The organism is Tamaricihabitans halophyticus (assembly GCF_004340875.1).
GTDB classification, from domain to species: domain Bacteria; phylum Actinomycetota; class Actinomycetes; order Mycobacteriales; family Pseudonocardiaceae; genus Tamaricihabitans; species Tamaricihabitans halophyticus.
Window position 1 is genome coordinate 57672 of the sequence record NZ_SLXQ01000001.1, and the last position, 115343, is coordinate 173014.

Consider the following 115343-nt stretch of genomic DNA (forward strand, 5'->3'; position numbering starts at 1 on the left):
CGCCGACCAACCACAGTCCAGTTGCTTTCGCCATCTTTCGACACCTCCCGAAAGGCCCAAGCTTGGGGTGCACGGCCGGTGCACCCCAAGCTGTAGGACTTACTCTGTGATCCGAACGTTGCGGAAGTGCACTTCGTCGGCATCACCGTGGTTCTGCAGGCCGACGAATCCGCTCGTCAGGTCCCGCTCCGGGTCGGTACTGGCGAATTCGTTGATCAGCACCTCATTCAGGAACACCTTGATCGTCTGGTCCTCGACCACGATCTCGTAGGAGTTCCATTCGCCCGGCGGCTTCAGGGCTTCATCGCGTTTGGCGATATCGGCTGACTGGAAGTCGTAGATCGAACCGGTGGTCTTGTCCGGATCATCGGTGGCGTCGATCTGCACTTCGTAGCCGGTGTTCACCGCATGCCACGGATCATCACCGGGTTCCTCGAAGCCCACGAATACCCCGGAGTTGTCGTCCCCGGTCATCTTCCAGTCCAGTTTGAGCGAGTACGCGTCGAACTCCTCGCCGTACCAGAGCAGCCCCATCCCGCCGGTCGACCTGATGGTGCAGTCTTCCTGCTGGAACTCGAACTCGCCCGGTCCAGCCTGCCGCCAGTTGGCGAGACTTTCTTGGGTTCCATCGAACAGGGCGCGGTAGCCGTCCTCCGGCTCGGTTGGCTCGCAGGCCACCGGTTCCGGCTGCTCTGGATCTTTCGGCTGCTCTGGTGCTTCCGGTGGCTCGGGCTGCGCCGGTGGCGGTTCCTCACCTGGTGCGCCGCTGGCGCTTGGCGGAGCAGCCACCCCGTCGCCCTCGGCGGCGAGCATGTCCAGATCGAACAGGTTCGAACCAGAACCGTTGAACACCAGGTAAAGCGGGCCTGTTTCGCCAGGATCCTCGATCGGCGTTGCCGGCAGATCCTCGTACTGATCGACCCCACCGGTATCGGTCACCTCGACACTGTGCACCAGCGGGCCGTCTGGCGCCCCCGCGTGCACATCGATCGTGCCACCTGGACCACCGGAGGAAACCCGGTAGCCGATCCCGGTCAACCCGGTCAGATTCGTCGGTTCGAACTTGATCCAGTCGCCAGGGTCGATCCCGCCGACACGCTTACCGCCCTTTGCGCCCTCGTGCTCGACAACCTCAACGCCTTCGGCCTCGTCGAAGAACTCGGCCTGCTTGTGCTTCGGCTGCAGCACGTTCTGCCCGGAACCGGTAAGCGGCGGCACATCGCCAGCGCCGTTATCGGTGTAGCTGGCATTGATCACGCCAAACACATTGGCGTCCATGCCATGCCCTTCATCGGCCGGCGTTTCGATCGTCCCTTCGCAACCGGTCTCGCGGCTCAACGGATGACCGTGATTGTCGTGCCCGAGGATGTATTCCACGGTCACCTTCGAACAGTCGATCTCGCCGTCTTCCGGATCGGTGACCGTGACCTTGAACGGAACCTGGTCCCCGAAGCCGAAGAAGCCACCATCCACCGGCTGCTCGACCTCCACCGTCGGAGCGGTGTTGCCCACCGTGATGACCACACTCGCGTAGCCGGTGAGGCCGGACTCGTCAGTCACCGCGAGTTTCGCCGAGTAGCTGCCCGGCTCGGTGTAGGTGAACTCGGTCGGGCCCTGTTCGGTCGAGTCGACTTCCCCGTCGTTGTTGAAGTCCCAGGCGTACTCAACAGCCTCGCCGTCCGGATCGTTGGTCCCTTCCGGATCGAACTTGGCGGTAAGTGGTGCGGGACCGTTGGTGGTGTCCGCGCTGAGCTGGACCTGTGGTGTGCGCTTGCCCTGGGTGTAGTCGATGCGATACAGCGCCGAGTCTTCCGCCCCACCAAAGTAACCGCTGCCGTAGTCCAGTACGTACAGCGAGCCGTCCGGCCCGAACTCGATGTTCATCGGCCGGACCAGATCCATCGAATCGAAGAACGGCTTGATCTCGCCGGGCGAACCATCCTCGCCGACCGAGATCTCCTTGATCCAACCCCGATCCCATTCATAAGCGAAGTTCTTGCCGTCGAAGTACTCGGGGAACTTGGTTTCCTCCTCGATCGACTCATCGAAGCGGTAGACCGGCCCACCCATCGGCGATTCCGGGCCACTGCCGAACTCGGGGACGGACCCGTCGTCGTAAGGAATCCATGCGGGCTGAGCCGGCGGCAACTCGGTGAGCCCGGTGTTGTTCGGGCTCTCGTTTCGTGGCGCCGCACAGTCAAACGGCTCACCGGAGTTACCGGACTCGAAGTCGTAGTCCCGGTACGGTTCGTTGTCGCCGACGCAGTACGGCCAGCCGTAGTTACCCGGCTCCTTGATCAGATTGAACTCGACCATACCCGCCGGGCCACGATCCGGGTTCGCCGATCCGGCGTCCGGACCGTAATCACCGAGATAGATCCAACCCGTTTCGTGGTCCACGGCGAACCGGAACGGGTTGCGGAAACCCATCGCGTAGATTTCCGGCTTTGTTCCTTCGGCGCCCGGTTTGAACAGGTTTCCTTCCGGAACGGTATAGCTGCCGTCCTCGGCTACCGTGATCCGCAGCAGTTTGCCACGCAGATCATTGGTGTTCGCCGCCGATCGTTGCCCATCAAAGGCGGGGTTGCGGTTCTCCCGTTCGTCGATCGGCGTGTAACCGTCCGATGAGAACGGGTTCGTGTCGTCTCCCGTGGACAGCAGCAGATTGCCGTCGGCATCGAAATCGATTTCCCCACCTGCGTGGCAGCAGGTGCCACGGTCCGCGGCAACCCGGAGGATCTGCTGCTCGCTGGCGAGGTCGAGGGTCCCCTCCTCGGTAAGCTTGTACCGGGCGAGCTGGTTGTAACCCTGGAACGGCTCAAAGTCCGCGCTGCTGCCCTCTTCTGGGGCCTCCCCTTCCGGGGTTTCCAACGGTGGCGCGTAGTACAGGTACACCCAGCGGTTTTCCGCGAAGTTCGGGTCGATCGCGACGCCTTGCATACCGTCTTCGTCATGCGTGTAGACGTCGATATCGGCGGCCAGCGTGGTGCTCGCTTCCGGCGTGGTCAGCATGACGCGACCGTCCCGCGCGGTGTGCAGCACGCTACGGTCCGGGAGCACCGCCATCGCGATCGGTTCGCCGGTGCTCGGTTCACCCTTGGCGAGGGTGATCTGGTCGAAGTCCGACTCGGCCGGCGGCTCGTCGGCAGTGTGTCGGGCGCCTTGTTGCCCGATCTGTTGCTCGGCTGGTTGCGGTACCGCCACCGCGGCTGGAGCCGCTACCGCCGCGGTGGCCAGCGCGGTGCCCAGCGCGAGCGCCGCGGCGCCCAACCGGCTGAGCCGCGTCCTTGGCTTCCTTGATCCGCTGGTTATGCCTCGTTGCACAGGTGCTTCTCCTCGCTAGCGCCAGCCCGACGAACGGTCCCCGGGCCGTGAACTCAGACCTTGGTGCTGTGCCGGCTGCCCTCCTTTCCTACTCGATGCGCCGTTCAGCGCGCGCCGAGCAAATGCTCCATACCCAACTGATCGAGATACTCGTAATGCATGCCACGTGCACCGGCGGCTTCCGGGTCGAACGGCTCCGCGCGAAGGTCCGCGAGCGTCTCACCCGGCTCCAGGGTGGGCAGTGCCAGCTCCGGCACCCTGGATCGCCGCAACGCGGCGGCTACCTCCGGATCAGCGCGCAACTCGCGTGCTCTACTCGCCATGATCAGGTAATTACGCATACAACCCGCCGCGGCGGCCCAGACGCCCTCGTCGTCCTCGGTGCGTGCCGGTTTGAAATCGAAGTGCCGTGGTCCCTGATAGCCGGCGCTTTCCAACAGATCCACCAGGTAAAAGGCCGATTTCAGATCACCGTTGCCAAACCGCAGATCCTGGTCATAGCGCGGCCCCTGCTGACCGTTCAGGTCAATGTGGAACAGCTTGCCCTGCCACAGGGCTTGCGCATAGCCGTGTACTACCGACATACCCGCCATCTGCTCGTGGCCGACCTCGGGATTGACGCCGACGAGCTCGCCGTCGGCGAGTCTGGTGATGAACGCCAGGGCATGGCCAATCGTGGGCAACAAGATATCGCCACGCGGCTCGTTCGGTTTTGGCTCGATAGCCAGCCGCATATCGTAGCCCTGCTCGCGGATGTAACCGCAGAGCAGGTCCAGCCCCTCGGCATAGCGATCCAGTGCCGCACGGACATCCTTTGCCAGTGGCGACTCCGCTCCCTCCCTGCCACCCCACAGCACATAGGTCGGGGCACCCAGTTCGGCGGCAAGGTCGATATTGCGCAGCACCTTACGCAGCGCGAACCGCCGGATATCCCGGTCGTTCGCGGTCAACGCGCCATCCTTGAATACCGGATGGCTGAACAGGTTCGTGGTGACCATGGAAACGGAGATCCCGGTTTCGTCCACCGCCGAACGGAGATCGGCAACCCTGCGCAGTCGATCCGCATCCGTGCTGCCGAACGGAATCAAGTCGTCATCATGGAAACTGACACCCCAGGCGCCGAGCTCGGTCAACCGCTCGAGCGCGTAGCGCATATCGAGCGGACCCCTCGTCGCGACCCCGAACGGATCGACGCCCTGCCAGCCTACCGTCCACAGACCGAAACTGAACCGGTGTTCCGGACCTGGTTGAAACCCGTTGTGCATACTCACCTCAGCGACTCCCGACGGTCGTCGGTGCCGCGTCTACGGCCGTCCACTGTGAGCTGTTCGCGGCGCTGCGCTGCACCGCGTCCAGTACGCGTTGCACGCGTAGCCCGTCAGCGAAATCCGGTCGGGGCTGGCTACCGTCCGCGAGCGCGGTCAGGAAATCCGCGATCTCATGGGTGAAGGTGTGCTCGTAACCAAGCGGATGGCCGGGTGGCCACCAAGCTTCCAGGTAAGGGTGTTCCGGTTCGGTGACCAGAATCCGGCGGAAGCCGGCCTCCGGGTCCGGGTTGGTGCCATCGTGGAAGTGCAGCTCGTTCATCGACTCGAAATCGAAAGCGAGACTGCCGCGCGAGCCGTTCAGCTCCAACCGCATCGAGTTCTTCCGGCCAAGCGCGTATCTCGTTGCCTCGAAGCTGGCCACCGCACCGGATCTGAGCCGGCCGTGGAACAGCGCGCAGTCGTCTACCGTGACGTCCTCCAGCCGGCCGTTGCCGGTCGCGGTGCCCGGCCGGCGGCGGACGAAGGTATCGGTCAGTGCCGAGACACCCTCGATTGGTTCACCGGTGACGAACTGGGTGGCGTCCACGATATGCGCGCCGATATCCCCGAGCGCGCCCGATCCGGCATGTTCCTTGCGCAGTCGCCAGCTCATCGGCGCATCCGGGTTGGCGAGCCAGTCCTGTAGATAGGTCGCCCGGACATGCCGTAGTTCGCCGAGCCTGCCATCGGCGACCAGCCGGCGGGCAAAGGCGAGTGCGGGAACCCTGCGGTAGTTGAACGCCACCATCGCGCGCACCCCGCGTTCGGCCGCTTCCGCCGCGGCACTCGCCATCCGTTCCGCCTCGGCGAGGGTATTCGCCAGCGGCTTCTCGCAGATCACGTGTTTGCCGGCGGCGAGAGCGGCGATCGCCATATCGGCGTGGCTGTCCCCGGGTGTGCAGATATCGATCACGTCCACATCGGAACGTTCGAGTAGGCTCGTCCAGTCGGTGGTCACCTCCGGCCAGCCCATCTTGTCCGCGGCCGCCTGGGTTCTTGCCCGGTCCCTGCCAGCGAGTACGACTTGGCGCGGCTGCCAGGCCAAGCCAAAAAACCGGTGTACGTTTCGCCAGGCATGCGAGTGCACCGCACCCATGAACGCGTGCCCGATCACCGCGACGCCAATCGTCGTGCCCTGCATAGTTAGCCACCCCTGTTCGGTCGGTCGTCCTGCCCGTGGCGATAGCCCTTGTTCACGAGTCAAAGGCGATATCCAGGTACTCGTCCACGTTGTCCGCGGTAACCACCGCCGAATACGTGGTGACATTGGCCGGAATCTCGTGCTCAGCAAGGTCACCGAGGCCCTTCGCCTGGCCGAGTAGCCTGGCCAGCGCGATCGCCGAGGAACACATCGATGGGCTGTACAGCACGGTCGCCTCGACGACACTGTTGCCTGCCTTGATCCGGTCCATCATGTCCCGCGAACCGGCGCCGCCAACCATGAAGAACTCGTCCCGGTTGGCGTTCTCGATCGCCGAGACGACACCGATGCCCTGATCGTCATCGTGGTTCCACAACGCATCCAGCTTGCTCGCCGCCTGCAACAGGTTCGCGGTCTGCTGCTCGCCCGTCTCCGGGGTGAACTGCGCGGCTACCCGATGTCGCACCTCGAGCCCGTGGCGTTGCAGCGCATCGCGGAACCCGTTGCTGCGTTCCCTGGTGAGTGGCAGCGAATCGATCCCGGCGACCTCACCGATCACCGGGTTGCCGACGTTGCGCCGCTGCAGTTCTGCCGCGATGTAATCGCCCGCGTTCACTCCCATCCGGTAGTTGTCGCCACCGATCCAGGTTCGGTAAGCGAGCGGGGTGTCAAACACCCTGTCCACATTGACCACTGGAATGCCCGCGTCCATCGCTCGGCGGCCAACCTGGGTGAGCGCCTTGCCGTCGAAGGGCAGGATCACCAGCACGTCCACCTTCTGGTTGATCAGTGTCTCGACCTGAGCGATCTGCTGGTTGACGTCATTGGAGCCCTCGGTCGCCTCGAAGGTCACATCGCTGAACTGCTCGGCCTGCGCCTGAGCGTTCTTCGTCATCGCGGCCATCCAGCCGTGGTCGGCGGCTGGCGCGGAGAACCCGACGGTTACTTCCTTGCCAGGTTCGGCATTGTCCCCCTGGCCGGCCGCGACCGCGTCGTTGTCCGCTTCGGGCTCGGTATTCGAAGTGCAGCCAGCGAGCACTACTCCCGCCGCTACGGCACCGCCCGCCATCAGGAAGGATCGGCGCCCATGCGCTGGAACTCTGGTCATGGCCTTCTCTTTTCGTTGTCCTTGGCTCAACCGCTTGACTGCGACTGGTGCCCGCGCGAACTCCGGTACTGCAACAGCACGGCCAGCACGATGATCGCGCCCTTGGCGATGTTCTGGATGTCGGTGTCCAAATTGTTCAGTGTGAAGACGTTGCCGAGTACGGTGAAGATCAGTACGCCGATCAACGTGCCGACCAGCGTGCCGCGGCCACCGCTGAGCAGCGTGCCGCCGATAACGACGGCGGCGATAGCGTCCAGTTCGTACAGCAAGCCATTGGATGCCGCGCCGGAACTCGCCCTCGCGACAACCATGACCGCGGCGATACCGCAGCACAGCCCGGCGATGCCGTAGACGAGCGCGATATGTCGCTTGACGTTGATGCCGGCAAGGCGGGCAGCTTCGGCGTTCCCACCGACCGCGAAGGTACGGCGACCGAAGGTGGTGCGGTTCAGCAGTACCCAGCCGACCGCGAACACCGCGGCGAACATCCACACCAGCACCGGAATGCCGAACATGGTCGCCTGGAAGAAATCCAGGAATCCAGTGTCCCGGACAACCTGGGTCTGCCTGCCGCTGATCCGTTCGGCGAGCCCACGAGCGGAGGCCATCATCGCCAGCGTGGCGATGAACGGTACGACCTTGCCGTAGGCGATCAGCATCCCGTTGACCAAGCCGCAGCCCAGCCCGACGAGCAGCGCGCAGAGCACCATGACCGCGGGCCCGTAGGACTGGGTGGCCACCGTCGTCATCCATACGCTGGACAGCGCGACGATCGAACCGACCGAGAGATCGATGCCCGCGGTGATGATCACGAAGGTCATCCCGATGCTGACCACGCCGATCGCCGCGGCCAGGCGCAGCACCGTGGACAGGTTTCCCTCGGTGAAGAACGCGTCCGGGCGGGTGAAGTGACCGACGAGGCAGAGCCCGACGAGCACGCCGAGCAGAATGATCAGCCGCAGGTCCGGTCGAAACGACCAGCCACCACCGCCGGTCGGGGGTTCCGGCTCCCGCCCGGTATCCGATCCCGGTGCTCCACCGGATACCTCCCTGGCTACCTCACTCATCCGGCACTGCCCTCCATCACCATGTCCAGCACCTCGGCCTCGGTCAGTTCGCTCGCCGTACGCTCGGCGAGCTGTTGACCCTCGCGTAGCACAAGTACTCGGTCGGCGAGGCCGAGCACTTCCGGCAGCTCGCTGGAGACGATCACCAGCGCCACCCCGCTATCGGCGAGGTCGCGGATCAACCGGTAGAGCTCGGCCCGCGCGGCCACGTCGACCCCTCGGGTGGGCTCATCAAGCAACAGCACCTTGCAGCCGTGCACCAACCAGCGAGCCAGTACCGCCTTCTGCTGGTTGCCACCGGACAGTGTGCTGATCCCGCGCCGTGGATCGGCCGGGCGTAGATCGAGTTCGGTCAGCTTGCTCCGCGCATCCAACAGTTCCGCGCGGCGCCGGGTGAAGCCGAACCGGCTGTAGCGGGCAAGGCTGGCCAGCGTGACGTTCTGCGCGACCGTCATATCCAGCTGCAGTGCCTGGCCTTTACGCTCTTCCGGCGCGAGCCCGATACCGGCCTGCACCGCGACCGGCACGCTGCCCGCCCGGATCCGCCTGCCAGCCACGAACACCTGGCCGGTATCGGGTTTTCGCGCACCGAACACCGTTTCCAGAATCTCGCTGCGCCCCGCGCCGACCAACCCGGCGAGGCCAAGGATCTCCCCGGCACGAACGGTGAAATCGATATCGGCGAACTCGCCACGGCGACCAAGTCCGGACACTCGCAGTACTTCGTCGCTTTGCTCGCCGGCAGTGTGTGCCGCCGCGGACCTGGTACCACTCGGGAAGGCGGTTTCCACCCTGCGCCCGGACATCAGCGCGACCAGCTCGGAACTGGGTGTCCGCGCGTCCAGGTTCGCGGCTACCGTGGCGCCGTCCTTGAGGACGGTCACCCGATCCCCGATCTCCCTGATCTCCGCCATACGATGGGATATGTAGATGACCGCGACGCCGCTTGCGGTGAGCTCACCGATACCGCGGAACAGGTTCGACACCTCGTCCACGGCCAACGCGGCGGTCGGCTCGTCCATCACGATCAGTCGTGCGCGGTACGCCAGCGCCCGTGCCATCGACACCAGTTGCTGTCCTGCCGCGGACAGCGTGCCAACCTCGCGGTCCGGGTCGATCTCCGGATGGCCGAGCCTGGCAAGCAGCTCGGCCGTACCGCTGCGTGCCCGCCGCCGCGAGGCGAACCCGAACCGGGCTGGCTCGTGTCCAAGATAGACGTTCTCCGCCACGGAACGGCTGCGCACCAGATCGAGCTCCTGGTACATAGTGGCCACGCCCAGCCGGAGCGCGGCGATCGGCGTGCCAAGGGTGACCGGAGCACCGCGCCAGCTGATCGTGCCGGAGTCCGGCTGGTGCGCGCCGGCAAGTACCTTGATCAGGGTTGACTTGCCGGCGCCGTTCTGCCCGAGCAGGCAGTGCACCTCACCTTCGGCCACCGTGAGCCGAACCCCGTCCAGCGCGCGCACCCCGGGAAATGTCTTGACGATATCGGACATCTCCAGGAGTGCGGCGCTGGTCGCTGGTTCACTCATCGCCACTCACCGAGCGGCCGCACCCAGATATCGCGGAACTGGGTTCTGGTTTCCGGATCGTGATTCTGCAGTCCCAGGTATCCCGTACTGCCCCTGTCCGGATGCGTACTGACGAAGTTGTTCACCAGCTTCCCGTTCAGGAACACCAGGTACCGCTGGCCAACTACCAGTATCCGGTAGGTGTTCCATTCGCCGACCGGTCGGGACGCCTGCCGGAAGGCTTCCTGGAAGTTGTAGATCGCCGCCGTCTTCTGTGGGTCGCCGGCCGGGTTGTCGTTGATCTGCACCTCGTAGCCGTGGTCCACGGCTACCCACGGATCATCCCCTGGATCGGGAAATCGCAGGAATATCCCGGAGTTATCCGTTTCCGAAGTGACCCGCCACTGCACGCTGAGCAGGTAGTCGGCGAACTCCCTTTGCTCGTACCAGAGCAGGCCCATCCCGTCCCTGGTCTGCAGGGTTCCGTCAACCACGTCGAACCCGCCAGGCCCGGCCTGTGCCCATCCTTCGGTCGTCTTGCCGTCGAACAACTGGATCTTCCCGAAGTTCGGCGCCTTGCTCGCGGCCGCCGGCTGCGCGCCCGCGACTAGCGTGAGCGCCAGCAGTGCCGCACCGAGCAAGCCAACGCGCCGCCTCGATATCCGGATCATTCGGCTCACCCGTTCTCGTTCAGCGGTTTGATCTTGATGTTGCGGAAGCGCAGTTCCTCGCTCGCGTTCTCCAACCCGACGAACGGTCCGGTACCCCGGTCCCCTTCACTGGTGTACTCGGTGACCACCTCGTCGTTCAGGGTCACCGTGTACTTGTTTCCTTCCACCCTGATGGAGAACTTGTTCCAGCCGCCGTACGGGGGCTTCGCGGCAAGGAACTCCGCAGCCTGTACTCCAGCGATCGATCCGGTGCGGTCAACCGGATCGTCCACCCGGTCCAGGATCGCCACCTCGTAGCCCTGCTTTCCTGGCAACTCGGCGTCGTCACCTGGATCGTCGAACCGTTGGTACAGTCCGGAATCGGCGCTGACGCTGAAGCTCTCGTACTCGGCTTCCAGTACGTAGTCGGAGAACTCCTGATCCGCGTACCAGAGCACGCCACGCTCATCGCCTTCGGCGCGTGGTTGCAGCAGCCCGCCAGCCACATCGAAGCCGCCGGTGCCGACGTGCTGCCAGCCAGCGAGCGTCCGACCGTCGAACAGGTTCAGGAAGCCGTTCTCATCCGGCTGTGCAGTCCAGGTCACCTCCGCGGTGTCCACGGCTACGTCGGACCGCAGGTTCGCCGGACCGTCATCGGCCTGTACCAGCGTGTCGGTACCGCGGATACACGAGTCGCCATAGGCCGCGCAGGCAACCACGATGTCGTTGGCGCCGACCGGACTGCTGTAGGGCATCCGGACCACACCCGATTCATCCGCGGCCGCGATGTGCTGTTCCGCGCGCAGGTAAGGCGTGCCGGAGTCATGCCCAGCCGGCAAGCTACTCGCCGGGGACTCCCGGTACACCTCGACCGTGACCTCCGCACCAGCCGCACGAGCTGCCTGGTTGAACGTCGCGGTTACCTCGTGTTCGGTGCCACTCGGCAGTTCGGCGGATTCCGGGGTTACCGTCAGCTCGCCGTCGACCGCGTCCACCACACGCACCTCGGTGCTTGCCGTGCCACGTTGCCGGCCCTGCCCGTCGGTCAGCGTCACCGTCGCGGTGTAATCGCCCTTCTCCGCGTAGGTGTGCGCGGCCTCGGCGCCGGTTCCTTCGGCGCCGTCGCCGAAGTCCCAGGTGTAGGTAGCACCTTCCGGAGCCCGCTCGGCCTCGGCGGTGAAGTTCACCTCGAGCGGCGCCGCGCCGGTTCGCACATCGGACTGCGCGGTCACGTTCAGCGGCCCGGTCGCGCCGAGCCCGTGGAAGTTCAGCGAGTCCAGTTCGAACAGGTTCTCGCCTTCGCCGGTGAACACCGCGTAGATCGCTGAGCCGTCATCGTCCTGCTCGGTCACCTCGACCGGCCCGACATCCACATAGGATCCTTCGGTGCCTGCTGGCACCTCCGCGGTGCCGAGCACCGCACCGTCGGGCGCACCCTGGCGTAGTTCGATGTTTCCGCCTACTCCGGTGCCGCGGACCCGGAAGCTCACCTCGTCCACCGATTGCGCGCTGAGTGGGTCGAACGCGATCCAGTCACCTGGCGCTATCGCCGAGACCAGCCCGGCACCCTCGGCTTCCTCGTGTTCGACGACCTCAACACCTTCCGAACTCGAGAAGTATTCGGCCTGCTTGTGCTTGGGCTGCAACAGGATCTCGTGTGAGCCCTCGGCAGGCTCGACGTTCTCGCCGCCCTGGTCGGTGTAGTTGGCTCGAAGTACCGTGAACAGGTTGGCGTCGCCACCGTGCCCTGCTTCTTCCTGGATCTCCACCACACCGGTACAGCCCTGGTTGGTGGACTGCGGATGCGCGTGCTCGTCGTGCCCGAGGGCCACCTGCACGCTCACCTCGGCGCAGTCGATTCCGTTGCCGACCGTGCCGTCCTCCGGATCGGTCACGTTGACCCGGTAGGAGACCTCGTCACCGAATTCGAAGGTCGCCCCGTCGTCCGGGAACTCCAGTTCGACTTCCGGCGCGTGATTGCCGACGGAGATATCCACCCGGACCACGCTGAACCTGCCGGTGCTGTCGGTAACGGTCAGCTTCGCGCTGTACGAACCGTTCTCGGTGTAGGTATGGCTGGCGGTTGGTCCCTCCGCATCGGTACTGCCGTCTCCGGTGAAGTCCCATTCGAAGCTGATCTCATCGCCGTCGGCGTCGGTTGACTCGGATGCGTCGAAGTTCACCTCCAGTGGCGCGTCGCCGGAGGTCGGCGTCGCGGTCACCTGGGCACTCGGCGAATGTTGGCCCTGGGTGTAGTCCACTCGGTACAGTCCGGCGTCCGGGCCGGGGGTGAAGAAGCCACCACCGTACTCGAGGACGTAGAGCGAGCCTTCCGGGCCGAACTCCAGATCCATCGGCTGGTTGAACTCCTGCTCGGGCAGGAACGGGTCGATGGACTGCAATTCGGCGTTCTCGTCCATCCGAACGTCCTTGATGAAGCCCCTCGAGTACTCGTAGAAGAACTCAGCACCGTCATACTCGGCAGGGAACTTGGTGTTCGACTCGAGATTCTCGTCGTAGCGGTAGACCGGGCCGCCCATCGCCGTGCCGCCACCGGGGCAGTCGATCTGCGGGAACGTGTCGAAGCAGTCGTACGGGTACCAGATCGCCGGATCATCCGCCGGTGGCAGCTCGCTCATCCCGGTGTTGTTCGGCGAATCATTCACCAGATTCGCACAGTCGAACGGCTCGCCTGGAGTATCGGTGGCGAAATCGTAGTCGTGGTACGGGATTCCGTCGCCGATGCAGTAGGGCCAGCCGCTGTTGCCCGCTTCGGTGACCACGTCCAGTTCCTCGTACTGGCGCGGCCCCCGTTCCGGGTCGTCCTCGCTGGCGTCCGGTCCGACGATACCGATGTAGACCCAGCCGGTCTGCGGGTCAACGGAAAACCGGAACGGGTTGCGTAGTCCCATGTAGTAGATCTCCGGGCGGGCGTTCTCGGTGCCTTCCGGGAACAGGTTTCCCTCCGGGATGGTGTAGCTGCCGTCCTCTGCCACGTTGATCCGCAGCAGCTTGCCGCGCAGATCATTGGTGTTCGCCGAGGAGCGTTGCGCGTCGAACGGTTCCCTGCCTTCCTGTTCATCGATCGGGGTGTAGCCATCGGAAGCCCAGGAGTTCGTGTTGTCCCCTGTGGACAGATACAGGTTGCCATCCGCGTCGAAGTCGATATCGCCACCGACGTGGCAGCAGAGGTCCCGCTGGGTGGGCACTTCGATGATGTTCTGCTCGCTGTCCAGCCGCAGCTCGTTACCGTCCAGTTTGAACCGGGAGAGCCGGTTGAGCGGTTCCGAGCCAGCCGGCGAGTAGTAGGCGTACACCCACTGGTTCTCCGCGAAGTTCGGGTCAACCGCGATACCTTGCAGGCCGTCCTCTTCGCCGGTGTACACGTTGAGCTGGCCGGCCTCGGTCACGTTGTAGGTGGCTGGATCGAAGATCCGCACGATGCCGCGCCGGTCGGTCATCAGTACGCGGGCGTCCGGGAGTACCGCCAGCGCCATCGGCTCGCCGACGTCATCGGTGAGCTTCTTCTTCTCGAACTCGCTTGCTGGCGCCTGCGCCTCAGCGGTTCGCTGCCGCGCTCCGCCTGGCAGCACGCTGCCGCCGGTAACAGTGACCGAGTCCTGTTCGGGACCGGCCGGTGGGGGTTGGGCCGGCTGGACCGCTAACGCATGACCGCCGACGGAAAGGGTGACTGCAACAACGGACAGTAGTACAACAAGTGCTCGACGTAGCGAAGACATCATCGTCTCTCCGAGAGCTCGGGGCGGGCTCGGGGGTTCTAGTTGTCATCAATCAACGCGGGAAATGCCGTAATCCGCGTCACACGCTACAGGCTTTCGAGTATTCGCGGCAGAAGTTTGTCTTGTCTTGTCAGAAGTTAGTCCATCTGGAGCAGCGTGACCGCTCGGAAGCCACCAAAGCCGGCTCCACCAACCGCGTTGCTTAGGGATCTTGCGGTGACTGGGTGTGACCGCGCTCTTGAGGGTTAGCGCGGGGCCGGGTCGGTGGGCCAGGAAACCCCGCGGACGTCGCTTGCCCTCGGGATGCGCAGGAAGACGCTGAATGTGGCTGGGCGTTTACTGGACAGCTCGAGCCTGCCGCCATCCGCGTCAACCAGCGCGCGGGCCAACGCGAGACCAACCCCGGTTGAGCCGACCCCGGACACACCGCGCTCGAACACGTGCGCGGCGAGCTCGTCCGGCACCCCGTCGCCCGCGTCGGTCACCTCGATCACCGCGGTCGCCTCGTTCTCACCCTTGCGGGCGGACACCGTCACCACTCCTGCGCCATGCCGCAGCGCGTTATCCAGCAACACGCCCACGGCTTCGCTGAGCCGCCCAGGCGTCGCCGAGGCCATCAGCCCCTCGGCGACCCGCACCCGCAACGAACGGCCTCGCGCCCGGAACAGTTCGCGCCATTCGCCGCTGATCCGCTCGAGTTCCTCGTGCAGATCCACCGGCTTGGCGCCAATCGCCCGCGCCGCGCGGGCCGCGGCGAGTAGATCGTCGAGCACCGCGGCAAGCTGGTCCGCCTGGGACTGCGCCGCGCGCGCCTCCTCCGCCGTTTCCTGATCGGGATGCTCGGTCAGCGCCTCCAACCGCAGCTGCAGGGCCGTCAGCCTGCTCCGCAACTGGTGCGATACGTCGCCGACCAGCTGCCGCTCCCGCTGCACCAGCTGCGCGAGCGCGATCCCCGAGTCGTCCAGCGCCTCGGCGACCATATCCAGCTCCGGCACCCGGTAGCGCCGGTCGTCCGGCCGGAAATCACCCGCGCCGAGCTTGGCCGCCCGCGAAGCCACATGGGTCAACGGCGCCACCAGCCGCCGCGCGGTGACCGTGGCAACCACCGCGCCGATACCGATGGACAGCACGACAAGCAGACCGACGATGGCCAGCACCTGGGTCTGCTGCGCCCGCATCGAACCGTCCGGAATCTCCAGCCGTACGGTGCCGTCGCCCGCGGTCGGCACTTCCTCGACCACCCTGCCCTCGGTGATCGGCCTGCCGTAGTGCAGCGGCGGTTTGCCCGGCCGCAGCACGGTGAGCAGACCGTCGTCCGGCACCACGATGCGCGCCCGATCCAGATCGACCGGGCGGTTACTCGCGACGTCCTCATCGATGAACGTGGCGATCTGCTGTGCGCGGGTGGCGACGCTGTCCCGTTGGGTGCTCTCCACGATTCGCGCGGTGGTGTAGGCCAGCGGCACACCGAGCGCCGCGGCCGTCACGGCTACGGCGAGCAGGATCGCCAGCACGATTCGGCGTCGCACCCGTGTCCCTCCCGGTTCAGTTGGCCAGCCGCACGTCGGCCCGCGAAGCAGCCGTCAGTCCGCGTTGAAGCGGAACCCTACGCCGCGCACCGTGGCGATCCTGCGCTCCACCGCGCGATTGCCCGAACCGCCCAGCTTGCGGCGCAACCAGGACATATGCATATCGAGGGTCTTGGAGGTGCGGATCGTTTTGCTGTCCAGGTCGTTCCACACCTCGGCAAGGATCTCCTCCCTGCTCACCACCTGACCCGCGCGCTGGATCAGCACCCTGAGCAGCTCGAACTCCTTGTTGGCCAGTTGGATCTCCGCGCCGTCCACGGTCACCAGCCGCGCGCCCAGATCCATCCGCACCCCGGCCACCTCGAGGATCTCCGGAACGCGCCTGCGCAGCAGCGCGCGAATCCTGGCGAGGAGTTCCGCCAGCCGAAACGGCTTGGCCACGTAGTCGTCCGCACCGGCGTCCAGCCCGACCACGAAGTCGACCTCATCGGTACGCGCGGTCAGCATCAACACGGGGATCTCGCTACCCTCGGCGCGCAGCCGACGACACACCTCGAGCCCGTCCATCCCGGCCAAGCCGAGATCGAGCACGAGCAGATGCGCTCTGCCTTCGGTCGCGATCTCCAGTGCGTGATGCCCGTCCGCGACCACCCGGACCTCGTACCCTTCCCGGTACAACGCCCTGGACAGTGGCTCGGCGATCGCCGCGTCGTCCTCAGCCAGCAAGACCATACTCACACCACAACTCTACGATTACCGTCGTGTCGACCTATGCAGCCGATCTGGCTTGCGCGTCGCGGCTGGCCGATGCCGCCGACGCCATCACCCTCGCCCGGTTCCGTGCCCGCGACCTGAACGTCGCCGGTAAACCCGACCGCACCCCGGTCACCGACGCCGATATGGCGGTCGAGGACAAGGTGCGCGCGCTGCTCGCCGAGCATCGACCTGGAGACGCCATCGCGGGAGAGGAACGCGGCGGCGCGATCGGCAGCGGCCGGACCTGGGTGCTCGACCCGATCGACGGCACGAAGAACTTCCTGCGCGGCGTCCCGGTGTGGGCCACGCTGATCGCGCTGGTCGAGGACGGCGCAGCGGTCGCTGGGGTGATCAGCGCGCCGGCGCTTGGCCGGCGCTGGTCGGCCGCTACCGGCGAGGGCGCCTGGGTGCGGGACTTCGACGGCACCCGGCGGATCGAGGTATCCGGTATCGGCTCGCTCGCCGATGCCTCGCTGTCCACCACGAACCTGGCCACCTGGACGGAGTACCAATCGCGGGAGGGTTACCTACGTCTGGTGGACGCCTGCTGGGAAAACCGCGCGTACGGCGATTTCTGGCAGCACTGCCTGGTCGCCGAGGGCGCGGTGGATCTCGCGGCCGAGCCGGTGGTGAATTCCTGGGACGTCGCGCCGGTGCAGGTGCTGGTCACCGAAGCCGGTGGCCGGTTCTCCGATCTGGCGGGGGTGGCCACGATCGAAGGCGGGTCGGCGCTGTCCTCGAACGGTCGGCTGCACGACACCGCGCTGGAAACCCTGCGCGGTTAGCTATTCGGTTGGCAGCGTGCCCACGGCGCCGCGCGCGACCTGGGACCAGGCGAGCCGGCCGAACAGGTAGTGGCAGGCGACTTGTTCATTGGTGAACCGGGCCCAGTCATAGCGGTTGCCCTGTTCACGCCAGAACACTTCCCAGCCGAAGTTGCCTTCCTCATCCGGTTCCTCGTCGCGCAGCAGACACCAGGTGGCATCGGCCTCCGTACCAATCGAGACCACCTCGGGCGGTACGCCGATCGCGCCCAGCCAGTCGGTAATCACCGCCACGTTCACGGGTTCGCCTCCATCGTGTCGCCGTCCGGCATGTCGCGCCGCAGGGTCAGTTCCACCAGATAGCCCAGCGCGACCAGGTCAGCCGCCGAATAGCCAGCCCGGTACCGGGTGCCCCCGCCGGGCTGAGCGAACCAGCCGGCGGATTGCGCCTGCCACACGGGCAACGGTCGGCGCACCCGATAGCGGTGATAACCGGCGTCCAGCTGTTCGGGTGGCAGCGACCGCCCGGCGAAGGCCGTGCCGTCCGGGGCGAAAACGCGGCCCTCCGGGGTACCGAACCGGTCGAGCAATGCGTCTGGTTCGAGCACGATCGCCTCGCCCTCGGCGCAGCAGCCTTCCGGGTAGAGCTCGGCAGGCGGCCAGGCGTACTCCAGCGCGCTGCCCCGCTCGCGCGCGGTGGGCAGCAGGAAGCGTTTGTCCCAGGTGCGCTCGTCCAGCGCACCGAGTGGATCGTGGGTTTCGGCAAGCGCGGCGACGGTCGGGTGGTCCATCAGCAGGCCATGTTCCGGCGGTACCGGTGGGCCGCCGGCCTCGGCTCGGGCAAGCGCCTCGGCGGTGTCGATCAGGTCGGAGTCCGGATGGTCGTGCGGCGGGAACCGGAGACCGGCCGCGTAGTCCAGTTCGGCCGCCGGCGGGGCCAGCTGGCGCGCGGGTTTCGCGCTGGCGACTGGCAGGTGCCCGATGGGGAACATGTGCACGCGGAACAACGCGACCACGGCCTCGCGCTCCTGCCGGGGCGCGCCGAGCGCTGGTTGGGCCTGCTGACCACCGGCCTGCCGCGCTGGCGGCTGGCCCGGCTGTTGCTGGCCCGGGTGTTGCTGGCCCGGGTGTTGCTGGCCCGGTGGCTGGCCAGGCTGCTGAACGGGTCCCGGCGCTTCCGGGCCGAATCGGTGTACGAACCGGTCCGCCCCGCGTGCTCCGCCACCGGGAACCGGTGGCGGAGCGCCCACCGCGCCACCCGCGCCTGGCCCCGGTGGCGCACCGGGCGCGCCTCCGACTGCTCCATGCCCACCCGGTCCAGCTGGCCCGCCGAACTGGGCACCACCACCGAGCGGGCCTTGGCCCCCTGGCGCCTGCCCGATCGGACCGGCGCCTGCCTGGCCCAGTCCTGCTTGGCCAGCGCCGACCTGGGGCGCGCCCAGTCCCGATGCCGCTGCTGGTGGCGCGTCCATCAACCCGGCCGCGGCCGGGCGCACCGTGCCGGTCGGTGGTGTTGGTGCGTTCGGGCCGCCGAAACCGCCGGTCCCGCTCGGCGGTGTCGGATCAGCCGGCCCCGACTGCCAACCATCCGCGCCGTCCGGTGCCCAACCTCCAGTACCCCCTCCGGGCACGGCAGCTGGCGGCCCGCCGCCCGGTGAACCCACGATCGGTAGCCGCCCGGTGTCCCCGTCGTGGATCCCTCCGCCAGTTGGGCGGCCGGGCTGCCAATCCGGGCGGACATCCTCGCCCGGACCACCGCCAGCCTGGTCCGGCCACGGTCTACCTGGTTTTGGGCTACCTGGTTCTGGCATGCCTTCTTCTGGCGCCACGCCGAGGCCCGGCTGCTGACCAACCTCGGCGGGCTCATCCGACACGCCAGCGAGACCACCGACCACGCCATGCGCGGTATCCGTTACCCGCTCGGCGAGGCCAGCACCGGATCCGCCGGTGCCCGGATTGGTGCCATGTGAATCCACCCCGGCCGCCTCGGCGAGGCTGCTGCCGGTATCGCCCGCCTGCTGCACGACGGCCTGCGGAATCCCGGTTGCCGCGGAAAGCAATCCGGGTTCACCCCTGCCACCGGGGTTGGGGTCGACCAGCTCACCCGCGCCGCGCACCGTGCCCCCGGCAGGACCGACCGCATCGACGAGCGAACTGTGCAGATTGCCAAGATTCGCGGAGGTTCCGCTCACTGCCATCGGCAGCCCGGCAAGAGCGGTCGGATGACCAGCGGCGGCTGCCTGCTGCGCGGCATCGTCGTTCTTGGCCAATGAGACAAGCTGCCGGACGATCTCTGTTTTCGCCGAACCAACCTGCTCGGCGGCGGCGTCCAACCGGTCGGCCGCGTCCCGGCAACCGCGCACCGAACTCGCGAACTGTCCGGACTCCGGCTCGGCCATCCTGGACCAGTCCGTGCCGGCTGCCTCGCCGGCGCGCCCGTGCATCGCGCCGGTCGCGCCACTTGCCGCGGTATCCGCCTCGCCGGCGAGGGTGTTCAACTGCTCGGCGGCATCTCGCCATGCCGCCGCCGATTCGCGCATCGCCTCTTCGTCGGCCTGTGGCCAGGAGACGCCGGCCTTACCGGCCACATCGGCGAGTTCCGCCGGTAACTCGATGCCCATGGCCCGCCCTACGTCTCGCCGCCAGCTTCGAACCCGGCCGCTTCATCAGTGTCCACCGCGCGGTAGTCGCGGGCGCTGCTGGCGAACTTCGCGCCAAACTCACCGAGCTGGCCGGCGAGGCCACCGAGCTGGGCGCTGGTCGTCCCGGCGGGTTCACTGTGCGCCGAGGCGAAACTGCGCCCGACGTCGTCGGTACCCCAACAGTCACCGCTTGCCGCAAGGCGTTCGGCCAGCTCACCGGAAATCCGCTTGGCCCGTTCGGCGAAACCGTCGAACTCGCCGGCCCTGCTTTCCAGGCGCGCGACGTCGGCTTCGAATCCGTCCGGCATCCGGTCACCTCCTGTTCGCCGCGGCGTCCGCGTCATCCAGCCAGCTCCGCTCCGCGAAGCTGTCCTCGCCGTCTTCGGTCGAGTCCGCCGGTTTGCCCGAACCCTTCGATCGGTCGGGCGCGATCTCGGTGGCGTCGAGATCCGCGGTGCCGAGTAGCAGTGCCTCCGGGTCGGTGCCCGCCGGTAGTACCGGTGCCAGCGCGTCACTAGCCTCCCGCAGCGCCCGCGCACCAGCCTGCCCGGTGAGTTCCACGATCACCTTCGCCAGTTCGGTCGGCCGGTACCGCTGGTAGGCCTGCTCACTGATGGTCAGTTCGGTCAAGGTGCCACGAGCACCGACCGTCGCGCTGACCGAGCCGTCCGGGGTACGTGCCGTCTGCCGAATCGCGGCCATCTGCTGATGCACCGAGGCGAGCTGGGCACGGCTGCGTCGATAATCCGCAAGCAGCTCGTCGACCTGCGCGCGGTGCGTGTTTTCCTCGGCCACGCTGGATACCTCCGGTCGCTGCGCGCTGGCTTGGTGCCACACCGGGGACAGTCCTCGGCACCAGGTTCGACGCGGGCGGTGCGCGTCGAGTTCCATCATCCTCGCGGAAAGTTCCCTGAACGCGCCCGGTGACCGCGTTCTTTAGGAATCTTGCGGTTGAGGGCCGGGCAAAACGCCTAATCCGGTCAGGATTGAGTCGTGTACCGCCCTGGCGAGTGACGCGCCGACGAGTGAACGCGGCCCACCGTAGGGCTCGGCTGGGCCATCGACCGGACACAGCAGCACGGTGGCGTCGGTGCAGGTCCCCGTGCCGGATATCCCGGCGGCGGCAAGGGCCTGCGCCTTCGCCTCCGCCACCGTGGCAACGGCGTTGACCAGCGCGCCCTCGGTCAGCCGAACCGGTGACCAGCACACCGCGTTGATCGTGCCGGCCGCCGGTGGCCTCGACTCGGCGAGCGAGGCCGGATCTGTCTCCGCGGCCCACACCGGGTAGCCGACGCCGGTGGTCACCGAGGCAAGCACGCCGTCCCGGACGGTACTGACCACCTCGCGCACATCGACCGCGGTAAGCAGGCCGGTGCCGTGACCACGCAGCCCAAGTTGCTCAGCCAGTTCGCCGATATGCCGTTGCGGATCACCCCGGTCATAACCACGGCGCACGGTGGCGTTCAGCACCCAATCGCGTTGCCCGATACCGCCGCCGTAGACGGCCGACGAGATCGCGAGCCATGGCCGCGCGGCGCGCCACAACGCCAGCGGGTAACCCTCGATCCAGTGCAGCTCCTGCCGCGTCCGCGCCACGGACTAATCCCGAAGCGCGCGCACGACACGGGACGGGCTTGGCCTACCGAGTCGTTCGGCCAACCACACGCTGGCATCCGCGAGTAGGTCGAGGTCCACGCCGTGCCGCACCCCGAGCCCGTCCAGCAACCACACCAGGTCCTCGGTGGCCAGGTTGCCGGTCGCCGATTCGGCGTAGGGGCAACCGCCGAGCCCGCCCGCCGAGGAATCCACCGTGCGGACCCCGCAGCGCAGCGCCGCGAAGGTGTTGGCGAGCGCCTGACCGTAGGTGTCGTGGAAATGCACGGCGAGGGCGTCCATGCCGGTGCCGGCCGCGCGGAAGCCGTCGAGCAGCTGCTCGACGTGGCCGGCCGTGGCCACGCCGATCGTGTCGCCAATAGACAGCTGGGTACAGCCGAGTTCGAGCAACCGGTTGCCGACCGAGACGACCTGCGCGGGGTCCACCGGACCTTCCCATGGATCGCCGAAGGCCATCGAAATATAGGCTCGTACGGTCATTCCCGCCTCGCGGGCGCCAGCGACCACGGGCGCGAACATCTCGAACTGCGCGTCGAGGTCGCTGTTCAGATTGCGCTCCGCGAAGCTCCGCGTCGCCGAGCCGAAGATCGCGATATCCGCGACGCCAGCTCGAATCGCGCGCTCGAGGCCGCGCTCGTTCGGTACCAGCACCGGGTAGCGCACGCCAGCAGCGGGGCTCAAGCCGGCAAGCAGTTCCTCGGCGTCCGCCAGCTGCGGCACCCATTTCGGATGCACGAAACTGGTAGATTCCACAATAGACAGGCCAGCGCGGGCAAGCCGGTCGATGAATTCCAGCTTCACCGCGACATCCACAATGGATGACTCGTTCTGCAGTCCGTCGCGCGGACCGACCTCCCAGATAGTCACCGAGTCGGGCAGCTCGCTGCTGCCGGGGACGCGCATGGGCAGGCCGATCTCGCGTGCGCCCATCAGCGCTGCCTGCCGTCGTCCGGGCCGTACGGCTGCTCGGGTGCCTGCTCGTCGTAGGGATACTGCGCGGTCTGCTGGTAGCCCGTGGCGTGGTAGTCGTCGTACGGGTTGTCGTTGATCTCCCGGTACAGGATCGAGTGGACCTTCTCGACCCCGGGGATATCGTCGAATTCGAGTGGTTCCTCGGAGGCCGACTCGATGATCAGCGTCCCGCAGCCGACGATCCGATCGATCAGGCCGTGTTCGAACCGCACACTGTTGATCCTGGCCAGCGGGATGTCGATACCGGTCCGGCTGATCAGTCCTTCACGTGCCATCACCCGATCGGTGGTCACGATGAAATGCGTCGTGCGCCAGCGCACGAACGGGGCGAACACCGCCCAGATCAGCAGGATCAGCGCGACGACACCGATCGCGATCAGACTGATCATGTCCCACGGCTCGGCGAAGTCGCGGGCCAGCAGCGCCAGCCAACCGCCACCGCCGAGCGTGATCAGCAGGACGAGCACGGGCAGGAGCAGTGCCTTCCAGTGCGGATGCTTGTGGATCACGACGCGCTCGTTCGTACTGAGCAGGTCGTCTGGGTAAGCCACGGTTTTTCCCTCCCACGCCCAGCATCGCCGGCTGGCTTCACCGTACCGGCAGCTTCCAGTGGCCCGGTATGGCCTTACACCGGGCTTTACTCCATGATCGCGCGCAGGTGGACCACATCGCCAGCGGAGACGACCATCCGCTGGTCATCATCGGTGTTCAGGATCAGCGCGCCGGTCGGGTCGATGTCCACCGCGCGGCCACGGTGCCGCGTGTTCACTCCCTCGACGCGTACCTCGCGGCCGAGCGTGTCGCAGTTGTCCCGGAACTCGGCGCGCAGACCGGCGGTCTCCAGATCCCCCTGCGCAGCGCGCCAGCTGCCAGCCAGCTCCGCGAAGGCGGCGAGCAGCTGGGCGGCCAGTTCGGTCCGGGTTGTCCGGATGCCACATTCGGCGAGCGAGGTCGCGGCCAGCCCGCCCGGCCCTGTGGTGGTTTCCGCCAGCGGGCTGGTGTTCACCCCGATCCCGACCACGACGGCTGGGGGCGCGGCGGATACCGATTCGCACAGGATGCCGGCACACTTCGCTCGATCCGGCCCGGCGAGCAGGTCGTTCGGCCATTTCAGCGCCGCGTCCGCGCCGAGCGCGCGCACGGTGCGGAGCAGGGCGAGCCCGGCCACGATGGTGACGGTGCCAAGCCGGTCCGGGGGCACCCCGTCCGGTCGCAGCAATACGCTCAAGTAGAGCCCGCCTGGCGGCGATGACCAGCTGCGGGACCGGCGCCCCAGCCCGGCCGTCTGCTCCTCAGCGATCAGTACGGCGTAGTCCGGCGCCCCCGCTGCCGCCGCGGTAACCAGATCGGTATTCGTGGATCCAGTGCTCGCCACCACGTCAAGCTGGGTGAACTGGGGCCGCAGTCGGGCACGTAATGCCTGCTCGTCGAGCGGTTCGTGGAAATCCGGCACGCGTCCAGGATAGTTGCGACGGGCGGCGTGGCGAGTTCGCGTTCTGGTCGTATCGGCGCGCCTGATCTCCTAAGCTGGGCAAGGTGCGCATTCGTCTAACCTCCTCATCCGCCGGCGGCTGGCGGCACGGTGCCAGCGGTCGCGCGCTCGTCGCGCTCGCCCTTGTCGGTGTGCTCGGCGTCGGCGGCTGGTTGGTTTCTCGCGGTGAGCCCGAGGCAGCGCCCGCCGCGCAAGAGGCCGAGCAGGGGCGGGAGCAGGCTGGCGGAGTGCCCTCCATGCTGGCGGCCAGCGCGCCGCTTGACCCCGAACAGCCCTCACCGCTCAACTCGGAACTGGATTCCTGGGTGCGGGAGATGTCCGGCAAACTGCAGGTCCCGGAGCGCGCGCTGATCGGCTATGCGAATGCCGAGCTCACCTTGCGTGCGGAGCAACCCGAATGCCAACTGTCCTGGGTGACCCTGGCTGGCATCGGTAAGGCCGCGTCGGATCATGGCCAGGTCGCTGGTGGCGAGTTGCGCGCCGATGGCTTCGCGGACCGGCCGATCGACACCGTGCCAGTGGACGTGGCCGGCGGGGAAAGCGATTCGGTCGCCCCCGCGGTTGGCCCGATGCAGCTCTCCGACGAACTCTGGCAACGGTGGCAGGAGTCGGCGCAGCCCGGCAGGCAGGCGAACGCGCAGAACATCGACGACGCGGCGCTGACCGCTGGCCGGGCGTTGTGTGGTGATGGCACGGATACCTCGAACGGCGACCAGTGGTGGCAGGCCGTGGAGGACTACCGCGGCTCGGAGCTGTTTCTACAGCGCGTGCTGGCCAACGCGAACCTCTACGCGACACTCGCATCGGATGAGCACTCGCCGGATCCACGTGCGGTACGCGCGATCCAGTTCGCGATTGGACAGCTGGGCCTGCCGTATGTCTGGGGCGGCAACGGACCCGAGGGTGGACACAGTGGATTCGACTGCTCCGGGCTGACCACCGAGGCGTACAAACGCGCGGGCATCCAACTGCCGCGAACCGCACATTGGCAGTACGGCGACGTCACGCTCATCGCCGAGGGTGAGCAGCCGCAGCTCGGCGATCTCGTCTTCTACGGGAACCCGGCGACGAAGATCCACCATGTCGGGATGTATCTCGGCAACAACCTGATGATCAACGCGCCGACCTTCGGTCAGGCGGTACAGATCCACAATTACCGCTCACCCGGCGACGAATACGCGGGCGCGGGACGCCCGGCGAACTGACCATCATCGGTCGGCGACGCCCACTACGCACAGTCGCGTAACTGTCAGACCCCGCTGGCATGATGCGGCTCATGGCCATCGAGCGTCCGACGCCCCCATTGCATGCCGACGAGCGCACGACCCTGGAAGGCTGGCTCGACTTCTACCGGGCCACTCTGGCGCTCAAATGCGCGGGGCTGTCCGAACAACAGCTGCGCATCGCATCGGTGGCGCCGTCGCCACTGACGTTGCTCGGACTGGTTCAGCACATGGCCGAAGTCGAACGGAACTGGTTCCGCCGTGTCCTGGCTGGCGAGCACGCCCCACCGATCTACGATCCGAACGCCGATCCCAACGGCCAGGACGGCGGGTTCGACCTCTCCGGCGAGATCACCTTCGCCACCGCCCGCGAAACCTGGGAAGCCGAAATCGCCAACGCCCGCGCCACCTGCGCGCACCGCGCGCTAGATGAGACCAGTCCGTTCCTCGACGGGCAAGTCACTCTGCGCTGGATCTACACGCACATGATCGCCGAATACGCGCGCCACAACGGGCATGCCGACCTCATCCGCGAACGCATCGACGGCACCACCGGCGTCTAACCCGACCACCAGGCTCCGCTACCGACCACAATCAAAGGGAATCGCCGTGACTGACCGACTGGCCGAGGAACCCGACAACACGGCCGTGCGCGTCGCGCTCTGGCGCGCGCTGCACGTCGACGTCGATGCGCCCCCGCATGTGTTCGAGGACCAAGTCGGCCTGCGGCTCGTGGCACCGGACGAGGGCTGGCGGCAACGCCCGGATATGGACCCGGACGCCACCAGCAGGTTCCGCGCGGCCATCGTGGCCCGGGCACGCTTCATCGAGGACCTGGTCACCGAGCAGGCCACACGCGGTGTCGACCAGTACGTCATCCTCGGGGCAGGTCTGGACACCTTCACGCAGCGCAGGCCGGAGATCGGCGCTCGGCTTCGGGTGTTCGAGATCGAGCAGCCCGAAACCCAGGCGTGGAAGCGCCGCCGGTTGGTCGAGCTCGGCTACCCGATTCCCGACTGGCTGCGGCTGGTGCCGGTCGATTTCGAGGCGGGGCAGTCGTGGTGGGAACAGCTGGTCGCCGCGGGTTTCGAGCCGAACCGGCCCGCGGTTATCGCATCGACCGGCGTGACCATGTACCTCACGAAGGAGGCCACGGCGGCCATGCTGCGCCAGATCGCCGGACTCGCCACTGGCTCGACGCTCGCCATGACGTTTCTCCTGCCCGCGGAACTTCTGGACGACACGGACCGCGCCGGACTCGAGACGAGCGCGAAAGGCGCGCAGGCTTCGGGAACACCCTTCGTCAGTTTCTACACCCCGCAGGAGATGCTGGCGATGGCGCGCGAAACGGGCTTCCGTGAGGTCGGGCATGTGGCTGGAGCCGCACTGGGCGAACGCTACTTCGCTGGACGATCCGACGGTCTGCGCCCATCGAGCGGCGAAGACGTCCTGCTGGCCACCAGCTAGTAGGTTTGGCCAGTGATCAGTTCCGACGTCTTCGGTAACCAACCGATCCTGACTGGACCCAAGGTCAGGCTGGAACCCTTGGGCAGCCAGCATTTCGAGGGCATCTGGCGGATGCTCGCCGATCCGGAAGGCGCCCGCCTGACCGGTACGCACCAACAATTCACCGAGGACGGGGTCCGCCGATGGCTCGCGACCCGGCAGGACCACGACGACCGCGCTGACTGGGCAATCCTGCGCCGCGATGACAACACGGTTCTCGGCGAGGTGGTCCTCAATGAACTCGACGAGTACAACGCCTCGGTGAGTTTCCGGATCTCGCTCGTCGGCCCGGAGGTGTTCGGCCGCGGCTACGGCACCGAAGCGACCCAGCTGGTCCTGGACTACGCCTTCGACGTCGCTGGTCTGCACCGCGTCCACCTGGAGGTCTACGACTTCAACCCCCGCGCGCAACGCGTCTACGAGAACTGTGGATTCACCCGCGAGGGCGTGCAGCGAGAAGCCTTGCACTGGAATGGCCAGTGGCAGGACGCGATCACCATGGCCATCCTGTCCACCGATCCTCGGCCAGCTACCGCGAGCTGAGACGTCATTTCCCGGCGAGGTTCCGCCGGCAGCGGGCCAGGTCGCGCAGACCGTACAGCGCGAAGAACGGTTTGACCGGCCACGCCTCGCCGAGCCGGTAATCGGCGGCGCGTACCAGGCGCTCGGCAAGGTCCGGGCGCTGGTGACGCAGGTAGAGGCGGCCTTTCTGGGCATGCAGCGGATTCGACACGATCTTGATCTGATCCACCTGCTCGATCAACGGGATGACGTTCTCGATGTTCTGCCAGGTACTTCGCGACTGGTCCTCGTGCAGCACCGTTCCGGTGAAGCCGCATTCTGTTACCGCGTAACGCGCAAGCAGTGCCGCCTCGGGTACCGAAGCCGCACCGCTTCCACCGGAGCAAACCAGAACCGAGCTGGCCAGGTTGGCATCGATCGAACGCAGCGCTGCCCGTACCCGCCACCGGTTCAGCACATTGGCCCGCACAGTGCCGGTATCCCGATATCCGAGTACGACCACCGCCTCGGAACTGGCGGGCAGCCGGTCGCGCACCTGAGCACGACTGGCCCGCCAGTGCACGAACTCGCCCCATGCGGCCAACCCAAATGGCAGGAGAAACACCAGCGTCTTCCGCAACACAGCTCGCGATCATACCCCCGCGCAACCGCAATCTTTAGGGATCTTGCGGTCAACTGCCTATCCGACTGCGTAGCGCCCCCGGAGGAAATGCGTGACAACAGTCTCAGCTACCACCGCCAGGGTTGACCTCAACCTTGGTGGAGATTGCAGGCTGCCGGGGCAGCCAGACCTGGCTGAATACCCGGAAGCGAAGGGCGCCCCGCAACGTGACCGACCGTGATTTCGATATTGATCCGTTCCTGGCGCGACCACTGACCGCGCGGATCGCCACCAACGGACCAACCATCCGGCCGGCCTGGTTCCTGTGGGAAGACAACGCGTTCTGGACCATTACCGGCCCCTGGTCCGTGCTACCGAAGCGAGTGCGAACCGACCCCGTTATCGCCATGGTGGTGGACGAATGCGACCTCGCTACCGGAACCGTGCGGCAGGTCATCGCCCGTGGCCAAGCTGAGATCCTGCCGTTCGACGTGCCGCGCGGCTACCGCAAACTCGCACGTTACCTCGGCGAAAACGTTAGTCAGTGGGACCAGCGCTTCCGGCGGCTGACCGAGGACCCCACGGATATCGCCTGGCTACGGCTATCCCCGACGTCCATCACCGCCAAGGACCTCAGCTACGAGGTCCAACCACCCCGATAACCCTAAAGAACGCGGTTCGAAGCCAGCTCGGCGACGTAGGCGGCAAGACCGTTCAGGGTCTGCTTACCGCCCTCGATCGCGTGGTACTTCTCCACCGCGTTGTCGCGCATCTCCTTGCTGGGGAACACCGTGCGCATTTCGATCCGGGTAGCCGCGCCGTCGGCCTCGAAGGTCAGGATCGACTCGAAGGCGTTCGGGTCGTCGCGATACTCACCGTGTAGCAGCGCGATCCGGCTCGGTGGGGTGATCTCGGTCCAGGTGATCCACTCTGGATAGTCCGTCCCGTCCGGCCCGTGCATCTTGAAGTCCCACACGGCGCCTACGCGGAACTCGAAGGAACGCGTGGTTGTGCTGAACCCCTCCGGCCCCCACCATTGCGACAGATGCCGGACCTCGGTGAACGCCTCGAACACCAGCTCCGGCGGGGCGTCGATATCCCGGGAAATGACGATCTCGCGCTCGGTTGTCGTACTCATCAGCTACTCCTCCTGCCTCGCCTGTTTCAAGTCCTGCACGTACGCGTCCAGCCGGTCGAAGCTCTCGTTCCAGAACCGCGCGAACCCACCTGTCCACTCGTGGACCGGCCGCAGCCCGCTGGCCTCCAAGCCGTACAGGCGCTGCTTACCTGCCGTGCGATCCCGCACCAGCCCAACCTCCTTGAGCACCCGCAGGTGCTTGGACGCGCGCGGCTGAGTCATCCCCAACTCGTTGGCCAGCTCGGTCACCGGCCGCTCGCCCGCCCGCAGCAACACCAGGATGTCCCTGCGCTGCGGCTCGGCGATCGCGTTGAAGACGTCCGACGTTGTCGCTGCCCGTGCCATGCCCGCAATCATATTCCCATATGGGCATACGTCAAGTCAGTTGCGTCGAATCCGCTTGACTGGCTTGCCACAGCGCTATTTCGTGGACTCTGCCGCGCTCGATCTACTACTCGCCCATCTGGCGAGCCTTGATGTCATGCAACAAACCACGGCTGGCTACCGAACCACCGAGTTCGGCGCGAACCTCCGCGCCGATGCGGGCAATGGCTTCACCAACATGCTGCTCCGGTTGGATTCCGCCGCCGGCCGGGCCGAACTGGCCTTCGTCGAACTCGCGCACAGCATCACCACCGGCCAAGCGGCGTATCCACGCCGCTACGGCAAGGACTTCTGGGCCGACCTTGCCGAACAGCCGCGGCTGCGCGAGTCGTTCGACCAGCAGATGACCCTACGGTTCCAACACCAGGTCCCGCGGATCGTCGCCGCCTTCGACTGGTCCCGGTTCGCCAACATTGTCGACGTCAGCGGCGGCCAGGGCACCCTGCTCGCCGCCATCCTGACCGCCCACCCGGAGATGCACGGTCACCTCGTGGATCTCGCGCCCACCGCGGCCGATGCCAGCCGCACCTTCAGCGCGCATGGTTTGGACGACCGAACCGACGTCACGGCGGGCAGCTTCTTCGATCCGCTTCCGGCAGGGGCCGACGCCTATCTGTTGTTCGACATCCTGCACGACTGGGATGACGAACACGCGCACCGGATCCTGGCCCGTTGTGTCGCCGCAGCGCACCCGACCGGTCGGATCCTCGTCGTCGAAGCGGTCGGCAGGCAACGCTCGACCAGCGAGATGGACCTGGCCATGCTGGTGATCTGCGGCGGCCGGGAACGCGAGCTCGACGAGTTTCGCACGCTCGGCCTCGCACACGGACTGATCCTCGACACGGTGACCACGCTGACCGAGGAACGCCAACTGCTCGAGTTCCGGCTCGAAGCCAGCGGACTTTAACGACCGAAGCGGTCCACCCGCTGCCATGGCCACTCCGCCGCGAGCCAGCGCGCGACGGCGTCGGCGAGTGGCCCATCCAAACTGGACCTGTCGACCCGCACCCAGGACTGCACCTCGACATCCCATTGCTCGGAAGCCGACGGATACAGATACACACAACCGATCACGTCGCTCCCGGTTGGATCGAGGACCGTGAAGGTGAACCCGACGCGCCGCGCGAAATCGTCGGCGTGCCGATGCAGATCGGCGAGATTCGCCTCGAGTGTCATGCCATCCAGCGGCGGCCAGTTGCCATCGGGATACCCGGGAGTGGCGCGAATGTGCTCGATGCTCGACATCCAGGCGGCATGATCGGCCGAATTGTGTTGTGGTCCAAGCGGTTCGAGTCGGAACTGGTCGGTGACGAGCGAGGTCGGCGGATCGAAGTCAACGGGTACGAACTCAGCCGCGGTCATGACGGAACCGTACTGGCTGACCCTTCCCCACGCACTCGGTTTTCGCGCCTTGCGGCGAGCTCGGCCACAGCGTCATTGACCTCAAGAAAGGTCGAGGTTGGATATTGGTGTCCGACACCGAGGCCACTTGACAAGGGAGCCAACATGAGCACGGACACCGGTTTCTACTCGATCATCGAGCACGCTACCGACGGCCAGGAAACCCAGCAGGCGCTGGTAGCCGCCTTCGCCAAGATCCAGGAACAATGGGTCCGCGACTACCCGGGCTATGTATCGGCACGGTTCCACGTGAGCACCGACGGAACACGCGTCTACAACATCGTGCACTGGGCAAGCGAGGCGGACTACCGCAACTTCGTGGCGACGTCCGATACCGAGGGCAGGATGGCGGCTATCCAGGCGGCGATGGACGGTCTTGCCGGTAAGGCGCAAGCCCGGGTCAGCGCGACCCCGACCTACACCGTCGCCCGCGAGATCGGCCCTGGACCACGGGCCGCTGATTCCTGACCCGCGCTACTGGCCGTCGGTAACATTCTTCCAAGCCACGGCGCGGGCGAGCGAGGAACATAGGGCCATGCATGCTTCCTACGAGGAATCGGCCGCTACGGAGCTAACCCTGCGCCTGGCTGACGGCGAGATCCAGGTCTATCTGGACGGTCCCAGGTACGCGCCGGCGCTGCTGCTCATCCACGGCACGGCGGCGTCGGCCCGCACCTGGACACCGATGGTTCCGCTGCTGGCCGAATCACATCGGGTCATCCGGATCGACCTGCTTGGCTGCGGCCGGTCAGCAGAACCAGCTGACGCAAGCTATACCGTTCCGGATCAGGCCAACCGGGCGAGCGCGGCGCTTTCTCAGCTGGGGGTCGAGCGAGCCGTCGTGGTCGGCCATTCCAGCGGTGGAGTGGTGGCAGCGGCCGTCGCCGAGCATCGACCTGATCTGGTGAGCGCCCTGGCGCTGGTCAACACCGGCCCCAGGATGGCGGCCTATCTCGGCGAGAACGCGGCCATCGATCCGGCGCAATGGCCGAATCTCTCCGACGAACAACTTCGCCACATCGCCAGTTCCGCGTTCGCACCTGGGTATCGGATTCCGCAGCCGTTCCTCGATCAGGTTCGTGCGATGAACCTCCGGGTGTTCGCCGCTACCTCGCAGGCGGTCCGCGACTACCTGGACGAACAGGCACTGCCCGAACGGCTGCGGAACCTCGGCAAGCCACTGCTGGCCATCTTCGGCGCGGAAGATCGCCGCTGGAACGTCGCCTCCGCAGCCGAATATCGCGAGGTTGCCGGCGGCACCGTCGAACTGCTCCCTGACCTCGGACACTCGCCGAACCTCGAAGATCCGGCCAGAACCGCCCAAGTCCTCCTGGAATTCACCCGCAACCAGGCGACCACTAGACGATAATCGCGCTGTGCGTGCCCTCATCTGCGGCGGTAACCCCGCCACGTGGCGCCTCACCGAGGTGCCCGAGCCGGCCTTTGGCCCCGCCGATGTACTAGTCGACGTCGTTGCCGCCGGGTTGAACCGCGCGGATCTACTCATGCGAACCGGTGGTTACCTGCCCACCAGCGACGATTGGGACGTTCCCGTTAATCGCGTCGGCTTCGAGATGGCCGGTCGCGTTCGCGCGGCAGGGCCCGAGGTCGTGGCACTTCGGCCTGGCGACCGGGTGATGGCCCAGACCGGCGGGGCATGTGCCGACGTGGTCGCGGTCGATCACCGGCTCACGCTCCCCGTTCCCGAGCACCTGAGCTGGCCGCAAGCGGCCGGCCTGCCCAGCGCGTTGCTCACCGAGTTCGACGCGCTGCGCAACGTCGCCACACTGGCACCGAACGAGAACGTATTGATCACTGGCGCTTCGAGTGGAGTCGGGCTTGTCGGAATCCAGCTCGCGCGCGTCTTCGGCGCGTCGTCGATCGTCGGGACGACGCGGTCCACGGCGAAAGCCAGCCTACTGCGGTCATTGGGCGCGACCGCAGTCCTCGACACGCGGACCCGCACATGCGCACCCGCCGAGGCGATGGACGTAGTGCTCGATCACGTCGGCGGGCCGGGGCTTGCCGAACTGCTCAGGTATACCGCCTACCGGGCCCGAATCGTCCAGATTGGCCGGCTGGCCGGCGAGCAGGCCACTATCGATCTCGAACTGCTCGCGGCGAAGCGCCTCCAGTTGCTGGGTACCACGTTTCGTGGCCGGCAAGCTCAAGAACTACACGAACTCGTCGCCCGTATCCGCCAGGACCTCCCGATGCTGACGGCCGAACACGGCGTGCGTGCCGTCGTGGAATCCACATTCGACATCACCGAAGCAGAGCAGGCCGCTGCCCGACTTGCCGCCCCGGATCTCGCCGGCAAAGTCGTCCTGCGGCTCACGGGTCAATGAGCCAGCGCGTCACAGTCCCTGCTCGGCCTTGATCTTGCGCCAACCACCCGCCCGGTTGTTCGCGATGATCTCTTTGAGATACCGGGACAGCGCGGGCACGTTGATCGGATCGCCCTCGTAGTAAGAGATCATCCGGCCGGTCTTGTTCTGCTGCCCGCCCGTGATGATGCCCGCTGGGTCAGCGACGATGCCGCCGTCGTAGAGGAACACGTTCACGTGGTCCTTGGCGGCGAGTAGCGCACAGATGTTGCCGTTCAGCACGAAGTACGGCTGGACCGTCCGTTTGATCGTTTCGGCGACCTCGGAGTCGGCCGCGTGCACGATATCGCGCACCTGATCGCAGATCACTTGTTGCCAGCCTGGCAACCTGTCGATGTAGTCGTCGACGCGTGGATCCTTCTCGTAGCTCACCCAGCAAGTCTCCGCCTTGCCAGGCCGTTTGGCTATGGCCAGCCCGCAAGATCTCCAGAACACGGTCTGGTTGGCTCAACGAGCCAGCGCGAGTAGTTCCTCGATGGCGGCCTCCGGGCCGCCGTACGTCAGGTGGGCGATAACCAGCATCGGTGCGATCACCCGACTCCAGGCATACAGCCGGTCGCCGTCGAGTCCACATGCGGTTGCCACCAGCTGGCAGCGCGTCGCGACACCTTCCTCGCCAGCGCCGGCCACGACGTAGTCGACCGCGTCAAAACACGGATCGCCAAGACACGCCTTGGGATCGATCGCGATCAGTCCCCTGCCTGGACCGCCATCCAATGCGTTACCCAGGTGCAGATCGCCGTGCAACAGTACGGGTTCGGTCTGAGTGTCCAGCAGCGTCCTACAACGCCGGATCGCGCGCTGCCAGCTGTCCCGACCGATCCGCGCGGCGATGGCCGGTTCGGCCAGCCTTCGGCCGATCCGGTCGAAGGATTCGGTACACCGACCGCGCAGATCCCATGGCCAGTTCTCTGGCGCGGGCACGGCGTGCAGCGCGGCAAGCAGCTCCGCCCACAACCCCGGCAACGCTGCCATGGGCAGATCCTCGGCCGCGGTACCGGGCAGGATCTCGTCCAGCACCACCGCTCCCACGGCCGGATCGGCGGCACGTACGGCCGGCACGCGGCCGGACGGCGCGAATACCCGCAACATCTCAACCTGCCTGGCCAGCAGCGCTCGATCGGGGCTGAACTTGAGCACCGCCGGTGTCCCGTCCGGCCAGTGGCAGCGCTGTACGACGGCCGAAGCGCCACTGTCGAATAGCTCACCGAGCGCCAGGTCCCACCGGTCGGCCAGCCGCGCGGCGACCGAGGGGACCTCCGCGAGCCAATCCTCGACGCCAGGCCCGAACCGGCTCGACAACCGCGCGCCAACCTCGGCCATGCCCACGCCGGTAGCCTGCCGGACGGGCAGCCGCCGCGCAGCCGAATTTCCGCTCAGCCAGCGACGTAAGCGGCCAGATGCTGACCGGTCAGCGTGCCGCGGTCGGCCACCAACGTCGCGGGCGTTCCCTCGAAGATGACCTGCCCACCCTCATGACCCGCGCCCGGCCCGATGTCGATGATCCAGTCGGCATGTGCCATCACCGCCTGGTGGTGTTCGATGACGATCACCGATTTACCCGCGTCCACCAACCGATCGAGCAGCCCGAGCAACTGCTCGACATCCGCGAGGTGCAGCCCCGTTGTTGGCTCGTCCAGGATGTAAACGCCGCCCTTGTCGCCCATATGCGTGGCCAACTTGAGCCGCTGCCGCTCTCCGCCGGACAACGTGGTGAGCGGCTGGCCGAGCCGGAGATAACCGAGCCCAACCTGGTCCATCCGCTCCAGGATCTTGTGCGCCGCGGGTATCCGTGCCTCGCCTTCGCCGAAGAACTCCGCCGCTTCGGCCACGGACATCGCAAGTACCTCGCTGATGTTCTTGCCACCAAACGTGTATTCCAGCACCGAAGGCTGGAACCGTTTACCGTCGCACTCCTCGCAAGTAACCGAGGCGCCGGCCATCATCGCCAGATCGGTGTAGAGCACGCCGACACCGTTACAGCCAGGACACGCCCCATCCGAGTTCGCGCTGAACAGTCCTGGTTTCACCCCGCCGGCCTTCGCGAACGCCTTGCGGATCGGGTCGAGCAGTCCGGTGTAGGTTGCCGGGTTGCTGCGTCGCGAACCGCGAATCGGTGTCTGGTCCACCGCGATGACCTCATCGAGCCCGGCAACCGAACCGTGCATCAGTGAGCTCTTGCCCGAACCGGCAACGCCGGTTACCACGCACAGCACGCCAAGCGGAACGTCGACGTCGACATCCCGCAGGTTGTGCGTACTGGCACCGCGAATCTCCAGCGCGCCAGTACGCTCGCGCACCTCGTCCTTCACCGCCGTCCGGTCGTCGAGGTGGCGTCCGGTCATGGTTTCGCTGGCGCGCAATCCCTCGACGGTGCCCTCGAAGCACACAGTGCCGCCGTCGGTACCCGCACCGGGGCCGAGGTCGACGATATGGTCGGCGATCTCGATCACGTCCGGTTCGTGCTCGACCACCAGCACCGTGTTTCCCTTGTCCCGCAACCGCAACAGCAGATCGTTCATCCGCTGAACGTCATGCGGATGCAGACCGGTGGTCGGTTCATCGAAAACATAGGTGGTGTCGGTCAGCGAGGAGCCCAGATGCCGGATCATCTTGGTGCGCTGTGCCTCGCCACCGGAAAGCGTGCTCGACGGCCGGTCGAGCGAGAGGTAACCGAGTCCGATCTCGACGAAGAAGTCGAGTGTCTGGGCCAGCTTCTCGAGCAGTGGGGCGACCGTTCCGGTGGACTCCGGGCGTGCCCGCACCCATTCGGCGAGATCGCTGAGCTGCATCGCGTTCGCTTCGGCGATATTGATCCCGTCGATCTTGGACGATCTTGCCGTCTCACTGAGCCGGGTACCCGCACAGTCCGGGCAGGTGTCAAAGGTGATCGCGCGGTCCACAAAGGCGCGAATATGCGGTTGCAGCGCGTCGCGATCCTTGGAGAGCATCGACTTCTGGATGCGCGGGATCAGCCCCTCGTACCAGACGTTGACGCCTTGCACCTTGATCCTGGTCTGCTCCTTGTACAGCAGATCGTTCAGTTCGCGCTTGGTGTACTTGCGGATCGGCTTGTCCGGGTCGTGGAAACCGGACTGCCGGAAGATGGTGCCGTACCAGCTGTCCCCCGTGTAGTTGGGAATCAGCAGTGCACCGTCGTTGAGCGATTTGCTCTCGTCGTAAAGCGCGGACAGGTCGAAATCGGACACTCGTCCCATGCCTTCGCAGCGCGGGCACATACCACCGACGAGGCTGAACTCGCGACGTTCCCTGATGTTGCGGCCACCGCGTTCGAAGGTGACCGCGCCAGCGCCGCTGATCGAGGCCACATTGAACGAGAAAGCCTGCGGTGAACCAACATGTGGTTTGCCCAGCCGGCTGAACAGCACACGCAGCAGCACCCCCGTGTCGGTGATGGTGCCGACCGTGGACCGTGGGTCTCCGCCGATTCGCTCCTGGTCCACGATGATCGCGGTAGTCAGCCCGTCAAGCACGTCTACCTCGGGCCGGGGCAGCGTCGGCAGGAAACCCTGCACGAAGGCGCTGTAGGTTTCATTGATCATCCGCTGCGACTCGGCCGCGATGGTGGAGAACACCAGCGAGCTCTTTCCCGAACCGGATATCCCAGTGAAGACGGTCAGCCGCCGCTTGGGCAACTCGACGCTGACGTCCTTGAGGTTGTTCTCCCGCGCGCCGTGCACTCGAATCAGATCGTGGCTGTCGGCTGCATGCTGCTCTGCCGGCTGTGCCTTCTTGGATTCCGGCGCTTTCTTGGGCTCCGGTGCCTTCCTGGCGGTCTTGCTGGCGGCCTTACCCATCCCGTCTCCGTCCATTCACCGGTTCACTCGTAGGCGATCTGCCAGACGAACCCGTCCGGGTCCGCGAAAGACCCAGCGTAGCCGCCCTGCTCGGTCTCGACGGCAGGATTCACGACACGGCCACCCGCGCTCGCCGCGGCTGCCAGGATGGCCTCCACACTCTCCGGCGATTCGGCTCGCGCACCGAGAACCACCGAGGAGAACCCGGAGCCATCGGCGGCCACGCCCACGTCCTTGGCCAGCACCGGGCGGGTCATCAGCGCCAACCTGGCGGTTCCCGGAGTCGGCCGGAAGTCGATGTACTTGTTGCCGTAGTCCCTGTCCGCCGTCATGCCCAGAGCGGTGTAGAACTCCTTGGTCGCTTTTGGCTCAGCGACCCCGAGTAGCGCTGCCGTCTCGGTCGGCGCAGGCGGCTCGGCGGCCGGACCGGTGTCCTTTTTGGTGGGAGCGGACAGCTTCCAGATCGCGCCGTCCGGTGCCTGGTACACCGCCGAGAACGCACCGAAAAGGGACTTCTTCGCCGGCTTGAGTACCGTCGCGCCGGCGCGGACCGCGGCGTCGAGCACGAATCTCACTTCGCTTGGCTGACTGACAACATAGGACATGACATAACCGCGAAAGCCCGATGTCGCGGGCTTCGTGGCGGCGTCGGCGGCAAGTTCCTCGGCTCCGTGCACGGCGACCACGTCGGCGGGCACGAACGTGTCGGCATAGAACCGTTGCGCGTCCGCCACCTCGGGTACGCCAAGCCTGATGGTGTCGAGTGAGAGCATCATGGTCCTCGCTCATGCGATCGTCGGCCCGCTCAGCCCAGCTCCTGGATCCGGATCATGTTGCCCGCGGGATCGCGTACCGCGCAGTCCCGAACACCCCATGGCTGGTCGGTGGGTTCCTGGATGATCTCGGCGTCGGTTGCGGCCTGCAGACGCGCGAAGACACCGTCCAGGTCGCCGGTGGCCAGGTTGACCCCGGAGTAGGTGCCCTTGGCCATCATCTCGGTGATGGTCCGCTGCTCCTCGTCGGTGATCCCGCTACCAGGCACGGCTGGTGGCTCGAGCACGATCGACGTCTCCGGCTGCCCCACCGGTCCAACCGTGATCCAGCGCATCTCGCCCTGCCCGACGTCGCCGCGCACCTCGAAACCGAGGGTGTCGCGATAGAAGGCCAGTGAGGCGTCCGGGTCGGCATGTGGCAGGAAGCTCGCGTAGATTTTGATGTCCATATCGGCCACGTTAGGTGAGCTCGAGGGCCGGCGCTTCTCGATTCCTGATCGGTCTGGTCACCTTCTTCAGTACGCACGGTGGCAGTTGCGCGGCCTCCGCCGCCTGCCGCTGGTACACGCTGGGTGACACGCCAACCAGCTCGGTGAACCGGGTGCTGAAGGTGCCGAGCGAGGAGCAGCCAACCGTGAAGCACACCTCCGTGACACTGAGCCCGCCACGTCGCAGCAGGGCCATGGCACGCTCGATCCGCCGCGTCATCAGGTAGCTGTACGGCGACTCCCCGTAGGCCAGCTTGAACTGCCGGCTGAGGTGGCCAGCGGACATATGCACCCCGCGGGCCAGCGCGGTCACGTTGAGCGGCTTCGCGTACTCCCGATCAATCCGGTCCCGAACGCGGCGCAACAATGCGAGGTCACGCAGCTGCTGCGGCACCTCCGGCTTGCTTGTCACCTGTCCGATCGTGCCATATCAGCGGCCGGCTGGCGTACTGATTGACGCTGACCACGTGTGACCGCGTTCTTTAAGGTTAGCGCGGCGACTGGCGGAGTTTCCCGGGCTCGTGCCGCGTCCGGGATCACCACTGCTCGTTGCGCAGGGCGTCGTCGAACTCCCGGTCGGCGCGGCGACGCGCACGCCACCAGAGGAACCAGCCGGCGCCCCCGCCGAGGAGGAGAACACCGGCTCCACCCGCGGCCCACCACACCCATGGTGGCGTGATGCTCCCGGACACCGTGATCGTGTCGAACTCGGCTTCGGGGTCCTCGAGCTGTTGGGACAGCGTTAGCGTGTCGTCCGAGCCGTACAGACCGTTGTACGCCCGGAAGTCATCGATATCGACGTCGTAGCGCTCACCCGCCTGATCGATGAGAACCTCGCTGCCATCTGGCTTGCGCACGACATACAGCGCGGTTCTCTCCAGCTCACCGCCAGCACGCTGCAGCAGTATCGGCCACTCCCGCACTCTGTCGAGATCGCCGCCGGCCTCGCTCCGTAGCTCGGCCTGCAGCTGCTCATCGGTCAGTAGCGTGGCTGGCGCGCCACATGCGGTCAGCACCAAGCCGACGGCTGCGGCGAGGAGCACCACGCGGGCTATCGACGATCGAATACCGCGCGCGATAGCCGGGATCGTGCCGGACAAGGCGGTCCTCCTAATTGTCTGTCCCGGGTGACTTCGCAACAGATCGGAGCCAGTACACCGCTAATGTCCCCGTCCGGCAAGCCAAACCCGCGAACTGACGTCAGGCTGGCCGGGCAAGCATCGCCCTGCCCACAGCGAAGAAGAACGGCGCGGGAAACGGTGGGCTGTCGGGCTGGTATGTGCCGGTGAAGAACACGTACATCGTGTCCCGGTCCGCCTCCGTGTCGCCGTACTGAATGCTTGGTCCGAATACCCCGTTGGCATACCATTCGACGTCGCCGGACACCTCGAGGATCTTGACTGGCTCGGCACTCCAGTACGACCGGTCACCGGCCGCTTCTTTTGCCTCGTACCACCACAATCCCTGTTCCGGAAACGGCTCGGTGCCGAAATGGTTACCACCCGCGGATGCGACAAGTTCGTAGCCGTATGCACCCTGGACTATCGAAGTGTCGAAATAGGATTCGCGACCAGCGAAGAAGTCAACCGGCGCACTCCAGCCGGTCTCGCCATCGCGGCTCTCGGTGTACTTGATGCGAAACCGTGGCTGCTCCCCAGGGCCCGGGGTGGGTGCCGCGTTGTACCACATCCGCCATTTTCCCTCCGCGTAATGCACGGTCGGCTCGACGGCGAATGGATGCTGCTCCGTCCCGCCGAACACTGGCTCCGCCCTGCGATGCCACGCGCCGTCGGAGCGCTCCAGCATGCCGATCGCATACCGCGTCCCTGTGTTCCCGATGACCTCGGCACTACCCCTGCCCGAGTAGTAGATCCGCTCCACGGCATTACCGGAGGCGTCGAAACCGGTGACGTAGCGTGGGGTGTGCAGCCCGGCCCCATCCCAGCAGTCCTCGCCGGGTTGCGGGATCAGGCTCATGGCACGCCGGGGATCGGACGCATCCGTATGGAACGCCCAGGCCGTGCTGCTCAACGGTGCACCAGGCGGCAGGCAGGCACTGAACACGTTGTTCTTGAAGGTGTCCTGGAAGCCGCCGAGGAACATCCACCACTGGTCCCCGATCTTGTGCACGTTCGGATCACCCACCCCAAGTAGGTTGCTGACCTGCCCAAACCCTTCGGCCATGGACCAGATACGGGTAACCGTCATATATATCCGCCCTTACGCTCTACTCGTCAGCTAAAATTATCTTCCACCTAGAAGCATCTTCCTATTGGAAGGAAAAATTCAAGCGATGTCAAGCGAGCCAGTCGACGTGAACCGGTGGCAGCTCAGCACCGCCGAGCACCACACGTTCCGTGAGTTCTTCACGGCCGTGACACTGAATGCGCAGGTCACCGCGGATACGGCGGGGCTGCGACCGACCGATCTCTATGTGCTCAACGTGCTCGAACTCAGTGGCCAGGTCACCGCGGGCGAGATCGCCACCCGCACCGGACTGACTACCGGCGCGGTCACCAAACTGGTCGATCGCCTGGTGCGCGCCGGACTGGTGGAGCGGATCCCGGATTCGACCGATCGCCGAAAGGTTCTGCTGCACATCGTCGACCAGGCCGCCGAAGACACCCTTGGCGGCGCTTCGGCCAGCCTGTTCACCCCGGTCGGGAAACGGATGGACGATCTGCTCAGCAGTCTTCCCACCGAACACCGTGCCGCCGTTTTCGACTTCTTCCGCCAGGCGACGGGCGCGTTGCAGGCAGCTACGCGGGAGCTGCAACAGCAGCAGGAATCCTGACGATCAGTCGAACGGGTTCGAATCGCCGACACAGCCCTGTCTGGCATTCCGGTTAGCGTTCTTGGCGGAACCCGTGAACACGAGCGAACCTACGGAGCGCACCAGGATGAACTGGCGAGACGAACTGCTGAGCCAACTCGACTTCTACTGGGAACACAGCTTGTGGCCAAGGCTGGCCGGGCTCACCGATGCGGAGTACTTCTGGGAGCCGGTAGCCGACTGCTGGAGTATCCGTGCGCAGCCGGACGGCACGTATCTGATCGACTGGAAGTTCCCGGTCCCCGAGCCGCCACCGGTTACCACGATCGCCTGGCGGCTGGCGCATATCGCCGTGCAGGTGTTCGGGATCAGGGCCAGCGCGCATTTCGGGGACGGCTCGCTGACCCTTCAGACGGCGAACTGGCCGGCAAGCGCGGCGGAAGCCGTCGACATGCTGGAAACCAACTACAGCTGGTGGCGGGACGGAGTGCGCACCCTGGACGACGCCGGTTTGGGGAAGCCGGTCGGCCAAGCCGAGGGACCGTGGTCAGAGTATCCATATGCGACACTCGTGCTGCATCTCAATCGGGAAGTCATGCATCATGGCGCCGAGATCGCCCTGCTGCGCGATCTTTACCGAGCGGAATACGGCACGACTTAGGCGAACTCACCGGACGCCGAGTTCCGGGTAACCGGCGTTGTCCAGTACGCGCTGATAACCGAGCCGCGCGAGGTCGATGGTCCGGTACTCGCCGTGCACGATGAGCTCGGCCAGCGCCCGGCCCACTCCAGGTGCATGCATCAGACCATGCCCGGAAAAGCCCGTTGCCAGGTAGAAGTTGTCCACTCGACCGGGCTGGTTGCCGATGATCATATTCCCGTCCAGCCGGTTCTGGTCGTAGTGACCGGCCCAGGTGGACTTCAGCCGCAGTCTGTCCAATGTAGGTATTCGGTGCGCGAGTGCCGGCCAGACGACGTTCTCGAAGTACTCCGGTTCATGTGGCAGAGCGGAACTGGCGGCTCGCTCGAAGTTCACCAGGCCAGCGGAGAGCCCTGCTCCCTCCGGGCGCACCGCGAGCCCCGCAGGGTCCTTGATGAACGGCATCGTGCGAAAGTCACCCGGTACCTCGACGTAGTGCTCGAACCGGGGCATCGGCTCCACCGGAACCGGCATCCCGGCCTGGGCGGCAAACTTCGGGGCGGCGACTCCCGCCGCGTTCACCACCGCATCGGCTGGCAACCACGCGCCGGAACCGAGCTCGACCCCGGTCGCGACCGCGCCCTTCATGGTGACCTCGACCGCTCGCTCGGTGCGGTAGTCGGCGCCCAGCCCGCGCGCGGCGTTGCGCATACCGTGTAGAAAGGCGTTCGGGTCCAGCCAGCCGTCCCGCTCGGACAGGATCGCCGGGCCAAGGTCGTCGGTGTACAGGTATGGGTAACGCGCGGCCAGCTCGTCCGGCGCCAACCAGGCCGCCGCTACGCCGAGTTCCCGCTGGGTAGCAAAGTTCCGCTCGAGCGCTGGTGTTGTCGCGGGCTCGCCGATGAACAGGTAGCCGTTCGGCCGCCAGCCAAGGTCCGGCGGTGCGGGCGCGCGCTCGCTGGCGCGCGCGAACCGCGCCCACTGCTCGATCACGGTCAGCGTGTACCGCGAGAGCAGGATGTTCTCCGGTCGGGTGAACAGTTGTCGCACGCCACCGGTCGCCCTGGTGCTCGCCGCGTTGGTGTAACTGGGATCCGGTTCAAGGACCACCACGTCAATGCCGGGCTGCGCGCGCAGCAGCTGCAATGCCGTTGCGCTACCGATGCTTCCGCCGCCGATAATCACCACATCCGCCATACCTTGGAGATATCACGCCGGCGCATTGATGCCCAGTCTGGAGTTTGCACGCAACCGAACCGGTGACCGCAATCTTTAGGGATCTTGCGGTCACCGGTCCCGAAACGGTTAGTCGCGGTCGAGGTAGCCGCGCAGGTGCCGGGCGGTCAGCGAGGTTCCCGACTCGACGAGTTCCGCCGGTGTACCGGTGAACACCACCTGCCCGCCGTCGTGGCCGGCGCCAGGCCCCATATCGATGATCCAGTCGGCATGCGCCATCACCGCCTGGTGATGTTCGATCACGATCACCGTGTTGCCGTCGTCGACGAGTTGGTCCAACAGGCCGAGCAACTGGTCCACATCGGCCAGATGCAACCCGCTCGTCGGCTCGTCCAGTACGTAGGTCGACCCGGTTTTGGCCATATGAATCGCAAGTTTCAACCGCTGCCGTTCCCCACCGGACAGGGTGGTCAATGGCTGGCCAAGTGCCAGATAACCGAGCCCGACCGCGCGCAACCGGCCCAGAATCGCCTTCGCCTGCCCAGTGGTGAACACCTCGGCGGCCTCGGCCACCGACATTTCCAGTACTTCACTGATGTTCCTGCCACGCAGCCGGTAGGCAAGCACCTCCCTGGTGAACCGCTTGCCATCGCATTCCTCGCATACCGAGGCGACCTCGGCCATCATGGCCAGGTCCGTGTAGATCAGGCCGATTCCCTTACACCCCTGGCAGGCACCGGTCGAGTTCGCGCTGAACAGTCCCGGCTTCACCCCGTTGGCCTTGGCGAACTCGGATCTGATCGGACCAAGCAAACCGGTATAGGTAGCCGGATTGCTCCGTCGGGAGCCACGGATCGCGGACTGGTCGGCGACGATCACCCCGGCGCTTGCCGGCAACGAACCGTGGATCAGTGAACTCTTGCCCGAACCGGCCACACCGGTTACCACGGTCAGCACGCCTTTCGGAATATCGACGTGGACGTCCCGCAAGTTGTGCAGCGCAGCACCGCTGATGGACAACTGCCCGGTTGGCGCGCGGAACTGGTCACGCAGCCGCACGCGGTGATCGAGATACCGGCCAGTGAGTGTTCCGGAGGTACGCAGTCCTGGCACGCTGCCCTCGTAGCAGAGTTCACCACCGGCCGCGCCCGCACCCGGCCCGAGGTCGACGACGTGATCGGCGATCTCGATCGTCTCCGGCTTGTGCTCCACGACAAGCACCGTGTTGCCCTTGTCCCGCAACTGCCGCAGCAGATCGTTCATCCGCTGGATATCGTGTGGATGCAGGCCAACCGTCGGTTCGTCGAACACATAGGTCACATCCGAGAGGCTGGAACCCAGGTGTCGCACCATCCGCACCCGCTGCGCCTCACCACCGGACAGCGTGCCGGATTCCCGATCAAGGCTGAGGTAGCCGAGTCCGATCTGGACAAGTGAGTCCAGTGTTTCCCTCAGCGTGTCGAGTACCGGCCCTACCGAGGAGCGGTCGAACTTCGCCACCACCTCGGCGAGATCACTGATCTGCATGGCCGAACACTCCGTGATGGAGTACCCCTCCACCAGCGCGGACCTTGCGGCCTCGTTCAGCCGCGTTCCGTCGCAACCGGGGCAACGGCCGAGCGCGATCGCCCGTTCGGCAAAGGCTCGCGCGCCTGCCTGTAGCGAATCCCGGTCCTTGCCGAGATACTGCCTGCGGACCTTGGGAACCAACCCCTCATAGGTCAGGTTGTTCGACCCAACATTGACCTTGACCGCAGGCTTGTGCAGAAAGTCCGCCCACTCCTGTTCGGTGTAGTCGCGCAGCTTGCGGTCCGGGTCGACGAATCCGGAAGCGACGAAGATCTGCCAGTAGAAAGTGTCCACTCCGTATCCTGGAGCCCTGATCGCGCCCTCGTTCAGGGAGAGGTCGAGGTCAACAAGCTCGGCCACGTCGATATCGGAGACCTTGCCCAGCCCTTCGCATGCTGGGCACATCCCTTCCGCGGTGTTGAAGCTGAACGCGAACGGCGGGCCGACATACGGCGCGGCGGCCCTGCTGAACAGGATGCGCAACATGGTGTGCGCGTCGGTCGCCGTGCCCACTGTGGACCGTGGGTTCACGCCCATCCGTTCCTGGTCAACGATGATCGCCGCGCTGAGGTTGTAGAGCGCGTCCACATCGGGCCGGGACTGGCTTGGCAGGAAGCCCTGCACGAACGCGGTATATGTTTCATTGATCAGCCGGCGGGATTCCGCGGCGATCGTGTCGAATACGAGCGAGGATTTGCCGGAACCCGAAACACCGGTGAATACGGTGAGCCGACGTTTCGGGATGTCGAGCGAGACGCCGGTGAGGTTGTTCTCCCTGGCGCCCCGAACCTGAATATAGCCGTGGCTGTCCGCGGCAGTGTGCTGCACGAAACTTGCTCCTCGTTGACTGTCCATGGCCCTCGGTAACCGTTGTGGGTTCCGGGCCGGCCGGTCGTACCGTCGGGAACTCGGCAATCGGGCAGCAGGCACCGATCTCCAATCAAGTCCCATAGCTTCAAGTATCTCATTGAACTGCGTGTCTAGACTTTTTCCGAAATACCCGCTATCGACCAGGGGTGCGCCCAGAAAACCTTAAAGGCCCACGTAAACCCGTCGAGATGGGAGCCACGCATGACGAGTCGGCGACTGCGCCCGATCGACCTAGCCAGGGCAGCCGGCGTCTCCACGCAACAGGTCCGCAACTTCGCGGATGCGGGCATCCTTCCGCCAACCCCGCGAACTGACTCCGGTTATCGCCAGTTCGACATCCAGCACCAACAGGCGCTGGTCACCTACCAGGCGCTCGTCGACGGTTTTGGCCTTGCGGCGGGGCAAGCGATCATGCACGCGGTCAACGCCGGCAAGCTGGCCGAAGCGCTGCGCTTGATCGACGCGGGCCATGCCGAGCTACACCAGCAACGTCAAGCGCTGCAGGCAACTGACGAAGCGCTCGAAGCCGTGGCCGAACGCCCGGTGGACACCACCAACGTGCCCGGAACCGGCATGCGAATCGGTGCGGTGGCTCGCTTACTTGGCGTTCGCACGTCGGCACTCCGGGTATGGGAATCGGCCGGGCTACTCGACCCGACCAGGCAGCCCGGCACCAGCTACCGCGCCTTCGGCCCGTCCGATATCCGGGACGCGCAGATGATCCAGTTGCTGCGACAGGGGCATTACCCACTCACGATGATCAAACCGGTACTCGACGGGCTGCGCGAGACGGGTAGCAGCGAAGCACTTCGCGCGGCGATCAGGCAACGTCGCGCGGGGTTGACCGAGCGGGCCAGAGCCATGCTCGCCGGGGCCAGCCGGCTACACCACTATGTCCTTGAATGGTCCACATCGGAGTGAACCGCTTGTTCCGCGGCATCCATCGCCCGGTCGGTCACCACGAGTAGGCCAACCACGACGATCAACGAGAGCGCCGCGGAGAACAGAAACACTCCGCGCAGGCCAAGCAGTTCGGCAACGACACCGCCGGTCGCGGCGCCGAGCGGCATGGTTCCCCAGGCCAGCAACCGGAAACAGCTGTTCAGCCTACCGAGCATGCCGTCGGGAGTGATCCGCTGCCGCAACGACACGACGACGACGTTCCAGACAATGACGCAGACCCCGCCGAGGAAGAATCCGGCGCCGATCAGATAGGGATTCACCGTCATCGCCGGCAATGCCGCCATCGGCACGCCAAGCAGCACGCTGAACAACAGCGTCCGCGCCCTGCCCAGCCGGCGTTCCAGCCACTCCGCGCAGCCGGAACCGGCCAGACCGCCAGCGGCCGTCGCCGTCAGCAACGCGCCAAAGGCGCTTTCGGACAGTCCCATCGCGGAGGACGCGCCCACCGCGTAGAGCACGAAGACGGCCATCATCGCCTGCCGCGCGAAATTCATCACCCCGACCATGACCGCTAGGGTGCGCAGCACGCGGTTGCCCATCAGAAACCGTAGGCCGGCCCGGATATCGGCCCGCAGCGTGGTTGGCGCCGTACGCGCCACCCGATAGTCACCACGAACCAGCACGAGTGGCAGCAGGGCAAGAAACCACAACCCTGCTGGGGCGCCGAACGCAAGCACCGCGCCACCCGCGACGAGCGCGCCGGCAAGCGGCGGCCCGATGAACTCGTTCGCCGTCAGTTCCGCACCGTAGAGCCGACCGTTGGCCCTGGTCAGCTGATCGCGCTGGACGATCTGCGGCACGATCGACTGCGCGGCGGTGTCATAGATCGTCTCGCAGCTCCCGACGCATACCGCGACCACAAACAGCGCCCAGATCGAACCGACCCCGAACACCATGGCGAGCATCAGCAGGCCGAGCATCGTGGCACGGATGACCTCGGCAACCAGCATTGCCTTGCGCCGGTCCAGTCGATCAACCAGTGCCCCAGCCGGTAGCGCGAACAGCAGCCAAGGCAGGGTCACCGCGAGCGTCACCCCAGCGATCAGCACCGGCGAGCGGGTGAACTGGATCGCCACCAGCGGCAGTGCGATCTTGAAGATCCCGTCGGCGAGGTTGGCCAGGCCGGACGAGGTCCACAGCCGCCAGTAGTTGGCACCCAACCGTTGCGCCCGGACTTCAGTCACCGGGCGAGCCTGACATAGTGATTTAGAAAACTCAATCGATATGAAGAAACTAGATTATCGGTATGATCGACAGCTATGAGCAGCCCTCGGCCGCCACAGCGAGCGGCTACGGTCCAGGAGACCAAGGCGTTGGCACATCCGCTGCGACTGCGCATCCTGCGGTTGTGCGGCGAGTACGAGCTCACCAACAAGCAGCTCGCCGAGCGGCTCGAACAGGACCCAGGCACGATGCACTACCACGTGCGCCAGCTCGTCCAGGCCGAACTACTCGAGCCGGCGCCGGTGCGTAGCGGGAACAGTGGGGCGCTTGAGAAGCCGTACCGCTCGACCGAGCGCACCTGGCAGCTGAACAACCCACTCGCCGGCGCGGACGAGCAGGGGCAGCTGGCGCCGGTCGAGGCTTTCCAGGACGAGCTACGCGCCGCCGGTCCCGGCGCGCTCCGCGAGTTCGAGCGGTTCGCGCTGCACCTTTCCGCGGAGCAGGCCGCCGAGTTGGATCTGCGGATTCACGCGATCATCAACGAGTACCTGGAAACCGACCACGAGCGCCTGGACCAGCCCCTGCACGGCGGCTTGTTCGCCTTGCACCTGCTCGCCCAGGAACCGCGCTAACCTTAACGAACGCGGTTACGGAGAGTCTGCATCCGTGGCGCCGAGCCAATGGGTGGGGCGAGCAAGCTGGGCCGGCAACCGGGTATTCGCATCGCCGCGCGCGGCGTCGAGTTGCGCCCTGGTCAGGAACAGACTGTCGCGCAGATCGGCGCCAGCCAGGCGCGCATCGCGCAGATCCGCGCCAAGCACATCGGCCGACCGTAGATCGGCACCGCGCAGATCGGCCGCGATCAGGCAAGCTCCGCGCAGGCTCACCCCACGCAGATCGGCCGCACGCAGGTTCGCGCCGAGCAGATCAGCCCCGCGCCGATCCTTCTTCCTGCCCCGTACTCCCGCCCTGGCGAGTTCACTTGCCCGCAGCAGCAACGGACTGACCTCCGCCCGCAGCGCCGGCACGTCGAGTTCGCGCAATTCGGCCGGATTCCCGCTGGCCAGTCGGTCGATCCGCGCCGCCAACTCGTCGAGCGCCCCGCGCAGCTCGTTGGCCGCCGGGATCGCTCGCACGTCCGCCAGGTACCAGAGCAGTTCGTGCAGCTGCCGGACCACCGGGAATACCTCGAACATGGCCCGACCGCCATCCGACTGGCTCCGCCAGTCCACACCGGCGAAGGTTTCCCGCGAAACCCGCTGCCCAGCGCCGAAACAGTCGAAAGCCACGCACCCGGGAAAGCCCTCGGGGCGCAGCCGGTCGTGGATACCGCACCGAAAATCCGCCAGGAGGTTCGGGCACGGCTGACCGGCAGCCTTGTCGATCGCGAAATCGGCGGACGCGGTGAACGGCAGCGCGACGCAGCACAGCGCGAAACACCGTGCACAGTCCGCGACCAGCTCGGCCCGCGCGCGCTCAACCACCCGGCCAGCCTAAGCCGAAGTTGCCATATAACCCCTTGACGGGTTATAAATGGGGTCATATCGAATCCAGGGGGCCGTCAATGCCAAAGATCAACGTCTACCTGCCCGATGAGCTCGCCGATACGGTCAAGGAAATCGGGCTGCCGGTTTCCGCGATCTGCCAGCGGGCACTGGCGACATCGGCACGCAGGGTTACCGCGATCCGCGCGGCCACGCTTGGCGATCTGGCCAGCGACAACCCAACCGCGCAGCTTTCCCAGTTCACCGAACGCGCGAAGAACGCCCTTGAACTGGCCATCGAACGCGCCCGCGCGGACCGCACCACCGAGGTACACAGCGCGCAGCTGCTACTGGCGATCCTCACCGAGGGCCAGAACCTCGCACTGCACGTGCTGCGGGCCGAGGAGATCAATCCCGATCAACTCGCGACCATCCTCAGTGAACGCGGCTCGACCGGCACAGCGGAACCGGCGGGCACGCGATTCAGCGCTACCACGGCCAATGCGCTCGAACTGGCCGTCACCGAGGCCCTTTCCCTCGGGCACAATTACGTCGGCTGCGAGCATCTGCTGCTCGGCCTACTCAGCGAGCCGGATGGGCTCGCGGGCAAGGCGCTTCGGGAGCTCGGCACGGAAGTCAGAGGTACCCGCAGGGCGATTGTCGCCGCGCTGAGTGGTCACGAACATCTGCGCGCCAATCTGGGCAAGGGGTCCCCCGGCGAACTACTCGCCGCAACACTGCGGGAACAGCTACGGCCGCTGCTCGCGCGACTGGACCGGCTTGAAGAACACGTCGGCATCGACGCTGCCGGAGCCGGATCATCCGGGGCTGGCTCGTGACCTCGCGTATCCTGCTGCTCGCCACCGGCGACACCATCGCCTACCGGCACCACACCGGACAGTCCACAGTGGCATCAGCGAGCGAGCTACTTGCCGGGGCCACGTGGCAACGGCGCAACATCCGTGTGGTGCCCGAGGATTACCCCGCCGAGCCGAGCTGGGACGCCGATCCGGCAAGCACGCTGCGGCTCGCCAGCCGAGTACACGGCGCGCTCACCAACGAAGGCTTCGCCGGCGTCCTCGTCACGCATGGCATCGATACGTTGGCAACGGCAGCCTTTCTTTCCGAACTCCTCGCCGGCCCGATGACCACGCAAGCCAGGATCGTATTCACCGGAGCGGCTCGCTGCCTCGATCATGCGGCCGGCGACGCGCGCGCCAATCTCGATGATGCGCTCACCGCCGTCAGCGACCAGGGCTTGACCGGCTATGGCGCGGTCATCTGCACCGCGGGCCAACTACAGGCCGCGCGCTGGGCGTATCTCGCGGAGGCAACGGGATCAGCCCGGTTCGGCTGCGCCACGGGGGCACCGGTCGGCCGGATCGCCGACGGGCGGCTGACGCTGACCTCTCCCGCCCCAGCCCCGTTTCCCGCGACCGGCGGCGATCCCACGGCCGATGTCGCTGTGCTCAAGGCCTATCCGGGAATGCCCCCTGCGCAGCTGAGCACGCTTGCCGATACGGGAACGCGCGGGATCGTGCTGGAAGGTACCGGCGCCGGCAACGTCCCCGTCGAGCTGTTCGGCACGATCGCCGACCTATCCGAAAAGGACATTCCAGTGGTGATCGCGACGCGGGCAAGGACTGGCGGCACACCGCCCGATCCGGACTGCGGTGCCGGCCTGGCGAGTAAGCTCGGCGCGATCATCGTGCCAGACCTGCCGCCGGAACAGGCACGCTGCGCACTACAGGTCGCGCTTGGCCTCGGCGGGGTGGCCGAGGTGCGCGACTGGTTCACCCGTTCCGGATTCTGCTAGCGCTAGTCCCAGGTCACCGGCACCGCAACCGGGCCGGCGTCGGTCCCGCCCTCGCGCCATTCGAGATCCGTCACCGAACCGACCAGCCGCAAGCCCGGCAGCTGCGCGCCGAGTGCTTGCAGCACGGCGGCTAGCTCGGCGCGCGCCAGGTTGGCGCCCAGGCAGAAATGCTGCCCATGCCCGAAGGTGAGTGGCGGCGTCCGGCGCTCGCCGCGAAACCGCTCGGCCCGGAACTCATCGGGTTCGGCGAACTGCCGCGGATCCCGGTTCGCGGCCTCAACCCGCACCAGAACCCGTTCGCCTTCGGCGATTGCCACTCCGGCGAGCTCGAGGTCCTGGTGCGCGAAGCGTGGGAACGGTTCGCCGGTGCGACCACCGAGCATCCGCAACGATTCCTCGACAACGGCCTCATCGGCGCCTGCCTCCAGACCTGGCCCGCTGAGCAGGCGCAACACCCCAACGGCGAGCGCGTTGCTTGCGGTCTGATAACCGCCGGCGACGATGGCCGTCGCCATCCCGACCAGCTCCGCCTCGGTCAACCTACCGTCCGCGTCGTCGCTCACTTCGATCAGCGAGCTGAGTAGATCACTACCCAGACTGGCCCGTTTCGCCGCGATCAGCTCTGCCATATAGGCGCAGAAATCCAACCATGGCGCGGCCGCCAGTTCCGGGTCCGCGCCGTCGGCAAGGGTGGGATCGTAGGCGCTCATCGCGTCGGTAAGTGCCTGAAAATGCGCTCGTTCCGCGATGTCCACGCCGAGCAGTTCGCTGATCACACCGATCGACAACGGTGCACCCAACCCCGCGACGAGGTCGCGCGGAGCCCGCTCGGCCGCGAGCTCGGTAACCTGCCGCGCGGCGAGCTGGTCGATCCGGATCCGCAGCTCCCTGATCGAGCGGGCGGTGAACGCCTTGGCCACCAACCGGCGCAATCTGGCGTGCGTGTGTCCATCTTGGAACAGCGTGTTGTTGTCCGGCGAGTGATATCCGAGCGGAGCCACGCCGAGTCGGCGGTCTGCCAGCGCGCTGGCCGCGGCCTCGTACGAGGTAACCAGCCAGGCCTCCGCGCCGTCCATGGCGAACACTTTGGCTACTGGCGCGGATTCGCGCAGTCGCGCGTACTCCGGCGGTGGATCAAGCGGCCGTGGACGGGAGAACGGCAAGGTATACGGGATCGTGCCGGTCATCGCAGCCTCCATCACGCCGGAACCAGTTTTACATTTCGTCTGCAATGTATCGAGTGGATCGGTAGGTGTCAATGCGACCGCAATGTGAAAGCATGGCGCCATGCCGAAGCAGGTCGATCATCAGGAACGGCGCAGGCTGATCGCCGATGCCCTGCTGCGCGTGGCCGCTGGCAACGGTTTGGAGGCGGTGAGTCTCCGGCATGTCGGCGCCGAAGCCGGGGTCACCTCGGGCATGGTGCAGCACTACTTCCGCACCAAGGAAGAGATGTTGCTGTTCGCGCTGGAAGTGGTCGGCGAACGGGTACAACATCGGCTGGCCGCCGAGGACCACACCACGCTTGCGCCAGCCGAACTGGCCCGTGCCCTACTCGTCCAGCTGCTACCACTGGACGCGGAGCGCTACGCCGAAGGCAGGGTAGCGCTGGCATTCCACGCGTATGCCGCGGTGAATCCCGCGATAGCCGCGGTACTCCGGGAAAACAGCGCCTGGTTGCGCTCGCATCTTGCCGAGCTCATCGGTACCGCCCAAGCGCGCGGGCACGCGGATGCGGGGATCGACCCGACGTCGACGGCCACCGCCTTACAGGCACTCGTGGAGGGGCTGAACCTGCACACGCTCGGCAAGCACTATCCACCCGAGACCGCGTTACAGGTTCTCGACGCGCAGCTCGACGCGGTCTTCCACCGCGGTGCGGCCGAAGTACAGTGACTCCATATGACCGACACCGAACCCGAGATCACCGCCGGCCTGGTCCGCGAGCTGCTGCGGGAGCAACATCCAGACCTTGCCGAGCTGACCATCCGCGAGGTGGCCGGTGGCTGGGGCAACCAGATGTGGCGCCTCGGCGAGGAGTTGGTCGTCCGCATGCAGCGCATGGACCGCACCCCGGAGCTCCAGCGCAAAGAGCGACAGTGGCTACCCGTGCTTGCCCCGCGGCTGCCGCTGCCGGTACCAACGCCGGTGCGATTCGGCGAGCCATCCGAGCGTTTCGCCAAGCACTGGACCGTGATGACCTGGGTTCCCGGCGAACCACTTGACCACGGCAGGATCAGCCGTGGCGCACATGCGGCCGACACCCTGGCGGACTTCCTCGCGGCGCTTCATTCAGCCGCGCCCGCAGACGCTCCGATCGCGACGGACCGTGGCGGTCATCCACGGGAGTACGGAGATGGCTTCGAGCAGTTCTGCCAGGCGGTGGTTCCGGACGAACTCGCCGCCGACGCCCGGTCGGTCTGGGACGACGCCGTCGCGGCCGAAGCGTGGGACGGTCCACCGGTGTGGGTGCACGGCGACCTGCACCCCGCGAACGTCGTCGTCGCGGACGGAACGCTCGCGGGCATCGTCGACTTCGGCGACCTGCTTGCCGGCGATCCGGCGTGGGACCTCGCCGCCGCCTGGCTACTGCTGCCCGAGGGCATGGCAGCGCGGTTCTTCGAAAGCTACGGGCACGCGAACGATGCGACGATCCGGCGCGCCCGCGGGCTGGCCGCGATGAAGAGCTTCTTCCTCATGCTGATGGGGCGCAACGGAGATCGTGGCCTGCCAGGCGGCAAGCCGCACTGGGGCCCCCTTGGCCAGGCGGCACTCGATCGCGTACTGCGGGGCGTTTGACGCAGACGCCAGGCACTACGGGGCACCCAGGATCGTCACCGTGCCCTTCCCGCCATCCACCCGGATCTGGTCCCCGGTGCTGATCCGGGTCGTGGCGTTCCCGCAACCGACCACGGCGGGCACGCCGAGTTCCCGCGCCACGATGGCCGCGTGCGAAAGCGGCGCACCGACATCGGTGACGACCGCGGCGACCCGTGGGAACAGTGGTGTCCAGCCGACATTGGTCAATGTGGTCACCAGAATCTCACCGGGTTGCAGTTGCTCGCCTTCGGTCACCGAGGCGACCACCCGCGCCACGCCTTCCACTACGCCGGCCGCGCCGGCGAACCCATTGATCGCGGCGTCCTCGGCTGGAGCGGCCGTGCCGGTCTGGTGCTCGGCGTCGTAGAAATCGGCCCTGCGTAGCGGATCGGCCGCCCAGGCGACCGGATCGAACCGCCCGCGAATCGCCGTCGGGTACGGCGGCAGCGCGCTATAGCGCGCATAGGCCGCCCGCTGCGCGGGCACGGCGGCCAGAGGTTCCCGCGACCCACCAAGCACCGCAAGGATCTCGTCCAGCGGCAGGAAAAACAGGTCATCGCCGAGTTCCGTGAGCTCGCCCGCACGCAGCACGAAGGCACGCAGCACCCAGAACACGCGCACCATTTCCGAACGCGCCCGCTCCCGTGCCCGCGCGTTATCCGCCACTCGCCGCAGTGTGCGCTCGATTCCCTTGACCTTGCTGGGATGTCGCTGGCGCAACCGCTGCCAGGCCTGCGCGCGTTCGACGGACTGCCGCCGCAGTAGTTCGGTCGGCTCCGCGCCGCCCGCCGCCTGCCGGGCAAGCCAGGAAGGATCCTCGGCCGGGCGCGGTTCGAACAGCTCGAATTCGTTGGCGCAGCGGTGCCCCCATTCCGCCGCGTAGTCCGCGGCGCTGAGCTCACCACTGCGCACCCTGGCCAGCCCCAGTACTGGCCCGAGGCTGGCCAGTTCATCCTGCTCGCTGTGCAGACCGGTCAACAGCGCGTTGGCGTCGGCTTCACCGACCAGATCGCACAACGTCGTCCAGGTTTTGCCGAGCGCGGCCTGCCGTGCGCCCTGATCAAGCGTGGTGCAGGTGTTGTAAAGCAGATCGGACACCTCGGCATGCCACAGCGAGACGAGTTCGGCCGGCTCGGTGGCTTCGCTGATCCGCCGGTGCGCGGCACGGCATCGACGGGGTGTTTCGGCGAGCAGGACGGGCAACCGCCGCCGATAGTTGATGCCCATCCGAAGGGCGGGCAACCCGAGATCAAGGACTCCGCGCAGCGCGGTTCTCGGGGAGATTCGCGGCGAGGGCATGCCCACACCGTCAGGCACGCGGCCGAAGATCTGCTTCGCGGCGCGGCGCGCGATCTTGCCCATCCCGAGCGCGCTGCCAATGGCGATCGTCGTACTGAGATTGAGGTAGTAGCGACCCCCGATATTGCCGGCAAGCGGGAGATCCGCGACCGGCTGCGGGGCGATCACCCGCACCGCCGACCAGGTCGCCGGGGTCATCACGGACGGCACCGCCTCGCTGACGTTCCCGCTCGTCCACAGGTAGTCCCCGGCAAGAGTGTCATTCCACACCGCGGGTTCGACCCGCTCGTCGGCCAGGTTCGTGATCGGCCGAGCCTGCACAATGGACAGCTGCCCCTCGTGCAGTGTCCATTCGATATCCATCGGCATGCCGTACTGCTCGTCGATCCGCTCGCCAAGCGCGGCGAGTTCGCGGGTGAGCGCGGTATCCAGGACCGCCGCGCGGCGCCGCTCCTCGGGCACGGGGCACTCGCGGGTGCCGCCGGCTTCCCGAACCGTCTGTACGGCCTTGTCGTTGATCTCGCGGCGAAGCTCGTCCCCCGGTTCCGCACCGGTACGGCGCGCCACGATGTAGGTGTCCGGGGTTACCTGCCCGCCGACGACGGATTCGCCGAGCCCCCACGCGGCATTGATCATCAGCTCGTTTCGGGCGCCGTTGAGCGGGTTGGCGGTGAACAACACGCCGGCGGCCTCGGCAGGGATCAGGCGCTGCACCACTACGGCGAGCGCGACGTCCTCCGGGGCAATGCCATACCGCGCGCGATAGCCAATGGCTCGCGCGGTCCACAGCGAAGCCCAGCACCGCTTGACCGCATCCAGCAGGGCGTCCGCGCCATTGATATTGAGAAAGGAATCCTGCTGCCCGGCGAAGGACATATCCGGCAGATCTTCCGCGGTCGCCGAGGAACGCACCGCAACGGCAACGGATTCGGCATCGCCGGACAGTCGCTGGTAGGCATCCCTGATCGCGGTCGTGATGGTTGCCGGAATCTCCCTACCGGCAACGGCCTCCGCGATCGACGCGGCCGCCTTGTCCAAACTGTCCTGGTCTGTCGCGTCAGTCTCGGCCACGGTGGCCAGAATGTGTTCCCGCAGGCCATCGCGTGCCACGAAATCGCGATAGGCGTGGGTCGTCACATGGAATCCGGTCGGTACTGGAATGCCGGCGCCGACAAGACGGGCGAGGGAAGCACCCTTGCCACCGACGGTATCCAGATCGGCCGCCACATCCGCAAGGGACAAAACCGGCGAATAGCCACTCATCTACCCATAATTGCACTACCTCCGGATTCGCCGCCGCACGGAATCAATGATCCGCCGCGTGAGCACCGACACAGTTCCGCGCAACCCGAGCGCGCGAAAGCCAGCCAACGGACTCCAGTAGTCCCGCCACATGGCGATCTCGCCATTGTGGACACGAATAACTTGCACATACGGCATCGTGTATGGCTTTCCGGTACTCACCACCACCCCGTGTCCCGAATACTCGGCGATCACGACTTCGGGGTCGCTGGTCCGATGCACGGACATCTCGCCGAACCCGGTCAGCCGCAACGGCGTTGCGGTGATCGAGGTCAGGTATCGCCGGATATTCGCCTTGCCACGCAGGAACGCCGGCACGCCGGGCGGCGCGAACGGCAACTCATGGGTGCCGTCCTCGGCGAACATCTCGGCGAACGCGGCAAGGTCCTTGGCCAGAAACAGCTGCTTTGCCCAGTCCAGCACCCGAACGGTCTCATCGGACAGCACGTCGGTCATCACGCCCTCATTTCAGTCTACAACCGTTGACTGAAATACACGCCGTTCGGTCAACGGCCGTAGACTGAAGGCATGGCTACCGAGCAGCGACCACCATCCAGGATCGAGCGGCGGGAGCGGACCCAACACCGAATCCTTGCCGCGGCACGTCGCCAGTTCGCCGAATCCGGTTATGACCGCACCACGATCCGTTCGATCGCCACCGAAGCCGAAACCGACCCCGGCCTGATCATGCGCTACTTCGGCAGCAAGGAAGCGCTGTTCAACGAGGTCGCCACGATCGCCTCGGACGAACCGCTCGGCGAGACGCCCGAGCAGGTCGCGGAATCCCTGCTGGACTCGTTGGCGGGCAAACTCGCCACGGACAGCGCCGGCACGCTGGCCATGCTGCGCTCGATGCTCACTCGCCCCGAAGCCGCCGAGGAGGTTCGCGCGGCGATCAGCGAACAGCAGCGACTGGCGGCCGATGCGCTTGACGGCACGGACGCCGGGTTGCGCATCGGCCTGATCGGCGCGATCAGCCTCGGCACGATCATCGGCCGCGAACTACTCGGGCTCGATGGCGTAGCCGAGGCCGAACCCGCCGAGCTGATCAACGTGCTACGTCCGGCCGTCCACGCGCTCACCTACGGCGAACCAATGCCGCCACCCACCGCACAACCGCAAGATCCCTAAAGATCGCGGTCTCGGGGCGTCACCAGGCCCGAGTGGGGCGTAGCTGGTCCGCGCCCGGACGGTGCAGCGTCAGCTCCGCGCCGAAGTCAGCCGAGCCATAGTCGCTAATGGACAGTCGAACGCGGCTGGGCGAGACCTCCTGAAGCAGACAGTTGTACCAGCGGTCATCCGCGGCCAGATACACCTGCCACGGCTCGGCAAGGTACTCCAACCCGGTCCGCAGCAGCCGGTCGACCGCCTCGGTGTAGCCAGCTGGCTCGCCAAGCGGATAGCCGAACACGGCCATGGATTGCCAGCACTGCGACGAGGCACCTAGGGACGAGCCACCTAGGGACGAGTCACCTGGAGGCGAGTCGACCGGGGCGACGTAGCCGACCAGCTCACCGTCATCCGGCCGGCGCACCTCCTCGTATTGCCCGGCCTGGTTCGCCCACATCACGCATACCTCCGTTCCCGATCCGTCGGTTCGTGGCAATCCTGCTGTCTCCCCTTACTGGAGAGTCAACGCGAATACCTCAACCGTGCCGGGTAATGAAGCGAGTGACTTCGTGCCTGCTCAACTGGGTCGCGTAGGACGACCAGTTCGAGTCGAAACCGTGGTCCGCGAATGGCAGATACGTGGTGCTGTGCACCACGTTCGCGCCGGCAAGCGCGGCAGCGAGGGACCGGGACTGCTCGACCGGAACCAGATGATCAGCCTCGCCGGCGAGGATCAGCGTGGGCGGCAAGCCCTGCCGGATATGGCTGATCGGCGAGGCCGCCCGATAGCGCTGCGGGAACCGATCGAGCTCACCGCCGAAGAGTTCGCGCAGGATCCCCGTCTGCTTCGCGGTGCGGCCAGGACCGGTCACCGCCTCCGGAAAATCGGTTGGCCCGTACAGGTCGATCACCGATTTGACCTTCGGTTCCGGCAACGGGCAGCTCGGCGAGAACTCCGGATCGCCTCGGGTATAGGCCACCATCATGGCCAGCTGCGCGCCCGCGGACTGGCCGAACACGGTGATCCGGTTCGGGTCGATGTCGAAATCGTCGGCATTGGCCGCGACCCACGCCGCGGCACATTTCGCGTCCGCGATCGAGGCCCGCCACGCGGTGCCCTCCGGCACATCGCCGGCCATCCGGTAATCCGCGGCGAACACGTCAAAACCCCGCTGGCCGAGCAACTGCTTCCAGCGCGGCGCATCCCCGCGTTCACCCGCACGCCAGGCACCGCCATGCAGGTAGAGCACGGCAGGGCGTTTGCCAGGTACCTCCGAGCGCCAGAAATCCATCCGCAGCTGGTGCCCGCCAGGCGCGGCGTAGCGCACGGTGCTGGTCGGCTCCGGCTCGGCGGCGGAGCCGAACGGTTCGCCGAGAAACTCGCCGACCGAGACCTCGGCATGCGCGTCAGCCGCGGCACCCGCCTGGCTCAGTACCGGAACCAGCACGGTCAACGCGGAGGTGAGGACGCACAACCCAGCCAGCACGAGGGCGAGTAGCCGGCGGCCAGCTACCGCGATACCGGCAACCATCAAGCCAAGCATGGTGAGCACCAGCGCAGGTAGCGGCCGGTGCCGAAGTTCGGCGGACAGCCAGGCAATCGGCTGGACGGATACGAACATCGCGAAACACGCGACCACGGCCAGCACCGCGAGCCCCGCGGCCACGCTGGTCAGCACGCGCCGGCCGGCACGCGTTCTCGGTCGGCTCACCACCCGTGCAGCCTCGCACGATTGCCGTGTCCTTGCGGGCGGCGATGAGATGATCTTCAGGTGAACACCACCAGCAGGAGGGAAAAGCCGTTGCCGGCCGCGCCGGGAGCACACAGACTGCGGCCATGATCGATCCTGCACTTGCCGGACGGGTTGTCCTGGTTACCGGCGCGGACCGGGGTATCGGCGCGGCGATCGCGCTTGCCTTCGCCCGCCAGGGCGCCCGCGTCGCGATGCACTACTTCCCGGACGGCGAAGCACCACCGGAGGGCGTCAGCTGGGCGCACTACACCGGCTCGACCGCGCGGGCGCACGAACGGCTCGAAGCCCTCACTGCCGAGGGCGCGGCCGGCGTGCACGCGGTACCGGCCGATCTACGCGATCCGTCCGCCCCACGGGAAATGCTGCACGAGGTACGCGAGAAGCTCGGGCCGGTCGATGTACTGGTGAACAACGCCGCGCATTGCGAGACCCCGGACGGCGCGGACGGCCTCGACTTCGCCGGGCTCGGCCGGCACTACACGGTCAACCTGTTCGCCCCCGCGACGCTGACCGCCCTGCTCGCCGAGCAGGGCCGGCCGGCGTCGGTGGTGCATATCTCCACCGACGCCGCACGGGCGTTCCCGAACCAGGTCGGCTACGGCACGTCCAAAGCCGCGCTCGAGGCGCACACCAGGGCGGCGGCCATCGACCTCGGCCCCGCCGGCATCCGGGTGAACGCCGTGGCCCCCGGTCCGGTGCAGACCGGCTGGATGTCCGATGAACTCGTCGCCGAGGCAACCCCGGCCATCCCGCTGCGCAGGGTTGGTACGCCCAGCGATATCGCCGATGCCGTGGTGTTTCTCAGTTCGGCACAGGCGTCCTGGATCACTGGGCAGGTCATGCAGGTAGCCGGCGGGCATGCGCTGTAGCGCATTGTGTCGGTGAGGTCGGCGATAATGCGGGGATGCGGGTAGATACGCCGATTGGCCCGGTGCATTTCGCGGCAAGCGATGTGGGACTGACGGATGTGCACTTCGGTGGGCCCGGGTTTGCCCAGGATGGGCCGACGGCCGTGCTCGACGAGGTGCGCGAGCAGTTGGTTGACTACTTCGCCGGGCGGCGTCACCGGTTCGACCTGGCCGTGGACTGGGCGGTGGTCAGCGGTTTCCAGCTTGATGTGCTGCGCGCGCTGGATCGTGAGGTCGGGTTCGGCGAGTCGATCACCTACGGCGAGCTCGCCGCGCTTGCCGGCCAGCCGGATGGTTCGCGGGCGGTCGGGGTAGCGATGGCGACCAACCCGATCCCAATCGTGCTGCCCTGCCATCGGGTGCTGGCCAGCGGCGGCGCGCTCGGCGGTTTCGGCGGTGGCTTGGAGATGAAGCGCTGGCTGCTCACCCATGAAGGCCAGCTGCCGCCCACGCTGTTCCCGATCGACGTGCCCGGCCGCGACACCCCGTGACCGCGTGTGACCGCGTTCTTTAGGGTTAGCGCGCTTATCGGGGTAGTCGTGACGGCAAGCGCACCCGCGGATTATCGCGGTCGAGCACCTGGTCAGCCTTCCGGAACAGGGTTCTGCAAGCACACGTTGGCGAGGGGCCAGGCGCTGTGACACCCCGTGACCGCGTTCTTTAGGGATCTTGCGGTTACCAGGTGAGACCGGCTGGGTCACGCCCCGTGACAGCGTTCTTTAGGGTTAGCGTGGCAGGGCGAAAACGTCGGCGAGTACCGTGCCGGGCTGCGGCAGCCGTGTCGATGCTGGACTGTCGTAGACCACGAGCAGGCGATCGTCTGGCAACAAGGCGATGCCCTCGGCGTGGTCCGTTCCCTCGCCGTACGGGATCTCCAGCACCTGGTGCAGATCCTCGCGCCGCACCACGTCCGGAGCCGACAGCGCCGCGGCGCCCGGCCAGCGGAACACCCGCACCGGTCCGTCCAGGTCCATCGTCGGCCCCGCCAGGATCAGCAGATCCTCGCCGTACTCGCACATATCCCGAATGCCGAGCCCACCGAGATCGAGGAAATGCTTGGCATACCGCCGTTTATCGGCAATCTTGGCCAGCTTGAGTTCATCGCCGTCGACCCGTGGCTCAAGCTGAAGCACCGCCGCCCAACCGCGTAGCACCGGTCCGCGCATACCGAGGAACACCCGCTCCGCCCCGGCATCCCCGTGCACCGCGATGCCCTCGATATCGAATCCGTTGTCCTTACCCGGAATGCCGAGAAAAGGCCCGAAATGCTCATCCTCGGCGAGCAGGCCGAACAACCCATGCTTGCCGAGCGCGGCACTACGCCGCCCGTCACTCGCCTCGGCGACCGGCTCGTCACCATCCATCGCCAGCCTGGCAAGCACCCGGCGCGCCGGCTCGGCACTGACCGCCGCGAGCCGTTTCGCGGACTTCTCGTCGTCGTGCTCGTCCTTCACCTTCTTGCGCTTGGCGCTGTGCGAACCAACCACCCACAGGTAGTCGCCGGTGTGTGCCATCCCCTCCACATCGACCTCTTCGTCGGCCGCACCGGGCAACCGAATCAACGTGTCCAGCGCAAAGGTCACATGCTGCCCGTACTCGGCGGGAGCCGAGGGGTCATCGCAGGTCAACCGCTCGATGGTGGCCGTCTCATCACCCGCGATCCAGAGCAGCGAACCATCCGTGTGGATCGCCGAGAGGTTCACGTGGGTGTCCGCCTCGACCGCGTGCGCGGCAAACCGGAGCCGTACCGTGCGCTCAATACCCATCAGCCGGTTCTACCGCAGGAACCGCCCCGACGCAGGTGCCACCAGCGGAATTCACCCGGTGCCAGCAACGAGACCGAACCAGTACCGTCACGGACAACAGACCGCACGACCGACAAGGAGTGTGACCGTGTCGACCACCGAGCTCGCCGCTACCGCCGCCGCGATGGTCGCCCCCGGTACGGGCATCCTGGCCGCCGACGAGAGCACCGGCACGATGGAAAAGCGCCTCGTCGCGCAGGGCCTGCCGGCGACCGAAGAGATGCGCAGGCAATATCGCTCGCTGATCGTGTCCACGCCCCGGCTCGGCGAGTGGATCAGCGGGGTGATCCTCTACGACGAGACGATCCGGCAGGTCAACGACGAAGGCACACCGCTGCGCACGATCGCCGCCGCGGCGGGCATGCTGCCGGGCATCAAGGTGGACAAGGGCGCCAAACCGCTTGCCGGCTCGCCCGAGGAGAAGATCACCGAGGGCCTGGACGGGCTGCGCGAGCGACTGGCCGAGTACGTGAGTCTCGGTGCCAAGTTCGCGAAGTGGCGCGCGGTGCTCACCATCGGCGAGCAGATCCCGTCCGCGACCGCCGTCCACACCAACGCGCATGCGCTCGCCCGCTATGCCGCGCTGGCCCAGGAGGCCGGGGTGGTGCCGATCGTCGAGCCGGAAGTGCTGATGGACGGCGCGCACTCCCTCGAACGCGCCGAAGAAGTGACCACCGAGGTGCTGGCCGCGGTCTTCGCCGAGTTGCGCGCCCAGCGGGTCGCGCTGGAGGGCATCGTGCTGAAGCCGAACATGGTGGTGGCCGGCACGGACTGCCCAGCACAGCCGAGTGTGGCCGAAGCAGCCGAGGCGACCGTGCGCACGCTGCGGCGTACCGTGCCCGCGGCGGTACCCGGGATCGCGTTTCTTTCCGGCGGGCAGAGCGATGCGACCGCGACGGCGCATCTGGACGCGATCAACCGGCTGGGGCCACTGCCCTGGCGGGCCACGTTCTCCTTCGGCCGCGCCCTGCTGGCGCCGGCGCTGCGCGCCTGGGCTGGTGCACAGGAGAACGTCCCCGCAGCCCAGCAAGCGCTTGCGCATCGTGCGGAGCTGAACGGCGCGGCCAGCAGCGGCGCGTATGACGCAACCCGCGAGTAACCCAACTCGTGAGGTAAACAACGTCGTACTACCACACGGCGAGTACGGGGATAGGCTCGCGGGTTATGAGCAGCGCCACGGAGCCCATTGGATCGCCGCCCGACGACGAGCCGGATATCCACACCACCGCCGGCAAGCTGGCCGATCTGTACCGCAGGAACGAGGAGGCGGTACATGCCGGCTCCGCGCGCGCGGTGGCGAAACAGCACGAAAAAGGCAAGAAGACCGCCAGGGAGCGGATCGACGCGCTCCTTGACCCCGGCTCGTTCGTCGAACTGGACGACCTGGCCAGGCACCGGTCCACGAACTTCGGGCAGGAGCGCAACCGCCCGTACGGCGACGGTGTGGTGACCGGTTACGGCACCGTGGACGGCCGGCCGGTCTGCGTGTTCAGCCAGGACGTGACGGTGTTCGGCGGCAGCCTCGGCGAGGTGTACGGCGAGAAGATCGTCAAGGTGATGGATCTGGCGATCAAGACCGGCCAGCCGATCATCGGCATCAACGAGGGCGGCGGCGCGCGGATCCAGGAAGGCGTGGTCTCGCTCGGCCTCTACGGCGAGATCTTCATGCGCAACACCAAGGCTTCCGGTGTGGTTCCGCAGATCTCGCTGATCATGGGCGCGAACGCGGGCGGGCATGTGTACTCGCCCGCGCTCACCGATTTCGTGGTGATGGTCGACAAGACCTCACATATGTTCATCACCGGCCCGGACGTGATCAAGACGGTAACCGGCGAGGACGTCGGTTTCGAAGAGCTGGGCGGCGGACGCACGCACAACACGCGGTCCGGCAACGCGCACTACCTCGGCGCGGACGAGGACGACGCGATCTCCTACGTCAAGGAACTGCTGAGCTTCCTGCCCTCGAACAATCTCGCCGAGCCGCCGGTTTTCGGCGCGGCCCAGCCGGACGGCGGCTCGCTCGCGGAGGCGATCACCGAGGACGACCAGGAGCTGGACACGATCATTCCGGACTCCACGAACCAGCCTTACGACATGCGCGAGGTGATTACCCGCGTACTGGACGATGGCGAGTTCCTCGAGGTGCACGAGTTGTTCGCACCGAACGTGGTCTGCGGTTTCGGCAGGGTCTCCGGGCGCAGCGTGGGCGTGGTGGCCAACCAGCCGACCCAGCTCGCCGGCTGCCTGGATATCGACGCCTCCGAGAAAGCGGCCCGGTTCGTGCGCACCTGCGACGCGTTCAACGTGCCGGTGCTGACCTTTGTGGACGTACCGGGTTTCCTTCCGGGAACCGACCAGGAGTGGAACGGGATCATCCGGCACGGCGCGAAGCTGATCTACGCCTACGCGGAGGCAACCGTGCCCAAGGTCACGGTGATCACCCGCAAGGCCTACGGCGGCGCGTACGACGTGATGGGCTCGAAGCATCTCGGCGCCGATCTCAACCTCGCCTGGCCTACCGCGCAGATCGCCGTGATGGGCGCGCAGGGCGCGGCGAACATCGTGTACCGCAAGACGTTGGCCGAGGAGGCAGCCAAGGACGGCGGCGACGTGGACGGCTTGCGGGCGCAGCTGATCCAGGAGTACGAGGACACGCTGTGCAATCCCTATGTGGCCGCCGAACGCGGCTATGTCGATTCGGTGATCCCGCCCTCGCATACCCGCGGACACGTCGTCCGGGCGCTGCGGATGCTGGCGGACAAGCGCGACACGCTGCCGCCGAAGAAGCACGGAAACATCCCGCTGTAGCGGAGGTTGTGATGACTCAGGAACCCGAGGCGCGGCCGATGCTTCGCGTCGTGCGTGGCAACCCGGACGACGCCGAGCTGGCCGCGCTGACCGCGGTGGTCGCCGGGTTGGGCTCGGACACCGAGGAGGCCCCGCCACCGCGATCCCGGTCGCGCTGGGCCGACCGGGCGGCGCTGGTTCGGGGACAACTGCGCCCCGGCCCCGGCGCCTGGCGCGCCGCGGTCGAACGCAGGTAGCTGGCGCGCCCATCGGGGCGCGCTCTCCTCTTTCCCGCGTCAGGCGCGGGCACCCGTGGTATTCCGCTGGCGATTCCGCGCGCCCAAAAACTCTGGGCAACGTTGCATCGCGATAGTTTCCGATATATCGTAAACATATCGCGTTCGATCGAGGCGATCGTGGCGTGATCACCATCGTGAAAACCCAGAGGAGCAGAAATGAACGCATATATCGGACAGTTCCCCGGAGATACGCCGTTTCATCGGCTGTCCCGGCTGGCCAGCTCCGGGTTCGGCCGAGTCCGGACCCCGCATGCGGACCACCCCCAGCACACGGAGCACCCCGAGCACACGGAGTTCGGGATCGACTTCGACCTACCGCCGCAAATCCCCGGCCGCCCACCGGGACCGCCCCGGCCGCCGTTCCCGCCCGGCGGGCCATGGCAGGGTCACCCCGGCGGACCCGGTTTCCCTCCCGGCCCGCCGGGACCGCACGGACCAGGCCAGCGCGGCCCGGGCGGCCGACGCGGCGGCAGGGGCCGGCGCGGCAAGCGCGGCGATGTGCGCGCGGCGATCCTGGCACTGCTCGCGGAGCGGCCGATGCACGGCTACGAGATGATCCAGGAGATCAGCGAGCGCAGTGGGCAACTGTGGCGGCCGAGCCCCGGCTCGATCTACCCGACCCTGCAACTGCTCACCGACGAGGGTCTGATCAGCGTCACCGAGGGCGGCGGGAAGCGGCGCTACGAGCTGACCGAGGACGGCCGCACCGCGGCGGAGGCACTCGAGGAAAAAGCGCCGTGGGAGCAGATCGCCAAGGAGGCCGACCCAGACTACCTGGATATCCGGGAAGCGGCTGGCCAACTGCGGGAGGCGATGCTGCATGTCGTGCGGGCAGGCAGCCAAGCACAGCTGACCAAGGCAACCGAGGTGCTCAACAGGGCACGAAGGGAGCTGTACGCCATCCTCGGCTCGGACCCGAGCGAACTGGACACCGAGGACGACACGGGCGGCGAGGAACACGACCCGCGTGGGTGATCAGTTAGTGGCAAGTAGGGTGACCGTGCCGTCCGCTGTTCGGGGAGGACCGCTGTGGCCTGGTGGGGTTGGGTTGCGATTGGCGTTGGCGTCGCCATCGTCGTATGGCTGCTGCTGCGCAGCGTGCTCCTTGACGAGGTGCGCCTGCATCGCAGACAGCTTGCCGGACTCGCCTCCCGCTCCGGCTGGCGGTACTACGCGGGCGCGCACGGCGCCCTTGCTTTCCTGCACGGCGCCCCCTTCGAACGGGGCGCGAGCAGGTCCGCCAATCATCTGCTGATCGGCAACGACCGGGGCCGCACCGTCGGAGTACTCGAGGTGGCCTGGCGCTACGCGGCAACCACGGGCAGCGGATTCGACGGGCACGCTTCGGCCGCGCTGATCGAGCTGCCCAGCCCGCAGCCGGAACTGGTGGTGCGCGCCCAGGGCAGCGGCGCCGACATGCTCGACCGGATCGGCGTACGCGATCTCCAGCTGGAAAGCGTGCAGTTCAACCAGGCATTCCAACTCAAGACCGAGGTCGACCGGTTCGCCTACGACGTGCTGCACCCCCGGATGATGGAGTGGCTGCTCGCGAACATGCCGCGTGAGCTGTCCTTGCGGATCGACGGCCCGCTGCTGGTCGTCTGGCGAAACGGTGGGCTCGCCGGGCCGACGGAAGCCGAGAAACTGCTGTGGTTCGCCCAGGAAATCCGCGATCGGCTACCGGATTTTCTGTGGAGCCGGACCTGGCAACCGCGGTTGGGCCAGACGCACACGCCACTGTCCGCGATCCCGCAGTGGGCGTTCGGACCGGTACCAACGGATATCCCGCTGAACGTACACACCGTGCAACATCGCGGATATACCGTGGAAGTCTTCGAGCAGTACAACACCAAACTGCTCGGCACCAAACCACACTGGGCGGTCTCCGCGCAGGTGTTCGTGCCCGTGCTGTGGCCAACCGCGGTGGTGCGCTCCCGGCAGTACGCCGGAATCAAGCCCGGCGCGCAGGGGGCCGATTTCACCGATCGCATCCCGCTGAACGATCCGCGGTTCGAGCGCATGTTCGCGGTCGGCAGCCCGAATCCGGCATTCACCGGCGATCTGCTGCATCCGGACTTTCGGCAGTGGCTGGCGGGCGATCAACGGATCGCCGGTACGCAGCTGGTCACCATCACCGGACTCGTCGAGCAGGATCGGCACAATCCGCAGGCGCATCACCGCGGCATGCTGATCATCTGCCGGCCGGGCCGGATCAGCGATCCGGGCCTGGTGACCAACCTGCTCGAGGTGGCCTGCGACGCGACCGAACGGGTGCCGAAGCCGGCGTTTCAGCACACCGAGCAGCGGTTGCCATCCTGATCGCGCCTGACCGCGCGGCACGGTGCCGCCAGTACGGTGTAGCCGTGCGATTCATTCTTGCCTCAGCATCTCCTGCCAGGCTGTCGCTGCTGCGGGCCGCCGGCATCGAACCCATCGTGCGGGTGTCCGGCGTGGACGAGGACGCGGTCTCGGCGGCACATCCGGACGCCGGCCCAGCCGAGCTGGTCACCGCGCTCGCCATGGCGAAAGCCGAAGCCGTGGTGTCCACAGTGGGCACGGAGTTCCCGGACGCCGTGGTGGTCGGCTGCGACTCGATGCTGGAATACGGCGGCCAGGTGGTTGGCAAAGCCGGCTCAGTGGAGATCGCCCGCAAGCGATGGGCGGCGATGGCTGGCGACGACGGGCTGCTGCACACCGGCCATGCCGTAGTCCGGCTTGGCGGCGGGGTGGTCACGCACCGGTCGAGCGGGGCACGGCTGACCCAGGTGCATTTTGGTGTTCCGGACGAGGACGAGCTCGCGGCGTATCTGGCTACCGAGGAACCCCTTTCGGTTGCCGGATCGTTCACCATGGATGGCTACGGCGGATGGTTCATGGAGGGCGTCACCGGTGATCCGTCCTGCGTGATCGGCATCAGCCTGCCGCTGACCCGCCAGCTACTCGGCGAGGTCGGGGTGCGGATTATCGACCTATGGCGAAGCGAGTAACCCGCCCGGTGGATATTTCACTCAATCGAGTCTCAAAATGTGAGAAGTAGTTACTCTCTGGTGCGAGTACGGAAGAGTCCTTGCGGGTGCGGGGTTGACGAGTAGAGATTGATCCGCACAGGTCACTACCGATTAGCCGACGAACCGGAGTTGTCGTGTCCATCATCCGCACACTTGGCAAACCCAAGTTTTTCGCGATCAGCGTGCTCGTCGCGCTGGTACTCGGCGCGCTGGTCGGGGTACTCGCCCGCCAGGCCGAACTGGCGTGGCTGGTGGAGACACTGGACACGCTCGGCACCCTGTTCGCCAGCCTGCTCCAGCTGACCGTACTGCCGCTGGTGTTCACCGCGATCATCGTCGGGGTCACCAGCCTGCGGCACCTCGGCGGTACCCGACTCGCGGCCCGGCTCGGCGGTAAGACCGTGCTCTGGTTCGCCACCACCTCGCTGATCTCGGTGCTGATCGGGATCGGGCTCGGCGCGCTGATCAACCCGGGCAGCGGCGTATCGCTGCGCCCATCCGATGAGGCGCTCAGCGAGCTCGCCGACAAGGATCAGGGCTCCTGGACGGATCTGGTGAACGGTTTGGTGCCGAGCAATGTGTTCAGCGCCTTCGCCGACGGCGAGATCCTGCAGGTCGTGTTCGTCGCGCTGCTCGTCGGCCTGGCTGCCTACGCGCTCGGCGACAAGGCCGAGCCGTTCATCCGGGTGAACCAGTCCGTTTTCGACCTGGTGCAGAAGGTGCTCAGCTGGATCATCCGGCTCGCCCCGATCGGTGTTTTCGGGCTGATCGGCAACGCCTTCGCCACCTACGGCGAGGAGTTCGCCCAGCCGCTGCTTTCCCTTGTCGTGGCAGTCTACCTGGGTTGCCTCGTGGTGCTGTTCGTGGTGTACCCGATCTTCCTGCGCACGGTCGGCAAGGTCAGCCCGATTCTCTTCTTCCGGAAGGCATGGACCGCGATCCAGTTCGCGTTCATCTCCCGCTCCTCGGGCGCCACCCTGCCGCTTGCCCGGCAGACCGCGGTCAACCTCGGAGTGGACTCCAGCTACGCGAGTTTCGCGGTGCCGCTTGGCACCACCACCAAGATGGATGGCTGCGCGGCGATCTATCCCGCGATCGCCGCCATGTTCATCGCGAACCTGTTCGGCATTCAGCTCGGTTTCGTGGACTACCTGCTGATCGTGGTGGTCGCGGTGTTCGGCGCGATCGCCACCGCGGGCGTGACCGGCTGGTTCACCATGCTCACCCTGACGCTGAGCACGCTTGGCCTGCCGCCGGAGCTGATCGCCACCGGGATCGCGGTGATCTACGGCATCGACCCGATCATGGACATGATGCGCACCGCGACCAACGTGACCGGCCAGATCGCGATCCCCACCTGGGTAGCGCGCACCGAGGGCCTGCTGGACGACGGGCAGCTGAACACGCCCACCGGCCCGCCGCTGCTCTCCGGTGAACCGGCCGACCCGGCAAAGGACCAGGCAACGGACCCAACAACGGACGAGGACTCCTCGAAACAACCCGCCTAGCCAGGCGCGCCTGAGCGTGGGGTTTGTCACCGCGGGTTCCGACAGGCAGCGCTGACCGTAAACTCCCCTGCAGGCCCCCGCCCCATCAGCTGAGGCCGACCGGGGGCGCGGTGCGTACTGGTACAAGGAGGTAGGCGTGCCCGAGCTGGCCGATAACGGCGCGACAGCCACGCTGCGCAAGGTCCTGATCGCCAACCGAGGGGAAATCGCGGTACGGGTCGTCCGCGCGTGCCAAGACGCCGGGCTGACCAGCGTCGCGGTCTACGCGGACCCGGACAGGGACGCACCCTTCGTCCGGCTGGCCGATGAGGCCTTCGCGCTTGGCGGTAGCACGGCAGCCGATTCCTACCTGGTCTTCGACAAGCTGCTGGACGCCGCCGCGCGCTCCGGCGCGGACGCCGTGCATCCCGGTTACGGCTTCCTGTCCGAGAACGCCGACTTCGCCCAGGCCGTGCAGGATGCCGGGCTGATCTGGATCGGCCCGGACCCGCAGGCCATCCGGGACCTTGGCGACAAGGTCACCGCCCGGCATATCGCCACCCGTGCGGGCGCGCCCCTGGTGCCCGGCACCAAGGACCCGGCGGCCGGCCCGGCGGAAGTCGTCAAGTTCGCCAAGGAGCACGGCCTGCCAGTGGCCATCAAGGCCGCGTTCGGTGGCGGCGGCCGTGGGTTGAAGGTCGCGCGGACCATCGAGGAGATCCCCGAGCTGTTCGAGTCGGCCACCCGCGAGGCGGTCGCCGCGTTCGGTAGGGGCGAATGCTTCGTGGAGCGCTACCTGGACAAGCCGCGCCACGTGGAGGCACAGGTACTGGCCGACAAGCACGGCAACGTCGTGGTGGTGGGCACCAGGGACTGCTCGCTGCAGCGCCGGCACCAGAAACTCGTCGAGGAGGCCCCCGCGCCGTTCCTTTCCGCCGAGCAGCGCGCCACCATCCACGAGTCGGCGAAGCGGATCTGCGCCGAGGCCGGCTACTCCGGCGCGGGCACGGTGGAATACCTGGTCGGCCTGGACGGCACGATCTCCTTCCTCGAGGTGAACACCCGACTACAGGTTGAGCACCCGGTCTCGGAGGAGACCACCGGTATCGACCTGGTGCGCGAGCAGTTCCGGATCGCCGCCGGCGAACGGCTGCGCTTCACCGAGGACCCCACGCCGCGCGGGCATTCCATCGAGTTCCGGATCAACGGTGAGGACGCGGGCCGCAACTTCCTGCCCGCGCCCGGCACCGTCACCCGGTTCGTGGCACCGGACGGACCGGGCGTACGCACCGATGCCGGCGTGGAATCCGGCAGTGTCATCGGCGGGCAGTTCGATTCACTGCTCGCCAAGCTCATCGTAACCGGCGCGGACCGCACGCAGGCGCTGGAGCGCTCGCGCAGGGCGCTCGCCGAAATGGTTGCCGACGGGTTGGCGACGGTGCTGCCGTTTCACCGCGCGATCGTGCGTGATCCGGCGTTCGTCGGCGATGAGAGCGGGTTCCAGGTCCACACCAGGTGGATCGAAACCGAGTTCGAGAACACCATCGAGCCTTACACCGACGGGGTGCCGGCCGAGGACGACGCCGAGCCCCGCCGCACGGTGGTGGTCGAGGTGGGCGGTCGCCGGCTCGAGGTCTCGCTGCCCGGTGATCTGGCGGTTGGCGGCGGTAACGGCGGAGGTGGCGCGGCAGCGAAAGCGAAACCGCGTAAACGCGGTGGCAGCGGCAAGGTCGCGACCAGTGGAGACGCACTCACCGCGCCAATGCAGGGCACCATCGTGAAGGTCGCCGTCGAGGATGGCCAGCAGGTCGAGGCCGGTGAGCTCATTGTGGTGCTCGAAGCGATGAAGATGGAGAACCCGGTGACCGCGCACAAGGCGGGCACGGTGACCGGCCTTTCGGTGGGCGTCGGCGACCCGGTCACGCAGGGCATCCCGTTGTGCGAGCTGAAAGATTAGCCCCGAAAGCCCGCTAACCTTAAAGAACGCGGTCACCGAGCGGGGTTGAGTTCGCGGAGAAGCTCTCAGCGTTTCCTCGGTACGATCGAGGGGTGAGCGCCGAAGAGGAATCGCGACTGCGGTTATCCGATGCCGAGCGCCAAGAAGCCATCGATGCGCTCGGCGAGCATTTCCAGACCGGCAGGCTGGATATGGCCGAGTACGGCGAACGTACCGCGCAGGTCACCGCCGCGCGGCTGCGGAGCGAACTGCGACCGCTGTTCGACGATTTACCCGAGCCGAAGCCGAGCGTGCTGCGCGAGCAACAGCCACAACGGGACTACCGGATGCCCCGGCAGGAGCCCGCTGCGCGCCAGGAACCGTACCCGCGACAACCGGCGCAGGTCTCCCGACGTACGGTCGGCGATGCGGTCGCGGCGGCGGCCATACCGATCGCCGTCATCGTCGCGGTGGTGTTGTTCTTTACCGTCGCCAAGGTCTGGATGGTCTTCATGCTGCCGGTGCTGGTTGGCATGTTCCTCGGCGCATGGCGGGACGGCGGCAACCGAAGGGGCTGCGGCCGGCGATTCCGCTGAACTGAACCGTGGAACCGACCCGCTACCGTGGTGTCGTGGAGCCAGTGGAGATCAACGCGGGCACGTACTACCTGCGCCAGTTGCGCACGGACGAGTTCATCGACGATCGGCCGGCACTGGTCGAGACGTTCGCCGACGAGGAAACGGTGCGCTACCGCAGTGCCCGTATCCCCGACCTGGCCGCGGCCAGCGAGTACATCGCGCTGCGCGCCGAGCAGTGGCGGAGCGATCAGCGCTACAGCTGGGCGGTGGCCAACCAGACCACGGGGGAACTACTCGCCGAACTCACCCTGACCAATCTCGCGCCGCGCGATCGCTTCGCGGAGATCACCTGCTGGACCCATCCGGCGCATCGCGGGAACGGCATCGTCGTGGCCACCATCCCCGCCGTACTGCGCTTCGGCTTCGGCGCGCTCGACCTGCACCACGTCAGTTACCAGCATGCGGTGAGCAACACGGCGTCCCGGCGGGTCGCGGAGAAATGCGGCTTCCTGCTCGATGGCCGGATGCGCGAGGCCTACGTTGTGGACGGTGTCGCCGAGGACCGGCTGGTGTGGTCCCGGCTGTCCACCGACGAGGACTAGCGACCCCGATAACCCTAGAGAACGCGATCACGCGGTACGACCGCAAGATCCTTAAAGAACGCGGTCACGGGGCGTCACCGAGCCGTGGTCAGCCCGTCGTGGTCAGGCCAGCGCGGGCTTCGGGCGCGGCCGAGCGCCGCGCGTCGGCGGCGTGGTCGTCCGGCTGCTGCTGGGAATCCCGCTCGGCGTCCACCCGCGCGGTGTACACCTCCACCTCGCGCTGGATCGTGGCCTCATCCCAGCCGAGCACGTCACTGATCAGCTCGGCCACCTGCCGCGCGCAGTCCACCCCGCGATGCGGGTACTCGATCGAGATACGGGTACGTCGGGCAAGCACGTCCTCGAGATGCAGCGCGCCTTCGTGGCTCGCCGCGTACACCACCTCGGCGCGCAGATAGTCCGGCGCCGCGTCCACCGGGCGCAGCAATTCCGGCCGGTCCTTGGCGAGGCCAAGCACCTCGTGCACGAGTGCGCCATAGCGGTCGAGCAGATGGCGCACCCGGTACGGATGCACCCCGTGCTCGCTTGCCAGCCGATCGGCCTGGTTCACCAGCGCGTGGTAGCCGTCCGCGCCGAGCAGCGGCACCTTGTCCGTGATGGACTCCTGAATACGGCCGGGCAGATCCACCGACACCGCGTCCACGGCATCCGCCGCCATCACCCGATAGGTGGTGTATTTCCCACCTGCGATCGCCACCAGACCGGGCGCCACCCTGGCCACCGCGTGCTCCCGGGACAGCTTCGAGGTTTCCTCGCTTTCCCCGGCGAGCAGCGGGCGCAACCCGGCGTAGACGCCTTCAATATCGTCATGCGTCAGCGGCGTCGCCAGCACATTGTTCACGTGCTCGAGCAGGTAGTCGATGTCGTGCCGGGTCGCCGAAGGGTGCGCGAGATCCAGGTTCCAGTCGGTATCCGTGGTACCGATGATCCAGTGGTTTCGCCACGGAATCACGAACAGCACGGACTTCTCGGTGCGCAGGATGATCCCGGTTTCGGAGACGATCCGGTCGCGGGGCACCACGATGTGTACGCCCTTGCTTGCGCGTACCCGGAACCGTCCCCTGCTGCCGGAAAGGTTCTGCAACTCGTCGGTCCACACCCCGGTGCAGTTGACCACGGCCGCCGCGGCGATCTCGGTTTCCGCGCCATCTTCCATATCGCGCACGCGTACGCCCGAGATGCGGTCGGCCTCGCGCAGGAAGCCAACGACCTTTGTGGACGTGCGCACCACGGCGCCGTAATGCGCGGCGGTCCGCGCAACCATCATGGTGTGCCGCGCGTCATCGGCCTGCGCGTCGTAGTACCGGATGCCGCCGACCAGCGCGCTGCGTTTGATACCCGGCGCCATCCGCAACGCGCCGGCCCTGCTGAGGTGTTTCTGGCCAGGCACCGACCGTGCCCCGCCCATCGTGTCGTAGAGGACCAGACCAGCCGCGGTGTACGGCCGTTCCCAGATCCGTTTGGTCAGCGGGTAAAGGAAACTCACCGGCTTCACCAGATGCGGTGCCAATCTGGTGAGCATCAGTTCCCGTTCGGCCAGTGCCTCGCGCACCAGGCCGAACTCCAGCTGCTCCAGATAGCGGAGTCCGCCGTGGAACAACTTGCTCGACCTGCTCGAGGTGCCCGAGGCAAGATCGCGCGATTCCACCAGCGCCACCCGCAGCCCCCTGGTCACCGCGTCCAGCACCACGCCAGCACCCACGATGCCGCCGCCGATCACGACGAGGTCGAAGTTCTCCGAACCGAGCCGCTGCCACGCCCGCGCGCGTTCCTCGGCGTCCAGCCGCCCCAGTCGCTGCGTTGCCCCAACTCGCTCAGTGGACACGGTGCTCCCCTTCTCCGGTCGGCCTCACTTTTCCCACACCCCACCCGCCACGCTACCGGCTTCGGGGGGAGTGCGCGCGACACCGCCCGGGTTGGGCCTTTTGGTACTTGTCCAACCGCCGGCCGGGGGATAGCGTCCCTGCGCACCAGGGGACTTCGCGATGTCGAGACGAGTCGCGCCAGAACCCATTCCCGGTAGCGGAACATGGAGGTTCAGGTGGGTGCGGGGAGCATTTTCGTATGGGAGCTACTTGGCACCGCGGCGCTGATTCTGCTCGGTGCCGGCGTCGTCGCCAACAATGTCCTGCGCAAGACGAACGGGAACGACACTGGCTTCCTGTTCGTGAACATCGGCTGGGCGTTCGCGGTGTTCGTCGGGGCAAGCATCGCGGCACCTGCCGGGGCGCACATCAACCCGGCGGTCACCCTTGGTACGGCGATCGCGGGTGACACCGCATGGGCGGATGTGCCGATCTATATCGCCGCACAGCTCGTCGGCGCGGTTATCGGTGCGATGCTCTGCTGGGCGACGTACAAGACCCAGTTCGACGACCACCCCGAGCCGGAGAACACGCTCGGTATCTTCTCCACCGTGCCGGCGATCAGGCACAACTTCTGGAACCTGGTCACCGAGATCATCGGTACCTTCGTGCTGATTTTCTGGATCCTGACCAACCCGATGGACAACGAGGCGCTCGGCTACGCCGGCGTCGCCTTCGTCGTGTTGGTGATCGGTACTTCGCTCGGTGGCCCAACCGGTTACGCGATCAACCCGGCACGTGACCTCGGACCGCGGATCGCTTACGCGTTGCTGCCCATTCGCGGCAAGGGCAGCGCACAATGGGACTACTCCTGGATACCCGTCGTCGGACCGCTGATCGGCGCATCGCTTGCCGCGCTGCTCTTCCTCGCCCTACCGGCTTGATCAGCGCCGTAGCCCCGGGACGCCGAGAAAGGAAGGCTAGATGACCTCGTACGTGGCCGCTATCGACCAGGGCACCACGTCCACCCGCTGCATGATCTTCGACCACTCCGGCAACGTCGTCGCGGTGGACCAGATGGAGCACGAGCAGATCTTCCCGAAGGCTGGCTGGGTGGAGCACAACCCGGAGGAGATCTGGAACAACACCAGGGAGGTCTGCGCTGGCGCGCTCGCCAAGGCGGACATGAGCCCGAAGGACGTTGCCGCGGTCGGGATCACCAATCAGCGGGAGACCACCGTCGTCTGGGACCGGGCGACCGGTAAGCCGGTGTACAACGCGATCGTCTGGCAGGACACCCGCACCGACCGGATCGTCAGCAAGCTCGGCGAACTCGGCGGCGGGCAGGAGCGCTACCGGGACCGCACCGGGCTGCCACTGGCCACGTACTTCTCCGGCCCCAAGATCAAGTGGATCTTGGACAATGTGGACGGTGCGCGGGAGCGCGCGGAATCCGGCGACCTGCTGTTCGGGAACATGGACACCTGGGTGCTGTGGAACGCGACCGGTGGCACCGATGGCGGCGTGCACGTCACCGATCCCACGAACGCCTCACGCACGCTGTTGATGGACCTGGACACGCTGTCCTGGAACCACGAGATCTGCGCCGAGATGGGCATTCCGACCTCGATGCTGCCGGAGATCCGGTCGTCTTCCGAGGAGTACGGGAAGATCCGCACGAAGGGCGCGCTCGGTGGCGTGCCGATCGCCGGCATCCTCGGCGACCAGCAGGCGGCGACGTTCGGCCAGGCCTGCCTTTCCCCCGGTGAAGCCAAAAACACCTACGGGACCGGCAACTTCGTGTTGCTGAACACCGGAACGGACAAGGTGATGAGCGACAACGGGTTGCTCACCACGGTCTGCTACAAGATCGGCGCGCAGCCGACCGTATACGCGCTGGAAGGCTCGATCGCGGTCACCGGTTCGCTGGTGCAATGGTTGCGGGACAACCTGCGCATGATCGACAGTGCCCCGGAGATCGAGCAGCTTGCCAAGGGCGTCGAGGACAACGGTGGTTGCTACTTCGTACCCGCGTTCTCCGGGTTGTTCGCGCCGCACTGGCGTTCCGACGCACGCGGCGCGATCGTCGGGTTGACCAGGTACGTCAATCGCGGGCATATGGCGCGGGCGGTGCTCGAGGCGACCGCGTTCCAGACGCGCGAGGTGATCGACGCGATGAACGCCGATTCGGGTGTTCCGCTGAAATCCCTCAAGGTCGATGGCGGGATGGTCAGCAACGAGCTGCTGATGCAGTTCCAGGCGGACATCCTGAACGTGTCGGTGGTCCGGCCGAAGGTCGCGGAGACCACCGCGCTGGGTGCTGCCTACGCGGCGGGGCTGGCCGTCGGGTTCTGGTCGAGCGAGGAGGACATTCGCTCGAACTGGGTCAAGGACAAGCAGTGGGATCCGGAGCTGGATGACGCGTCCAGGGAGCGGCAGTACCGCCAGTGGCAGAAGGCGGTTACCCGCACCTTCGACTGGGTGGACGAGGACACCTAAGCACGCACCGTAGCCTCGCTAACCTTAAAGAACGCGATCACAGCGAGTGCTGTCCAGCTCGTGCCACGGTCCGCGTACCGCGATCCGCACCAGCCCGGCGGTCGGGAAGCTCGCCGGGGTCTGGTCGCCGAGCAGGCTGTGGCAGAACAGGTGCACGGTCGGGTTATGGCCTACGAGCAGCAGCCCGTAGGCCTCATCCGGCGCGCTGCGCACCAGGTCGAGAAGGGTATCCGCGTCGCCGGAGTAGATCCGCGATTCGTAGTCCACATTGGGCTCGGCTGGCAGCCGTAGTTCGCGCAACGTCTGCCGCGCTCGTGTCGCGGTGGAACAGAGCACCTGCCCGACGGTGCCCACCGCGCTCGCGGCCTCGTGGGCTTCCCGGATGCCCTGCTCGGTGAGCTCGCGTTCGGCGTCCTCGATCCCGAAGCCCTGCGCGGCGTGCGCATGCCGCATTACCGTCAATATGCGGTCCGGTGCGATAGTCACGCGCGGGAGCCTAACCTGCTCAGCGGACGTGGAACGCGCCGCGGAGGAATGCTTCGCCCTGCTCGCCCGGTCCGCAGCGCAGCGTCACCTCGTGCACGCCGGGCGGAGCGTCTTGCCGGATGGTGGCGGAGGCATCGAGCTCGCCTTCGTAGGCGATATCGGTGAGTACCGGCGAGGAGACGCCATTGGTGGGCAGGTAACCCGGTTCGCAGTAGAAGTGCAGCGATACCCGCTCACCTGGGCGTGCCACGAGTTGCCGCAGGTCGATGTTGCCTGGCGGCTGCGGGCCGCTTTCCACCACGGTGTAGCTGGTTTGCATGGGTTGGCCATTGCAGTCGGCGCGCACTTGATAGGTGCCGGGTTCGATGCCCGGCCCGATCCGGGCCTGGTAGCCGTTGCCGCTGTCCCACGGCCACGGCTCAGACAGCCCTTCGTATTCGGTGAGCTTGGTTTCCACCGGGTTGCCGTCCGGGGTTTCGCACCAGGCGATGATGTTCACTGGGTCGTAGTCGAAGGCGTGATCGCGAGGTAGCCCGTCGTGCAGCGGCCTCGGGTAGACGGCCAACTGACCGCATACCCGGTCGCTGCCCGGTTCGCAGTACACCTCGTCGACCTGGCTGGGCGCGGCAGCGGCTTGCCAGTTGGCCAGTCCGCTGCCCGCCGCCAGCAGGACCGCGAACCCGATGCTCGCGAGTACCCGTCGTGTACGCATAGCGCGCGACTCCTCTCCCCCAGTGTTACACATGGACTTCCAGTGCTACACGTATGAGAAGTCGGAGAGGTTGCCACACGGGGCGCGCGCCGCGCTGATGCACGCCCCGTGATCGCGTTCTTGAGGGTTAGCGAGGCGCGTCGGGAAGATGCGCGAGCAGCGCCCGCCACTGCGCGCCCGCGAAACGCAAAACACCCGCACCCGGGCACTTCGAATCCCGCACCAACGCCACACCCACACCACCAGCGACCTCAACACAGTCGTCGTTGGGATTGCTGTAACTGCTCTTCCGCCAGCCCAACACGGACTGCTTCTGCGAGGTCATGCTGCTCCTTCTCGGGGACGCACTACCAACCGGACGCCCTGACACGCGGCCGCGTGCCCGCCACAGCCCCGCACGAGCACGCTCCGTGACCGCGTTCTTTAAGGTTAGCGAGGTGGATGGGCCAGGTGAGCCAGCAGCGCCTGCCACTCCGCACCCGCGAAACGCAACACACCCGAACCCGGATTCTTCGAATCCCGCACCAACGCCACACCCACACCACCAGCGACCTCAACACAGTTGTCATTGGCGTTGCTGTAGCTACTCTTCCGCCAGCCCAACACGGACTGCTCCTGCGAGGTCATACTGCTCCTTCTGGGGGACGGTCGTAGTCGTTTGCCAGCCGGACAAACCACTCCCGGGATTGTCCCTCATCAAGAGCATCCTCGGCGAGCCTCCCGATCACCGAATGCGCCACCGCAACATCCTCCGGGTTCTCCACGAACAGCCCGGAGACCATGTTCTCCATATGCAGCACCGGCGCATGCTCAGGAAAATCCATGAGCGTAAATTCCGCCGAGTTTGCGGCTAGTCCGCCAGCGGAGAACGGCACCACGCGTAGCGTGATCCCGCGTTGCGCCCCGAGCAGCGCCAGATGTAGCAGTTGCTCGTTCATCACCCGATCGGTGCCGATCTTGCAGCGCAACGCGGCCTCGTAGATGTAGAACGCGCAGCGCGGCCCACGCAGTCGGGTCAGCAGCTCCTGCCGGTCCATCCTGGTCGCCAGCCGCTCGTCCACATCGGCTTCGGTGCGGTTGCCAGGCAGCTCGATCACCGCCCGGGCGTACTCCCTGGTCTGCAACAGCCCGGGAATCAGCAGCGGCGCGGTGCCGGTAATCGAGTGCGCGAGGTTCTCGTGCAGCACCAGGGTTCGCAACACGTTCCGGCGGACAAGGTAACCGGCCTCATTGGACCGTGCAGTGCGCAGCACCTTGCGGACTTCCTTGGACGGCACCGAGCAATACGCGAGATAGGTCGCGACGGTGACCTCGTTGGCCGTCGCGTAACCGGATTCCAGGCGAGACACGTGACTCGCGGACCAGCCGACCCGATGCGCGAGCTCGACCGCGAGCAGACCGGCCGCCTCCCGGTACTTGCGAAGCTCCGCGCCCAGTTCACGACGACGGGCATCCGATGGATGTACAGGCATGCCGCGCACCCTATGGGCACGAGCAGCGCCGAACCGGCACAGACGCGGATGAATCACCCCAAGGCAGCAGAGCGAGGCAAAACCTGTCCGGGGGGACAAGTAGCCAGCCGCGAATCGGGCTTGACCCTCACGCGACGTGAGGCCGGACAGTTGGCCACATGAGCGAGTTCTGCAGAGAAACGTCGGTGAGTGCGCGGTAGCCGGGGCCGCTGGACCGCAATGTTTAGGAATCTTGCGGTCACCGAACGCTGCCACAGCCCGCCCGGCACAGGAGCTGGATCCAGACAGTCACGAAGCGCGCGACCTGGCCTCGGTCGGGCTCGTCGCGCCAGAAACAGCGGAGTAGGTACACAATGACATACATGGTTGACCGCGAGCAGGACATAGGTGGCGGTGTCACGGTTGGCACAGCCGCTGAACTGGTTGGGGTAACCGTTCGTACGCTGCATCACTGGGACGAGATCGGCCTTGCTTCGCCGTCCGCGCGAACTTCGGCCGGCTACCGCCAGTACACCGAGGCGGACCTGCAACGGCTGCATCGAATCGTCGCCTACCGCGAGGCTGGTCTCCGGCTGGACGCGATCCGCGCGGTTCTTGATGACACGGCAACGGAAATCGGCGAGACCCTGCGCGTCCAGCGCGCCCAGCTTGCGAACCGGATCCGGGACCTGCAACAGCTCGACGAGCGCCTGGAACGGATGGGCCAGGCGCATGAGCGTGGCATCCTGCTCGACGACGAAACGCAGTCGGAAGTCTTCGGGCCAGACTGGGACGCCGAACAAAGCCGGCAGGCCCGCATGGTGTGGGGTGACTCCACGCAATGGGCACAGTTTGCCGAGCGGTCCGCTTCGCGCACGCGCGCGCAGTGGCAGTCGCTCTCCGATGCGATGGCCACAGTGCAGTTCGAACTCGGCGACGCGGTCGACCGGGATGTGCGGCCAGGCAGCCAAGAGGCGAACACGCTCGTGGAACGCCACCGCGAGGTGTTTTCCAACTTCTTTCCGCTCACCCGGCAAATGCAGGTGTGCCTTGGCGGCATGTTCGAGTCCGACCCCGGCTTTTCCGCGTATTACAACGGAATCCGGGTCGGGCTAGCCTCCTGGTTCCGGCAATGCATCGACGAGAACGCGCGGGCGCACGGGATCGATCCCGAGACGGCCACCTGGCAGTAGCCCTAGCCGCGACCGATATAGGGCATCGTGGTCGCGGTGATGGTCAGGAACTGCACGTTCGCATCCAGCGGCAAGCCCGCCATATAGCGCACCGCCTCGGCGACATGTGCCGGATCGAAGGTTGGCTCGGCCCGGATACTGCCGTCGGCCTGCCGGGCGCCAACCGCGATGACTTCGGTCATCTCGCTAGCCGCGTTACCGATATCGATCTGTCCACATGCGATATCGAACTCCCGACCGTCCAAGGAGATCGATTTGGTGAGGCCGGTGATCGCGTGCTTGGTGGCGGTGTAGGCGACACTGCCTGGCCGGGGAGTGTGCGCGGAGATCGAACCGTTGTTGATGATGCGCCCACCCCGCGGGTCCTGCTCCTTCATCAGCCGCACCGCGTGCTGCGCGCAGACAAACGCGCCGGTAAGGTTGACGTCCACGACCTGCCGCCAGTCGGCCACCGAGACCTGGTCCACCGCGCCGGGCACGCCGAACGTGCCCGCGTTGTTCACCAGCAGATCCAGCCGGCCCCACTGCGTGCGCACCGTGTCGAACAACGCGGCGACCGCGTCCGGATCGGCCACATCGGTCGGCACGGCCAGCGCCATCCCGTCCGCGGCGTCCGCGCAGGCCTCGCGTAGCGGCTCGGGCCGCCGGCCGGCGAGCGCCACCCGGTAACCATCGGCGAGCAACGCGCGGGCAATGTGCCGGCCGAGGCCGACCCCGGCCCCGGTCACCACGGCGGTCTTCGGTGCATCCGGCTGGGTTGTCACGGGTCTAGTCCAGATCGTCGTGCCGCATCAGCTGGCGGCCAGCCTCGGTGATCGAACCGGAAAGCGAGGGATACACCGAGAAGGTCAGCGCCAAGTCGTCCGCGGTGAGCTGGTTCTGCACCGCGAGCGCGATCGGCAGGATCAACTCGCTCGCGTTCGGCGCCACGACCACCCCACCGATCACCGCGCCGGTCGCCGGCCGGCAGAACAGCTTCACGAAACCGCGCCGCAGACCCTCCATTTTGGACCGCGCGTTCGCCGCGAGTGGCAGGGTGATGGTGCGGGCCGGCACCTCGCCGGAATCGATCGCCGCCTGGCTGATCCCCACTGTGGCGATCTCCGGATGCGTGAACACGTTCGCCGCCACGGTCTTCAGTTTGATCGGCGCCACGCCCTCCCCGAGCGCGTGCCACATCGCGATCCTGCCCTGCATACTGGCCACCGACGCGAGCATCAGCACGCCGGTGCAGTCGCCGGCCGCGTACACCCCTGGCGCCGAGGTACGGGAAACCCGGTCAACCGCGATGAAACCGCGTTCATCCGGCTGGATGCCCGCGGTCTCCAGGCCAATATCCGCGGTGTTCGGGATCGACCCCACGGTCATCAACGCGTGGCTCGCGTCGATCGTGCGACCGTCGGTCAGGTGAACCAGTACACCCTTTTCGGTGCGCTCCACCCGGTCGGCGCGGGCGTGCTTGGCCACCTCGGTACCGCGCTCGGCGAAGACTTCCTCGAGCACCAGCGCGGCGTCCGCGTCCTCGTGCGGCAGCACCCGGTCGCGGCTGGAAACCAGCGTCACTTTGATGCCCATCTCGGTGTAGGCCGAGGCGAACTCCGCGCCGGTCACCCCGGACCCGATCACCACCAGGTGCTCGGGCAACACGTCCAGGTCGTAGAGCTGACGCCAGTCCAGGATTCGCTCGCCGTCCGGTATGGCGCCCGGCAGCTCGCGCGGGGTGGCGCCGGTGGCGACCAGCACCACGTCGGCGGCGAGCTCGGTCTCCTCGCCCTGCTCGCTGGTCACAAGCACCCGATGGGTGGCTAGGCAGGGTTCCTCGTCGGCGAGCCGCGCGTGCCCACTCAACAGCCGCACGCCTTCGCGCTGCAGGCGGGCGCGGACCTCCGCGGACTGGGCGAGCGCGAGGCCCTTCACCCGGCCGTGCACGCTGGGGACCTCGACCTCGGCCTGCTGGTTGTTGGTACGAATGCCCAGCTCATCCGCGTTGCGGAAGGCCGAACGAGCGCCGGCCGAGGCGATGAACGTCTTCGAGGGCACGCAGTCATAGAGCACGCAGGCGCCGCCGAGGCCGTCCCGCTCGACCACGGTGACCTCGGCGCCGTGCTGCGCCGCGACGAGCGCGGCATCCCATCCAGCCGGGCCGCCTCCCATGATCACAATGCGGGTCACCGTCGTCCTCCTCTGTCGCCGTGGTGGGCAGGCAGTGCGCAGCCTTTCGCACCGAACGGTACGCGGTCCAGCGATGTTTTCCGCGTCACCCCGCTGGCCGCTGGTTGGCCGATTCGCATCGCCCTCGGGTGCGCTGATCGAAAGGTCGCTACCCTGTCCGCGTGCCTCTCTACGCCGCATACGGATCCAACATGGAGCCCGCCCAGATGATGGAGCGCGCCCCGCACTCCCCGATGGCCGGCACCGGATGGCTGGTGGGCTGGCGGCTCACCTTCGGTGCCGAGGACTTCGGGTGGGAAGGCGCGCTGGCGACAGTGGTCGAGGAGGCTGGCTCGCAGGTGTTCGTCGTGCTCTACGACGTGCCGCCGGAAGACGAGGCCAAGCTCGACCGGTGGGAGGGTTCCGAGCTGGGCCTGCACACGAAGATCCGGCTGCGTATCCAGACCATGGAGGGCTCCGCGCTGGCGTGGTTGTACGTGCTGGACGCCTACGAGGGCGGGCTGCCGTCGGCGCGCTATCTCGGCGTGATGGCCGACGCCGCCGAGGCAGCTGGCGCCCCCGCCGATTACGTCGCCGACCTGCGTACCCGCCCCTGCCAGGGCATCGGCCCCTGAGCGCCCTCCGTGACCGCGTCCGGTAGGGATCTTGCGGTCAGAGCCAGCCGTGTGAGCGTAGTTCCGCGGTGAACCGCTGGTAGCGCTCATCGAGCGTGGCCACCTCGGCGGGCACCGGTTCGACCAGCTCCGGCTCCGGCACCATCGCGGCGGCCGCCGCGCCCAGGTTCGGGTACACCGACCCGGCCGCGGCCAGCAATGCCGCACCAAGCGCCGTCCCCGCCTGCTCCGCACGTGCCACCGGCTCGCCGAGCACCGACGCGCGGATCCGGCACCAGGTGTCGCTGCGCGCCCCACCGCCAGCCGTGCGGACCGCCCCGGTGCGCGGTGCGCCGAGCTCGGCCAGCCGCTGCAACGCCAGCCGCTCGGTGAACGCGACCCCCTCCAGCCGCGCCCGGTAGTCGTCCACCTCATCAGCGGGCGTACCCAGGGTGAAACCCAGAGCGTCCGCGGCAAGGAACGGGAACCGCTCGCCGGTGCCACGCAGTGGGTAGCTGACCACGCTGGCCGGGCCCCGCGCGGTGGCGGCCGCATCCAGCTCGGCCAACCGCTCGACCGGCACATCGGCCAGCGCCGAGCCACCGGTATTCGACGCGCCGCCGGGCAGCCAGGCCCCGTCCGGATGCCGATGGCTGTACACCGAACCGGTCGGATCGAACACCAGCTCCGCCGATACGCCCTTGAGCACCAGCGTGGTACCGATCACCGTGACGAACGACCCGACCTCGACCGCGCCACAGGCCAGCTGCCCCGCACAGCCGTCGGTTATCCCGGCGCGCACCGCACAGCCCACCGGCAGCCCGGTGCGCTCGGCCGCCGCCCGCCCCACCGCGCCGAGCACGGTGGTGGGCGCGACCACCGGTGGAAGCAGCGAATCCGGTACGGCCAGCGCGTCGAACGCCGCGTGCACCCATTCACCGCGCACCGCGTCGTAGCCACTCTTCAGCGCATGGCTGGCGTCGGTGGCCACCGGCTCGCCGACCAGCCGCCAGGCGAGCAGATCAGGCGTATGGCACACCCGCGCCGCGCGCTCGCCCAACTCCTTGGCCAACCAACCAATCCGGGCCAAGCCGGAGGACGCGGACGGGGTGATACCGATTCGCCGCCATGCCTCCGGCGCGGCCGCCGCCGCGGTTTCCGCCTGCGCTGCCGCGCGCCGATCGTCGTACATCAGCGCGGGCCCAATCGGTTCACCAGCCTGGTCAACCGCGACAACCGTGCCCGAGGTCGCGGCGATAGCCAGCGAGGTGATCTCGGCCGCCCTGGCACCAAGAGCGCCGGTGCACTCCGCGAGCGAGTCCGCGACGGCCGACCACCAGCTGTTCGCGTCCTGCTCGGAACGGCCATCGCCCGGGCGCTCGGGACCTGGCAACGGCCGTTTGGCCTCGGCAACGAGCGTGCCATCGGCTTCGTACACGGCGACCCGCACATTGGCGGTGGCGACATCGATACCCGCGACCAGACTCACTTGGCCCACCTATCCACGTGGCAGCAGTTTCGCCCCAAGCCTGCCACCCCGGCCGTGGCCGCCTTCGCGGCCGGCCCTTGCCGGAACCGGATCCGCCGAAGCAACATAGCGCGAGTCCCCTCGTCCCCCGGAGGAATCCGTGATCAGCATCGGCATCGACGCCGGCACCTCGATGGTGAAAAGCGTGGCCTACGACGAGGACGGCACCGAGCTTGCCGTCGCCAGCAGGCCGACCAGGGTGCGCCATCCCGAGCCGGGCTGGGCCGAGCAGGATATGGCCGAGGTCTGGCAGGCCGTGACCACGACGATCACCGAGCTGCGCGAACGGGCTCCCGGTCCGGTGCGGCTGATCGCGCTCACCGCCCAGGGTGACGGCTGCTGGCTGGTTGACGAACAGGGCCAGCCCACCGGCCCTGCCGCGCTGTGGAATGACGCGCGGGCGGTCCCGATCGCCAGCCGCTGGGCCGATGCCGGTCTGCTCGACCAGATCTTCCGGATCACCGGCTCGACCGGCTTCGCCGGGCTGCCGCACGCCCAGCTGGCCTGGTTCGCCGCGCATCAGCCGCAGCGGGTCGAGTCCGCCAGTGCCGTGCTCACCTGCGGCGGCTGGTTGTTCCACCAGCTAACCGGGCGGATCGCGATCGACGCGTCGGAAGCGGCGAACCCGTTCGGCGACGCGCGAGCTGGCGGCTACGCGGCGGAAGTACTCGAGCTGCTCGACCTCGGCTGGGCGCGGCGGCTACTGCCGGAGATCGTGGACGGGGCGAGCAGGGTCGCCGAGCTGGACCCCGCGGCGGCCGAACAGCTGGGCGTCGCCACGGCAACCCCGGTGGTGCTCGCGCCGTACGACATCCTGTCCACCGCGCTCGGTGCCGGCGTGGCCGAACCGGGCCAGGCCTGCACGATCCTGGGCACCACGATCTGCACCGAAGTGCTCTCCGCCGAGCCGAGGCTCGACCGCGCGCCGGTCGGCATGACCCTGCCCTCCGGCATCCCTGGCAACTGGATGCTCGCCTACGCGACGCTGGCCGGCACCGAGATCGTGGACTGGACCTGCCGGCTACTCGGCCTGCCGAACCCGGAGGATCTGACCGACCTCGCCGAGCATGCCGAGCCCGGCTGCGACGGTCTGCTGCTGTTGCCATACCTGTCGCCAGGCGGTGAGCGGGCGCCGTTCTACGATCCGGCCGCGCGCGGCACGCTACTCGGGATGAACCTGGCGCACGGCCCCGCGGAGATCGCCAGGGCCTGCCTTGAAGGACTGGCACTGGCCATTCAGGACTGTCTGATAGCAAGCGAGGTCCAGCCAACCGAGCTGCGGCTGACCGGTGGCGGTTCGGCGAATCCACTGTGGCGGCAGATCATCGCGGACCTGACCGGGTTGCCGGTAGTGCGCAGTACCGACCGGCAGGCTGGCGCGCGCGGCGCGCTGGTACTGGCCATCGCGGAGCTGACCGGGCAGCCAGTGTCCGAAGTGGCCGCCCGCATGGTGGGCACCGAGGAGGCGGTGCGGCCACGAGCCGAGCAACACCGGCTGGCCACCGAACAGTTCGAGCGGTTCCGGGCGGCCCGCGATGCCCTGCGCCCCGGCGGCTGGTTTCACCCGTAGGGCGCAGGGCGGGAATCGCTCAGCGGGTCAGTACGACCGTTGCCGCCACACCGATTTCCGGTACGGTCACCTGCCAGCGGTCATCCGTGCGCCGCACGTCCAGCACGGTTCCGGTGCGGGCTTCGAACGCCGTCTCGATTGGACCGTCGATGTCCAGATCGATACTGATATCCCGTAGCGGGATGGGATCCTCGAGATACTCGGCGCCGCCACGGCGGTGCCGGAGCGGTGAGTGGTTGACAATGTGGACGATCCATCGCTCGGGCTCTTCCTGCTGTGTCACGGTGATCTCCGTGCTGCCCGGCGCGGTGCTACGCACCAGCGGATCCGGCAGGAGATCCCTGAGCAGGCGCTGGAACAGCTCGCGATAGATCCAGTAGCCATGCCGGAAGTAGCCGAGCCCGAGCGGGAAGGACACGACACCAAGCGTGCCGGACCGTACGACGGTGGCGTACTCCGTCGGCTCGCCGGATGGCGGGATGGCATAGCCGGTGAGGTGCAACGGATCCGAGGTTGGTTCGGTCAGCTTGGCGTACACGTCGAGATCATCGCCTTCGGGGACCGCCCACAGGTCCGCGCCGACATACAACGCGAAGTCGAATTCCCGATAGCGCTCACCGATATCGGCGAGCGCGGCGCCGCGCAACCGGGTGTACGGCCGCTCGAATGTGGACTCTCCCCGAAACGCATCGCGCAACTGTCGCGGCCACAGCTGATCGGCTCCGGCGAGTCGCGCTCCACCGTGTACGGCCAGCACCGCCTTGCCGTCGTCCAGGTGTCGTTGCAGGCGCCCGGCGAGCTCGTCATCCACCTCGAGCGTGTCCGGTAGCACCAGCAACTGGTAGCGCTCGATATCGTCCGCGCGGTCCACGATGTCGAACTGGATATGGCTGGCCTGCAGCAGCTGCGTCAGCCCGGTCACGCTTGCGCCGCGGGCGATGTTCTCCAGGAACATCTCGGGCGCATCGTTGAGTTGCTGGTCAACCAGGCTGCTGACCTCCTCGTCATCGGTGCCCATCTCCGCGGCGAACTGGCTCAGCGGTGGCCCGCTGACCACGATCGCCGCCTCGCTGACCGGAGCGGCGCCCCGCAGATACGGTTCGATGCGCTCGATCTCCTGGTATGCCTCGGCGACCGTGCCGTACACGGCGGGATCAAGTCGTAGCGCGGGGCCGGGGTCATCGCCGATATCGCAGCGCAGTCCAAGCGCGACGGTGCTGGCCAGCTCGGAGCGGAGCTGGGTCGGGTGCTTCAGGCCGCCATAGTCACCCCAGTGCTTCGCGAACCGGCCGGTGAGACCGTAGACCGGCACGCCGAGACCGCGGGCATAACGGCCGTGCACCGGCAGGTAGTGGTATCCCCAGAGGCCGGTCGGGATGCACTCGATCTCGATCTCGTCCAGGTACGGCAGGCGTTCGGCCGTGCCGAGTACTGCCATCGTGTTGTACAGGACACGGATATCCGGCCGCAGCGCGCGAGCGTACTCGGTCAGCTCCTTGATGGTCGCGTTGCACAGCTCGTTCTGCCGCCGCTGCTGTACCACGGGGTCCACTGGGGACTCGCCAGCTTCCTCCAATGCGGACACACAGCGCACGCAGTAACAGGCCGCCACCGAGGTGGTGGCCGGATTGACCATGTCGAACCACACGCCATCCGGCTCGCAGTGCGCGAATATCTCGCTGGTGTGCTGTTTGACGACCTCGAGCAGCCCGGGATGAGACAGGCACATTTGCGATATCGCCGGCGGTTCACCGTAGGCGGGCAGGCTGGTGGAGCGGTCCTTGCCCATCATCAGCCATTCCGGGTGGTGTATCGCAAGATGCTCGTCCCACCAGACCGGATACACCACATACACGCCGATACCTACGTCCTGGCATGCCTTGACCTGCCGGCCAAGTAGATTCTTGGCGTCCGGTTCCGGGTGATGCGGCCCGATTTCGCTTGGGAAGTAGCAGAGTCCATTGACGTCTTTCGCGATCACCACCAGCTCCTCGATTCGGGCTTCGAGGAGTGTCGCGGCAAAGCTGTCCGGGTCGAATCCCGCGCCGATACCCCGCACCTCGGTGCTGTTGTTGATGTCGAACAGCATCCGTCGCCAGGAGCCGTGCGGTTGGGCACGTTGCCGTTCGTCTATCCAGAGTCGTCGAGTAGCCATGTTCAATTAAGTATACTTCTACATATAGATTGTCAAGTATACTTATAGCGAGAAGGGATCTCATGCCAGACAAGGCAGCACGGGATACGAATAGCTCCGGCAAACGCAAGGCCACTGGCCAGCGACTACCGCGCGCGGAGCGCCGGGAGCAGATCCTCGGCGCGGCCACGACCGCGTTCGCTCAGCATGGCGGCTTCGCCGACACCGGGCTCGACGATGTGTTGGACGCGGCGGGCGTGACCAGGATGATCCTGTACCGCCATTTCGATTCGAAGGAGGAGCTGTATCGCGCGGTACTCGATCACGCCACCACCCGGCTGCATGCCGCGACGACCAGCGAAGGTGAGCTCACCGAGCACACCTGGGAAGCACTGATCGACTGGGCGAGGTCGAACCCCGATACGTTTCGGCTGCTCTTCCACCACGCGGTACGCGAGCCGAACTTCCGGGACCACGTCGACGAGGTGTGGGATGGCATGCGGTTGGCCATCCAGGATCTGCTGTGTGCCGGCGGCACAGCGGATCAGCGGACCCAGTGGGCCGCCCGGCTCGCGACGGCGGTGGCGATCGAGGGCATCCTTGCGTGGTTCGACGCCGGTCGGCCGGACCCCGAGCAGCTGTCCAGCCGCCTGCGCAACGCCGTCGAAGCCGCGACCGCCCAGATCCTGAGCTGACCTGCAACGTCACCACGGTCAGCCCGCTCAACGCGCGCCCAAATCAACAGTCAGCCCGCGAAACGCGACATGGGCAGCCGCTATCAGCGCGCCCAAAAACCAACGGTTAGCCCGCTGAACGCGTCTTATCGAGCGTGGGCAAATACCGCGGTTAGCCTGCTAAACGCGGTATTTGTGCAGGTCAGGCCAGTGCGGCTAGTGCTGTGTGCACCAGGACGCGAGTGCCGACCAGCAGCGCGCGTTCGTCCATCTCGAAGGTGGCCTGGTGCAGATCCCGCATCGGGCCTTCGCCCGGCCACACGCCAAGCCGCGCGAAGGCGCCCGGCACGTGTTCCAGGTACCAGCCGAAGTCCTCACCACCGGAGGACTGCGCCGTGCTCGCCAGTGAGTCGCCGCCAAGCGCGGCCTCGACTCCCGCGCCGAGCAGCTGCGTGCTGTCCGGCTCATTCACCACCGGTGGAACACCGCGCTGGTAGTTCAGCTCGTACCCAACCCCGGTCGGCGCGAGTATCGCCTCGACCGCCTGGCTGACGAGCGGTTCGAGTTCCGCCCACACGTCCCGGTCCGCGGTGCGCAGCGTGCCGCGCAGGACACCAGCCTGCGGCACCGCGTTCGGCGCCTCGCCCGCGTGCACCGAACCCCAGACCAGCACGGTGCCGGAGCGCGGGTCGACGCGACGGGACAACAGCGCGGGTAGCCCGGTGATCAGCGAACCAAGCGCGTGCACCAGGTCAGCGGTCAGATGTGGCCGCGAGGTATGCCCACCAGGCGAGTTCAGCCGCACTTCGACGACGTCGGTGGCCGAGGTGATCGCGCCGGCACGAATACCGACGGTGCCCACCTGCAACCGCGGATCGCAGTGCAGCCCGAAGATCCGGTCCACGCCGGTCAACCAGCCGGCGGCAAGCACATCGAGCGCCCCGCCCGGCATGACTTCCTCGGCCGGCTGGAAGATCAGCCGTACCCTGCCCGGCAGTTCCGGCGCGGTGGCCAGCGCGAGCCCGGCCGCAAGCAGCGAGGTGGTGTGCGCATCGTGTCCGCACACATGTCCGACGCCGTCCACCGCGGAGGCGAAGGGCAGACCCGAGGCCTCGGTGATGGGGAGCGCGTCCAGATCGGCGCGCAGGGCCACACAGCGCGGCCCGCTGCCGACCTCGCAGACCACGCCGGTACCACCCGGAAGGACCTCGGGTTCCAGGCCAGCGGCGCGCAACGTCGAGGCGACCAGCTCGGTGGTGGCGAACTCGTGTCTGGACAGCTCAGGGTTCGCATGGATGTGCCGGCGCCACGCGACGATGTCGGCGACATGCTCGGCAAGCCAGGTGTCCAGCCATTCCGGGCCACGACCGGCGCCAAGATCGGCGACCGCGGGCAGGCCGACGCCGGTCTCGGTAATGACCACGTCGGCGTTGACACTCGACGAACCGGTTGCTTCGGAATCGCCTGGGGTTTCCGCTCGGGAGTCCAGCACGGTCACGACGCACCTCCCACCGAATGGGCCGAGACGTTGTCAGCTGTGGTGAATGTCGTACTCATCGTGCGAACAAGCCTGCACCAACTCACCGTGCGCTTACACCCATATGGCGGCTTGTGGAGATCGCCGGTAGCGATGTTGCGATAAACGGCTGATCGTCGTTCGGTGGGCCTATAGGTGATCCGCGATATCCGGTACGCCCGTTCGATACAACCGGCCGTTTAACCAGGACGATTGGCCAACCCAGCAGACCAGCACTGTCGGATCAGCCCGATTTGCGGCGCTTGTGCCGGACATACCGCCCGTAAATCACGATCGCCAGCAACGCGGCGGCGATGATCCCGACCACGAACTTGCGCTGCGCCTGCTGACTATCCGCCTCCGCGCTGTCCTCCGGATCGATCCGCGGCCCTGGAGCAGGGCTGTCCTCCTGCGCCACCCAACCGGAGGCGACACCACTGGAGATACCGGACGTACTGGCCAAACTAGCCGAGTTCGGCGATAGCTCGGGCTGGGCTACCGCCGTCGCGGGCGTCACCAGAAACAGCACGCTCAACAGCAGTGCCCCCGCAAGCGATCGGTTCACTCGCATCGCAATAGCCTTCCCCGACTCATCGCATCGCCAGCACCGTTCCTGGTACTAGCCCTCGCGTTCAGCGAATGCCGACAGTATCCGCTCGGCGGCCAGGGTCGCGGTCAACTCGCCGTCGCGCACCGCCCGTTCGAGCTCGGGCACGATACCCCGCACGCGTTCCCGCAAATCCGTCAGCAACTGCTCGCGCACCATCGACCAGGTCCAATCTACCTGCTGTTGGGCCCGCTTAGCCGTGAATTGTCCCGCCGCGCGCAAAGTTTCCGCATGCCGGGTCACCTGCTGCCACACCGTGTCCAGCCCGATTTCCCGCATACCACTACAAGTCAACACCGGTGGCGTCCACACCGACTCCGGCGGGTACAGCATGCGCAGTGCACCGGAAAGCTCTCGCGCGGCCTTGCGCGCGTCCCGTTCGTGTTCGCCGTCCGCCTTGTTCACCGCGATCACGTCGGCGAGTTCCAGCACGCCCTTCTTGATGCCCTGCAACTGATCCCCGGTACGGGCCAGCGTGAGGTAAAGGAAGCAGTCGACCATGTTCGCCACGGTGATCTCGGACTGCCCGACACCGACCGTCTCGATCAACACGATGTCGTAGCCGGCCGCCTCCATCAGCACGGTGGTTTCCCTGGTGGCCCGGGCGACACCGCCGAGCGTCCCCGAGGTAGGTGACGGCCGGATGAACGCGGCCGGGTCGACCGCGAGGCGCGCCATCCTGGTCTTGTCACCGAGAATCGACCCGCCGGTCTTGCTCGACGAAGGGTCGACGGCCAGCACCGCGACCCGATGCCCGCGCGCGGTCAACATGCTGCCAAGCGCATCGATGAAAGTGGACTTACCGACCCCGGGAACACCGGTGATGCCCACTCGCTGCGCGCCTCCGGCGTGTGGCAGCAACTCGACAAGCAGTTCCTGTGCCTGCGCGCGATGATCCGCGCGGCTGGACTCCACCAGGGTGATCGCTTTGGCCAGTACGCCGCGCTGGCCGGCGAGTACGCCCTTCGCGTACTCCCCGACGTCGATCTTCTTCGGCATCAGCCCGCTATTCGCCGTGTCCGTGCAGTTCCGCCAGCTGCCGCAACAGATCCCCGGCGGCATCGGCGATCACCGTGCCCGGTGGGAAGATCGCCGCCGCACCAGCCTCGCGTAGCGCGGCGAAATCGCCTGGCGGGATGACCCCGCCGACCACCACCATGATGTCCGAGCGCCCCAGTTCGGCCAGCTCGGCGCGCAGTGCGGGCACCAGCGTGAGGTGGCCAGCCGCCAGCGAGGAGACGCCGACGATATGCGCGTCCGCCTCGACCGCCTGCCGTGCCACCTCTGCCGGTGTGGAGAACAGCGGGCCCACGTCCACGTCGAAGCCGAGATCGGCGAACGCCGTGGCGATCACCTTCTGGCCACGGTCGTGTCCATCCTGGCCCATCTTCGCGACCAGGATACGCGGCCTGCGGCCTTCGGCCTCGGCGAACTCGTCGACCTGCGCCCGCGCCGTATCGACGTTCGCCGATGTGCCAACCTCATCGCGATACACACCGGAAATCGTACGAATCTGCCCGGCGTGCCGCCCGTAGACCCGCTCGAGCGCGTCGGAGATCTCGCCCACCGTTGCCTTGGCCCGCGCGGCGTCGATCGCGTAGCTGAGCAGATTGTTCCGCAGGCCCTCGCTCGCCGACTCCTGCTCGGCCGCGGCGGTCAGCGCGCGCAGCGCGTCCTGAGTGGCCTGCTCGTCACGTTCCTCCCGCAGCCTGCGCAGCTTGTCCAGCTGCTCCGCGCGCACCTGCGCATTGTCCACTTTGAGCACGTCGATGTTTTCCTCGGCGTCCAGCCGGTACTTGTTCACCCCGATCACCGGCTGGCGGCCGGAGTCGATCCGGGCCTGGGTACGCGCGGCGGCTTCCTCGATGCGCAACTTCGGGATACCCGCGTCGATGGCCCGCGCCATCCCGCCAGCCGACTCGACTTCGCTGATGTGCCCCCATGCCTTGTTCGCCAGCTCGTAGGTCAACCGCTCGATGAACGCGCTACCGCCCCACGGGTCGATCACCCGCGTCGTACCGGATTCCTGCTGCAGCACCAGTTGCGTGTTACGAGCGATCCGCGCGGAGAAGTCGGTCGGCAACGCCAGTGCCTCGTCAAGCGCGTTGGTGTGCAATGACTGGGTATGCCCCTGGGTGGCCGCCATCGCCTCGACACAGGTGCGGATGACGTTGTTGTACACGTCCTGCGCGGTGAGCGACCAGCCCGAGGTCTGGCAGTGCGTGCGCAGCGAAAGCGATTTGTCGTTACGTGGACCGAACTGGTTGACCAGCTTCGCCCACAACAGGCGCGCGGCGCGCATCTTCGCGACTTCCATGTAGAAGTTCATCCCGATGGCCCAGAAGAACGACAGCCGGGGCGCGAAGGAATCGATGCTCAGCCCACCGTCCACACCGGCCCGGATGTACTCCACCCCGTCGGCGAGCGTGTACGCCAGCTCCAGATCGGCCGTGGCTCCCGCTTCCTGCATGTGGTAGCCGGAGATGGAAATGGAATTGAACTTCGGCATCCGCTGCGAGGTGTACGCGAAGATGTCCGAGATGATCCGCATCGAGGGCTGTGGCGGGTAGATGTAGGTGTTGCGGACCATGAACTCTTTGAGGATGTCGTTCTGAATGGTCCCCGCCAGCTTCTCCGGCGGCACGCCCTGCTCCTCGGCCGCGACCACGTACAGCGCCAGCACCGGAAGCACCGCGCCATTCATCGTCATCGAAACGCTCATCCGGTCAAGCGGGATACCGTCGAAGAGCTGGCGCATATCGTAGATCGAATCGATGGCCACGCCAGCCATCCCGACATCCCCGCCAACCCTGGGATGGTCCGAGTCGTACCCCCGGTGGGTGGCCAGATCAAAGGCCACCGACAGTCCTTTCTGGCCAGCCGCGAGGTTGCGCCGGTAGAACGCGTTGGACTCCTGCGCGGTCGAGAATCCCGCGTACTGGCGAACGGTCCACGGCTGGTTCACGTACATCGTCGCGTATGGGCCGCGTAGATAGGGTGCGACGCCGGGATAGGTGCGCAGGAAATCCAGGTCTTCGGTATCGGCCGCGGTGTACAGCGGTTTGATCCCGATGCCCTCGGCGGTCTCCCAGGCGAGCGCGTCCGCGCCCTTGCCGGTGCGCTCGTGCAGCGCGGTCGCCCAGTCGGTACCGCCGCCGGCGTCCTGCTCGCCGAGCCGCACATCCGCGAAGTTCGGAATACTTGTCATTGGTCGACTCCCAACGCGTCCAGCGTCTCGGAAAGCGTGCTCAGCGCTTCGCAGCCGGCGAAGACATACGCGTCCACGCCCGGATAGTCCTTGGGCTTACCGGCGAGCAGTACTCGCCGCGCGCCCTGCTCGCGCAGCGCGCCGGCCAGTTCGGCGGCGCCGTCGGCGTATGCGGAGTCCGGCCCGCAGATGCAGGCGACCGGAGCGCCGGACTCGGCGAACTCCGCGATCGTGCCGGTTACCGTGTCGATCCCGCCAGCCTGCAACAGGTTCGTCGCGAAACTGACCCGCGCGGTGTGTTCGGCGAGCGATCCGAGCGTGGCGAGGAAGACCGTCGGGCGCCCACCGTGGTGCCGATCCGCGCGATCACGCAACAGCTCGAAGCGCTCCGGATAGCGGATCACCGGCAGCCCACCGGTTTCTCTCGGCGCCGGCAGCGGATCCCGGACAAGGGGTTCCTCGGCGAGGTTCGCGAACTCGCTGACCCCGGTGAGCGGATCGGACCTGCTGGCCAGGTTCGCCTCGCGGCGCTGCCGGACGGCGGCCAGCTCGTCGGCCAGCTGGCCGGACTCCAGCGCGGTGACCAAGCCACCGCCGCGCTCCACCTCGGTGAAGAGCGACCAGGCGGTATGCGCGAGCTCGTCGGTAAGCTGGTCCACGTACCAGGAGCCGCCAGCCGGGTCGATCACTCCCGCCACTTTGGACTCTTCAAGCAGGATCGATTGGGTGTTGCGCGCTATCCGCATGGCAAACGCGTCCGGCAGTCCGATCGCCGAGTCGAACGGGCGCACGGTGATCGCGTCCGCGCCACCGACACCGGCGGCAAAGCAGGCCAGCGTCTCGCGCAGCATGTTCACCCAGGGATCGCGCTTGGCCATCATCGCCGCCGAAGTGACCGCGTGCTGACGCTGCGCGCGAGCGGGCAGGCTGACGCCACATACTTCGGTCACCCTTGCCCACAACCGGCGCGCGGCGCGGAACTTGGCGATGGTGAGGAACTGATCCGCGCTGGCCGCGTAGCGGAACTCCAGCTGGCCGGCGGCGTCGTCGACGTCCATTCCGGACTCGGTAAGCGCGCGCAGGTACTCAACGCCAGCCGCGATCGAGTAAGCCAGCTCCTGCGCATCGGAGCCGCCCGCGTCGTGGTAGGGCTCGCCGTCCACAAGCAACGCGCGCAGTTTGGGGAACTCAGCACTGACCCGCGCGGCAAGCGCCGCGGCTGGCGCCAGGTCCTGGCGTAGGCCGCCGCGCGCGTGCACCGAGATCGGGTCCGCGCCGAGGGCGCCGCTCAGTTCACTTGCCGGTACCTGCCGTTCGGCGCGCAGCGCGAACAGCGCTTCGGCTGCCGCGAGGTAGTCCGCCCCCGCGTCCAGCACCACCCCTGCGAGGTCCAGGTACACCCCGTGCAAGGCCTCGGCCAGCCGGTCGACCGGCACCCCGCTGGCACCGACCCGCAGCCAGATCGAGCTCACCCCGCCTTCCAGATCGGCGAGGATCGCGGTGTTGGCCGCCGCTGGATCCGGGTTGATATGCGCCTGCCGGATATCCCAGCCGGCGAGCACCCCACCCTCGGGGCGGCTGCCGCGGACGAACGGCGGCAGTCCCGGCAGGCCGGTTTCGGAGCCGTCCTGCTCGGCCGTGTACAGCGGGCGCACCGTGATCCCGTCGTAGGTTTCGGTGGCCAGCGCCGTCTCGATCGGTCCAGTTACCTTCGCCGGGTCCACTCCGCTCTTGCTGAGCACGCCGGCGACCAGGGCGCGCCATTGGTCCAGCTCGGCGGCGGGAAACTCACTCGCCAGCGCGAGCCTGCCCTGATCCGCGTTCGTGGCGTGCGGCGAAGCGGTCACGACGACACCCTCCTTGGTGTTCAGCAGTACAGCCGGCGGTGAAGCCAGTCATTTTACGGAAACACGGGGCACCGGTCCGGAGACAGCGATCGCGGCGAATCTCACGCCGGTGAACACCGGTGGTAGCCGGCTGCGACACAATGACGGCGTGCCTTCCACCCAGCCGGAGCCCGAACGCCTGATCGCAGGTCGATATCGGCTGCATACGCTGGTCGGATCCGGGTCGATGGGCAGTGTCTGGACCGGTTACGACGAGGTACTGCACCGCCAGGTCGCGGTGAAGGAGGTCCGGCTGCCGGCCGACTTTCCGCCCGCCCGTGCCGACGAGATGCGCGAGCGGGCACTGCGCGAGGCCCGCGCGATCGCCGCTCTTTCGCATCCGAACGTGATCGCGGTTTATGACGTGGCGATGGCCGGCGCCGAGCCGTTCGTGGTGATGGAGCTGTTGCCGTCACGCAGTCTTGCCGCGTTGTTGCGCACGCATGGCGCGCTGACCGTGCCGCAAACCGCCGCCGTGGGTGAGGCGGTGGCAGCCGCGCTGGAGGCCGCGCACCACAGCGGGATCACCCACCGTGACGTGAAGCCGGGGAACGTGCTGATCGCCGAGGCGGCCACGAACTACTCCCAGGCGCCGATCAAGCTCACCGACTTCGGCATCGCGCGGAATATGGCCGAGGTCAGCATGACCGCCTCCGGGGTGATGCTCGGCAGCCCCGCTTATATCGCGCCGGAAGTCGCCGCGGGCGATCCGGTCAGCCCGGCCGCCGACCTGTGGGGGCTCGGCGCCACGCTGTTCGCCGCCGCCGAGGGGCGAGCACCGTATGGCACCGATGACGATCCACTGCAGACGGTGTTGAGCGTCGTGCATGGCGAGGTGCCCACGCCTTCGCCAGGCCCGTTCGCCGCGATCATCCGTGGGCTGATGGTCAAGGCTCCGGACGAGCGGATGTCGCTGCTCGAGGTGCGACGTACGCTGCATTCGCTGTTGCCCGAGCCGGGCGTCGAGGTGTTCGGACCGGCAATGTTCAGCGCCGAGCCGTCCGCGCCGCGGGCGGGTTTCGATCCCTCGGCTACCCAGTTGCTGGACCGTTCGCTGCTGGCCACGCCGGTGCACGCGCAATCGACCAGCCCCGAGCTGGTCCCGGCGAAGCCGCCAACCGACGAGGCTTCCGAGTTGGCCAAGAGCGAGTTGGCCAAGAGCGAGTTGGCCGGTGCCGAGCTGTCCAACGATCCGGGGCCGCTGCCGTTCGCTCCGCCATCTCGCCGCCGCCGGGCCGGCGTGCTGGCGCGGATCGCGGTGTCGCTGGCCGCGGTACTGCTGTTTCTCGCGGCGAGCGCGGGCGGATTCGCGGCGGTGCGCGCGGTGGCGGGTAAACCGATTCTGCCCGCGGACCAGCCGGAGGTCGGCGAGCTCCAGCCGCGCACCGACTCCGCCTCCGCGTTCGTCGGCGAGCGGGCCGGCAAGTTCCGGGTGCTGGTGCCGGATGACTGGCAGCTGTTCCGCACCCAGCTTGGCGATGCGAGCTTGCCGTCCGGGAGCCGGGCGCAGTACCTCGGCCAGGATGGGCAGCAGACGCTGACCGTGGACTTCTTTCCCGAGTTCTACCCGGGTGGCGCGGTCGAGGACTACGTCGAATGGCTGCGGCAGAGCTGGCCTGGCGAGGATCTGTGGGTGGTGTCCGATCGCCGGGCGACGGACAGGGAAAGCGGTGCCGAACCGGCGCGGGAACTGCGGTATCGGACGGTGGATCGGGGAAATTCCGCGGATGACGGGGTGCAGCGGCGTACCACCTTCGCGCTCGCCTTCGCGGCCGATCGCGCATTGTGGGTAGTCAGCGTGACGGCGCCAACGGACGATGCGGACAGCGCGCGCACTGAGCTGTACAACCGGATCGCGTCAAGCTTCACCGTCCGCGACTAGCGAACCGCAAGATCCCTAAAGATCGCGGTTGGTGGAGCTCTCCCGGTGCGGGCTTGGCGCACCGGGAGAGCGACTTACTAACCCGTGTAGGTGAGGTTCGCGCCGCTGGACGGATCGAACAGCAGCACCTTGTCCGGGTCGAACCAGATATCGCAGGCCGCGCCCTCCTGCGCCGCCGAGGCCGCGGACAACCGCGTTACCACCTGCGAACCGGACTCCGGCACATCCGAAGCACCAGCATCCACGGCCAGCTCGGCCAGCTCACTGGATTCCGCCTGCTTGCCTTCCACGGTGAAGTACGCGTACTTGTCCGAGCCCATCGACTCGAGCACGTCCACCTGCGCCTGGAAGGTGACCCCGGTCGCCTTCGTCGCCTCGTCGAGCAACGCGGCGTCCTCGAAATGCTCCGGCCGGACACCGACGATCACGTCCCGCTGCGCCTTGCCGCCCTCGAGCACTCGCCGCAACCGATCGGTTAGCGCGATCTCACCAAGCGAGCTGGCCAGCTTGTTCTCCGCCAGCGTCGCGGGGAAGAAGTTCATCGAGGGCGACCCGATGAACCCGGCGACGAACAGGTTCGCCGGCTGCTCGTAAAGGAACTGCGGCGAGCCGATCTGTTGCACGAAACCACCGCGCAGCACCACGACGCGGTCGCCAAGAGTCATTGCCTCGGTCTGGTCGTGCGTCACGTACACCGTGGTCGTACCGAGCTGCTTCTGCAATTTGGACACCGAGGTACGCATCTGCACGCGCAACTTTGCATCCAAATTAGACAAAGGCTCGTCCATGAGGAACGCCTTCGGGCTACGCACGATCGCCCTACCCATGGCAACCCGCTGCCGCTGACCACCAGACAAGTTGGACGGCTTGCGATCCAGGTGCTGGGTCAGGTCAAGCACCTTCGCCGCCTCGTCCACCTTCTGCTTGACCGTCGCGTCCGGAACCTTGGCCAGCCTGAGCGGGAAGGCCATGTTCTCCCGAACGCTCATATGCGGGTAGAGCGCGTAGGACTGGAAGACCATCGCGATATCCCGATCCTTCGGCGCACGCTCGTTCATCCGAGCACCGTCGATCCGCAGCTCGCCAGAGGTGATGTCCTCCAGTCCCGCGATCATGTTCAGCGTGGTCGACTTCCCACAGCCGGACGGCCCAACGAGAATGATGAACTCGCCGTCCGCGATATTGATGTCCACTTCGGATGCCGCGATCGCGCCATCAGGGTAACGCTTGGTTACCTTGTCCAAGACGATTTCAGCCATGATCCACCTAGCCCTTCACGGCGCCGGAAGTCAGCCCAGCGACGATACGGCGCTGGAAGAACAGTACGAACAGGATAATCGGAATCGTGATCACCACGGCTGCCGCGGAGATCGTGCCCTTCGGGTCCTCGAACTGCGAGGCGCCGGTGAAGAAGGAAAGCGCGGCAGGCACGGTACGCGATGCCTCGGTTGACGTCAGCGAGATCGCGAACAGGAAGTCGTTCCAGGTCAGAATGAAGACCAGGATCGCCGTGGTGAACACACCGGGCGCGGCCAGCGGCGCGATGACCTTGCGGAAGGCCTGTGCGGGCGTAGCTCCGTCCATCTTGGCCGCTTTCTCCAGCTCCCAAGGGATTTCCTTGAAGAACGCGGAGAGCGTGTAGATGGCCAAGGGCAGCCCGAACGTGACGTACGGCAGGATCAAGCCTGGCCAGGTGTCGAACAGGCCAAGCGCACGCTCGATCTCGAAGAGCGGGGAAACCAAGGAAACCTGCGGGAACATCGCCACCAGCAGGGAAACCCCGATCAGTACCCGCTTGCCGGGGAAGTCCAGCCTGGCTATCGCGTAGGCGGCCATCGTACCGATCACCACGGCAATGAACGTGGAGATCAGCGCGATGCCGATCGAGTTGAACAGCGCCCGGACGAACTCGTTCGTCTGGAAGATGTCCACATAGTTCTGGATGGACCACTCGCGTGGAATGAAATTCCCGTCGTTCAGTGTCTCCTTCGACTTGAACGAGAGCGAGACAATCCACAACACCGGAACCAGCGCGTAGACCACGACCAGCAGGTCCAGAAAGGACCATTGGATTTTGCGGCGAGTCGTCGCCACACCGATCATCGCCATCAGCGCCGCCCCCCGTCGTCGCTACCGGGCGCGGCGGTACCGAAGCCCTTCACGAAGATGAACGCGATAATCGCGACGGTGATGAAGATCAGCACCGACATGGTCGATCCAATACCAAGGTTCAGCCCCTGAATCAGGTTGTTGTAGGTCGATACCGATACCGAGCCGGTCTGCTGCGCACCATTGGTCAACACGAAGATGTTGTCGAAAATGCGGAACGCATCGAGCATCCGGAACAGCAACGCAACGAGGATTGCCGGTTTCATCACCGGCACGATCACCTTGATGAACCGCTGCCACGGGCTGGCGCCATCCACCGAGGCCGCCTTGACCAGGTCATCTGGCACCAGCGCCAGACCCGCCATCAGCAGCAAGGCCATGAACGGCGTGGTCTTCCACACCTCGGCCAGCACGATGATGCCGAAGGCCGGCATCCGCTCGGTCAGCAACGCCGCCTCCGGCGCGAGCAACTGCGCGAGATACCCGGTGTCCGGGGTAAACGCATAGCGCCAGGAGAACGCGGCCACCACGGTGACAATCCCGTACGGGATCAGCGCCACGGTGCGGATCAGTCCGCGAGCCACGATTGTCCGGTGCATGATCAGTGCGAGCGCGAAGCCGAGCACGAACTCCAGCGCCACCGATACGGCCGTGAGGCCCATCGTGACCCCGAACGAGGTCCACCAGTACGGGCTGGACAGCACGGTGATGTAGTTCTCCAGACCGATGAATTCGGTCTGGCCGGGGAAACGCAGGTCGTAGCGCTGCAACGAGAGCCAGACGGAGTAGATGACTGGCCAGGCGGTAACCGCGAGCATCACCAGCGCGGCAGGGGCACACAACAGCAGACCAAGCCGACGCTCGGCCCGCTTGCCCTCACTGAGCTGCTTCTTCCCGGCTGGCGCGCCCGTGTCCGGATCGGCCGTACTTGCGGCCACCTCCGTTGTCACGGCAGGACTCCCTTCGATTCAAGGGCATCAGTGATCTCGGAACGCAGTCGCTCGGCCGTCGCCTGCGGATCAATCGAACTCGGCGGGGAGAGCACGGTAGAGATCACTGTGGACACGTTCTGATACGCGGGGGTAAGCGGGCGGACACCCGGTTCCTTCAGCGCATCCAGGATCGTGTCCTTCATCGGATAGGCGGTTTCCATATTCGGGTTGTCGTCGCCGGCCGGCTTACTCGGATCGATCGGCTCCGGATCGTTGTAGACCGACTCGATCGTCGGCGGCACGCCGTCGGACACCGCGGAGAACTTCTGGTTTTCCGCGCTCCGCAGGCACAGGGCTGCTTCGAAGGCTTCCGGCTGGTGTTTCGAGTACGAGCTCACCGCGAGGTTGTAGCCACCAATCGTGGACCTGCTCGGCTCGCCAGCGGTCGCCTCCGGGAAGCGCGTCCACTTCATGTGCTCGGCGCGCTCCGGGTTGCCCTCCTGCATGGCCGGATACACGAACGGCCAGTTCAGCTGGAAAGCGGCCTGGCTGCCCTTCGCTTCGAAGGACAGCCGGGTCTCGTCCTCCTGCGCGTTGGTCAGCCCTGGCGCGGTGATCCCAGCGGTGGTGAGCTCGTGGAGGATCTCCAGCGCACGCACGGCGCCCTCGTCCATCTCCACGGAAAGCCCGTCATCACTGAGGATCTGCCCGCCGGCGGACTCGGTGATCGAGTTGTACATCGAGACCAGACCTTCGTACTGCGCCCCGGTGAAGACGACCTGGTAAGGCTTGCCCTGCTGCTTCAACCGCTTGGCTGCCGCGATCACCTCGTCCCAGGTTTCCGGCGGCTCCGGGGTAAGGCGCTCGTCGTACCACATCAACTGGATGTTGGTGTTCTTTGTCGCGGCGTAGAGCTTGTCCTGCCACATGGCCGTCTCCAGTGGCCCCGGCAGGACACCTTCTTCGGCCTCAGCCTTGTTCTTGCCGGTCCACTCCGCCGCCCAGCCGGCCTCGGCGAACTCGGCCACCCAGGTGACATCCAGCCCGAGCACGTCCATCTCGTCGTCTTCCGCGGCGAGCCTGCGGACCATCTGCTCGCGCTGACCGTCCGCGTCCCGCGGCAGCTTGTTGTAGACGATCTGGTAGCGGCCGTTGGCCTGCTCGTTGCAGTTGTCCACGACGGTCTGGAAGTTTTCCTCCGGCGCGTAGTAGACGTTGATCGTCTTGCCCGTCTCCGAACCACATGCCGCCAGCACCGACGTGGCGACCAGCGCCACCCCCAGTGTTACGAGCGGTCGGCTCCGCGAGCCAGCACCACGACCAACCCGCCTGGTACTGCCCATTGATCCAGTCTCCTTCCCAGCATGCACGCCGGGATCCAGCCGGACCTGACGGACCGCGAACACCCCGCACCCCAACGTGCCCCGGTCGATGTGCCCCACGCCACACAGGCACGCCGGTGGTGTGCAACTTAAGCCCGGCTACATCCGCGTGACAAGCAGCGCATCGACGAATCATGTAACGATTCAGGAGAAGTTTAGAGTGTGTATGCAAGTCCACCGCAAAGGTGGACGGAACTACGGCGTTCGGGTGAGCCACGCGGGCACGACGCTCCACGATTTGGCGTCCACCGAACCGCAATCTTTAAGGATCTTGCGGTTGAGCGGGCGCCAGGGTGACTCCGCGTGTTCGCGTTCTTTAAGGTTAGCGAGGCCGCATGGCGAGTTTGGCGAGCAAGTCACGGCCCTGTTCGGCATTGCGCGGCTGGCAGAGCACGTCGTAGCGGCCGGCGACCAGCTGACTCGCCGAGGAGAAGTCCCTACGCCCCTTGGTCGATGCGTAGCTGACCGCGGCGAAGATCAGCCCGAAGACCACCCCGGTGCCAAGGCCGACCAGGATCGGTCCGAAGGTAATACCGCCTTCGGAACCGAACATGCCAAGCAGCAGGCCAACGAACAAACCGAACCAGGCACCGGAGATCGCGCCGGTGCCAAGCACCTTTCCCCAGGACAGCTTGCCGAGTACCCGCTCAACCAGCATCAGATCGACGCCGACGATGGTGACATCCGTAACGGCGAACTCGTTGCTCGCCAGGAACTCGACGGCGCGCTGCGCTTCCTCGTAGGTGCCGTACGAGCCAATCGGCCAGCCGGTAGGCGGTGTAGGCAGCTGTGGCAGGCCCTGGCCCCGCCGACCGGGTCCGGAAAACGCGCTGGTCACAGGATCACCTCTGGGCTCGGGTCCAACCATTCCCCGCCGCGCCGGAAGCCGGGGAGACTGTCCCTATCCTGCCAAGTGACCCTGGACCGCGCGAACCCGGCAGGCACCGCGACCCGAGCAGCTACGAGCGGCTGCGATATTCGCGCAGCAAACCCCTGCTGATGATCGTCTTCTGAATCTCGCTGGTGCCTTCACCGATGAGCAGGAAGGGCGCCTCGCGCATCAGACGCTCGATCTCGTACTCCTTCGAATAGCCGTAGCCACCGTGAATCCGGAATGCTTCCTGGGTCACTTCGGCGCAGTACTCACTGGCGATCAGCTTGGCCATCCCGGCTTCCACATCGTTGCGCGCTCCGGAATCCTTCAGCCGCGCCGCGTTCACCATCATCAGATGCGCCGCCTCGACCTTGGTTGCCATCTCCGCGAGTTTGAACGCGATGGCCTGGTGCTCGGCAATCGGTTTGCCGAAGGTACTGCGCTGTTGCGCGTAATCAATGGCGAGTTCGAAAGCCCGAATCGCGATACCGCAGGCGCGCGCGGCGACATTCACCCTGCCGACCTCGATACCGTCCATCATGTACGAGAATCCCTTGCCCGGCTGACCGCCGAGCACCTTGTCCGCGCCGATCCGGTAACCGTCGAAAAAGGCCTCCGTAGTGTCCACTCCCTTGTAGCCCATTTTGTCGATCCGGCCGGGAATCGTCAGGCCGGGCGCGACCTCGCCATAACCCTCGGGCTTTTCCACAAGGAACGTGGTCAGGTTCTGATGCGCTTTCTCCGCGCCCTCGTCGGTACGCACCAACAGGGCGATCAGATTCGAGGTACCACCGTTGGTCAGCCACATCTTCGAGCCATCGATGACGTAGTCATCGTCGACCCGTTTCGCCCGCGTTTTGATCGCGGCGACATCCGAACCCAGATCCGGCTCGGACATGGAGAAGGCGCCCCGAATCTCGCCGGTGGCCATCTTGGGCAGATAGTACCGCCGCTGCTCCTCGGTGCCGTGGTTCTTGATCATATGCGCGACGATGAAATGCGTGTTGATCACGCCGGATACGCTCATCCAGCCGCGCGCGATCTCCTCAACGGCCAGCGCGTAGGTGAGCAGGGATTCACCGAGACCGCCGTACTCCTCGGGGATGGTAATCCCGAACAGGCCCATTTCCTTCATGCCCTCGACGATTTCCGCGGGGTAGGTGTCCGCATGCTCGAGCTCATTGGCCTGCGGAATCACTTCCTTGTCCACGAATTCGCGTACCGTGGCGAGAATTTCGGACTGGACGTCGGTAAGGCCGGGGGTCTGCGCAAGGCGAGCCATGGAACGTTCCCTCTCGTCGCTGCGGGCGAGCTACCCTGCTCGCCATCGAAATTACTTTGGAGTATGCATCGAGTTAACGTCCGTTCGCGCTATGAGTGTGCTCACCCGCGGGTACAGTGCCGGCAGGGAGGAGACATGCGATGAGTGAACCGTCACACGACCAGGGGCTTGGCAGCCAGCCGCAGCAAGGCTATCCGGGGATGCCGCCGCAGTACCCGATGCCGCAGTACCCGCCGCCGCAGTACCCACCGCAGCAGGGCGCCCCGATGTACTACCCGCAGCAGATGTACCCGCCGGTCCGGACGACCAACACGCTGGCGGTGGTGGCGCTGGTCATGGTGTTCGTCTTTCCGCCGCTCGGCATCGTGTTCGGCGCCATCGCCCGCAAACAGATCAACGAAACCGGGGAGGACGGCCAAGGGCTTGCTACCGCAGGGTTGATCGGCGGAATCGTGGTGACGGTGCTCTACGTGCTGCTTGTCGTGCTGATGTTGCTGATGTTCGTCTGGCTGGCGGACACCGTCAACGAGGTCGGGCGCACGACTGCCACATAGCTGTCGCGGCGAGTCAGGTGCCGGACATCGGTTCGGCTTGCCGTTGCTCTGGCGCGGCTGGCTGCCCGTTCGGCGAGCCAGTTTCGGTCCCCGCGTGGTCGTCCTCGCTCGCGTTCGCGGCCTTGGTCCAAGCGTCCAGGCCCACCGTGGCGTGATCGAGGAAACGCAGCAGTTCGACGGGGAACGGCAGCACCAGTGTCGAGTTCTTCTCCGCCGCCACGTCGACCACCGTCTGCAGTAGCCGTAGTTGCAACGCGGCCGGCGTGCGCTCCATGCGCTCGGCGGCCGTGGCCAGTTTCTCGGAGGCCTGTAGTTCGCCCTCCGCGGCTATCACCCGTGCCCGCCGGTCCCGCTCGGCCTCCGCCTGGTGGGCGATCGAGCGCTTCATTCCTTCGGGCAGCGCGACGTCCTTGATCTCCACGCGATCGATATGCACGCCCCAGCTCACCGCCGGACTGTCGATCATCAACTCCAGGCCCTCGTTGAGCCGCTCCCGGTTGGCGAGCAGGTCATCGAGGTCGCTCTTGCCAATGATGGACCGCAGTGAGGTTTGCGCGACCTGGCCCATGGCGAACCGGTAGTCCTCGACGTTCACGATCGCCCGACGTGGGTCGACCACGTTGAAGTACACGACGGCATCCACCCGGACCGTGACGTTATCCCTGGTGATGCCGTCCTGGGCGGGTACGGGCATGGTGACGATCTGCATGTTGACCTTACGCATCCGGTCGATGACCGGAACGATCAACGCCAGTCCTGGCTCGAGTGGCGCGCTGACCACCCTGCCGAGCCGGAAGACGAGCCCTCGTTCGTATTGTTTGATCACACGGATACTGGACGCGGCGAGCGCGGCGACGAGCGCGCCAGCTCCGATCAGCAGCTCTACCAGCATGACGGCTCCCATATAACGGGAGTTCCATGGTACGCGCGATCCCCGCCGTCCGAAATGCCCGAAGCATCGCACGCTGCGTCACCCCACTGGGTGACCCCGCGTGACCGCGTTCTTTAAGGTTAGCGAGGGGATTAGTCCTGGGGTGGTGTCCAGACGTCGGTGCGGGTCATCCCGGCGACCCGCCCCTTGCCAGCGACCACCAGCGCCATCTTCCGGGAAGCCTCGTCGATCATCTCGTCGCCAAGCATCGCCGAGCCCTTCTTCCCGCCCGCCTCGGAGGTGTAGTAGTCGTAGGCGTCCAGGATGTTCTCGGCGTGGTCGTAGTCCTCCTGGCGCGGGCTGAACAGTTCGTTGGCCGCGTCGATCTGACCGGGGTGCAGCACCCATTTCCCGTCGAATCCGAGCGCCGCGGAACGGCCGGCCACGCGCTTGAACCCTGCCACGTCCTTGATCTGCAGGTAAGGACCGTCGATCGCCTGCAGGTCGTTGGCCCGCGCGGCCATCAGAATGCGCATCAGGATGTAGTGGTAGGCATCGCCGACGTCGTAGCCGGGCGGCTGTTCCCCGACGACGAGCGATTTCATGTTGATCGAAGCCATGAAGTCGGCGGGACCAAAGATGATCGTCTCCACCCGCGGCGAAGCCGTGGCGATAGCGTCCACATTGATCAGTCCCTGGGCGTTCTCGATCTGCGCCTCGATGCCGATCCGGCCGACCTCGTAACCATTGGCCTTCTCGATCTGGGTGACCAGCATGTCCAATGCCCTGACCTGCTCGGCGTTCTGCACCTTGGGCAGCATCAGGCAGTCCAGGTTCGCGCCCGCGCCCTCGACGACCTCAACCACATCGCGGTAGGTCCACTCGGTGGTCCAGTCGTTCACCCGGACAACGCGGGTCTTGTTCGCCCAGCCGCCCTCGTTCAGCGCGGCGACGATGTTCTTCCTGCCCTCCGGTTTGACCAGCGGGGCACAGGCGTCCTCCAGATCGAGGAACACCTGGTCGGCTGGCAGTCCCTTCGCCTTCTCCAGAAAACGCGGGTTACTACCCGGCACGGCAAGACATGAACGACGCGGGCGCTGGCTTTCCACCACGAGGGACCTCCTTGTTACCCGACCAGTTACCACTGGGTACGCGAACAGCATGTTTGCACGTAAGCGCACGGCGCCGCCATGAGCTGCGGTACCTGTCACATCGGGCGATCCGTAACATGGTGGCGAGGAAACCGCACACAGCCAATGAACAGGTCGGTGCACCAGATCGTGACGAGCACACAGGCAGACCAGCAGCTCCCCAGCACGGACGCGGTCCGCGAGGCGCTGGCCGGCGTCGAAGACCCGGAGATCCACAAGCCAATTACCGAACTCGGCATGGTGCAGGACATCTCGGTGGGCGAGGACGGCCACGTCCAGGTCGAGGTGCTACTCACCATTGCCGGCTGCCCACTGCGCGAGAAGATCACCTCGGATGTCACCGAGGCGGTCTCCGCGCTGGCCGGCGTGCACAGGGTGTCCGTCAAGCTGGGCGTGATGACCGAGGAGCAGCGCGCGGAGCTGCGCAAATCGCTGCGCGGCGACACGGAAGAGCCGGTGATCCCGTTCGCCGAGCCGGGTTCGATGACACGGGTGTACTGCGTCGCCTCCGGTAAGGGTGGGGTGGGCAAATCCAGCGTCACCGTCAACCTCGCGGCCTCCATGGCACAACGCGGAATCTCGGTCGGTGTGGTGGATGCCGATATCTACGGCCACTCGGTGCCCAGGATGCTCGGCGCGACCGGCAAACCGACCAAGGTCGACACGATGATCATGCCGCCGCAGGCGCACGGCGTGAAAGTCATCTCGATCGGGATGTTCACCCCTGGCAACACCCCCGTCGTCTGGCGCGGGCCGATGTTGCATCGCGCGTTGCAGCAGTTCCTCGCCGATGTGTTCTGGGGCGACCTGGACGTGCTGCTGCTCGATCTGCCCCCCGGCACCGGAGATATCGCGATCTCGGTGGCGCAGTTGATCCCGAACGCCGAGCTACTGGTGGTGACCACGCCGCAGCAGGCGGCCGCCGAGGTGGCCGAGCGGGCCGGCGCGATCGCGTTGCAGACCAGGCAGCGGATCTCCGGAGTAATCGAGAACATGTCGTACCTGGAGGCGCCGGACGGCAGCCGGATGGAGCTGTTCGGCTCTGGCGGTGGGCAGATCGTCGCGGATTCACTGAGCCACTCGGTCGGCGCGGATGTGCCGTTGCTCGGCCAGGTTCCGCTGGATCCCCGACTGCGCGAGGGCGGCGATGCCGGCGAGCCGTTGGTGCTGAGCGAACCGGAGGCACCGGCCTCGGTCGTGCTGCACGATGCCGCGAAGAAGCTGTCCACCCGTGCGCGGGGTCTTGCCGGCCGAATGCTGAACGTTTCGCCCGCGTAGTGGCGTGGCCGGCTAGAACCCTTGCCGGCTACGCTCGCCGGCTATGACCAGCACCATCATCTGGGTATCGATCGGGCTGATCCTGGTCGGGATCGTCGTGGCTGCCGCGATATCCGTTCATCGCGACGGCAAGCGCGACAAGATGATCGAACAGCTGCCGCCGATCGACATGTCCGGAACGAACTGGCAGCGCATCGCCGCCGATCCGGGCATGTTCCTGGTGTTCAACCGGTTTCGTGGGTTCTGGGCGGAACCTGAGCCGGAGCTCGACAAAGCCCGGCCCGATCCGCGGGACGGCGCGGTGTGGCTGGCGGACAGTTCCGGCAAGGACACGGTGATCAAGGATGCCTGGCGCGCCGAAGTACGCGGCCAGCACATCATTTCCTTCACCTATGCCGAACAGCTCTCGTTGTACCAGGTCGCGGCGGTCCGGCTGACGCATCCGCGGCCCACTCTGGTGGTCTCCACGGAGAACGTGGTCTCCCGGCTGACCAGGGATCTACAGCTGGAGAGCCTGGACTTCAACACCGAGTTCAAGATCGCGACCAGCAATGCGCGGTTTGCCTACGATGTGCTCTGCCCGCCCGTCATGGAGTTCCTGAAGCACGATCCGCGGTCGCGGTACTTCACGCTGGAGATCGACGGACAGCATGTGCGGGTGTCTCAGCAATACTCGGTGCGAGTGCAGAAGCCAACCAGCCAGATGCAGCAGGCGGTGGCCGATTACCTGGTGCAGATCATGACCAGGGTGCCGGCCTTCGTCTGGCGCTGACCAGCGGGTTAAGTGGCGTCCGGGTCGACAGGTGGTTTCTCGCCTGGCGGCAGCGGCTCGGATCGCTGGCTCTGCGGCGCCCCGTTCGGCTTCTCGGTACCCGTGTCCCGCGAACCGTTGCCGTTGCTGCGCATATCGCGGTCGAACTCGCGCATCCCGAGCGGGTCCTCGTCCCCGTCGAACAGATGTTTGGCGACCGCTCGCTTTGGGTCCATATTGCGCAGCTGCCGCAGGTCCTGGATAGGTTTGCGGAACTCTTCGAGATCCGTGCCTACCTCGGAGTTCAGCTGGTCACGAGCACCGGTGGCGAACTCACGCACCTTACGCACCGACCGTCCCAGCCACGCGGCAGCGGTCGGCAACCGCTCAGGACCGAGAATGAACAGCCCAGCCACAATCAGGATGAGAAACTCACCCCAGCTCACGCCATCAAACACGTGCGGGTACCTCCCGGGCTCCGAGTGCGCACCGCCTGCGTACAGGATAGCGGTCGACGTACCGATACAGGTTACGTCAGTCTGACCCCAGAGTGGCTTCCACGGTCAGCTCGCGCCCACCGCGTACCAACGCGATCTCCACGTCATCGCCGATCTCGTTCTCCCGTACCGCGACGGTCAGCTCGGCCGCATTGCGCACCTGCCGCTCAGCAACCCGGGTGATCACATCGCCTTCCTCGATGCCGGCCTTACTCGCCGGACCATCCCCGCGCACGCTCTGCACCTGTGCGCCCTCGGAACTGCTCGCGGACACCGACCGCGCGTTCACGCCAAGATCGGCGTGTTTGACCTCGCCATTGGCGATCAGTTCTTCGGCGATCTTGTTTGCCTGATCGATCGGGATGGCAAAACCAAGCCCGATGCTGCCGCCCTGGCCGCTTTCCCCGCCAACGGTGCGAATCAGCGAGTTGATCCCGACCAGTGCACCGCTGGAATCGACGAGCGCGCCGCCCGAGTTACCCGGGTTGATCGAGGCGTCGGTCTGGATCGCGTCGTAGACGACAGGGGGTTCACCGTTCTCCCCCGGGGCGGTCACCGGTCGTTGTACCGCGCTGACGATCCCCTCGGTGACGGTGTCCGCCAGACCGAAGGGCGAGCCAACCGCGACCACCCCGTCGCCGGGCTGCAATTCCGCTGAACTGCCGGACTGGATCACCGTAGGGTTGGTCACGTTGACCTTGATCACCGCGAGGTCGGTCTTCGGGTCGTTACCGACAAGCTGCGCTTCGGCCCTGGTGCCATCCCGGAAGACCGCGAAAACCTTCGCGTTCTCGCTGTCCACAGCCGAGGCGACCACGTGGTGGTTGGTGATCACGTAGCCATCCCCATCGATGACCACGCCGGAGCCAACCCCACCGCCGTCCCCGGACTTCACCTCGATGGACACCACCGCCGGCGCGACTCGCGCGGCGATATCGGCTACCGAACCCTTCGCGCGCTCCTTACCCGGTTCCACATCGGCGAGGGTGACGCTGCGGTTCAGATCGTTGCCCATGGTGGCGAACCACCAGCCGATCCCGCCGCCAACCGCACCGACGGCGAGCGCGATCACGCCTAAGAGCACCAGCGCACGAGTGCGTACCCGCTGACCGAACAACACCTCACGCAGGCTGAGCTGGGCACCCTTCGGGAGCGGCGCATCCGACTCCGCCTCGGATTCGCCGCTCACCGCGGGTGCGCCGAGGCGCGCGCCGGAGCCAGGGTCGCGCCACGGATTCGCCGTACCGTTTGGCCCTGACCAGAGCGGGTCCTCGAGCTCGGCCGCGTCGGAGTCCGCACCCGGCGGCCGTTGCAGGCTGGTTTCCTGGTCCGCGCTGGTGCGGCCGAACGCAGCGGCCAATGCTTCGGGCGGCGGTGGGGCGAGCCGGGGCTCGGTGTTCAGCCGACCGTTACCCGCGCGCACCGGATCGAAGGAGCCATCGATGCCACGGGGTCGACCGAAGACGGATGCCTGGTTCGGGTCGACCGAGGGTCGGTCGAGCGGCCGTGGCTGAACCCGCCATGGTTGGTCGGATTCCCCGGGCGTCGGCTCGGCACCGCCCGGATTGTTCGCGTTCGACTCGGTCATCGCTCCCCAGCGTCGCAGATGGCTGATTCAGCTCCGCTCAGCCTGCCGGTATGCCGGTTAAATACGCGTACACCGCATCCGGGAAACGCACATTACGTGGTCAGCGGACCGACAACGAACGCTCAGGGCACCTCGCTGAACGCGGCCTGCAGCATCTCCACGCCACCGGTGATCGCCGGGCGCAGGCTGGCGGTCGGATCACCGCCCTGACCACCTACCTCGGCGCTGGTGGTCACCAGGGCAAGCGCGCCAAGCACCAGGCCGGAGACCACTACGCCGGCACCCTGGCTGCCCCGCCGGGCGACCCGACGCGCGGAGAACGCGCCGTCGGCTGGACTCATGCCCGAGGTACCCAGCGGCGCGCTGGACCCCATCGGCGACGAACCCATAGGCGAAGAACCCAGCGGCGCAGAACCAAGTGACGCGGCGCCGGACCCGAGTGGCTGCCCCGAACCGAGCGCGCCCGGCCGCTGCACGGCCACCAGCTGCCCGTCCTCGGCAACCGCCAAGCCATCCGGCGAGCTTGGCACCTCTTCGCGCTGCGGAATCGCGCACAGGTTCGCCAGGAAATCCGGCGACATCATGGGCGCGGCGGCACCGCGTACCGCACCACTGGCTTGCCGCTGCGCGCGCACCTCGGCGGCACAGGCCGGGCAACCAGCAACGTGTGCGGACGCCCTGTCCTGGGCGGACGGGCTCAACTCACCGTCCACGAAGGCCACGATGGCGTCCGGAAGTAAATGGGTCTGCGGCAGACTCCAGCCGCGCAACTCCGTCATCGGGCCGTCTCCAACCGCTCGGCCCGGTTGCGCTCGAGCGCGACACGCAAAGCCTGCCGTCCTCTGTGGATTCGACTGCGCACGGTGCCCAGCTTGACGCCGAGCGTCGCACCGATCTCCTCATAGGACAGTCCCTCGACGTCGCAAAGCACGATCGCGGCGCGGAACTCCGGCGGCAGCTCGTCCAGCGCCGCCTGTAGATCGGGATCAAGGTGGGTGCTCGCGTACACCTGCTCGGGGCTCGGGCCGTCGCCAACCAGCCGATCGGTGTCCTCTGGCAGCCCCTCCCAGCGCAGCCGCGACCGGCGACGCGCCATGTCCAGGAACAGGTTGGTAGTGATGCGGTGCAGCCAGCCTTCGAAGGTGCCCGGTTTGTACGAGGCGAGCGAGCGGAAAACCCGGATGAACGTCTCCTGAGTCAAGTCCTCCGCGTCGTGCTGGTTACCGGAAAGCCGGTACGCGAGGCGGTAGACCCGATCGGCGTGCTGCCGGACTACCTCGTCCCAGGAAGGCGGCGTCCAACCAGCTTCACCCGCTTCGGTGGCGAAGTCGGTGGCCGTGGTCACGGTCTGGCTGCTCATCGAGTGGGTGGACACCTCCTGCTCAAGGACCTGCTCGCCGGCGTGCTCAACGTCCTCGCCGCGCGCTGGTCTCGGCCCGCTGCCCTGTTCAACGCTCTTGTCGTGTCCGTTGTTCCCCACTGCTGGCCCGCTCCCCTACCCGACTCTGGTTCCCCTGGAGCTTGAAAATCTCCATTGGCATAAGCTTCGGCTATCTCCTTATGGTTGTAGTGAGAGATAGCTGAGAGTGACCTGAGAAAACGCGCCTACCTTCCATCGTTCGACCGCCTGCGGCCGCTAACCTCACACACCGTGAGCCAGCATGACTCCGTATTCCCCGAACCAGGGGCAGGGCCCGGAGCACGCATGCGTGTCGAAAACTACGTCGAGGCTTTCGTGCCGGAGGACGAAGTACTCATCGACGCGCGCGCGAGAAGCGCGGAGTTGGATGTTCGCCCCGTCAGCGCCGCGACCGGCGCCGCGCTGCGCCTACTGACCAGCGTTTCGCGCGCCCGCGGGGTGGTCGAAGTCGGCACCGGCGCGGGGATCAGCGGGCTGCACCTGCTGCGCGGTATGCCCGCGGACGGCGTGCTGACCTCGATCGAGCACGATCCGGAGCTGCAACGGGCTGCCCGCAAGACATTCGTCCGGGCGGAACTACCGAGCGGCCGCACCAGGCTGATCATGGGTAGGGCGCTCGAGGTACTTCCCCGGCTCACCGACGGCGGCTACGACCTGGTCTTCCTTGATGCCACGAAGATCGAGTACCCGAGCTATCTCACCGAGGGCGTGCGGTTACTGCGGCCAGGCGGTCTCATCGCGTTCCACGACGTGCTCGACGATGGCCACGCCCCGGAGCCGACGCGCAGGGACGCCGATGCGGTGGCGCTGCGCGAGTTGACCAAGGCCGTGCAGGCCGACGCCGAGCTGGTGCCGAGCCTGCTACCAGTGGGCGCCGGTCTGCTCGTCGCGGCCAAGATCGCCGAGCAGACCGGCGCCCCGCCGGCATCGCGCTACCACTAACGTTGCGCGGCGCTACCGCCGATCTGCTCCATCAACAGGTCGTAGTAGCTGCCAACGCGGGCATACACGCCCGGCTTACCCGGTCGGGCACAGCCATCGCCCCACGAGGTCACGCCGATCAGCTTGCCACCGGCGACCATCGGCCCGCCGGAGTCGCCCTGACAGGCGTCCACACCGCCATCTGGCAGGCCGGCGCACACCATGGATTCGGGGTCGTACTCGTTGTAGCCAGCCGAGCAGTCCTCATCCGAGTTCACCGGCACGGTCGCCTTCTGCAGCACGTCCGAGGCCTGACCGCCTTCCGTGGTGGTCCCCCAACCGAGGATGGTCGAGTCGGTGCCTGCCTGGTATCCGGGATCGTCGGCCTTCGCCAGCTCGATCGGCTGCTCGGCAACCTCGCTGGCGAGGGTGAGCACCGCGACGTCCGAGCCGGTGGTCACGTTCTGGAAGTCAGGGTGCACCCAGATGTCCGAAACATCGGTGACCGTGCCTTCGTCGGTGCTCATCGTCGTCCGGCCGCTGACCACCTGGACCGCGTCCGGCTGTGCGTCCGGCACGCAGTGCGCGGCGGTGACCACCTTGTTCGGCGCCACGATCGAGCCGCCACAGAACTGGCTGCCGTTCGTGGTCAGCGCGACGGTGAATGGGTGATCGGCGATATTGGCGTCCTCGCCGCCCACGATGAACGGCGTGTTGTCTGCCGGCGGTGCCGCCGACTCGGCCTGCGCGGCCGATACGGTACCCATTCCGGCGAGCAGCACGGCCGCACCCACTCCGACCGCACGCGACGCTCGGCGTAAAACCTTGCCCATCCCGAAACTCCTTCCGGTTCCCCGACGTTTCTGCCGTTATGGCTACCCGTCGGCGGAGCCGGAAACCAGCGACCTAAGTTGTCACCCGTTCGGCCTATCGAGGCCGGATTATGCGCGCTGACCAGGGCATCTACTGGTAATCCCCGGATGGCTGGCGGGAAACTACCGACGAACGGAGGGGACCGTTTGAGGGGTTGCGCCGGACCGAGTGGACCGTTCGCGCCCACGCATGCCCAGCAGCACGCCCACCCCGGCCAGTACCAGCCATCCGGTACCGACCAGCGTCAGCGCGGTCCAGCCGAATCCGCCGTAGATCGCGCTACCCACGGAGCCGCCGATGCTCGCGCCGGCGTAGTAAGCGCACTGGTAGAGCCCGGAGGCCTGACCGCGCGCCGATTCCGGCGCGGCGGCGCCGACCCAACCACTGGCGGCCGCGTGTGCGGCGAAGAAGCCTCCGGTGAATACCAGCAATCCGAGCGCGATCAGCCAGACCACGTCCGGAATGGTCAGCATGGCACCGAGCACGGTCACCCCGAGCGCGCTGAGCAGCACCGGGGTACGACCGTGCCGCTCGGCGAGGCGCCCAGCAAGCGGCGAGCTGACCCAGCCGGCCGCATAGGCGAGAAAGACCAGCGCGGCAATGGCCGGCGCGAGGGCGAGCGGTTCGCTCGTGAGCCGGAAGCCCGCGGCGTTGTACGCGGCGACGAAAGCGCCCATCGCGAGGAAGGCGACCGCGTACTGCGCGAGCAGCAGCGGGGCACGCACGGCCAGCCCGAGCCCGGAGAGAATGGCCCGCGCGGTCGGTCGTTGCTCGGCGGCCGAGCCGGACGAACCGCGCGAGCTGGGCAGCGCACAGGCGAACACGAGCGCGCCGAGTACCGCGAGCGCGGTGCTCAACCCGAGCGCGCCACGCCAACCGAGCCAGTCGTAGCTGATGCCGGCTACCAGCCGACCGCACATGCCACCCATACTGTTG

At 66.7% G+C, this 115343-nt stretch carries 112 protein-coding genes (2 of these 112 cut by a window edge); 42 read left to right on the forward strand and 70 right to left on the reverse strand.

From position 1 onward, the window contains the following. The 11 genes from EV191_RS00250 to EV191_RS00300 all read right to left on the reverse strand — a co-directional run. A protein-coding gene (locus EV191_RS00250) for an inositol-3-phosphate synthase (protein ID WP_132874770.1) crosses the window boundary here: on the reverse strand, positions 1–34 show its start. It extends 1139 nt beyond the left edge of the window; the window shows 34 of its 1173 coding nt (coding positions 1–34); its start codon is at positions 32–34; the stop codon falls past the left edge of the window. 65 nt (positions 35–99) lie between these two features. After that, positions 100–3324 (reverse strand): 3-keto-alpha-glucoside-1,2-lyase-like domain-containing protein, encoded by a 3225-nt coding sequence (locus tag EV191_RS00255; protein WP_424565414.1) that lies wholly within the window; start codon positions 3322–3324, stop codon positions 100–102. Positions 3325–3428: 104 nt separating this feature from the next. Then, positions 3429–4589, reverse strand: coding sequence for a xylose isomerase (xylA, locus tag EV191_RS00260; protein WP_132876030.1), 1161 nt, complete (start codon positions 4587–4589; stop codon positions 3429–3431). Between the two features lie 7 nt (positions 4590–4596). After that, complete coding sequence (locus EV191_RS00265) at positions 4597–5772, reverse strand: Gfo/Idh/MocA family protein (protein WP_132874771.1); 1176 nt, start codon at positions 5770–5772, stop codon at positions 4597–4599. Between the two features lie 52 nt (positions 5773–5824). After that, positions 5825–6880: a substrate-binding domain-containing protein gene (locus EV191_RS00270; RefSeq protein ID WP_132874772.1), complete on the reverse strand. Its 1056-nt coding sequence runs from the start codon at positions 6878–6880 to the stop codon at positions 5825–5827. Positions 6881–6906: 26 nt separating this feature from the next. Then, positions 6907–7947 (reverse strand): ABC transporter permease, encoded by a 1041-nt coding sequence (locus EV191_RS00275; RefSeq protein ID WP_132874773.1) that lies wholly within the window; start codon positions 7945–7947, stop codon positions 6907–6909. Beyond that, complete coding sequence (locus tag EV191_RS00280; protein WP_243658660.1) at positions 7944–9479, reverse strand: sugar ABC transporter ATP-binding protein; 1536 nt, start codon at positions 9477–9479, stop codon at positions 7944–7946. Before EV191_RS00280 ends, EV191_RS00275 begins: the two co-directional genes overlap by 4 nt. Beyond that, positions 9476–10129 carry a 3-keto-disaccharide hydrolase gene (locus EV191_RS00285; RefSeq protein WP_132874774.1) on the reverse strand — a complete coding sequence of 218 codons (654 nt, stop codon included), beginning with the start codon at positions 10127–10129 and terminating at the stop codon, positions 9476–9478. Before EV191_RS00285 ends, EV191_RS00280 begins: the two co-directional genes overlap by 4 nt. A 5-nt stretch (positions 10130–10134) precedes the next feature. Next, positions 10135–13701, reverse strand: a complete 3567-nt coding sequence (locus EV191_RS00290; protein ID WP_243658661.1) for a PQQ-dependent sugar dehydrogenase — start codon at positions 13699–13701, stop codon at positions 10135–10137. A gap of 392 nt (positions 13702–14093) precedes the next feature. Further along, positions 14094–15377 carry an ATP-binding protein gene (locus EV191_RS00295; protein WP_132874776.1) on the reverse strand — a complete coding sequence of 428 codons (1284 nt, stop codon included), beginning with the start codon at positions 15375–15377 and terminating at the stop codon, positions 14094–14096. Positions 15378–15431: 54 nt separating this feature from the next. After that, positions 15432–16109, reverse strand: a complete 678-nt coding sequence (locus tag EV191_RS00300) for a response regulator transcription factor (RefSeq protein WP_132876032.1) — start codon at positions 16107–16109, stop codon at positions 15432–15434. A gap of 29 nt (positions 16110–16138) precedes the next feature. Here EV191_RS00300 and hisN point away from each other — a divergent pair, with 29 nt between their 5' ends. Then, a complete protein-coding gene (gene hisN / locus EV191_RS00305; protein WP_424565415.1) occupies positions 16139–16918 on the forward strand; it encodes a histidinol-phosphatase in 780 nt (259 codons plus the stop codon). On the opposite strand, the gene EV191_RS00310 is transcribed toward hisN, so the two are convergent. The 8 genes from EV191_RS00310 to EV191_RS00345 all read right to left on the reverse strand — a co-directional run bounded on the left by EV191_RS00310 (position 16919) and on the right by EV191_RS00345 (position 23578). Beyond that, positions 16919–17197, reverse strand: a complete 279-nt coding sequence (locus EV191_RS00310; protein ID WP_132874777.1) for a hypothetical protein — start codon at positions 17195–17197, stop codon at positions 16919–16921. Beyond that, positions 17194–19518 carry a glycohydrolase toxin TNT-related protein gene (locus EV191_RS00315; RefSeq protein WP_132874778.1) on the reverse strand — a complete coding sequence of 775 codons (2325 nt, stop codon included), beginning with the start codon at positions 19516–19518 and terminating at the stop codon, positions 17194–17196. The genes EV191_RS00310 and EV191_RS00315 overlap by 4 nt, the downstream gene beginning before the upstream one ends. Positions 19519–19526: 8 nt before the next feature. Next, positions 19527–19847: a hypothetical protein gene (locus EV191_RS00320; RefSeq protein ID WP_132874779.1), complete on the reverse strand. Its 321-nt coding sequence runs from the start codon at positions 19845–19847 to the stop codon at positions 19527–19529. Between the two features lie 4 nt (positions 19848–19851). Then, positions 19852–20433 carry a YbaB/EbfC family nucleoid-associated protein gene (locus EV191_RS00325; RefSeq protein WP_243658662.1) on the reverse strand — a complete coding sequence of 194 codons (582 nt, stop codon included), beginning with the start codon at positions 20431–20433 and terminating at the stop codon, positions 19852–19854. Positions 20434–20475: 42 nt separating this feature from the next. Then, the gene (locus tag EV191_RS00330) at positions 20476–21135 is read right to left on the reverse strand and encodes an adenosylcobinamide amidohydrolase (protein WP_132874780.1); all 660 of its coding nucleotides are present in this window, start codon (positions 21133–21135) and stop codon (positions 20476–20478) included. Positions 21136–21138: 3 nt separating this feature from the next. Further along, a complete protein-coding gene (locus EV191_RS00335) occupies positions 21139–22083 on the reverse strand; it encodes a hydroxymethylglutaryl-CoA lyase (RefSeq protein WP_132874781.1) in 945 nt (314 codons plus the stop codon). After that, complete coding sequence (locus EV191_RS00340) at positions 22083–22676, reverse strand: PH domain-containing protein (RefSeq protein WP_132874782.1); 594 nt, start codon at positions 22674–22676, stop codon at positions 22083–22085. The genes EV191_RS00335 and EV191_RS00340 overlap by 1 nt, the downstream gene beginning before the upstream one ends. Before the next feature lie 86 nt (positions 22677–22762). After that, positions 22763–23578: a biotin--[acetyl-CoA-carboxylase] ligase gene (locus EV191_RS00345; RefSeq protein ID WP_207894355.1), complete on the reverse strand. Its 816-nt coding sequence runs from the start codon at positions 23576–23578 to the stop codon at positions 22763–22765. Positions 23579–23661: 83 nt separating this feature from the next. Here EV191_RS00345 and EV191_RS00350 point away from each other — a divergent pair, with 83 nt between their 5' ends. From EV191_RS00350 to EV191_RS00365, 4 genes are all read left to right on the forward strand, one after another. Then, positions 23662–24822 (forward strand): C40 family peptidase, encoded by a 1161-nt coding sequence (locus EV191_RS00350; RefSeq protein WP_243658663.1) that lies wholly within the window; start codon positions 23662–23664, stop codon positions 24820–24822. Positions 24823–24893: 71 nt separating this feature from the next. Continuing rightward, positions 24894–25403 carry a DinB family protein gene (locus tag EV191_RS00355; protein WP_243658664.1) on the forward strand — a complete coding sequence of 170 codons (510 nt, stop codon included), beginning with the start codon at positions 24894–24896 and terminating at the stop codon, positions 25401–25403. 40 nt (positions 25404–25443) lie between these two features. Further along, the gene (locus EV191_RS00360) at positions 25444–26307 is read left to right on the forward strand and encodes a class I SAM-dependent methyltransferase (RefSeq protein WP_424565429.1); all 864 of its coding nucleotides are present in this window, start codon (positions 25444–25446) and stop codon (positions 26305–26307) included. A gap of 12 nt (positions 26308–26319) precedes the next feature. Next, entirely contained in the window at positions 26320–26889 is a 570-nt protein-coding gene (locus EV191_RS00365) for a GNAT family N-acetyltransferase (RefSeq protein ID WP_132874784.1), read from the forward strand. A gap of 4 nt (positions 26890–26893) precedes the next feature. Here the strand turns inward: EV191_RS00365 and EV191_RS00370 are convergent, their stop codons facing one another. Continuing rightward, positions 26894–27490, reverse strand: a complete 597-nt coding sequence (locus tag EV191_RS00370; protein ID WP_132874785.1) for a YdcF family protein — start codon at positions 27488–27490, stop codon at positions 26894–26896. Positions 27491–27696: 206 nt separating this feature from the next. Here EV191_RS00370 and EV191_RS00375 point away from each other — a divergent pair, with 206 nt between their 5' ends. Beyond that, a complete protein-coding gene (locus tag EV191_RS00375) occupies positions 27697–28131 on the forward strand; it encodes a pyridoxamine 5'-phosphate oxidase family protein (protein WP_132874786.1) in 435 nt (144 codons plus the stop codon). 2 nt (positions 28132–28133) lie between these two features. Here EV191_RS00375 and EV191_RS00380 read toward each other — a convergent pair whose 3' ends face one another. Together EV191_RS00380 and EV191_RS00385 are read right to left on the reverse strand one after the other, a co-directional pair. Continuing rightward, positions 28134–28607 carry an SRPBCC family protein gene (locus EV191_RS00380; RefSeq protein WP_132874787.1) on the reverse strand — a complete coding sequence of 158 codons (474 nt, stop codon included), beginning with the start codon at positions 28605–28607 and terminating at the stop codon, positions 28134–28136. 3 nt (positions 28608–28610) lie between these two features. Continuing rightward, the gene (locus tag EV191_RS00385) at positions 28611–28952 is read right to left on the reverse strand and encodes an ArsR/SmtB family transcription factor (protein WP_132874788.1); all 342 of its coding nucleotides are present in this window, start codon (positions 28950–28952) and stop codon (positions 28611–28613) included. Between the two features lie 55 nt (positions 28953–29007). On the opposite strand from EV191_RS00385, the gene EV191_RS00390 reads away from it, so the two are divergent. Further along, complete coding sequence (locus EV191_RS00390; RefSeq protein WP_243658666.1) at positions 29008–29898, forward strand: methyltransferase; 891 nt, start codon at positions 29008–29010, stop codon at positions 29896–29898. On the opposite strand, the gene EV191_RS00395 is transcribed toward EV191_RS00390, so the two are convergent. After that, a complete protein-coding gene (locus tag EV191_RS00395; protein ID WP_132874790.1) occupies positions 29895–30353 on the reverse strand; it encodes a GNAT family N-acetyltransferase in 459 nt (152 codons plus the stop codon). The two genes, EV191_RS00390 and EV191_RS00395, sit on opposite strands and share 4 nt — an antisense overlap. Before the next feature lie 144 nt (positions 30354–30497). Between EV191_RS00395 and EV191_RS00400 the strand changes: the two genes are divergently transcribed. The 3 genes from EV191_RS00400 (at position 30498) to EV191_RS00410 (ending at position 32740) form a co-directional block, all read left to right on the forward strand. Next, the gene (locus tag EV191_RS00400) at positions 30498–30860 is read left to right on the forward strand and encodes an antibiotic biosynthesis monooxygenase family protein (protein WP_132874791.1); all 363 of its coding nucleotides are present in this window, start codon (positions 30498–30500) and stop codon (positions 30858–30860) included. Between the two features lie 67 nt (positions 30861–30927). After that, positions 30928–31761 carry an alpha/beta fold hydrolase gene (locus EV191_RS00405; protein ID WP_132874792.1) on the forward strand — a complete coding sequence of 278 codons (834 nt, stop codon included), beginning with the start codon at positions 30928–30930 and terminating at the stop codon, positions 31759–31761. 7 nt (positions 31762–31768) lie between these two features. Then, positions 31769–32740, forward strand: a complete 972-nt coding sequence (locus tag EV191_RS00410; protein ID WP_132874793.1) for a zinc-binding dehydrogenase — start codon at positions 31769–31771, stop codon at positions 32738–32740. A gap of 9 nt (positions 32741–32749) precedes the next feature. Here EV191_RS00410 and EV191_RS00415 read toward each other — a convergent pair whose 3' ends face one another. The 8 genes from EV191_RS00415 to EV191_RS00450 form a co-directional block, all read right to left on the reverse strand. Then, positions 32750–33151, reverse strand: coding sequence for a DUF1801 domain-containing protein (locus EV191_RS00415; RefSeq protein WP_132874794.1), 402 nt, complete (start codon positions 33149–33151; stop codon positions 32750–32752). Between the two features lie 75 nt (positions 33152–33226). After that, complete coding sequence (locus tag EV191_RS00420; protein WP_132876038.1) at positions 33227–34102, reverse strand: aminoglycoside phosphotransferase family protein; 876 nt, start codon at positions 34100–34102, stop codon at positions 33227–33229. 53 nt (positions 34103–34155) lie between these two features. Beyond that, entirely contained in the window at positions 34156–36597 is a 2442-nt protein-coding gene (locus EV191_RS00425; protein WP_132874795.1) for an ATP-binding cassette domain-containing protein, read from the reverse strand. A 23-nt stretch (positions 36598–36620) separates the two neighbouring features. Beyond that, positions 36621–37373 carry a VOC family protein gene (locus EV191_RS00430; protein ID WP_132874796.1) on the reverse strand — a complete coding sequence of 251 codons (753 nt, stop codon included), beginning with the start codon at positions 37371–37373 and terminating at the stop codon, positions 36621–36623. 29 nt (positions 37374–37402) lie between these two features. After that, on the reverse strand, positions 37403–37819 hold the full coding sequence (locus EV191_RS00435) for a VOC family protein (protein WP_132874797.1): 417 nt from the start codon (positions 37817–37819) through the stop codon (positions 37403–37405). Between the two features lie 10 nt (positions 37820–37829). Then, positions 37830–38270: a helix-turn-helix transcriptional regulator gene (locus tag EV191_RS00440; RefSeq protein WP_132874798.1), complete on the reverse strand. Its 441-nt coding sequence runs from the start codon at positions 38268–38270 to the stop codon at positions 37830–37832. A gap of 124 nt (positions 38271–38394) precedes the next feature. Beyond that, positions 38395–38958, reverse strand: coding sequence for a hypothetical protein (locus tag EV191_RS00445; RefSeq protein ID WP_132874799.1), 564 nt, complete (start codon positions 38956–38958; stop codon positions 38395–38397). Between the two features lie 100 nt (positions 38959–39058). Next, a complete protein-coding gene (locus tag EV191_RS00450; protein ID WP_132874800.1) occupies positions 39059–40066 on the reverse strand; it encodes a hypothetical protein in 1008 nt (335 codons plus the stop codon). 85 nt (positions 40067–40151) lie between these two features. On the opposite strand from EV191_RS00450, the gene EV191_RS00455 reads away from it, so the two are divergent. Together EV191_RS00455 and EV191_RS00460 are read left to right on the forward strand one after the other, a co-directional pair. Next, the gene (locus tag EV191_RS00455) at positions 40152–40652 is read left to right on the forward strand and encodes a MarR family winged helix-turn-helix transcriptional regulator (RefSeq protein WP_132874801.1); all 501 of its coding nucleotides are present in this window, start codon (positions 40152–40154) and stop codon (positions 40650–40652) included. A gap of 106 nt (positions 40653–40758) precedes the next feature. Next, a complete protein-coding gene (locus EV191_RS00460; RefSeq protein ID WP_132874802.1) occupies positions 40759–41292 on the forward strand; it encodes a DinB family protein in 534 nt (177 codons plus the stop codon). Positions 41293–41298: 6 nt separating this feature from the next. Here EV191_RS00460 and EV191_RS00465 read toward each other — a convergent pair whose 3' ends face one another. Together EV191_RS00465 and EV191_RS00470 are read right to left on the reverse strand one after the other, a co-directional pair. After that, complete coding sequence (locus EV191_RS00465) at positions 41299–42468, reverse strand: NAD(P)/FAD-dependent oxidoreductase (RefSeq protein ID WP_132874803.1); 1170 nt, start codon at positions 42466–42468, stop codon at positions 41299–41301. A gap of 108 nt (positions 42469–42576) precedes the next feature. Next, positions 42577–44871: an ATP-binding cassette domain-containing protein gene (locus EV191_RS00470; protein WP_132874804.1), complete on the reverse strand. Its 2295-nt coding sequence runs from the start codon at positions 44869–44871 to the stop codon at positions 42577–42579. Positions 44872–45087: 216 nt separating this feature from the next. Here EV191_RS00470 and EV191_RS00475 point away from each other — a divergent pair, with 216 nt between their 5' ends. Next, positions 45088–45807, forward strand: coding sequence for a MerR family transcriptional regulator (locus EV191_RS00475; RefSeq protein ID WP_132874805.1), 720 nt, complete (start codon positions 45088–45090; stop codon positions 45805–45807). Here EV191_RS00475 and EV191_RS00480 read toward each other — a convergent pair. Continuing rightward, a complete protein-coding gene (locus EV191_RS00480) occupies positions 45777–47033 on the reverse strand; it encodes an MFS transporter (RefSeq protein WP_207894356.1) in 1257 nt (418 codons plus the stop codon). The genes EV191_RS00475 and EV191_RS00480 overlap by 31 nt on opposite strands. Before the next feature lie 75 nt (positions 47034–47108). Here EV191_RS00480 and EV191_RS00485 point away from each other — a divergent pair, with 75 nt between their 5' ends. Then, a complete protein-coding gene (locus EV191_RS00485) occupies positions 47109–47645 on the forward strand; it encodes an ArsR/SmtB family transcription factor (protein ID WP_132874806.1) in 537 nt (178 codons plus the stop codon). 15 nt (positions 47646–47660) lie between these two features. On the opposite strand, the gene EV191_RS00490 is transcribed toward EV191_RS00485, so the two are convergent. Then, complete coding sequence (locus EV191_RS00490) at positions 47661–48497, reverse strand: pentapeptide repeat-containing protein (RefSeq protein ID WP_132874807.1); 837 nt, start codon at positions 48495–48497, stop codon at positions 47661–47663. An 80-nt stretch (positions 48498–48577) separates the two neighbouring features. Between EV191_RS00490 and EV191_RS00495 the strand changes: the two genes are divergently transcribed. Continuing rightward, positions 48578–49336: a Clp protease N-terminal domain-containing protein gene (locus EV191_RS00495; RefSeq protein WP_132874808.1), complete on the forward strand. Its 759-nt coding sequence runs from the start codon at positions 48578–48580 to the stop codon at positions 49334–49336. Next, positions 49333–50313, forward strand: coding sequence for an asparaginase (locus tag EV191_RS00500; RefSeq protein ID WP_243658668.1), 981 nt, complete (start codon positions 49333–49335; stop codon positions 50311–50313). The genes EV191_RS00495 and EV191_RS00500 overlap by 4 nt, the downstream gene beginning before the upstream one ends. A gap of 2 nt (positions 50314–50315) precedes the next feature. On the opposite strand, the gene EV191_RS00505 is transcribed toward EV191_RS00500, so the two are convergent. Beyond that, positions 50316–51500 carry a cytochrome P450 gene (locus EV191_RS00505; protein WP_165912770.1) on the reverse strand — a complete coding sequence of 395 codons (1185 nt, stop codon included), beginning with the start codon at positions 51498–51500 and terminating at the stop codon, positions 50316–50318. A 100-nt stretch (positions 51501–51600) separates the two neighbouring features. Here EV191_RS00505 and EV191_RS00510 point away from each other — a divergent pair, with 100 nt between their 5' ends. Both EV191_RS00510 and EV191_RS00515 read left to right on the forward strand, forming a co-directional pair. Continuing rightward, on the forward strand, positions 51601–52209 hold the full coding sequence (locus EV191_RS00510; RefSeq protein ID WP_132874810.1) for a TetR/AcrR family transcriptional regulator: 609 nt from the start codon (positions 51601–51603) through the stop codon (positions 52207–52209). A gap of 6 nt (positions 52210–52215) precedes the next feature. Continuing rightward, positions 52216–53112: an aminoglycoside phosphotransferase family protein gene (locus EV191_RS00515; RefSeq protein WP_132874811.1), complete on the forward strand. Its 897-nt coding sequence runs from the start codon at positions 52216–52218 to the stop codon at positions 53110–53112. A gap of 15 nt (positions 53113–53127) precedes the next feature. Here EV191_RS00515 and EV191_RS00520 read toward each other — a convergent pair whose 3' ends face one another. After that, positions 53128–55695: a PEP/pyruvate-binding domain-containing protein gene (locus EV191_RS00520; protein ID WP_132874812.1), complete on the reverse strand. Its 2568-nt coding sequence runs from the start codon at positions 55693–55695 to the stop codon at positions 53128–53130. 15 nt (positions 55696–55710) lie between these two features. After that, on the reverse strand, positions 55711–56190 hold the full coding sequence (locus tag EV191_RS00525; protein ID WP_132874813.1) for a nuclear transport factor 2 family protein: 480 nt from the start codon (positions 56188–56190) through the stop codon (positions 55711–55713). A gap of 72 nt (positions 56191–56262) precedes the next feature. On the opposite strand from EV191_RS00525, the gene EV191_RS00530 reads away from it, so the two are divergent. Then, entirely contained in the window at positions 56263–56865 is a 603-nt protein-coding gene (locus EV191_RS00530; protein WP_132874814.1) for a TetR/AcrR family transcriptional regulator, read from the forward strand. Positions 56866–56884: 19 nt separating this feature from the next. Here the strand turns inward: EV191_RS00530 and EV191_RS00535 are convergent, their stop codons facing one another. Together EV191_RS00535 and EV191_RS00540 are read right to left on the reverse strand one after the other, a co-directional pair. Beyond that, positions 56885–57301 (reverse strand): hypothetical protein, encoded by a 417-nt coding sequence (locus EV191_RS00535; RefSeq protein WP_132874815.1) that lies wholly within the window; start codon positions 57299–57301, stop codon positions 56885–56887. A 79-nt stretch (positions 57302–57380) separates the two neighbouring features. Further along, positions 57381–58556 carry an alpha/beta hydrolase gene (locus tag EV191_RS00540; RefSeq protein ID WP_132874816.1) on the reverse strand — a complete coding sequence of 392 codons (1176 nt, stop codon included), beginning with the start codon at positions 58554–58556 and terminating at the stop codon, positions 57381–57383. A 125-nt stretch (positions 58557–58681) separates the two neighbouring features. Between EV191_RS00540 and EV191_RS00545 the strand changes: the two genes are divergently transcribed. Continuing rightward, positions 58682–59467, forward strand: coding sequence for an SDR family NAD(P)-dependent oxidoreductase (locus EV191_RS00545; protein WP_132874817.1), 786 nt, complete (start codon positions 58682–58684; stop codon positions 59465–59467). A gap of 35 nt (positions 59468–59502) precedes the next feature. Then, positions 59503–59997: a methylated-DNA--[protein]-cysteine S-methyltransferase gene (locus EV191_RS00550; protein ID WP_132874818.1), complete on the forward strand. Its 495-nt coding sequence runs from the start codon at positions 59503–59505 to the stop codon at positions 59995–59997. A 234-nt stretch (positions 59998–60231) separates the two neighbouring features. Here the strand turns inward: EV191_RS00550 and EV191_RS00555 are convergent, their stop codons facing one another. Beyond that, on the reverse strand, positions 60232–61272 hold the full coding sequence (locus EV191_RS00555) for a DUF3616 domain-containing protein (RefSeq protein ID WP_132874819.1): 1041 nt from the start codon (positions 61270–61272) through the stop codon (positions 60232–60234). A gap of 127 nt (positions 61273–61399) precedes the next feature. Here EV191_RS00555 and EV191_RS00560 point away from each other — a divergent pair, with 127 nt between their 5' ends. The 10 genes from EV191_RS00560 to EV191_RS00605 all read left to right on the forward strand — a co-directional run bounded on the left by EV191_RS00560 (position 61400) and on the right by EV191_RS00605 (position 72008). Continuing rightward, positions 61400–62410 carry a class I fructose-bisphosphate aldolase gene (locus EV191_RS00560; RefSeq protein ID WP_132874820.1) on the forward strand — a complete coding sequence of 337 codons (1011 nt, stop codon included), beginning with the start codon at positions 61400–61402 and terminating at the stop codon, positions 62408–62410. Between the two features lie 65 nt (positions 62411–62475). Beyond that, positions 62476–64119: an acyl-CoA carboxylase subunit beta gene (locus EV191_RS00565; protein WP_132874821.1), complete on the forward strand. Its 1644-nt coding sequence runs from the start codon at positions 62476–62478 to the stop codon at positions 64117–64119. A gap of 11 nt (positions 64120–64130) precedes the next feature. Continuing rightward, the gene (locus EV191_RS00570) at positions 64131–64355 is read left to right on the forward strand and encodes an acyl-CoA carboxylase subunit epsilon (RefSeq protein ID WP_132874822.1); all 225 of its coding nucleotides are present in this window, start codon (positions 64131–64133) and stop codon (positions 64353–64355) included. Between the two features lie 198 nt (positions 64356–64553). Beyond that, the gene (locus EV191_RS00575) at positions 64554–65372 is read left to right on the forward strand and encodes a PadR family transcriptional regulator (protein WP_132874823.1); all 819 of its coding nucleotides are present in this window, start codon (positions 64554–64556) and stop codon (positions 65370–65372) included. Between the two features lie 54 nt (positions 65373–65426). Further along, positions 65427–66716, forward strand: a complete 1290-nt coding sequence (locus EV191_RS00580) for a hypothetical protein (protein WP_132874824.1) — start codon at positions 65427–65429, stop codon at positions 66714–66716. Positions 66717–66760: 44 nt separating this feature from the next. Then, positions 66761–67384, forward strand: coding sequence for a Maf family protein (locus EV191_RS00585; protein ID WP_132874825.1), 624 nt, complete (start codon positions 66761–66763; stop codon positions 67382–67384). Positions 67385–67539: 155 nt separating this feature from the next. Continuing rightward, on the forward strand, positions 67540–68913 hold the full coding sequence (locus EV191_RS00590) for a dicarboxylate/amino acid:cation symporter (RefSeq protein ID WP_132874826.1): 1374 nt from the start codon (positions 67540–67542) through the stop codon (positions 68911–68913). Between the two features lie 136 nt (positions 68914–69049). After that, on the forward strand, positions 69050–70849 hold the full coding sequence (locus tag EV191_RS00595) for an acetyl/propionyl/methylcrotonyl-CoA carboxylase subunit alpha (RefSeq protein WP_132874827.1): 1800 nt from the start codon (positions 69050–69052) through the stop codon (positions 70847–70849). Positions 70850–70941: 92 nt separating this feature from the next. After that, the gene (locus tag EV191_RS00600; protein ID WP_207894357.1) at positions 70942–71424 is read left to right on the forward strand and encodes a DUF1707 SHOCT-like domain-containing protein; all 483 of its coding nucleotides are present in this window, start codon (positions 70942–70944) and stop codon (positions 71422–71424) included. A gap of 35 nt (positions 71425–71459) precedes the next feature. Next, positions 71460–72008: a GNAT family N-acetyltransferase gene (locus EV191_RS00605; protein WP_132874828.1), complete on the forward strand. Its 549-nt coding sequence runs from the start codon at positions 71460–71462 to the stop codon at positions 72006–72008. An 88-nt stretch (positions 72009–72096) separates the two neighbouring features. Here the strand turns inward: EV191_RS00605 and glpD are convergent, their stop codons facing one another. Then, on the reverse strand, positions 72097–73800 hold the full coding sequence (glpD, locus tag EV191_RS00610) for a glycerol-3-phosphate dehydrogenase (RefSeq protein WP_132876042.1): 1704 nt from the start codon (positions 73798–73800) through the stop codon (positions 72097–72099). A gap of 249 nt (positions 73801–74049) precedes the next feature. Between glpD and EV191_RS00615 the strand changes: the two genes are divergently transcribed. Beyond that, positions 74050–74757: an MIP/aquaporin family protein gene (locus EV191_RS00615; protein WP_132874829.1), complete on the forward strand. Its 708-nt coding sequence runs from the start codon at positions 74050–74052 to the stop codon at positions 74755–74757. Between the two features lie 40 nt (positions 74758–74797). Next, complete coding sequence (gene glpK, locus EV191_RS00620) at positions 74798–76312, forward strand: glycerol kinase GlpK (protein WP_132874830.1); 1515 nt, start codon at positions 74798–74800, stop codon at positions 76310–76312. Positions 76313–76336: 24 nt separating this feature from the next. Here the strand turns inward: glpK and EV191_RS00625 are convergent, their stop codons facing one another. From EV191_RS00625 to EV191_RS00645, 5 genes are all read right to left on the reverse strand, one after another. Further along, on the reverse strand, positions 76337–76798 hold the full coding sequence (locus tag EV191_RS00625; RefSeq protein WP_132874831.1) for a SixA phosphatase family protein: 462 nt from the start codon (positions 76796–76798) through the stop codon (positions 76337–76339). Positions 76799–76817: 19 nt separating this feature from the next. Further along, positions 76818–77510, reverse strand: a complete 693-nt coding sequence (locus EV191_RS00630; RefSeq protein WP_132874832.1) for a hypothetical protein — start codon at positions 77508–77510, stop codon at positions 76818–76820. Positions 77511–77637: 127 nt separating this feature from the next. Next, positions 77638–77835: a DUF397 domain-containing protein gene (locus EV191_RS00635; RefSeq protein WP_132874833.1), complete on the reverse strand. Its 198-nt coding sequence runs from the start codon at positions 77833–77835 to the stop codon at positions 77638–77640. A 104-nt stretch (positions 77836–77939) separates the two neighbouring features. After that, on the reverse strand, positions 77940–78137 hold the full coding sequence (locus tag EV191_RS00640) for a DUF397 domain-containing protein (protein WP_132874834.1): 198 nt from the start codon (positions 78135–78137) through the stop codon (positions 77940–77942). Continuing rightward, complete coding sequence (locus tag EV191_RS00645) at positions 78134–78982, reverse strand: helix-turn-helix domain-containing protein (protein WP_132874835.1); 849 nt, start codon at positions 78980–78982, stop codon at positions 78134–78136. The genes EV191_RS00640 and EV191_RS00645 overlap by 4 nt, the downstream gene beginning before the upstream one ends. Positions 78983–79344: 362 nt before the next feature. Between EV191_RS00645 and EV191_RS00655 the strand changes: the two genes are divergently transcribed. After that, positions 79345–80154, forward strand: a complete 810-nt coding sequence (locus tag EV191_RS00655) for a MerR family transcriptional regulator (RefSeq protein ID WP_243658669.1) — start codon at positions 79345–79347, stop codon at positions 80152–80154. Positions 80155–80156: 2 nt separating this feature from the next. On the opposite strand, the gene EV191_RS00660 is transcribed toward EV191_RS00655, so the two are convergent. Both EV191_RS00660 and EV191_RS00665 read right to left on the reverse strand, forming a co-directional pair. Continuing rightward, positions 80157–80918 carry an SDR family oxidoreductase gene (locus tag EV191_RS00660; RefSeq protein WP_132874837.1) on the reverse strand — a complete coding sequence of 254 codons (762 nt, stop codon included), beginning with the start codon at positions 80916–80918 and terminating at the stop codon, positions 80157–80159. 4 nt (positions 80919–80922) lie between these two features. Beyond that, positions 80923–82326, reverse strand: coding sequence for an NAD(P)H-quinone dehydrogenase (locus EV191_RS00665; RefSeq protein ID WP_132874838.1), 1404 nt, complete (start codon positions 82324–82326; stop codon positions 80923–80925). Between the two features lie 161 nt (positions 82327–82487). Here EV191_RS00665 and EV191_RS00670 point away from each other — a divergent pair, with 161 nt between their 5' ends. Continuing rightward, positions 82488–82940 carry a gamma-glutamylcyclotransferase family protein gene (locus tag EV191_RS00670; RefSeq protein WP_132874839.1) on the forward strand — a complete coding sequence of 151 codons (453 nt, stop codon included), beginning with the start codon at positions 82488–82490 and terminating at the stop codon, positions 82938–82940. Between the two features lie 37 nt (positions 82941–82977). Here EV191_RS00670 and EV191_RS00675 read toward each other — a convergent pair whose 3' ends face one another. Continuing rightward, complete coding sequence (locus EV191_RS00675; protein ID WP_132874840.1) at positions 82978–84408, reverse strand: FGGY-family carbohydrate kinase; 1431 nt, start codon at positions 84406–84408, stop codon at positions 82978–82980. Positions 84409–84547: 139 nt separating this feature from the next. Between EV191_RS00675 and EV191_RS00680 the strand changes: the two genes are divergently transcribed. Then, entirely contained in the window at positions 84548–86017 is a 1470-nt protein-coding gene (locus tag EV191_RS00680; RefSeq protein WP_132874841.1) for an FGGY-family carbohydrate kinase, read from the forward strand. Between the two features lie 19 nt (positions 86018–86036). Here EV191_RS00680 and EV191_RS00685 read toward each other — a convergent pair whose 3' ends face one another. Next, positions 86037–88172, reverse strand: coding sequence for an alpha-amylase family protein (locus EV191_RS00685; RefSeq protein ID WP_132874842.1), 2136 nt, complete (start codon positions 88170–88172; stop codon positions 86037–86039). A gap of 62 nt (positions 88173–88234) precedes the next feature. On the opposite strand from EV191_RS00685, the gene EV191_RS00690 reads away from it, so the two are divergent. After that, positions 88235–88846 (forward strand): TetR/AcrR family transcriptional regulator, encoded by a 612-nt coding sequence (locus EV191_RS00690; RefSeq protein ID WP_132874843.1) that lies wholly within the window; start codon positions 88235–88237, stop codon positions 88844–88846. 181 nt (positions 88847–89027) lie between these two features. On the opposite strand, the gene EV191_RS00695 is transcribed toward EV191_RS00690, so the two are convergent. From EV191_RS00695 to EV191_RS00715, 5 genes are all read right to left on the reverse strand, one after another. Further along, positions 89028–90323 carry an amidohydrolase gene (locus EV191_RS00695; protein WP_132874844.1) on the reverse strand — a complete coding sequence of 432 codons (1296 nt, stop codon included), beginning with the start codon at positions 90321–90323 and terminating at the stop codon, positions 89028–89030. 262 nt (positions 90324–90585) lie between these two features. Beyond that, positions 90586–90912: a hypothetical protein gene (locus tag EV191_RS00700; RefSeq protein WP_132874845.1), complete on the reverse strand. Its 327-nt coding sequence runs from the start codon at positions 90910–90912 to the stop codon at positions 90586–90588. Positions 90913–90960: 48 nt separating this feature from the next. Beyond that, positions 90961–91947 (reverse strand): methylmalonyl Co-A mutase-associated GTPase MeaB, encoded by a 987-nt coding sequence (gene meaB, locus EV191_RS00705; protein WP_132874846.1) that lies wholly within the window; start codon positions 91945–91947, stop codon positions 90961–90963. 7 nt (positions 91948–91954) lie between these two features. After that, complete coding sequence (gene scpA, locus EV191_RS00710; protein WP_132874847.1) at positions 91955–94156, reverse strand: methylmalonyl-CoA mutase; 2202 nt, start codon at positions 94154–94156, stop codon at positions 91955–91957. Further along, positions 94153–96003, reverse strand: a complete 1851-nt coding sequence (locus tag EV191_RS00715) for a methylmalonyl-CoA mutase family protein (RefSeq protein WP_132874848.1) — start codon at positions 96001–96003, stop codon at positions 94153–94155. The genes scpA and EV191_RS00715 overlap by 4 nt, the downstream gene beginning before the upstream one ends. 148 nt (positions 96004–96151) lie before the next feature. On the opposite strand from EV191_RS00715, the gene EV191_RS00720 reads away from it, so the two are divergent. Beyond that, complete coding sequence (locus EV191_RS00720; protein ID WP_243658670.1) at positions 96152–97924, forward strand: serine/threonine-protein kinase; 1773 nt, start codon at positions 96152–96154, stop codon at positions 97922–97924. Between the two features lie 77 nt (positions 97925–98001). Here the strand turns inward: EV191_RS00720 and EV191_RS00725 are convergent, their stop codons facing one another. From EV191_RS00725 to EV191_RS00750, 6 genes are all read right to left on the reverse strand, one after another. Then, positions 98002–99183 (reverse strand): ABC transporter ATP-binding protein, encoded by a 1182-nt coding sequence (locus EV191_RS00725; protein ID WP_132874849.1) that lies wholly within the window; start codon positions 99181–99183, stop codon positions 98002–98004. A gap of 7 nt (positions 99184–99190) precedes the next feature. Beyond that, positions 99191–100033: a carbohydrate ABC transporter permease gene (locus tag EV191_RS00730; RefSeq protein WP_132874850.1), complete on the reverse strand. Its 843-nt coding sequence runs from the start codon at positions 100031–100033 to the stop codon at positions 99191–99193. Continuing rightward, positions 100033–100983, reverse strand: coding sequence for a carbohydrate ABC transporter permease (locus EV191_RS00735; protein ID WP_165912772.1), 951 nt, complete (start codon positions 100981–100983; stop codon positions 100033–100035). The genes EV191_RS00730 and EV191_RS00735 overlap by 1 nt, the downstream gene beginning before the upstream one ends. Next, positions 100980–102308 (reverse strand): ABC transporter substrate-binding protein, encoded by a 1329-nt coding sequence (locus tag EV191_RS00740; RefSeq protein ID WP_132874852.1) that lies wholly within the window; start codon positions 102306–102308, stop codon positions 100980–100982. Before EV191_RS00740 ends, EV191_RS00735 begins: the two co-directional genes overlap by 4 nt. A 361-nt stretch (positions 102309–102669) precedes the next feature. Then, positions 102670–103185 carry a general stress protein gene (locus EV191_RS00745; RefSeq protein WP_132874853.1) on the reverse strand — a complete coding sequence of 172 codons (516 nt, stop codon included), beginning with the start codon at positions 103183–103185 and terminating at the stop codon, positions 102670–102672. A gap of 121 nt (positions 103186–103306) precedes the next feature. Further along, positions 103307–104503, reverse strand: coding sequence for an acyl-CoA dehydrogenase family protein (locus EV191_RS00750; RefSeq protein WP_132874854.1), 1197 nt, complete (start codon positions 104501–104503; stop codon positions 103307–103309). A 140-nt stretch (positions 104504–104643) separates the two neighbouring features. Between EV191_RS00750 and EV191_RS00755 the strand changes: the two genes are divergently transcribed. Then, entirely contained in the window at positions 104644–105057 is a 414-nt protein-coding gene (locus EV191_RS00755) for a DUF4190 domain-containing protein (protein ID WP_132874855.1), read from the forward strand. Positions 105058–105070: 13 nt separating this feature from the next. Here EV191_RS00755 and EV191_RS00760 read toward each other — a convergent pair whose 3' ends face one another. Beyond that, on the reverse strand, positions 105071–105949 hold the full coding sequence (locus EV191_RS00760; RefSeq protein ID WP_132874856.1) for a slipin family protein: 879 nt from the start codon (positions 105947–105949) through the stop codon (positions 105071–105073). A 131-nt stretch (positions 105950–106080) separates the two neighbouring features. Next, positions 106081–107040 (reverse strand): HpcH/HpaI aldolase/citrate lyase family protein, encoded by a 960-nt coding sequence (locus EV191_RS00765; protein WP_243658671.1) that lies wholly within the window; start codon positions 107038–107040, stop codon positions 106081–106083. 144 nt (positions 107041–107184) lie between these two features. Here EV191_RS00765 and EV191_RS00770 point away from each other — a divergent pair, with 144 nt between their 5' ends. Then, entirely contained in the window at positions 107185–108357 is a 1173-nt protein-coding gene (locus EV191_RS00770; RefSeq protein WP_424565416.1) for an Mrp/NBP35 family ATP-binding protein, read from the forward strand. A 43-nt stretch (positions 108358–108400) separates the two neighbouring features. After that, positions 108401–109129, forward strand: coding sequence for a hypothetical protein (locus EV191_RS00775; protein WP_132874857.1), 729 nt, complete (start codon positions 108401–108403; stop codon positions 109127–109129). Positions 109130–109137: 8 nt separating this feature from the next. Here the strand turns inward: EV191_RS00775 and tatB are convergent, their stop codons facing one another. The 4 genes from tatB to sigE all read right to left on the reverse strand — a co-directional run bounded on the left by tatB (position 109138) and on the right by sigE (position 112568). Next, positions 109138–109566, reverse strand: coding sequence for a Sec-independent protein translocase protein TatB (gene tatB, locus EV191_RS00780; RefSeq protein ID WP_132874858.1), 429 nt, complete (start codon positions 109564–109566; stop codon positions 109138–109140). A 76-nt stretch (positions 109567–109642) separates the two neighbouring features. Continuing rightward, positions 109643–111193 carry a S1C family serine protease gene (locus tag EV191_RS00785; RefSeq protein WP_132874859.1) on the reverse strand — a complete coding sequence of 517 codons (1551 nt, stop codon included), beginning with the start codon at positions 111191–111193 and terminating at the stop codon, positions 109643–109645. A gap of 122 nt (positions 111194–111315) precedes the next feature. Further along, on the reverse strand, positions 111316–111972 hold the full coding sequence (locus EV191_RS00790) for a zf-HC2 domain-containing protein (RefSeq protein ID WP_132874860.1): 657 nt from the start codon (positions 111970–111972) through the stop codon (positions 111316–111318). Continuing rightward, positions 111969–112568 carry an RNA polymerase sigma factor SigE gene (sigE, locus tag EV191_RS00795; protein ID WP_424565430.1) on the reverse strand — a complete coding sequence of 200 codons (600 nt, stop codon included), beginning with the start codon at positions 112566–112568 and terminating at the stop codon, positions 111969–111971. Before sigE ends, EV191_RS00790 begins: the two co-directional genes overlap by 4 nt. Before the next feature lie 330 nt (positions 112569–112898). Here sigE and EV191_RS00800 point away from each other — a divergent pair, with 330 nt between their 5' ends. Next, positions 112899–113555 (forward strand): O-methyltransferase, encoded by a 657-nt coding sequence (locus tag EV191_RS00800; RefSeq protein ID WP_132874861.1) that lies wholly within the window; start codon positions 112899–112901, stop codon positions 113553–113555. On the opposite strand, the gene EV191_RS00805 is transcribed toward EV191_RS00800, so the two are convergent. After that, positions 113552–114367 (reverse strand): S1 family peptidase, encoded by an 816-nt coding sequence (locus tag EV191_RS00805; protein WP_132874862.1) that lies wholly within the window; start codon positions 114365–114367, stop codon positions 113552–113554. The genes EV191_RS00800 and EV191_RS00805 overlap by 4 nt on opposite strands. 162 nt (positions 114368–114529) lie before the next feature. Further along, positions 114530–115343, reverse strand: partial view of an MFS transporter gene (locus EV191_RS00810; RefSeq protein WP_243658673.1) — the 3' portion only. Its footprint extends 416 nt past the window's final position; the window shows 814 of its 1230 coding nt (coding positions 417–1230); its start codon lies beyond the right edge, outside the window; its stop codon occupies positions 114530–114532.

Coding starts and splice junctions, on each gene's coding strand:
- xylA (WP_132876030.1), bottom strand. CDS start 4,589: ATGCACAACGGGTTTCAACCAGGTCCGGAACACCGGTTCAGTTTCGGT.
- EV191_RS00265 (WP_132874771.1), bottom strand. CDS start 5,772: ATGCAGGGCACGACGATTGGCGTCGCGGTGATCGGGCACGCGTTCATG.
- EV191_RS00270 (WP_132874772.1), bottom strand. CDS start 6,880: ATGACCAGAGTTCCAGCGCATGGGCGCCGATCCTTCCTGATGGCGGGC.
- EV191_RS00275 (WP_132874773.1), bottom strand. CDS start 7,947: ATGAGTGAGGTAGCCAGGGAGGTATCCGGTGGAGCACCGGGATCGGAT.
- EV191_RS00280 (WP_243658660.1), bottom strand. CDS start 9,479: ATGAGTGAACCAGCGACCAGCGCCGCACTCCTGGAGATGTCCGATATC.
- EV191_RS00285 (WP_132874774.1), bottom strand. CDS start 10,129: ATGATCCGGATATCGAGGCGGCGCGTTGGCTTGCTCGGTGCGGCACTG.
- EV191_RS00300 (WP_132876032.1), bottom strand. CDS start 16,109: ATGGTCTTGCTGGCTGAGGACGACGCGGCGATCGCCGAGCCACTGTCC.
- EV191_RS00315 (WP_132874778.1), bottom strand. CDS start 19,518: ATGGGCATCGAGTTACCGGCGGAACTCGCCGATGTGGCCGGTAAGGCC.
- EV191_RS00320 (WP_132874779.1), bottom strand. CDS start 19,847: ATGCCGGACGGATTCGAAGCCGACGTCGCGCGCCTGGAAAGCAGGGCC.
- EV191_RS00325 (WP_243658662.1), bottom strand. CDS start 20,433: ATGATGGAACTCGACGCGCACCGCCCGCGTCGAACCTGGTGCCGAGGA.
- EV191_RS00335 (WP_132874781.1), bottom strand. CDS start 22,083: ATGGGCGCACGCGAGATCGGCCTGCCCATGCGCGTCCCCGGCAGCAGC.
- EV191_RS00355 (WP_243658664.1), top strand. CDS start 24,894: ATGGCCATCGAGCGTCCGACGCCCCCATTGCATGCCGACGAGCGCACG.
- EV191_RS00380 (WP_132874787.1), bottom strand. CDS start 28,607: ATGAGTACGACAACCGAGCGCGAGATCGTCATTTCCCGGGATATCGAC.
- EV191_RS00385 (WP_132874788.1), bottom strand. CDS start 28,952: ATGGCACGGGCAGCGACAACGTCGGACGTCTTCAACGCGATCGCCGAG.
- EV191_RS00395 (WP_132874790.1), bottom strand. CDS start 30,353: ATGACCGCGGCTGAGTTCGTACCCGTTGACTTCGATCCGCCGACCTCG.
- EV191_RS00400 (WP_132874791.1), top strand. CDS start 30,498: ATGAGCACGGACACCGGTTTCTACTCGATCATCGAGCACGCTACCGAC.
- EV191_RS00405 (WP_132874792.1), top strand. CDS start 30,928: ATGCATGCTTCCTACGAGGAATCGGCCGCTACGGAGCTAACCCTGCGC.
- EV191_RS00420 (WP_132876038.1), bottom strand. CDS start 34,102: ATGGCCGAGGTTGGCGCGCGGTTGTCGAGCCGGTTCGGGCCTGGCGTC.
- EV191_RS00425 (WP_132874795.1), bottom strand. CDS start 36,597: ATGGGTAAGGCCGCCAGCAAGACCGCCAGGAAGGCACCGGAGCCCAAG.
- EV191_RS00430 (WP_132874796.1), bottom strand. CDS start 37,373: ATGATGCTCTCACTCGACACCATCAGGCTTGGCGTACCCGAGGTGGCG.
- EV191_RS00435 (WP_132874797.1), bottom strand. CDS start 37,819: ATGGACATCAAAATCTACGCGAGCTTCCTGCCACATGCCGACCCGGAC.
- EV191_RS00450 (WP_132874800.1), bottom strand. CDS start 40,066: ATGACGGTTACCCGTATCTGGTCCATGGCCGAAGGGTTTGGGCAGGTC.
- EV191_RS00455 (WP_132874801.1), top strand. CDS start 40,152: ATGTCAAGCGAGCCAGTCGACGTGAACCGGTGGCAGCTCAGCACCGCC.
- EV191_RS00460 (WP_132874802.1), top strand. CDS start 40,759: ATGAACTGGCGAGACGAACTGCTGAGCCAACTCGACTTCTACTGGGAA.
- EV191_RS00465 (WP_132874803.1), bottom strand. CDS start 42,468: ATGGCGGATGTGGTGATTATCGGCGGCGGAAGCATCGGTAGCGCAACG.
- EV191_RS00470 (WP_132874804.1), bottom strand. CDS start 44,871: ATGGACAGTCAACGAGGAGCAAGTTTCGTGCAGCACACTGCCGCGGAC.
- EV191_RS00475 (WP_132874805.1), top strand. CDS start 45,088: ATGACGAGTCGGCGACTGCGCCCGATCGACCTAGCCAGGGCAGCCGGC.
- EV191_RS00485 (WP_132874806.1), top strand. CDS start 47,109: ATGAGCAGCCCTCGGCCGCCACAGCGAGCGGCTACGGTCCAGGAGACC.
- EV191_RS00495 (WP_132874808.1), top strand. CDS start 48,578: ATGCCAAAGATCAACGTCTACCTGCCCGATGAGCTCGCCGATACGGTC.
- EV191_RS00505 (WP_165912770.1), bottom strand. CDS start 51,500: ATGACCGGCACGATCCCGTATACCTTGCCGTTCTCCCGTCCACGGCCG.
- EV191_RS00510 (WP_132874810.1), top strand. CDS start 51,601: ATGCCGAAGCAGGTCGATCATCAGGAACGGCGCAGGCTGATCGCCGAT.
- EV191_RS00515 (WP_132874811.1), top strand. CDS start 52,216: ATGACCGACACCGAACCCGAGATCACCGCCGGCCTGGTCCGCGAGCTG.
- EV191_RS00520 (WP_132874812.1), bottom strand. CDS start 55,695: ATGAGTGGCTATTCGCCGGTTTTGTCCCTTGCGGATGTGGCGGCCGAT.
- EV191_RS00525 (WP_132874813.1), bottom strand. CDS start 56,190: ATGACCGACGTGCTGTCCGATGAGACCGTTCGGGTGCTGGACTGGGCA.
- EV191_RS00530 (WP_132874814.1), top strand. CDS start 56,263: ATGGCTACCGAGCAGCGACCACCATCCAGGATCGAGCGGCGGGAGCGG.
- EV191_RS00535 (WP_132874815.1), bottom strand. CDS start 57,301: ATGTGGGCGAACCAGGCCGGGCAATACGAGGAGGTGCGCCGGCCGGAT.
- EV191_RS00545 (WP_132874817.1), top strand. CDS start 58,682: ATGATCGATCCTGCACTTGCCGGACGGGTTGTCCTGGTTACCGGCGCG.
- EV191_RS00550 (WP_132874818.1), top strand. CDS start 59,503: ATGCGGGTAGATACGCCGATTGGCCCGGTGCATTTCGCGGCAAGCGAT.
- EV191_RS00555 (WP_132874819.1), bottom strand. CDS start 61,272: ATGGGTATTGAGCGCACGGTACGGCTCCGGTTTGCCGCGCACGCGGTC.
- EV191_RS00565 (WP_132874821.1), top strand. CDS start 62,476: ATGAGCAGCGCCACGGAGCCCATTGGATCGCCGCCCGACGACGAGCCG.
- EV191_RS00570 (WP_132874822.1), top strand. CDS start 64,131: ATGACTCAGGAACCCGAGGCGCGGCCGATGCTTCGCGTCGTGCGTGGC.
- EV191_RS00575 (WP_132874823.1), top strand. CDS start 64,554: ATGAACGCATATATCGGACAGTTCCCCGGAGATACGCCGTTTCATCGG.
- glpK (WP_132874830.1), top strand. CDS start 74,798: ATGACCTCGTACGTGGCCGCTATCGACCAGGGCACCACGTCCACCCGC.
- EV191_RS00630 (WP_132874832.1), bottom strand. CDS start 77,510: ATGCGTACACGACGGGTACTCGCGAGCATCGGGTTCGCGGTCCTGCTG.
- EV191_RS00635 (WP_132874833.1), bottom strand. CDS start 77,835: ATGACCTCGCAGAAGCAGTCCGTGTTGGGCTGGCGGAAGAGCAGTTAC.
- EV191_RS00640 (WP_132874834.1), bottom strand. CDS start 78,137: ATGACCTCGCAGGAGCAGTCCGTGTTGGGCTGGCGGAAGAGTAGCTAC.
- EV191_RS00645 (WP_132874835.1), bottom strand. CDS start 78,982: ATGCCTGTACATCCATCGGATGCCCGTCGTCGTGAACTGGGCGCGGAG.
- EV191_RS00655 (WP_243658669.1), top strand. CDS start 79,345: ATGGTTGACCGCGAGCAGGACATAGGTGGCGGTGTCACGGTTGGCACA.
- EV191_RS00685 (WP_132874842.1), bottom strand. CDS start 88,172: ATGGCTACTCGACGACTCTGGATAGACGAACGGCAACGTGCCCAACCG.
- EV191_RS00690 (WP_132874843.1), top strand. CDS start 88,235: ATGCCAGACAAGGCAGCACGGGATACGAATAGCTCCGGCAAACGCAAG.
- EV191_RS00700 (WP_132874845.1), bottom strand. CDS start 90,912: ATGCGAGTGAACCGATCGCTTGCGGGGGCACTGCTGTTGAGCGTGCTG.
- meaB (WP_132874846.1), bottom strand. CDS start 91,947: ATGCCGAAGAAGATCGACGTCGGGGAGTACGCGAAGGGCGTACTCGCC.
- scpA (WP_132874847.1), bottom strand. CDS start 94,156: ATGACAAGTATTCCGAACTTCGCGGATGTGCGGCTCGGCGAGCAGGAC.
- EV191_RS00725 (WP_132874849.1), bottom strand. CDS start 99,183: ATGGCTGAAATCGTCTTGGACAAGGTAACCAAGCGTTACCCTGATGGC.
- EV191_RS00730 (WP_132874850.1), bottom strand. CDS start 100,033: ATGGCGATGATCGGTGTGGCGACGACTCGCCGCAAAATCCAATGGTCC.
- EV191_RS00740 (WP_132874852.1), bottom strand. CDS start 102,308: ATGGGCAGTACCAGGCGGGTTGGTCGTGGTGCTGGCTCGCGGAGCCGA.
- EV191_RS00750 (WP_132874854.1), bottom strand. CDS start 104,503: ATGGCTCGCCTTGCGCAGACCCCCGGCCTTACCGACGTCCAGTCCGAA.
- EV191_RS00755 (WP_132874855.1), top strand. CDS start 104,644: ATGAGTGAACCGTCACACGACCAGGGGCTTGGCAGCCAGCCGCAGCAA.
- EV191_RS00760 (WP_132874856.1), bottom strand. CDS start 105,949: ATGCTGGTAGAGCTGCTGATCGGAGCTGGCGCGCTCGTCGCCGCGCTC.
- EV191_RS00770 (WP_424565416.1), top strand. CDS start 107,185: ATGAACAGGTCGGTGCACCAGATCGTGACGAGCACACAGGCAGACCAG.
- EV191_RS00775 (WP_132874857.1), top strand. CDS start 108,401: ATGACCAGCACCATCATCTGGGTATCGATCGGGCTGATCCTGGTCGGG.
- EV191_RS00785 (WP_132874859.1), bottom strand. CDS start 111,193: ATGACCGAGTCGAACGCGAACAATCCGGGCGGTGCCGAGCCGACGCCC.
- EV191_RS00790 (WP_132874860.1), bottom strand. CDS start 111,972: ATGACGGAGTTGCGCGGCTGGAGTCTGCCGCAGACCCATTTACTTCCG.
- EV191_RS00800 (WP_132874861.1), top strand. CDS start 112,899: ATGCGTGTCGAAAACTACGTCGAGGCTTTCGTGCCGGAGGACGAAGTA.
- EV191_RS00805 (WP_132874862.1), bottom strand. CDS start 114,367: ATGGGCAAGGTTTTACGCCGAGCGTCGCGTGCGGTCGGAGTGGGTGCG.